This window comes from Amycolatopsis sp. NPDC051716, from assembly GCF_040681595.1.
GTDB lineage: Bacteria > Actinomycetota > Actinomycetes > Mycobacteriales > Pseudonocardiaceae > Amycolatopsis.
Genome location: NZ_JBFAZA010000002.1, coordinates 29,450 through 140,521 on the forward strand (window position 1 = coordinate 29,450; position 111,072 = coordinate 140,521).

Genomic DNA, 111,072 nt, shown 5'->3' on the forward strand with positions numbered 1-111,072 from the left:
GCTTGGCTCTATTTCTCCTATCGGGGCCCCCCCCCCCACCCTTCTTTTATTTCCCCCACCTCGCTGCGGTGTCTGGCGAGCTGCGGGTGTCTGGTGAGCTGCGGTGCCCGGCGAGCCGTGGTGCCCGGCGAGCGAACCGGAACTCACTCCTTGATGCGCGGGATCCGCTGCGTGACCTCGGGGTCCGCCTCGGCCAGAGCCTTCTTCTCGCGCCGCGACTTCAGGTACTCCAGCGCGATCGGCACCACCGACACGAGCACGATCAGCACGAAGATCGCGTCGACGTTGTCGCGGATGAAGCCGATGTTGCCCAGCAGCGAACCCAGGATCGTGATGCCCGCGGCCCACAGGATGCCGCCGAGGACCGTGTAGGTGAAGTAGCGCTTCGGGTCCATGCGGCCGATGCCCGCGATCCACGTGATGAACGTGCGGACGAACGGGACGAACCGGGCCAGCACGACCGCCTTGGGGCCGTGCTTCTCCAGGAACTCGTGCGTCTTGTCCACGTACTCGCGCTTGAAGAACTTCGAGTCCGGCCGGTTGAACAGCTTCGGGCCGGCGAAGTAGCCGATGTAGTAACCGGCCACGTTGCCGAGCAGGGCCGACGCCGTCACCAGGACGCAGACCAGCCACAACGGGGCGTTCAGCGTTCCGTTCGCGATGAACAGGCCCGCCGTGAACAGCAGCGAATCACCCGGGAGGACCGGGAAGATGCTGCTCTCGATGAAGATGATCAGGCACAGCACCGCGATGACCGGTGTCGTCAGCCCGCTCAGCAGGTGCTGCGGGTCCAGCCATGACGGCAGCAGCGACATCGTGTTGACCGTGCTCTGGGCGAGAATCACCTGGAAAACGGTACAGGGTCACCCTGAGTCGTGACTGAGACCCGGTCAGACCAGCGTGAGCAGGCCGACCACGGACCCCGCGGCGAGCCCCAGCAGCACCGCCAGCAACAAGATCCAGTACGCGGGCAGCTGCGCCGACGTCCGCGCCGGTGCCGGCTCCGGCGGACGCGGGGTGAACGTCGTCGGGGCCTCCGCCTCCAGGGCCGCGCGCTCGCGCTCCAGCGAGTCCGCGCTCGCCCCGGAGAGCAGCCCGTACGCCGAGGGCAGCTCGTTGATCGCGCTGGTCGGGACCGCGTCGGTGGCCGGCTCGGCCCCGCGAGCGCCGGCCGCCAGCGAGCCCGAAGACGTCGACGAAGCCGGAGTGGCCGGGGACGACGAAGACGTGTCGGACGCCTTGGGGGGCGGCGACACCTGCGGTGCGAAGACGGCTTGCGCGCGAAGGGCGTCCGCCAGCAGCTGCTCGGGGTCCTTCGGCTCGCTCATCTCCGCCCGTCCGCTCGCAACACCTACGTACTCAAGGTAGCCGTACCCACCTCGGCGACCCATTCTCCCCGGCGCAACACCTTCGCCGGCCGCAGGTCCTGGTCGAGGACCACGACGTCGGCCTGGTAACCGGAGCACAGCATCCCGGTCCGGTCCGCGATGCCGAGCAGCTCCGCGGGCCGCTGCGACGTCGCGTGCACCGCGTCGAGGATGCCGAGTTTCGCACCCCGGACCAGATTGCGGAAGGCGGTGTCCATCGTCAGGGTGCTGCCGGCCAGCGAACCGTTGTCGGCGAGGGTGGCGACGCCGTCGTGGACGTCGACCTCGAGGCGGCCCAGCGTGTAGCGGCCGTCCGCGGCGTCGGTGGCCGACATCGCGTCCGTGATGAGGACCGTCCGGTTGCGGCCCGCGTGCTTGGCCGCCAGGCGGACCACCGTCGGGTGCAGGTGGACCAGGTCGCAGATCAGCTCGATCGTGATGCGCTCGTCGTCCAGCAGCGCGCCGACCGGGCCGGGCTCGCGGTGGTGCAGCGGCCGCATGCCGTTGAACAGGTGGGTCGCCACCGTGGCGCCCGCGTCGATCGCCGGCAGCAGCTGCTCCTCGACGCCGTCGGTGTGCCCGATGGCGGCGATCACGCCGGACTCGGCCAGCTGGCGGACCGCCTTCACGCCGCCGTGCAGCTCGGGGGCGATGGTGACCATCCGGATCGCGCCCTGGCCCGCGCGCAGGAGCTTCTCGACCGTGCCGGTGTCCGGTTCGAGCAGCGTCTCCGGGTCGTGCGCGCCGCAGCGGGCCTTCGAGATGAACGGCCCCTCCAGGTGGATGCCCGCGACCTCGCCGTCCTGGACGAGCTCACGCAGCGCCGCGACCTGCTCACGCAGGATGTCCACCGGGTCCGAGACCAGGCTGGCGAGCATGGTCGTGGTGCCGTGACGGCGGTGCGCTCGCACCGCCGTCAGGAGTTCCTCGGGATCGAGGGAGGTGAACGAGCCACCTCCCCCGCCGTGGCAGTGGGTGTCGACGAACCCGGGCACGACCAGCGCCCCGCCGACGTCCACGTGTTCGCCGGACGGCGGGGTCCCGGAACCCACGCCGGCGATCCGCCCGTCGGACACGGCCACCCAGCCGTCGTCGAGTAAACGGTCCGGGGCGGCGACCCGGCCGCCCATGATCACGAAATCTCCGGCGCCTCTCACGCACCCCAGCATATATTGGTCTGGACCAAGCATGGTGATACGACTCAGTGATCGGAATGGTCCACCCGGGTCACTGTGGGGCTTGCATGGCCTTCTGGAGGGCCTCGAGCGCCCGGCTGGCGGTCGATTTAACGGTACCCTTGGAGATACCTGCGGCCTCAGAGATCTCGGCCTCGCTCAGCCCGCCGTAGTACCTCAGCACGAGCACTTCGCGCTGGCGGGGCGGCAGCTTCGACAGCGCGCTGACCACGGCCTGGTGCTCGCTGGAGAGCATCGCGAGGCTCTCCGCGGAGCGCGCGTTCACCGCGTGCGGGGGCACGTACTCGCGGGCCGTCTTGCGGCGGCGCAGCACGCTGCGCGACCCGTTGACCACCGCGGTGCGCAGGTAGCCGACCGCGGCCGCGGCGTCCCGGAGCCTGCCCCAGTTGCGGTGCAGGCCGGTGAAAGCCTCCTGGACCACGTCTTCCGCCGTCGCGGGCTCGTCCACCAGCAGAATCGCCAGCCGCACCAGCCGCATGCGGTGCTGGCGGTAGAGGTCTTCGAGGGTCAGCGGTGTCGGCGCCTGCGCCGGGGCCGGACCGTCCATGACCCGCAGGTGGCCGAGGGTCGCCTCGACGCTGCGTTCCGCATTGCCCTCGAGCATGAACCCCTGCCTGTTCTCGACCCCGGTTTGCACGGCGTGCCGCGTCAGCAGGTTCACGGTATTCACAGCGCTCACACAGGTACTGACGCACGCCCAGCCTATCGGGTTCAGATGCCGGTGCCACAGATCGGATGCTGGTACAGAACCGTGACACGGGTAGCGTCGGCGGTGTCCCGCCCGCGCCGACCCCGGAGATCCACATGGCCTGGTTCCTCGTCGAAATCACCTACGTCCAGGAGAAGATGCCGGACGTCCGGCCGCGCCACCGGGAGTTCCTGACCAAGCTGGCCGGCGAGGGCCGCGTCGCGGTCGCCGGGCCGCTCGGCGACGGCACCGGCGGCATCACGCTGTACCAGGCCGACGACGAGGCGCACCTCAAGGAGACGATCGACCAGGACCCGTACTTCCTGGAAGGGGCCATCGCGCAGCGGTCCATCCGCGAGTTCAAGCCGGTGATCGGCGCCTGGCTGCCGTCATAGGTCGAGCACGGTGCTGCCGCGGTCGACGCAGATCCGCATGGACCCGCCGCCGGCCGCCGGCACCGCGCAGGTCCCGCAGAAACCCTGGCGGCACGAGTACGGCGTGCCGGGCCGCGCCGCCAGGAGGACGTCGAGTGCCGTCCGGTCGCCCGGCACCTCGAGCACCCGGCCTGACCTCCGCAAAGTCAGCCGGAACGGTGCTCCCGCGACGATCGGCGGCGGCGCGAACCGTTCGAAGTGGACGGCCTTGGCCGTGGTCAGCGCCAGGTCGGCGCGGACACCCGTGATCATCGCCACCGGGCCGCAGCAGTAGACCGACGCGCCCTCCGGAAGCCCTTCGAGGAGCTCGGCGCCGGACGCCGGGACGCCGAACTCGGTGTCCGGGCGGATCCACACGCGGTCGTCGTCCGGGAGCTCGCCGAGGAACGGCATCGACGCGCGGCTGCGGCCGGTGTAGACCAGCCGCCAGTCCGCGCCTCTCGCGACGGCATGGCGGACCATCGGCAGGATCGGCGTGATCCCGATGCCGCCGGCGACGAAGAGGAACGGCCCGGCGCCGACGAGCGGGAACGCCGTCCGCGGGCCCCGGGCGGTGACGCGGGTGCCGGGGGCCAGCGCGTGGATTTCGCTCGACGCGGCACCGATCCGCCGGACGGCGATCCGGTAGTGCGAGCGGTCGGCGGGGTCGCCGCACAGCGAATATTGCCTGGTCAGCCCGGACGGCAGCACCAGGTCGAGGTGCGCGCCCGGCCGCCAGGCCGGCAGCGGGGTGCCGTTGGCGAGCCGCAGGCTGACGACGCCGTTGGCCTCGGGCCGGATCGTTTCGACGGCCAGCGAAAGGTTCCGGTCCACCGTGCGCACGGGCGGCCGCCGCTTTCCGCTGAATTGGGACAACCGGCGGTAAACACCCACCACCCCGACCAAAGTGGACATCAGGTGGTCGGTGCGCGCGCTGCCGTCGAGCCGGGTGGGCCGGCCGAGGGTCACTCCGCCGCCCGGGCCGCGGGCGAACTCGCCAGGTAGGCCACCGCCTGCTCGGTGTTCCCGGTCTCGGACGGGTGATACGTCTTCCGGAAGTACGGCCGGATCTCCCGCAGCAGCTCCCGCCCGGTCGGCAGCAGCCCCCGCTTCGCCGCCCGGCGATAGCCGCGCAGCGACGCGCGTCCGGGCCGGGTCGGGTCGTTGCGCATCAGGTAGCGCGTACCGCGGGCGAAGACCCAGGCCAGCACCGGCGTCACCGCCGCCATGCTGCGGACCCGCCGCCCGTACCGCCCGTCGAGGTGCATGAACAGGTCGAACGCCACCGACCGGTGCTCGACCTCTTCGGCACCGTGCCAGCGCAGCAGGTCCAGCATCACCGGATCGGTGCCCGCGTGCTCCAGGGGCGCGTCGAGCACCCATTGGCCGAGGAACGCGGTGTAGTGCTCGATCGCGGCGATGATCCCCAGCCGCTCCACCAGCCACTCTTCCGCGGCCCGGCCGGTCAGGTCGCGGTCGCCCAGCAGCTTCCGGAACAGCCACTCCATCTGCGCCACGAACGGCCGCACGCGCACGCCCGCCGCTTCGAGGTGCGCCGCCGCGCCGTCGTGGGCCTCGGCGTGCACCGCCTCCTGGCCGATGAAGCCGAGGACGTCCGCCCGGAGCCGCTCGTCGCGGATCAGCGGCAGCGCCTGCTTGAACACCTCGACGAACCAGCGCTCGCCTTCGGGCAGCGCCAGGTGCAGCACGTTGACGGTGTGCGTGGCCTGCGGTTCGCCGGGGATCCAGTGCATCGGGAGCGCCGCCCAGCCGAACCGCACGTTCCGGGCGTGCAGGACGAGCTGTTCGTCCCCGGACGTCACGACGCCCGGCCGGACAGTTCGTAGTCGGCCGGGTCGACCTTGCGGGTCTCCAGCCAGTAGCGCCAGGTGAAGCCCGGCCAGATCGTCCGGTTCACGCCCTGGGCGTCGAGGTACCAGCTCTTGCAGCCGCCCTGCGTCCAGACGCCCTTGACCAGCTTGTCCTGGATCTCCCGCTGGAACTCGTCCTGCACGCCCGGCCGGACGTCGAGCGCGGCGGCACCGCGCGAATCGGCGAGCTTGATGGCGTCGACGACGTACCGCGCCTGCGACTCGATCATGAACACGACGGAGTTGTGGCCGAGCGCGGTGTTCGGGCCGAGCAGGAAGAACAGGTTCGGGTAGCCGGACACGGTGATGCCCTTGTGCGTCCGCATGCCCTCGCTCGCCCACTCCTTGGCGAGGTTGCGGCCGTCGACGCCGGTGATGTCGAGGTACTCCAGCGCGTCGGTGACCTTGAAGCCGGTGCCGTAGATGATCGCGTCGACCTCGTGCTCGACTCCGGCGGAGTCGACGATCGAGTGCGCCTTGACCTCCTGGATCCCGGCCGTGTTCACGTCGACGTTCGGCCGGGCCAGCGCCGGGTAGTAGTCGTTGGAGATCAGGACGCGCTTGCAGCCCATCGTGTAGTCCGGCGTGACCTTCTTGCGCAGCGCGCGGTCCTTGATGCCCTTCGCGATGTTCCGCTTCGCGATCAGCTCGCCGGCCTTCATGATCGCCGGATGGCCGTTGAAGCCGATGGCCCGCGCCTCCAGCAACCAGTACAGCGCGTTGCGGTAGGCCCGCTGGGTGCCGGGGACGCGTTTGAACAGCGTCCGCGCCCACGACGGCATGGCGTGGTCGGGCTTGGGCATGATCCACGGCGGCGTCCGCTGGAACAGTGTCAGCTCGGCGACGTCGGGGGCGATCTTCGGGACGAACTGGACGGCGCTGGCGCCGGTGCCCACGACGGCGACCTTCTTGCCGCGCAGGTCGTACTCGTGGTTCCAGCGCGCGGAGTGCCAGCTCTGGCCCTTGAAGTTCGCGATCCCGGGCAGGCCGGGGATCTGCGGGATGTGCAGGCCGCCGACGCCGGAGACGAGGAACTGCGCGACGAACTCCCGGCCGTCCCTGGTCGTCGCCGTCCAGCGGCGCTCCCGCTCGTCCCAGTGGGCGCCGGTCAGCTCGACGCCGAAGCGGATCTTCTCGCGCAGCCGGTACTTGTCCGCGACGCTCTTGAGGTAGTCGAAGATCTCCGGCTGCGGCGAAAACGACCGTGACCAGCCCGGGTTCTGCTCGTACGAGAACGAGTACATGTGCGACTGCACGTCGCACGCGCACCCGGGGTAGGAGTTGTCGCGCCAGGTACCGCCCACCTCGGCGGCCTTCTCCAGGATCACGTAGTCCCGGATACCGGCCTTCTCGAGCTGGATCGCCTGGCCGAGCCCGGAAAACCCGGTGCCCACGATCACGACCTTGAACCGCTCGGTCATCTGTCGGCCTCCGCTGCGTCGGGAATCCTGCCCAGATGACGTTACCTCAGGTAACAGTTACTTGGAAGTACCGGCTACTGATCAGTACGTCCCGCCGAGCTTGCCGTGGTTCCAGCTGACGACCTTGGTCGGCCGGAAGACCAGCCCGACGCGTTTGGCGGCCTGACCTGTGATGAAGGCCTGCAGCTCGGACGAGGCAGGGTCACCGGGCTTGGCGCCCGAGTACCGCTGCATGAGCGCGGTCCCCATCCGCGTGACCTCTTCGATGTCCTCGACGAGCTCGACGTCGGCCTCGAACGAGACGCCACGCAGCTTCTCGTAGCTGTCGCCGTCCTCGACGAGCACGGTCGCCTCCGGCAGCCGCCGGAGGTTCTTCGCCTTCTGCGACGTGCCGTACGTCCAGGTCGCGACGCCGTCCTCGTGCGGGAAGTACCAGAGCGGCGCGAGGTGCGGCCGGCCGTTCGGGCCGATGCTGGCGACGTTGATGACCTTCTGCCCGGCGAGGTACTCCCGCACCTCGTCCGCGGTCATCCTGATCTGGTCGCGACGGGACATCTTCACCCCTTGGTGGCGGCCCGCCCGCCGTGGCCGGTGACCGCCGACTCGAACGCGCCGCGCGCCTCGATGTCGGCCAGCGCGGCCTTGTCCGCCGAAGGTACCCGGCTGCGGGAGCCGATCTCGACGACCGGCGGCAGGAAGGCGCGGAACAGCTTGAGCCCGCCGACCCAGCGCGGCACGTGGATGGTCCGGGCGCGTTTGAGGATGCCCGCTTCGAGGTCGTCCAGGGCCACGTCCAGCGGGTACGTCTTGCCGATCAGGCCGGGCATCGACGCGCGGAGCTTGCCGAACACCGGGTGCGCGTCGGCGCTCTCGACGAGGTCGGTGCGGATCCACGTCGGGTGCGCGACGCCGACCTTGACACCCAGGTGGGCGACCTCGGCGCGGAGGCTGTTGGAGAACGCTTCGACGCCGGCCTTCGCGGCGGAGTAGTTCGCCATCCCTGGAGCGTGCGTGATCGCGGCGAGCGACGAAATCGCCAGCAGGTAGCCCTTGCGCTCGATGACGTGCGGAAGCGTGACGCGGAACGTCCGCCAGACGCCGAGCAGGTCTACCTCGATGACCTTCTCGAACGCGGCCCGGTCGACCGAGCGGACGAAGCCCGCGGTCGCGATGCCGGCGTTCGCGATGACGATGTCGATCCCGCCGAAGTGCTCGACGACGCTCGCCGTCGCGCGCTCGAGCGCGTCCCAGCTGGTGACGTCGGCTTCCCAGGACCGCGCGTTCGGGCCGATCCGGTCGGCGACCTTCTTCTGCTCGCCGGCTTCGAGGCCGACGAGGGCGACCTTGGCGCCGCGGGCCGCCAGCCGCTCGGCGAGGCCGGCGCCGATGCCGCGGGCCGCGCCGGTGATCAGCACGACCTTGCCGTCGACCTTCTTGGTGCCGCTCAGCAGCGAAAACGGGTTGGCCACGGTGCCCTCCTGGACGTCGAACGTCGCTCTCGGAGGGCACCGTACCTCAACTTACCCGCAGTAAGCTACCCATGAGTATGTTCAGGCCGTGGCCGCGCTCAGGGTGGCGACCTCGGCGTCCGTCAGCTCCAGCGAGACCGAGGCGAGGAGGTCGGTGAGCTGCTCGGTCGTCCGCGCGCTGGCGATCGGGGCGGCGACCGTCGGCTGCTGCCGCAGCCACGCGAGCGACACCGTGGCCACCGAAACCCCGTGCGCCAGGGCGACTTCGTCCAGTGCGGCGAGGACGCGTTCGCCGGTCGCGTCCAAATAGGACACCGCGCCGGCGGCGCGCGGGCTGTCCCCGGTCTGGTCCTTCGTGCGGTACTTGCCGGTGAGAAAGCCTTTCGCCAGGGCGAAGTACGGCAGGGTCGCGAGGCCTTCGCGCTCGACGAGTGGCGCGAGGTCGCGTTCGTAGTCCCGCTCGACGAGGTTGTAGTGCGGCTGCAGCACGGCGAACCGCGCGAAGCCATTTTCGTCCGAAATGGACAGTGCTTCGGCGAGCCGCGCGGCGGTGTAGTTGGACGCGCCCAGGTAGCGGACCTTGCCCGAGCGGACCAGGGCGTCGAACGCCGCCAAGGTCTCTTCGAGCGGGGTGTCCGGGTCGTCGCGGTGGGCGTAGTAGAGATCGATGTGGTCGGTCTTCAGGCGCCGCAGCGAGTCCTCCGCCGCGGCCTGGATGTTCTTCGCGGAAAGGCCCGGGCGCGCGTCCCACATCCCGACCTTGGTCGCCACGACGACGTCGGCACGCCGGCCGCGGGCGGCCAGCCAGTTGCCGATGATCGTCTCGGAGCCACCGCCGCCGCCGTAGGTCGGCGCTGTCCAGGAAGTTGCCGCCCGCCGCGGTGTAGGCGTCCAGCACGGTGAACGACCGCGGTTCGTCGGCCGTCCAGCCGAAGACGTTGCACCCGAGGTTGAGTCCGAACACGTCCAGATCGGTGTTGCCCAGCTTGGTCATGCCTCCGACGTTAATACTTCCCACGATCCGGGAACCCGGGAGGAAAATCGCCGTCTGATGCGTTGAGGTGTTCCATGGCAATCGAACTCGGCAAGCTCGGTATCTGGCGGCACTACTCGGGCGTCGACGCGCAGTTCGCGGCGGAGGCGGAGAAGCTCGGCTACGGCGCGATCTGGTTGGGGGCGTCCCCGAGCGGGGACCTCGCCTACGTGGACGATCTCCTCGCGGCGACGGACCGCCTGGTCATCGCGACCGGCATCGTGAACATCTGGCAGGACGAGCCCGCGGACATCGCCCGCGTGTACGAACGGATCGTGGCCAAGTACCCGGACCGCTTCCTGCTCGGCATCGGCGCGGGCCACCCCGAGGCCTCCAAGGAGTACAAGAAGCCGTACGCGGCCCTGGTCGACTACCTCGACGGCCTGGACGCGGCGGGGGTCCCGGTTGCCGGCCGCGCCTTGGCGGCGCTCGGTCCGAAGGTCCTCGAGCTGGCCGGCGACCGGACGGCGGGCGCGCACCCGTACCTGACCACGCCGGAGCACACGCGGGGAGCTCGCGCGGTCCTGGGCGAGGGCAAGCTGCTGGCCCCGGAGCAGAAGGTGGTCCTCGGCACCGACGCCGCCGAGGCCCGCGCGATCGGCCGCAAGACCGTGAAGTTCTACCTGGGGCTGTCGAACTACGTCGCCAACCTGCGCAAACTCGGCTTCACGGACGAGGACGTCGAAGGCGAGGGCAGCGACCGCCTGGTCGACGCACTGGCCCTGCACGGCGACGCGGACACGATCGCGACAGGCGTCCGCGCCCACCTCGAAGCGGGTGCCGACCACGTGAACATCCAGGTCCTGAACGAGGACCCGTGGCCGGCTTACCGCGAGCTGGCGGCCGCGCTGCGCTGAGTGTGATCTCCGTCCGGTCGCCGGTCACCGCGGTGACCGGACGGACCGCTTTCTGAACCGATCCGACGTGCGGGAAAGTTTCTGTGCGGGGACCGGTGTGCGGCGGCGGTACACCTCGTACGATGCGGTCGGGACCACCCTGTGCCAAGGAGGAGTAACGATGCCCATCGCCACCCCCGAGGTCTACGCGGAGATGCTCGACCGGGCCAAGGCGAACGAGTTCGCCTACCCGGCCATCAACGTGACCTCGTCCGAAACCGTGAACGCCGCCATCCGCGGCTTCGCCGAGGCGGAGAGCGACGGCATCATCCAGTTCTCCACCGGCGGTGCCGAGTTCGCGTCCGGCCAGAAGGTCAAGGACATGGTGACCGGCGCGACCGCGCTGGCGGAGTTCGCCCAGGTCGTCGCGGCGAAGTACGACATCAACGTCGCGCTGCACACCGACCACTGCCCGAAGGACAAGCTGGACGGCTTCGTCCGCCCGCTGATCGAGATCTCGGCCGAGCGCGTCAAGAACGGCCAGAACCCGCTGTTCCAGTCCCACATGTGGGACGGCTCGGCGATCGACCTCGACGAGAACCTCGAGATCGCGCAGGAGCTGCTGGCCAAGACGGCGGCCGCGAACATCATCCTCGAGGTCGAAATCGGCGTCGTCGGCGGCGAGGAAGACGGCGTCGAGGCGGAGATCAACGAGAAGCTGTACACCGCCGAAGGCGACTTCCTGAAGACGATCGACGCGCTCGGCGCCGGCGAGAAGGGCCGCTACCTGCTGGCGGCGACGTTCGGCAACGTCCACGGCGTGTACAAGCCGGGCAACGTGAAGCTGCGCCCGGACGTGCTGAAGGGCGGCCAGGAGGCGGCGTCGAAGAAGCTCGGCCTGCCCGAGGGCTCGAAGCCGTTCGAGCTGGTCTTCCACGGCGGCTCGGGCTCGCTCCCGGAGGAGATCCGCGAGGCGGTGTCCTACGGCGTGGTGAAGATGAACGTCGACACGGACACGCAGTACGCGTTCACCCGCCCGATCGTGGACCACTTCTTCAAGAACTACGACGGCGTCCTGAAGATCGACGGCGAGGTCGGCAACAAGAAGGTCTACGACCCGCGGTCGTACCTGAAGGCCGCGGAGGCCGGCATGGCCCAGCGCGTGGTCGAGGCCTGCCAGGCCCTCGGCTCGGCGGGCACGAAGCTCAAGTAAGTCTTTTCGCACGAAGGGCCGCCACGGAGTTTTCGTGGCGGCCCTTCGTCATGTTCAGGCCGATTCGGCGACCGAGCGCCGCGCTGCCCACCTCCGGGTCAGCGGTTCCGCGCCGGCCCACAGGGCGAACACCCCGGCCAGCACCACCGCGGCCGTCCAGTACGCCGCCGGGGGTGCCGACTCGGTGTGCGCGTCCCCGAGCACCCACGGGCGGAACTGTGACTGCAGCCAGAACGCCCCGTACCCGAACGCCGTCACCAGCAACGCCCCGGCGGCCGCGCGCACGACGCCGTGGCTCATCGCGAACGCCAAGTCCACCGCGAGGCCCACGAAGAGCAGGTAGAACGGCACCGTCGACACCGGGAAGCCGAGCCCGAGCAGCAGCGGCCACATCACCGACCGATAGGCGACGTACGCGAGCGCCACCGAAGAGGCCGCCCAGCGGAACCCCAACGTCTTCCGGGCCAGCACCAGGATCAGCGCCATGACGCCGATGCCCCACAGCGGGTACACCCACTCCGGGATCGGCATCGTGAAGTGCAGCACAGCCGTCCGGTCGACCGGGTGCCCGATCTGGTTGGCCGCGAAGTCCAGCAGCGACTTCTCCGCCTCCGGTTCGCCGCGCTCCCAGGCGCGCAGGCCGAGGATGCCGTACTCCTGCTGGCCGTTCGGGAAGAACGTGTTCTCCAGGAAGAACGCCCACAGCGCGAGCAGCACGCCGGTCCGGAACCGCCCGGGCGGGGACAGCCGGAGCCAGCCGAGCAGGACACCGGCCTGCATGATGCCCGTGCCCAGGTAGAGCATCATGTGCGACGGGCTCCACGCGGTCAGGTCGAGGCCGTTGACGCGGTGGTTGATGACGTCCAGCGGGGCCGCCACCAGGAACGTCAGCAGGCCGACCTGCATCAGCCGCAGTGACGTCTTGTCGGCGCCGAGACCCGTGTAGCTGTGGATCGCCACCAGCACCACGATGATCACCGTGCCGACGGTGTTGATCAGGTGCGGCGGCGCCAGGTCGTCGCGCAGCCACATGAAGTGCCACGACATGTCCCACGACGAGCCGACCAGCTTGAACGCGAACGCCGCCAGCCACATCCCGTAGCAGAACCGGAGCACCCAGTCCGGGGTCGGCTGCCCGGGGGCACCGCGGTGCCAGTGCCGCGTGAAGAACAGCCGCGTCTTGCCGACGGGACTGCGCGGAATGACGTCCACCGGGACGTCGACTGCCTTGGCCATGCCGGACATCATGGCCGGTCATGGTCACGAGTGGGTCAGGACCGTGGCAAAGACCGCCAAAATCGGGGTTCACCCGTAGGGGTGGCGGACTTGCTCCGGGCGGGCACTGCTTGGCATGGTGTCGCGCCATGATGCCGAAACGAGTTGTCGCGGGCGTGCTGGTGGCCGCCCTGGTGCTGGCCGGAGCCGGGGTGCTGGGGAGCCTGTTCCTCTAGAGGCAGAATGGGCGGCATGACGCACAACCTGCTCGGCCCCGAGCCGACGCTGCTGCCCGAGCACACCGCCGCCCAGGCCGCGCTCGACGCCGGGACCGACCCGGCCACCGTCGCCGCCGAACACCCCGACTACAGCGAGGCCTGGGCGTCGCTGGCCGAGAAGGCCTTCGACGCGGGCGAGACCGTCGCCGCGTACGCGTACGCCCGCACCGGCTACCACCGGGGTCTCGACCAGCTGCGCCGCGCGGGCTGGAAGGGCTTCGGCCCGGTGCCCTGGGCGCACCGCCCCAACCAGGGGTTCCTCCGCGCCCTCGCCGTCCTGGGCAAGGCCGCCGGGAAGATCGGCGAGGCCGAGGAGTTCGAGCGCTGCCGGACCTTCCTCGCCGACTCCGACCCCGCCGCCGCGGAAGCCACCGGCCTGAAGTGACCCCCCGGTCGTGAGTGGTAACGCGGGTTCTAACCCGCCTTACCACTCACGACAGGTTGCGGGAGACCTCAGAACCAGCCGCAGTCGACCGGCGCCGGCAGGCCGGCGAAGCGGCCCTCGAGCCAGGCGAACGCCTCCGGGAACGCCCGCACCGCGCCGAGCACGTGGGTCGGGATCAGCGTCGTGCTGAACTGCACCTTCACGCCCTTGCCGCACCACGTCCGGCCCAGGTCGCGGTCCTGCGCGTAGGGGACGATGTCGTCGAGCGCGCTGTGCACGATCAGCACCGGCGCCGTCGGCTTCAGCGTCCCGATCTTCTGCTCGGCCACGCGGGAGGCGTACGGCTCCTCGCCGAGGTACGCGGTGAGCGAGCGGCCGTCGGTGGTCAGCGTCGAGGACTGCGTGAAGGCGTGCGCGGCGATCGCCTCCACCGTGCACTCGGTGCGGACCTGCTCGAACAGCTGCTTCCCGCGCGCGTTGAGCAGCGCCGGGATGTTCAGCTCCGGGTAGGCGTAGTTCATGCTCACCAGCGCGAACCCGAGGAAGCCGACCGCGTAGTGGCCGTCGAGGTTCTTGGCGACCTCGGCGAGGTCCGCCGGCACCGCCCCCGCGTACGCGCCCTTCAAGTTCAGCTCGGGTGCGTAGCTCGGCTGCAGCTCCGCCGCCGCGGCCGACGCGCCGCCGCCCTGGGAGTAGCCCGCGATCGCGACCGGGCCGTCGTCCGGGAGCCCGGCCTCCGGCAGCCGCTGGGCCGCGCGGATCGCGTCGAGCACGGCGTGGCCCTCGGACGCGCGGTTGACGTACGTGTGGTCCCCGGGCGTGCCCAGCCCTTCGTAGTCGGTGACCACGACCCCGTACCCCCGCGCCAGCAGCCCCGCGATGAACGGCCCTTCGTACTCGAAGCCCGCGGCAAGCGCTTTCGACGGCGCGCAGTCGTCGCCCTCGCCCTGGGTGCCGACGGCGTAGGAAACGATCGGGCGCACCCCGGCGCCGTGCCACGCCGACCGAGGGGTCAGCACCGTGCCGGTGACGGCGATCGGCGAGCCGTGCGTGTCGGTGCTGCGGTACATGATCCGCTGCACGGTCGCGTCGGCCTTGATCAGCTGGATGGGATCGATGTAGAACGTCGACGTCTCGTGCCGGATGAGGTCACCGTTGCGGCCGGCGGGCAGGGGGGACGGCGGATCGTAGAAGGACGCGGCGGAGGCCTGGGGCGGGCCCAGCGTCGCCGGCGCCAGAACGGAAACCGTGGCGACGGCCGCGGAGAGGGCGCGGCGGAGGAAGATACGCATGCTTGCTCCTCGTTGAGCAGGGCGGGTGCGCGGGGAAACACCTTTTTAGACAGAGGTGTCGGAAAAAGAATCACGTGAGGTGGACCACCATGTCAAGCCCGGCTCCGCGTGGGCGGCCGCGCAAGCTCCCGGTTTCGGAGCAGCGCGCCCGCGTGCTGAACGCGACGGCGAGGGTGGTCGGGCAGCACGGGATGCAGGGCGCGACGATCGAGCAGATCGCGCGTGAGGCCGGCGTCTCGCGCCAAGCCGTCTACGAGCAGTTCGGCGACCGGGCGACGCTGTTCGCCGAGGTCGTGGCGGAAACCGAAGAGAGGGCGTTCACCGCCATCGCGGGGCCGTCGGTGGCCGACGAGCAGCCCGGTCTCCGGGCCTGGGCGCGGGCCAACTACGCCAACATGGTCACCTTCGTCGCCGACCACCCCGAGGGCTACGGCGTGCTCCGCGCGGCCGAGCGGGCGGGCGACCCCGCTCTCACCCGGCTGAGGGAGCGGCTGGCCGTCGTCTACGCCGAGGCCAGCCGCAAGCGGTGGGCCGCCCACGGCATCGACTCGGGCCGGGCGGACCGCGCGCTCGTCACGCTCTTCTTCGCGATGACCGAGTCACTGGTCCAGGCCACCTGGGACGGCGAGCCGCCGGACCAGGACGCCCTGATCGACCTGCTCACCGAATTCACCGTGGGTGGCGTCGCCCGCCTGCAGACCAAGGCGAGCGACGTCATCGATCGGCTGCGGTAAGGCGCTGAGACCTGGTCTCGAAACTCGGCGTGCCGCTGGGTGAACCAACGGCCCGCCCGTGGCTCCGCACCGCCCGCCTGTGGGGCCCGGCCCGACGGACCGGAGGTCGGTCAGAGAGACTGGGGGCCAGTGCCCGCCCTCTCGACCTGGAGCCTTTGATGCCGCAAGGGACCGTCCGTTGGTTCGACGCCGAACGAGGTTTCGGCTTCCTCGCGCCCGAGGACGGCTCGCCGGACGTGTTCGTGCACGCCTCCGAGATCGTCGGGGACGGCGGCGAGAGAGTGCTCCGCGAGGGTCAGGCCGTCGTGTTCGAGGTCGGCGAGAACGACCGCGGGCCCCAGGCGCTGCGCGTTCGCGTCACCGCCGATGCGGCCACCGGCAGCGCCGTGGGCCTGCTCGGCACCATCAACTGGTACGAGCCGGGCAAGGGGTACGGCTTCGCGTCGCCGGACGGCGGCGGCGCCGACATCTTCGTGCACAGCTCCGCCATCGTGACCGGCGGCGTGGTCACCGAGGGGCAGCGGGTGGCCTTCCTGATCGTCGAAGGCGAGCGCGGCCCGCAGGCCGGGCACGTGATCCCGCTGGGAGCAGGGGCCGGCTCACCCGCCGCGGCCGGTATCACGGACGGTGCCGACGGCACGGTGGCCTGGTACGACGAGGACAAGGGCTTCGGCTTCATCAACCCCGACTCCGGCGCCGGGGACGTCTTCGTTCACGCCCGGGCCCTGGCCGAGGGGCTGACGTGGCTCGCGGAGGGCGACCGCGTCGCCTACGAGGTGGCCAGTGGAGACAAGGGCCCGCAGGCCCGCGACGTGCACCTGGTCCGGGGCGCCGAGCCCCAGGCGGCGCCGCAGCGGTCGGCACCTGCCGCGGCCGCAGGGCCGTCGGCGCGGGACGTGCCCGTACGAGGCGGCGAGGGCGTCGTCGCGCGCTACGACGCCGACCGCGGCTTCGGCTTCATCACCCCGGACGCAGGCGGCGAAGATCTCTTCGCCCACGCGTCCGTGATCATGGGGCCGGAGCCGCTGCAGAAGGGTGACCGGGTCCGGTACGCGGTGCGTCAAAGCGACCGGGGCCCGCAGGCCGACCGCATCGAACGCCTCTGAAGAGGGGTGGTGACGGGGGCCCCGTGCCCGACCCGAGGACCTGCTCCGCGCTCAGGAGCTCACCAGTCACCCCCACCCAGCGACACAGAGCCCGGCGGCAGCGGCGGTAGCCGTAGCCCTTGTCGGCGTGCAGCTTGTTCGGTCGCCCGTCGTGGCCGGCCCGCCCGGCCGTGGTGGCCGCGCACGGCCGGGTCCGGGTCCAGCAGCGGCTCGAACAGCATGCCCGTCGTGGGTGTTCGCCGCCGACACCATGATGTGCAGCAGTAGACCAGGTCTAAGCCGCGGCCAAGGCCGTGGCGACCGACCCCACCACCCGGTTGCGCCCGCCGTGTTTGGCCGCGTACACGGCCGCGTCGGCGGACGCCATCACTTCCTCGATGGACGAGCCGTCCAGTGGGTACGCGGCGACGCCGATCGACGCCGTCTGCCGTTCGATGTCGACGGCGGCGCCCGCGTTGGTCGTGGTGCTGATGATCAGCTCGCTGACCCGTTGCCGGATCCGCTCCGCCGTGACGATCGCGTCTTCTTTGGACGTCGAAGGCAGCAGCGCGACGAACTCCTCGCCACCGAACCGGCCGACCAGGTCGTGCGCCCGGGTCTCCTGCCTGACCACGGCGGCGACCGCCTTGAGCACGTCGTCCCCCGCGAGGTGGCCGTAGGTGTCGTTGATCCGCTTGAAGTGGTCGAGGTCGATCATCATGGCGCCGAAGCTGCCGTTCTCCCGCTCCGCCCGCGAGATCTCGCGCTGCGCGCCGTCCTGCCAGGTGGTGGCGTTGAGCAGCTGCGTCTTCTGGTCGGTCGTGGCCAGCTCTTCCAGCCGCTTGATCAGCACGGACCGCTGCAGCACGTAGAGCGGCAGGATGACCAGCACCGACAGCAGCGGCTCCTCGTTGAGCACCATCACCAGCAGCGCGCCGACGCACAATGTGGACAGCTCGAGCAGGTTGTCGTCCATGTTGCCGAGGCACGACACCGGGGTCGCGCTCTTCGGGTCGGCCAGGTACAGGCCGAGGCCGGTCAGCGCGGTGTTGACCGTGAAGAAGGCCAGCGCGGCCAGCGTCACCGTCGCCACCCCGCTGCCGATGGTCATGTGACCGACGACACCCGCGGAGAAGGCCGAGAGGATCATCGTGGTCGCGTTCGCGGCCACGCGGTGAAATTCACCCGGACGGGTGCCGGACCAACTACGGAACGCGAGGTAGACGTACAGCACGACCCCGAGTGCGGCGATCAGCTGGGCCGGCAGCAGCAGGCCCGCGGGCAGCAGCCAGACCGAAGTCATCGAGATGTAAGGCCCGCTGCTGAGGATGCGGCGCTGCCGCTCCAGCCGCCTGCTGACCTCGGTTTGCGCCACGGCCAGGGCCGTGAGCAGCAGAAACGTGCCCAGTTGGGCGACGGTGACCGGTACGGTCAACAGCGAGACGGCCGTCCAGCTCAGCATGACCGTGATGGCGGTCAGCGTCGCGATGATCCAGTCGCGGGGGCGGGTCCACAGTGCCCAGCCCCGCGCCCGAGAAATCAAGTCTTGGCCGCGCTGTTCCCCCGATGTGACCATTTTTCCCCCAGACCCTTGCGCAAATGTACGGTGACAAAGTACTCACAGACAGTTTCAGACCGTTCGCCTGCTGTCCACAAGGGCTTTCGGTGTGTACTTTTTCTTTGACACCGGAACGAGAGGTGGCCAGCGATGCGCGGCAAAGAACAGTGACCGCACAGCGCACCGCAAGGTCGCGCAGGTCGGGCCCACGCGCGGGGCATGTCATGCATGTTCGGCGCGTGCGGCTTCTTTGTCGAACCATCGTCCGGGCTCGCCCGACAGCGCCCGGCTCCACAGCACCGCCAGCGGCAGGGTGAGCACGATCCCGGCGATGCCGAAGATCCCGACCGTCCCGTGCGGGGTCAGCTGATCCGCGAGCACGCCGCCGATCAGCGGGCTGATGCCCATCATCGTGGTCAGGCCCGTGTTGGACAGGCCCATCACCTGCGCCCGCTGCTCGTCGGGCACCGCCAGGGTCAGTGACGCGGTCGCCTGCAGCAGGCAGACCGTGCCCAGGCCGCCGGAGACGATGAACAGGACGATCGACGAGATCGGGCCCGGGTTCAGGAAGCAGAGCACCAGCGGCACGGCGCACAGCGCCGCGAGCGGGCCGATCAGCTTCGGCCGCAGCCGCGCGGGCACCCAGCGCGTGTAGGCGAAGGTCGCGATGACGCTGCCGATCGGGTCGGCCGCGAGCAGCAGGCCGATCGATTCGGGGCCGCCGCCCGCCGCCGTGACGTACGGCGCGGCGATGCCCTCGTAGACCGGCAGCAGCCCCATCAGCCAGGTGAACAGCACCAGCGTCCGCAGCGGCGAGCTCGCGAACGCCGTGCGGCCACCGCCGCCGAGCGTCGCGAAGAAGGACTTGCGCTGCTCACCGGTCGCCGCGGCCGGCCGGGCACGGACCCCGAAGCGCACGAAGAAGGCCGACAGCACGAACGTGGCGGCGTCGACGACCAGCGCCACGTGCGGGTCGAGGGCGATCAGCAGCGCGCCGCCGCCGGCGAAGCCGACCAGCTGGGCGGTCTGCACGGTCATGCTCCGGATGCCCATCCCGACGACGAACCGGTCGCCTTCGAGCACCTGCGGCAGCAGCGCCAGCTGGGACGCCTTGAACGGCGGGTTGACCAGGGAAACGCCGCCGACCAGCACGCACATCAGCCAGAACGGCATGCCGGGCAGGGCGACCAGCAGGATCAGGCCGGCCCGCAGCAGGTCGACGAGCACCATCACGCTGCGGCGCGGGAAGCGGTCGGCGAAGCCGGTCAGGAAGATGCCGCCGAGCAGCGACGGCGCGTACGTCAGCGCGTAGGTCAGGCCGGTGAGCGTCGCGGAGTTCGTCCCGGTGAACACGAGGATGGACAGCGCGACCCTGGCCAGCTGGTCGCCGGCGATCGAGAGCAGCTCGCCGAACCACAGCGCCCGGAACTCGGCGATCCCGAACACCTCGCGGAACGTGACGCGATCCGGCGGTGCTGCCATGCGTTTTCTCCCGACCTCTTCTTACAGACCGCGTCCGTCCCGTGGCCTCCGGTGACAAGACGACCAGGCGGTCATGAGGCAGTCACGGTACGTGAGTTACCCCAGCCAGTGTCCCGTGACTGTTGGTAAATCTCTAGGTTCTTTCGCTGGTATCCAAGGTGTCACGGAGCTTTCCCGAACGGGTCAGACGATAGCCCGCAGTGTCTGACCGGTCGCCCAGGAGTCACCAATGGATCATTCCGTACCCCTTGGTCGGTCGCCAGGGGCAAAAGTAGCCACCTCGCGTGCGCGCGGTGGCCACGAGGGAAACGGGAGGTCAGCCGCGGCCCCGCGCGCGTTCGATGACCTCGATGGACGCGCGGACCTGCTCGAAGGTGGGGGGTACCGCCCGGTTGAACACGACGGTCAGGGACCGGCGCGGGATGACGACGAACTCGACGTCGACCCCGGCCGCCTCCGCGGCGGCCTCGACGACGTCCCGCCAGTGCTCCGGGTCGATCCCGTCCGGGTCGGCCCATTCGTGGGCGAAGATCGCCCAGTTCCCCCGGAGGAGGGTGCCGACCACGTCCTGCGCGGTGTGGACGCGGTGCGGCGAACCGAGCTCATCGGTCAAGTATTCGCAGGTGGGGGGCAGTGATCGAGGCCCGGGCGCCTGGGTGGACGAAGGACAAGTTCGCTCCTTTCACCGGTGTGCCGGGGTATTCGGAGCCGTGGACCCGAGCGGATGGGTCCGGCCCGGTATTCCGCCCTGTGGGACGGGCGTCCGGCGCCGGAACCCCGGCGTAGCTTCGGCTTCGTGGCCGACCTCCCGCCGTTCACCCTGGCCGTCGTGGGCGCCGGACCCCGCGGGGTCGGCGTCCTCGAACGGCTCGGCGCGAACGCCGCGGAACTGCTCGGCGGCCGGCGGCTCGAGGTGCACCTGATCGACCCGTTCCCGCCGGGGCCCGGCCGGGTCTGGCGCTACGACCAGTCCCCCCTGCTGCGGATGAACTCCATGCCCGAGGACGTCACGATGTTCACCGACGAGTCGGTGAAGATGGCGGGCCCGGTGCGGCCGGGGCCGTCGCTGCTGGAGTGGGCGCGGAAGGTGCGTGACGGCGGCCTCGACGCCGACGTGCCGCCCGACGTCGCCGCCGAGCTGACGGCGCTCGACCCCTTCCACTTCCCCACCCGGCGCCTGCAGAGCGCCTACCTGACCTGGGTCTACCGGAAGGTCGTCGAGGACCTGCCCGAAGACGTCGACGTCCTCGAGCACGCGGCCCGCGCGACCGGGGTCGACGGCCGCACCGTCACCCTGTCCGACGGATCGGCGATCGTGGCGGACGCCGTCGTCTTCACCGTCGGCCACCTCGACGCGGAACCGGACGAGCGGGAGCGCGAGCTGGCGGCGTTCGCCGCGCGGCACGGGCTGTCCTACTACCCGGCCGGCTACACCGCCGACGTCGACTACGCGGGCGTCGAACCAGGGGAAACCGTGCTCGTGCGGGGGTTCGGGCTGGCGTTCGTCGACCTGATGCTGCTGCTGACCGAGGGCCGCGGCGGCCGGTTCGAGGACCTCCCGTGCGGCGGCCTGCGCTACCACCCGAGCGGCGCCGAGCCGGTGCTGCACGTCGGCTCGCGGCGCGGGGTGCCCTACCACGCGAAGATCGGCTACCGGCTGCGCGGGAAACCGCTGCGGCTGCCCAGGTTCTTCGACGCCTACGCCATGGACGGGCTGGCCGGGGCCGCCCTCGACTTCCGCGCGGACGTCTGGCCGCTGATCGCGAAGGAACTGGCCTGGGGCTACTACAGCGAGCTGTTCACCGGGCACCCCGGCCGCGTCCGGATGGACTTCGCCGTGTTCGCCGACGCCTTCGCCGACCTGGCCTGGGATTCGCCCGCCATGCGGGACCTCATCGGGCGGGCGGTGCCCGCCGACGCCGACCGCCTCGACCTCGACCGGCTGGACCGGCCGATGGCGGACCGGACCTTCGGCACGGCGGAGGAGTTCGGCAAGGAGCTGCGCAACTACATCGAGGCCGACCTGGCGCGCCGGGCGGACCCGGAGTTCAGCGCCGACCTGGGTGCGTTCACGGCGCTGCTGTCGGTGTACGCCCAGCTGCCCGTGCTGGTCCAAAAAGGACGGCTGGGGGCCGCGTCCCAGGTGTCCGATATGGACGGCTGGTTCCACGGGTTCTTCTCCTACTACGCCAGCGGTCCGCCGCCGCGCCGACTCGAGGAGCTGCTGGCGCTGCACGAAGCGGGGATCGTTTCCTTCGCGGGCGCGGAAATGCGGGTGACGGCGGAGCGCGGCGTCTTCGTGGCGTCGTCGGCGAGCCACCCGGAGCCGGTCGAGGCCCGCACGCTGATCGAGGCGCGGCTGCCGGGCCCGAGCGTGACCCGCGTGGCCGACGGCCTGCTGCGGCAGTTGCGCGACGCGGGCGAGCTGGCGGAAGAGGCGGTGGCGGACCCGGTGTCGGGTGCTTTGCTGCCCTCGGGGCGCATCCACACGCGCGTGTCGGACTCCCGGGTGCTCGACGGGGCCGGACGTCCGCACCCGCACCGGTTCGCGGTGGGCCCGCACACGAGCGCCCGCTCGGCGGCGGCCTTCACCCGGCCGCGGACGAACGCGTTGCCCTTCCGCCAGAACGACGCGGTGGCGCGGGAGATCCTGGCGCTCGTGAGTGGTAACGCGGGTTAGAACCCGCCTCACCACTCACGAGGCCCAGGTGACCAGCTCGTCCAAGACCGCCTCGGGCGCGGGCATTGCGGCGATCTCGGCCGCGATGCCGCGGGCGACGGCCCGGGCTGCCGGGTCGTCGAGCAGCTCGTGGGCCGCGGCCTCGATCGCGTCGATCCGGATGGCGTCGCCCACCAAGGCCTTCGCTGCGCCGAGCGCCGACAGCGTCTCGGCGTTGGCGAACTGGTCGGCGCCCTGGGGCAGGATCAGCTGGGGCAGACCGGCGGCGAGCGTGCCGAGCACCGTCCCCGTGCCGCCGTGGTGCACCACCAGGCCCGCGTGCTCGAGCACCTCGGCCTGGGGCACGAACCCGGCGACGCGCACGTTTTCCGGCACCGGGCCCAGCGCCGCGGGGTCGCCGGGGCCGGCCGCCACCAGCACGTCCACCGGCAGCCGCGACAGGGCGGCGATCGCCCCGCGCAGCACCTGCGTCGCGCCGTAGACCACCGTGCCCAGGGTCAGGTACACGAAGCCGTCGTCCGGGAGCGGTGGCAGCGGGACATCGGCGTCGTACGGCGTCGGGCGCATCCGGAACACCTTCGGCACGGCCGCCGAGCCGGGGTCGCGGATGCTGTCGGGCCAGACGTCGATGCAGGCGTCGCCGAACATGGCGTCCGCGGGCAGCGTGCCCCAGAGCGGCGCCAGCCGTTCGGCCGCGACCGCGAGCACCTCCGGCGGCATCGACCGGCCGATCACGAGCGAGACGGCCGGGATGCCCGCCTGCTGCGCCAACGCACCGGCACCGACGTCACTCTGCTCGTAGACCACCAGGTCCGGCCGCAGCCCGAGCAGCAGCGGCCGCAGGTCCGCCATCGTCGCCTGTGGCAGCAGCTCGGCGAACATCGTGATGCCGATGTCGAGGAAGCCGGCGTCCGCGCCGTGCCGCCGTTGCGCTTCGGCCTCCGCGTCGCGGATCGAGATGCCCACGCGGTGGGTCTCGAAGCCGAGCTCCTGAACCTTGGGCACGAACGCCTCGCCGGTGCCGAACACGACCTCGTGCCCGGCGGCGCGTGCCGCGTTCGCCAAGGGGAGCAGGGGAAAGAGGTGGCCGTACGCCGGGCGGCACGTGAACAGAATCCGCACCGCCCGAGCGTACCGGCGTCAGCAGCGGCCGAGCATGTCCGTGAGGGCGGTCTTTTCGGCGGAGTTGATCGTCAGCTTGAACTTGTACTTCACCGCGACCCACATCTTCGCGTAGGTGCACCAGTAGCCGACGAGCGGCGGCTTCCACGCGTCGGGCGACTTGTCGCCCTTCTCCTGGTTGACGTTGTCGGTCACGGCGATCAGCTGCGGGTCGGTGAGGTCGTTCGCGTACGCCTGGCGCTGCGCGGTCGTCCACGACGACGCGCCGGTGCGCCACGCGTCGGCCAGCGGCACGACGTGGTCGATGTCCACATCGGACGCCGCGGTCCAGGTCGCCCCGTCGTACGGGCTGACCCACTTGCCGGAGGTCGCGGCGCAGCCGGAGTCGGTCACCACGTTCGTGCCGTCGCGCTTGAGCACCACTTCGCGGGTGTTGCAGCTGCCGCCCTGGTCGATCCAGTGCGGGAACTTGTCGCGGCTGTAGCCGGTCTGCGAGCCGTCGGCCTTGACGGTCAGCGCCGCGAGCTCGGACTTCGCCGTGGTGGCCGACGGGATGCCCGGCGGGGTCGCGTCCGCGACGCCGGCCAGCGTGCCGGACAGCACGGTGGCGATGGCGAGGACGGTGAACGAATGACGAACAGCACGCCTGGTTGGCATCTTGCTGCCCTCCGTGTCAGGGGTGGGGACAGCTCACCCTGAGGCACCGGAGTAGCGGGTACAACACGTATAGGTGACATGTTGCTGTCCGTCAGACGGCGCCCCGGACCAGCCGCAGGTCCTCGGTGTGCCGGTACCAGGTCCACTTGTTCACCGCGCGCTCGTGCACGACGTCGTCGAGCACCGGCCGGGTCGGGATGCAGCCGATCTGGAACGCCCGCGAGTACAGCGTCGTCGGCCGCTTGAAGAGGGTGCCCTTCACGACGCGGACGGCCAGGCCGGGGCCGCCGGGGTCCGGCAGCACCTCGATCGACGCGGCCGGCCCGCGCAGCGCCACCTGCTCGTCGGCGTAGGCGACGCCGCGGACCATCCGCAGCTGCCCGCGCCCGACGAGCACGCCGCCGACGTCGTCGCGGATCAGCGGCACCGGGTCGACCTCGCCGCGCAACGCCAGCGCGAGCGCCCGCAGCGGCGTCTTCGGCAGCCCCCAGAGCGCGCCGACGACCGAGTCCGGCGACGACGGCACGAACCCGACCGACACGCCGGAGAGCGCGTCCTTGCGGAGCAGGCGCAGCACGACGGCGGCGAGGTCCGCGTCCGTGCCGGAGACCACCAGGTGATCGTGTTCGCCCAGCAAGGGGTCGATTTCCGCCTTGCCGGGACGGCTCGGCACGCGGATCGACCCGACGTCGTCGACCTCTTCGAAGCCGGCCGCTTCGTCGCCACAAGCCACCACTATTCCGCGCACCCGCGGGTCCTCCGTTACGCTCATGCACCGGCATTTAGCAGCGCCACCGGTGTCCGTCCGGGACACTAAACCTCACGTCGTCGAACACCTGGAGTGTCACATGCCGGCCATCGTGCTCATCGGTGCCCAATGGGGAGACGAAGGCAAGGGCAAGGCCACCGACCTGATGGGTGACCGCGTCCAGTGGGTCGTCCGCTACCAGGGTGGCAACAACGCCGGTCACACGGTCGTCCTGCCGAACGGCGAAAACTTCGCCCTGCACCTCATCCCGTCCGGCATCCTCACCCCCGGCGTGACGAACGTCATCGGCAACGGCGTGGTCGTGGACCCGGGTGTGCTGCTGGAAGAGCTGTCCGGACTGGAAGCGCGGGACGTCGACACGTCCAAGCTGCTGATCTCCGCCGACGCGCACTTGATCATGCCGTACCACGTGGCCATCGACAAAGTCACCGAGCGGTACCTCGGCAGCCGCAAGATCGGCACCACCGGCCGCGGCATCGGCCCGTGCTACCAGGACAAGATCGCCCGCGTCGGCGTCCGCGTGCAGGACCTGCTCGACGAGAAGATCTTCCGCCAGAAGGTCGAAGCCGCGCTGGAGTTCAAGAACCAGGTGCTGGTGAAGGTCTACAACCGCAAGGCCCTCGACGCCGACCAGGTCGCCGACGAGGTGCTGGCGGCGGGCGAGAAGTTCGCGCACCGCATCGCCGACACGCGGCTGCAGCTCAACCAGGCCCTGGAGCGCGGCGAAACCGTGCTGCTGGAGGGCTCACAGGGCACGCTGCTCGACGTCGACCACGGCACCTACCCGTTCGTGACGTCGTCGAACCCGACGTCCGGCGGCGCGAGCGCGGGCTCGGGCATCGGGCCGGGCCGCATCACGACGGTGCTCGGCATCCTCAAGGCCTACACCACGCGCGTCGGCTCCGGCCCGTTCCCGACGGAGCTGCACGACGAGTCCGGCGAGTACCTGCGCAAGCAGGGCGGCGAATTCGGCGTGACGACGGGCCGCTCGCGCCGCACCGGCTGGTTCGACGCGGTGATCGCACGGTACGCGGTGCGCGTCAACGGCATCACCGACTACTTCCTCACGAAGCTGGACGTGCTGTCCGGCCTGGAGAAGGTCCCGGTGTGCGTCGGCTACGAAGTCGACGGATTCCGCACGCAGGACATGCCGATGACGCAGACCGACGTGCACCACGCGATCCCGATCTACGAAGAGCACCCGGGCTGGTTCGAGGACATCTCCGCGTGCCGCACGTTCGAGGAGCTCCCGGCGAACGCCCGCGCGTACGTCGAGCGCCTGGAAGAGCTTTCGGGCGCGCGGATTTCCGCGATCGGCGTGGGTCCGGGCCGCGAGCAGACGATCGTGCGGCACCAGTTCGTCTAGGTCAGCTTGGTACTGACCGGCGTTTCGTTCCGGAACAGGTCGAGCACCGGGCAGTGCTCGTCGACCTCGCGCTTGAGGTCTTCGTAGCGCTCCCGGCTCGCCGGCCCGTCGAGTTCGACGGACACGCGGACGTCCCCGAAACCGGGCCGCGTGTTGAAGGAGAAGCCGAAGAAGCCGTGCAGGTCGAGGTCACCGTCGACGGTGACCTTGATGGAGTCGAGCGGGATCCCGCGCTTCGCCGCCCAGAACTGGTAGGTGATGACCTGGCAGGACCCGAGGGCGGCCAGCGCGTACTCGACGGGGTTGGCGGCCTGGTCGGTCCCGCCGAGCGCGGGCGGTTCGTCGACGGTGAAGGCGTGGTCCCGGACGGTGACCGCCACCTCGGTCTTGGTGCCGGGCTTGAGAACGTGGCCGACGCTGAAGGAGGCGGCGGCGTTGTGCGGATCGGCGTCGACGGCCTTGCGGGTGCCTTCGATGACTTCGGTCAGCGACATGGGCTCTCCTGAAGATCGGGATTTCGCTACAGGGTGGGCGATCTCACGCCGGCTCGCTCGGGTTCTCAATTCCTGGGAAGCCGGAAAACCGCTGGCGCCGGTGGCTAGCTTGGGACCATGACCATCGGAGTCGCGCTGCCGGCCGGGGACACGGACCGGGCGCCGAACCTCGTCGACGAGCTCATCGCCCAGACCCGGCAAGCCGCCGAGGCCGGGATGAAGTCCGTCTGGTTCTCGCAGCTGCCGCTCGGCCAGGACGCCATCGCGATCGCCGCGCTCGCCGGGCGGGAGGTGCCCGGGATCGAGGTCGGCACCTCCGTGGTGCCCACCTATCCGCGGCACCCGCTGCTGGTCGCGAGCGCGGCGCAGACCGCCCAGGCCGCCACCGGGGGCCGGTTCACGCTCGGGATCGGGCTCGGCTCGAAGGGCTTCCTGGGGCCCGTCTACGGCGTGGAGTACCCGCCGCCGATCCGGCACCTGCGCGAGTACCTGACCGTGCTGCGGCAGGTCTTCGCCGGGGAAGCCGCCGACTTCGACGGCGAGACCGTCCGGGCCCACTCGCCGGGACCGTCCACTGTGGCCGGTGGTGGGGACGTGCCGATCATCGTCGCGGCCATGGGGCCGCAGGCGCTGGCCGTCACCGGGGAACTCGCCGACGGCACCCTCCCGTACCTCGCCGGGCCGCGAGCGCTTTCCGAACGGATCGTCCCCGCTCTGCCCGCCGGGAAGCGGATCATCGCCGCCGTTCCGGCCGTCGTCACGGACGAACCCGACGCCGTCCGCGCGCTCGCCGCCGAGCAAATGGCCTTCTACGCGCAAATTCCGTCGTACCGGAAGATCCTCGACGCGGAAGGCGTGGACCACCCCGTGGAACTCGCGCTCATCGGTGACGAAAAGACCGTCGCGCGGGGGATTCGGCGCTACTACGACGCCGGCGCCACCGACGTCGTCCTGACCTCGACCGGGATCCGCTCCGCCGAGGAGCGCCTGCGGACCTGGGCGGCGCTCAGCCCATCCGGTTCGTGAGGGTCGCCGACACCGACAGCTCCTCCAGATCCAACTCCCGGAGCACCTTCCGCAGCACTTCGTCGTCGAGGCGGCCCGCGCGGTTCTCCTCGATCATCGCCTTGCGCTGGGTGATCAGCAGTTCGCGCCGGGCCTTCGCGAACTGCGCCTGCGGGCTGCCGGAGTGTTCCTCGCCGGACAGCGTGATCGCCGCCTTGGCGAACCGGTAGCGCATGTCGATCAGCCGTTCCAGGCGCTCCTTGAGCCGGGTCACCCGGTCCGGGGGCAGGTCCAGGGAAGTCAGCCGCTCGTGGCTGATCTCGCGCAGCCGTTCGTGCGCGGCCTGCTTCGCGACTTCGCGCGCGGCCAGCTCTTCGGCTTCGTCGCGGGCGGCCTCGGACGGGTCCTCGACCCGCAGCACCCGGATGAGCGGCGGCAGCGTCAGCCCCTGGATCAGCACCGTGCCGATGGCCACCGTGAACGCGAACAGCTGGATTTCCGCGCGGCCCGGGGTGTTCGCCGGGATGCCCGCCGCGGCGGCGAGCGTCACCACGCCGCGCATGCCCGTCCACGAGACCACCGCCAGCGTCCGCCACGACGGTGCTGAGCGGTCGCGGCCGAAGAGCCGCACCGTCTGCGGCAGGTAGGCGGACACGAACACCGCCGGGACGCGCACGAGCATCGTCACCGCGAGCACGGCGAGCGCGACCAGCGCGAGCGTCCCGTTGTCGCGGGCGGCGTGGTGCGCGCCGTCGAGCACGAACGGCAGCTGCAGCCCCATGAGGGCGAACACCAGCGCTTCGAGCAGGACGTCGATCGACGCCCACACGGATCGGTCCTGCATGCGCGTCGCGGGCGAGGCGTACAGCGCGCGGTGCCCCAGCAGCAGGCCCGCCGCGACGACGGCGAGCACGCCCGACCCGCTGAAGTCGGCGCTGAAGGGGTGCAGGTGCTCGGCGGTGACGTAGGCGGCGAACGGCACGATGATCCCGAACGCCGACTCCACCAGCGGGTCGTCGAGCTGGCGGCGGATCAGCACGACGAGCCCGCCGATGGCCAGGCCGACCCCGATGCCCAGCACGGTCGCGACGCCGAACACCGCGAACCCGTGCCCCGCCGAGCCCGCGGTGCCCGCGACGGCGGCGAGCGCGACCTTGTACAGCGTCAGCGCGGCGGCGTCGTTGACCAGGCTCTCCCCGGTCAGCACGATCATCACCCGCCGGGGCAGGCCGAGCTTGCGGCCGATCGCCACCGCCGTCACCGCGTCCGGCGGGGCCACGACCGCCCCGAGGACCAGCGCGGACGTGAAGGGCACGTCCGGCAGTAGTAGGTGCACGACGAGGGCGACGACCACGGCGGTGACGGCGACCAGCACCACGCCGAGCGCGACGATCGGCCGCAGGGCCCGCTTGAAGTGCGTCAGCGAGCTCTCCAGCGACGTCGAGTAGAGCAGCGGCGGCAGCACCGCGGTGAGCACCAGCTCGGGCTCCAGCTCGAACCGCGGCACGCCGGGGATCAGCGCGACGCCGAGCGCGACGACCACCACCAGCAGCGGCGCGGACAGGTTGTAGCGCCGGGCGAGGGCGGTCAGCGCCAGCGAACCCGCGAGCACGCCCATCAGCGTCAGGATCTCCACGAGCCCGATCTTTCCGCAGGTCGTGGGCCTCTGCTCGGCTTCCGGTCAATGGAAGCGCGCTGGATTGTGTCGTACCCCGCATGCATACTTGTTCGCAATACGCACACCTGTGCGGCAGGCGTGCACCGACGCACCTCCGGAGGTTCCGATGTCCCCTGGCCCCCGCTCCTGGGTCGTGCCCTTGGCCTGGACCGCCGTCCTGCTCGACGGGTTCGACCTGGTCGTCCTCGGCACGGTGCTGCCCGTGCTGCTCCGCGGCCACGTCTGGGGCCTGACCCCGGCCACGGCGTCGGTCGTGTCGACCGTGGGGCTCGCGGGGATGATGCTCGGCGGGCTGGCCATCGGCACGGTCACCGACGTCATCGGCCGCCGGAAGTCCCTGATCATCTCCGTGACGCTGTTCTCGCTGTGCACCCTGCTGTGCGCCTTCGCGCCGTCGACGTTCGTCTTCGGGCTGCTGCGGTTCGTCGCCGGGCTCGGCCTCGGCGGCTGCCTGCCGACGGCGATCACGCTGGTCACGGAGTACGCGCGCCGCGGCAAGGCCGGCAGCGCGACGACCACGGTGATGACCGGCTACCACGTCGGCGCGGTGCTGACGGCGCTGCTGGGCATCGTCGTGATCACGCCGCTGGGCTGGCGCGCGATGTTCGTCGCCGGCGCGCTGCCCGCGCTGGTCCTGGTGCCGCTGATGCTGAAGTTCCTGCCGGAGTCCGAGACGTTCCAGCGGGTCCGGGCGGCCGAGCGGTCGGCCGGGCACGCCGTCGCAGGCCTGTTCCGCGGCGGCCTGCTGCGCGCGACGATCGCGTTCTGGGTCACCTCGTTCATGGGCCTGCTGCTGGTCTACGGCCTGAACACGTGGCTGCCGGAGATCATGCGCCAGGCCGGGTACCCGCTGGGCGCCGCGCTGAGCCTGCTGCTGACGCTGAACGTCGGCGGCATCGCGGGCCTGCTCGTCGCGGGCCGGGTCGCCGACCGCGTGGGCATCCGCCCGTCGGCCATCGCCTGGTTCTGCGCGGGTGCGGTGTTCCTCGCGCTGCTGAGCGTGAAGCTGCCCGCGGTCGGGCTGTACGTGGCGGTGTTCCTGACCGGGTGCTTCGTGTTCAGCGCCCAGGTGCTGGTGTACGCCTACATCGGCCGGCTCTACCCGGACGCGATCCGCGCGACCGGCCTCGGCTGGTCGGCGGGGATCGGCCGGATCGGCGCGATCTCGGGCCCGCTGCTCGGCGGCGCGCTGCTGACGGCGGGCATCGCGTATCCGTGGGGCTTCTACGCGTTCGCGGGCGTGGGCGCGCTGGGTGCGGCGGCCGTGGCGGTGGTCCGGCCCGGTCACCGCTCCCCGGCGCCGGAGGTCAGCCCGAGCGCCGGCGAATCCCGGCCCGCGACCACCTGACGTCGGCTGGACAGCCCTCGCGCGGTGTGTCGCCGCTGAGGCGGCTTCGCTTCGCCGATGGCGGGGAGCCGCGTACAAGGTTCGTTCAAGGTCGGTCTGCGACGTTGAAGCCGGTCTCGTGAGGCCGCCGGGGGGTGAGGGAGTCTTCCGCACAGGGGAGGGCGGAAGACTTCCTCACCAAAGTTGCCCGGGCCCGACGTCAGCCCAGTTCCTTCAGTTCCTGTTCCACCGCGGCCAGTTCCGCCTCGGACCCCTGGACCTTCGGCCCCGTGAACCACTTCCGGGCCGAGACCACCCACCACAGGCCGGCCCCGCCCAGCACCACGAGGAAGGCGATCGGCGTGTAGTTGAAGGAGTCCACGGTCACCGGCGACGCCGGCGGGAGCATGAACAGCACGAAGATGAACGCGACCCAGATCGACGCGATGATGCCGATCGGCTTGCCCCACTTGCCGAGGTTCCACGGGCCCGGTTCGAACGAGTCGCCTCGCCGGACCCGGAGGAACACGGGGATCACGTAGGCGACGTAGAGACCCACGACCGCGATCGAGGTGACCGCGTAGTACGCCGTCGCGCTCCACAAGTACGGCAGGGCGAGGATCAAGGCGCCGATGGCGGCGAGCCAGACGGCGTTGGTCGGGGTCTGGGTGCGCTTGTTGATCCGGTGCCAGAAGCTCGAGCCCGGGATCGCGCCGTCACGGGCGAAGGCGTAGATCATCCGCGAGTTCGCCGTCACCGATGACATCCCGCAGAACAGCTGTGCGCCGATGCAGATGAGCAGCAGGAACTTGCCGGTGGTGACCCCGGTGGCGTCGATGAAGATCTGGGCGGGCGGCACCCCGGTCCCGGAGTTGACGGCGCCGTCGTAGTCCTGGATCGCGAAGGTCAGGCCGATCAGCAGGATCCAGCCGGCGACCAGGGAGACGAGGATCGAGGTGACGATGCCGCGCGGCCCGGCCTTGGCGGCGTTCTTCGTCTCTTCCGTCATGTGCGCCGAAGCGTCGTACCCCGTCAACGTGTACTGCGCGAGCAGCAGGCCCAGTGCGAACACGTAGATCGGCGAGGTCCAGCCGGTCTTGTTGACGAACTCCCCGAACACGAAGGAGGCGTCCTGGTGCTTGGCGGGCACGAAGGTCAGCACGCCCACGATGACCAGCACCCCGATGAGGTGCCACCACACGCTGACGTTGTTGAGGATCGCGACCAGCCGGACGCCGAAGGTGTTCAGCAGGCCGTGCACCACGAGGATGATCGCCAGGAGCAGGATCGTGTGTCCCGGCGTGGCGGTGAAGCCCCATTGCAGGTCCAGGAACGCGTTGAGGAACAGCGCGGCGCCGAAGTCGATGCCCGCCGTGACGGCGATCTGGCCGACCAGGTTGAACCAGCCGGTGAACCACGACCAGGCCGCACCGTTGCGCGGGGCCAGTTTCGCCGCCCAGTAGTACAACCCGCCCGCGGTCGGGTAGCTGGAGCACACCTCCGCCATGCCGAGGCCGACGAGGATCACGAAGAAGCCGACCAGGACCCAGCCCCAGATCATCGCGGCCGGCCCACCGGTCTTCATGCCGGTGCCGTAGAGCGTGAGGCAGCCGGAGAGGATCGAAATGATCGTGAAGGAGACGGCGAAGTTCGAGAACGCCGACATCGTCCGTTTGAGCTCTTGGGCGTATCCCAGCTGGTGCAGCCGGGCGGCGTCGTCGTCGGGGGTGGTCTGCTGGTCGGAAACATCCATCGGGCACCTCTTGAAAGGTATGCGGCCAGACCATTGAATTCGCCGAAGGTAGCCCTGGTCCCGGAGGGTGTCAAGCCTTCGTGAAGAACTCGTCCAGCCACCGCAGCAGGGGCCCGCCACCTCGGTGGTTGTTCGAGATCAGGGTCGCGGTGAGCCCGGACGCCGGCTCGTGCGTGCTCCAGAACGTGACGCCGTGGTCGCCGCCGTTCAGGTGCACCAAGCCCGGCCGGGGCAGCCAGAAGCCGAGCCCGTAGCGCTCCGCGTGCGGGCGGAGCATCCGGTCCACCCACTCCCGCGGCAAGATCCGGCCGCCGAGCAGCGCGGGCCAGAACTTCCGGAAGTCCGGTGCGGAGCTGTAGATCCCGCCGTCGGCGAAGCCTGCGACGGGGAGGCTGAACACGTTGGTGCGGCCGTCTTCGAGATAACCGGTGGCCGTCCGGGCGGGCAGCGCGTCCGAGCGGAGGAACGCCGTGTCGGCCATGCCCGCCGGCTCGGTCACCCGGATCCGGACGAGGTCGTCGAAAGGTCTGCCCGCGATCCGTTCGGCGATCAGGCCGAGCACGGCGAAGGCGCCGTTGTGGTACCGGAACTCCGTGCCGGGCGGGGAAACCTGCGGGTACCCGTCGAGGGCGGCGAGGTAGTCGGCCGACGTGGCCAGGAGCGGCGTCGGTGGTGGCGGTGGATCCGCCTCTTCGTCGCAGTAGTCGCCGATGCCGGAGGTGTGCGTCAGCAGGTGCTCGACGGTCACCCGGTCGTCGATCAGCGGCAGGTCGTCGCCGAGGACCTCGCGCGCGGTCGTCGAAAGCGCCAGCCGCCCCTCGGCGATCAGCCCCACCACGACCAGGGCGGTGAACCCCTTGGTGCCGCTGGCGATCGCGAACCGTGTGCCGGGGGTGTTCTCGACGCCGTAACCGAGGTGCGCGTACCCGAACGCCCGCTCGACGAGGACCTCCTCGCCGCGGGTCACCAGCACGACACCGGAGAAGCCGTGGTCTTCCGCCAACGCCGTGAGGGGCACCTTCACGGACTCAGCGTCCCCGAAGGTGCCCCTCACGGCCAAGCGGTTAACGGCCCAGGAAGGCGTGCAGCGACTCCAGCGCGGTGTCCGGCTGGTCGGCGAAGAAGCCGTCGACGCCCGCCTTGAAGAACGCCGCCTCTTCGGTGAAGACGTCACCGTAGGCGTCCGGCTCGGCCGACGAGCGCAGGTTCGCGGGCAGGAACGGGTTCTCGTTCCGGAACGTGTACGGCTGCACCTTCAGGCCCGCCTGGTGCGCGTCCGCGACGAGCGCGGTCGGCGTGCCCAGGTTGTCGTTCTTGTCCCGCGGGATGACCTGCGCCTTGTCCGGCCCGAGGTACTTCGCGTACTTCGCGACTTCGCGCAGCCCCTGCGGCGTCACGAGGTCCGCGTACGTCCGCTTGTCGCCGTTCGCGACGAAGTCCGCCGGGGCACCGCTCGCCGACGTCAGCTGCAGCAGCGGCGTCCGGACCTGCTTGTGCAGCGCGATCAGGTTCGACACCTCGAACGACTGGATGATCGCGGGCGCGTCCGGCCGGTCGAGGCCGTTGCGCTTCAGGATCGCGACCAGCTTCGGCTCGGTCGGGTTGCCGATGGACTGGAAGAACGTCGAGTGCTTGACCTCGGGGTAGGTGCCCAGCGTCCGGTGCAGCTCGCGGCCGAGGCGCTTGGTCAGGTCGAGGACCTCCTGGTAGGAGGCGATCTGGTAGCGCCCGTTGTACAGCGTGTTGTGCGGCCGGTTCTGCGGGATCCGCTCGACCGCGCGCAGCGTCTTCAGCTCGGCCAGCGTGAAGTCCTGCGTGAACCACCCGGTCGTGGTGACCCCGTCGAGGACGACGGTCTTCTTCCGGTCCGCGAACTCCGGGTGCTTCGCGACGTCGGTGGTGCCGCCGATCTCGGGTTCGTGCCGGGCGACCAGCTGGCCGTCCTTGGTCGGCACGAGGTCGACGTCGACCCAGTCGACGCCCATCCGGTAGGCGAGCTCGTAGGAGGCGAGCGTGTGCTCCGGCCGGTACCCGGGCGCGCCGCGGTGTCCGATGATCACGGGGTCATGGTGGCCCCGTCCGCGCGCGACCGCATCGGCGGACCCGCTCTCGGCGGCACTCGCCGACCCGGCCGCCACGCCGGTGACGCTCAGCAACGCCAGCCCGGCCAGTGCCAGGAGACCGACACGTTTGCGCTTCATCTGGTGACCTCTTTTCACACAGGGTGTGCCCTGACTACTCGCGCCACCCTCGATGCCGCAAGCGTCCGAAGTGCGTATCCGGGCGAACAGGGCGGTGAACGGCGCGTGGACTCCTGTTCGCCCGCTGAGCCCGCTGAGCCCGCTGAGCCCGCTGAGCCCGCTGAGCCCGCTGAGCCCGCTGAGCCCGCTGAGCCCGCTGAGCCCGCTGAGCCCGCCCTCCCTGGGGGCTGCCCCCGCTTCCAGCGTATCGGCGAGGGCAGACAAAACCTCCGGATCGCCGGGGCCCCGGACCGAGTTGTCCACACCGGTGGCGACTTGTGGACAGACCGGCACCCACCCCCGGGCGACGGCGCGATGTCGCCCGCGAACCCGGCCGGATACGCTGTGCGGCGTGCGCGTACTGGTAATCGGCTCCGGCGCCCGAGAGCATGCACTCGTCCTCGCGGCGTCCGGTGATCCCGCTGTCACGGCCCTGGCCTGCGCGCCCGGCAACGCCGGGACCGCCGCGGTCGCCGAGCAGCTCGGCGTCGAAGCGGCCGATCCCGAAGCGGTGGCCGGGCTCGCCAAGAGCTGGCAGGCCGACCTCGTCGTCGTCGGGCCGGAGGTGCCGCTCGTCGCCGGCGTGGCCGATGCGGTGCGCAAGGCCGGCATCGCCTGCTTCGGCCCCTCGGCCGCCGCCGCCCGGATCGAAGGGTCGAAGGCCTTCGCCAAGGACGTCATGTCCGCCGCGAACGTGCCGACCGCGCGCTGCGAGGTCGTCGACAACCCGGCCCGCCTCGACGCCGCGCTCGCCCGCTTCGGCCCCACCTGGGTCGTCAAGGACGACGGGCTCGCCGCCGGCAAGGGCGTGGTCGTCACCACCGACTACGACGTCGCGCGCAAGCACGCCATCATGCTCCTCGACGGCGGCCACCCGGTCCTCCTGGAGTCCTATTTGGACGGACCGGAGGCGTCGCTGTTCTGCTTCGTCGACGGCAACACCGTCGTCCCGCTGCTGCCCGCGCAGGACTTCAAGCGCGTCGGCGACGACGACGCCGGCCCGAACACCGGCGGCATGGGTGCCTACGCCCCGCTGCCCTGGGCGCCCGAGAACCTGGTCGACGAGCTGGTCGAGACCGTCGTCCAGCCGGTCGCCGACGAGCTGGTCAACCGCGGTGCGCCGTTCTCCGGCCTGCTCTACGCCGGCCTCGCGCTGACCTCCGAAGGTCCGCAGGTCATCGAGTTCAACTGCCGTTTCGGCGACCCGGAGACGCAGGTCGTGCTGGCTCTGCTGCGCACCCCGATCGCCGGGCTCATGCACGCCACCGCCACCGGCAAGCTCGCCGAGCACCCGCCGCTGGAGTGGGCGGGCGGCGCCGCGGTCACCGTCGTGATCGCCGCCGACGGCTACCCGGGCAAGCCGCGCACCGGTGACGTCATCACCGGGGCCGAGCTGGAAGGCGTCCTGCACGCCGGCACCCGCCGTCGTGACGACGGCGCCGTCGTCTCCTCCGGTGGCCGCGTGCTGTCGGTCGTCGGCACCGGCAAGACGCTCAAGTCGGCGCGCAAGCACGCGTACGAGACGGTGGAGAAGGTCCACCTCGCGGGCTCCCACCACCGCACGGACATCGCGCTGAAGGCGGCGAACGGCGAGGTCGGCGCCCCGGCGGCGAAACAGCGCGCCTGATTCCGCGGATCGGGGGAACCGGCCGGGCGCACTCTTCGTCCAAACTCAGGCTGCTGCCACCTCCGCGTTGGTAGCCTCGACGGGAACCGGCCGGTCACTGTCCGTATGACGTCAGGGGAGCGCATGTCAGGACCCTCGTACGACCTCAGCTCGGCGGTCCCGGTGGTACCGGCGGCCGCGGACGTCCTGGTCCACCCGGACAAGCTCCTCGACGTCGCCCGGATCGTCGAAGAGCAGGCGAACGCCCTCGAAGACCAGCTGCTGACCCGGCTCGGCCAGCTGCGGATCGACGCACCGTCCGCCGACGTGATCAGCACCCAGTCGGTCCAGGCTTGGAACTCCCTCATCGCCGACGGCGACCGCTCCTACGCCGGGCAGGTCCGTGAGTACGTCGCCGGCCTGAAGCGCCTGGTCTCCCAGCTGCGCGAAGCCGCGAAGGACTACAAGGTCAGCGAAGAGGAGAAGGCGGCGGTGTTCGGTGACCGCGGCAAGCATGGTGCGTAACCGGATCGCCGGAGGCGTGCTCGCGACGGCGGCGCTCGCCGGCTGTTCCGCGGGCACCGAAGGCACGCCGTACCCGGTCGAGACGGCCGCGACCGCCGCTTCGCAGAGCGCCAAGGCCGCCCAGCTGCCGCAGCGGCCGGCCGACCTGCCGCTGCCGGGCGTCGATCTGTGCGCGCTCTTCCCCCAGGTGCAGCTCGACGCGCTGAAGATCACCAGCCTCCCGCGCGCGGCTCCGGAGCAGGACGGCCCGACCTGCGTGTTCGACGCCGACGGCGCCGAGCCGGTGCACTCCTACCACGTGCGGGCGGTGGCGGCGGACCTCGACCAGTGGATCACCGGGGCGCGCAAGAAGAACAGCATGACCACCGAGCCGAAGACCATCGGTGGGTACCCGGCGCTGACGAACTACCGCGCGGCCGGCGACCCGGCCGACTGCGAGACGCTCGTCGGCGTCGCGAAGGGGCATACGCTGGCCGTCCAGACCTTCGCCATCACCCGCGGCAAGCTGACACAGCCGCAGCTGTGCGAGATGTCGGCACACGCCGCCGACATCGCGCTGCAGTCCCTGAAAGCACGCAACTAGGGAGGGCGCGTGGAATTCTCCGAGCTCGCGGCCGGGATCCAGAACCACCGGTTCGACGGCTGGACCAACACCGCGATCGCCGACCAGATCACGCGGATGATCAACGGCGACGGCACCGGCAGCATCGGCACCGCCGTCGACGCGCTGAAGGCCGTGGCGACCGCGCTCGCCCACACCGACCAGACGTTGCGCGCGCAGCTGCTGAAGCTCGGCGTCGAATGGCAGAGCCAGGCCGGGGGCGCGGCGAGCCAGGTGTTCACCGAGCAGGCCGGCTTCTCCCAGGACGCCACCACGAAGGTCGCGCACGCCGCGGAAATGGTGTTCGAGCAGGGTGAGGCGTTCAACCGCACCAAGTACAAGCTGCCCGACGCCGAGACGGTCCGGAAGGGCGCGGGCGGCTTCACCATCGGCGACGGCCTGCTGAGCCTCATCGGCTTCGAGACCGACCACGCCCGGCAGGTCGAGGCCGCGAACGACGCCAAGGCCCAGGCCCAGCAGGCGCTGAACGAGTACGCGCAGCAGAGCGGCACGAACCTGCTCTCGACGCAGTCGCTGTCCGACCCCGAGTCGCTGAAGCTGGCCGCCCCGGGCATCACGCCGGGGGTGCTGGACGTCGCCGGCGCCGCGGTCGCGGTGACGCCGGACGGCGGCGTCAAGCCGGCCTCGGACAAGGTCCGGTCGGTGCACGTCGAGCCGCCGGTGGTGCAGCCGGTGTCCCACACCGTGCACGCCGATCCGCCCACTCCGGTCTACGGCGTCGCCGCGCAGCAGCCGTCCCGCTCCGCGCAGCAGCAGCCGCCGCGCCAGACCAGCGCGGCCGGCGCGGGCAGCTCGGCCGGCGCGGCCGGCGCCCCGGCTGCCCAGCACATGACGCCGAGTTCGACGACGCCGTCCGGCGCGAAGCCGCCGGTGGCGACGCCCGGACCGGGCTGGGTCCACGGCCCGGTCCGCGGCCCGGGCGGCGACCAGTCCGGCGGCCCGTCCGGCCGCTTCACCCCCGGTCCGGCGACCGGGGGCGAGTGCGACCCGTTCGTCCCGCCGGGCGCCCCCGGCGCGCAGCCGCCCGGCGCGGCCCCGGCGACGACGCCGATCAAGTCGCTCGGCGGCGGTGGCGGGGGGACGCCCGGTGGTGTGACCGGCATCGACAGCTCCACCGCCCGCGGCCCGGACGGGTTGCTGGCCAAGGGCCGCACGGTCGGCGCGATGCCGCAACCCCCGCTCCAGCCCGCCCAGTACACGGGTGAACGCGGTTTCACGGGCAAGCCCGGAGCCACCCCCGGCGACATCGGTGCCGGCGCGGCGGCGATCGGCGCTGGTGCCGCCGGCGGCGCGTTGAGCGGCGACAAGGAGCGTCTGCGGCGCGACAAGGGCCAGCCGAAGGGCCCGGTGCGGCCGCTCCCGGTCGGCGAGCTGCCCGAGGAGGAAGCCGTCGCGCTGCGCAAGTCGGAGCAGATCAGCCCGAAGCAGCAGCGCGGCGAGGCGAAGTTCCTGTCCGAGGCGGCACCGCAGGAGGAGGACGCCGAGCACGTCCGCCGCTACGGCGTCGACGACCAGGACCTGTTCGCCGACCAGCGGATGGTCTCCCCCGACGTGCTCGGTGACCACGGCGGGGATGTGCGCTGACCGTGTCGCTCGTCCTGTCGGCCCTCGAGTTCGACGTGCTTTGGGAGTCCTTCGAGCTGCCCCGGCGGCACGTCGCGCTGGACGTGCCCAGCGAGGGAACCACCCGCGCCGAACGGCTGGAGCTGGTGGAGTCGGCGTGGGCGTCGCTGAGCGAGCGGCGCCTGGCCCGCAACCGGCGGGTCTCCGGCGAGCTCGCCGACCTGCTCCACCTGCTGGCGCGCCCGCAGTTCGGGATCGACGTGTGGGTGTGGGCGGAACGCGAGATCCGCGCCCGCGCGGTCAGCCTGCGCAGCCAGGCGGTGCTGGCGGTGGTGGACGACGGCGAGGTCTGGCTGATCCCGGCCACCGAGGACGGCTTGGCGGAAGCCGCGGTCTCGGTGGCGGGCGACCTGGGCCCGGGCATCGGCCAGACGGTCAGCCTGCCCTACGACGTCGTGAAGTCCGCCGACGCGGCCGCGAAGGGTGACCCGAAGGCGCTGGTCACCGCCCTGGAGGACCGCGGGATCCCGCTGTTCCAGGCCCAGGAGCTCTCGGGCATGCTGCTGGGCCAGGAGGCCCGCGGCCAGTTCGGCGCGGAACGCACCTCGCGCGACGGCGTGGTGCACCGGGCGGGCCGGGTGGTGGCGTTCTTCGACACGGACGCGGGCCGCTACCTGTTCCAGGTGGGCCGCGACGGCGACGGCCGCGAGTGGGCCACCGTCACCCCGGCGGACAACACGCTGCTGGCCACGAGGATCCGCGAACTGGCGGCGGAGGCCTGAGCCCCGCTGGGGTGGAAGTTGGCGGAGATCCGTACCCGCGCCCCGGGCGAAGTCATAAAGTAAGCGCGGGAACCGTCCTGGTCATGGCAACGTCCGATCGGGCGGAGACAAGTTTCGAAGGGGATGACGAACCGTGCCTGTCTACGACCCGGACTCCATGGCCATCGCGGCCCGCCAGGTGGAGAAGCTGAAGGACGAGTTCGAAAAGTCCAAGCACAAGGTCACCGGGCTGGACCACGAGAAGGAAAGCCCCTTCGGCGGGATGGACGAAACGGGCGACGCGCACGGCGCGGTCGGCAAGTTCAAGGACGGCGTGCACAACCAGTTCGACGCCGCGGGCAAGCACATGGAGGCACTGGGCTTCGCCATGCGCAAGGCCGCCGGCCTGATCGCCGAGACCGACCAGGTCGGCGCGAGCGACCTGAAACTGCACGTCGACAAATGACCGGGGGTCCGGGTGGCGAAGCCCCCGGCCCGGGGCGAAAGCCCCGTACGACACAGTAAGCGGGGCACGAGAGTGGGTTTGAACGCGGTCGGCGCCGGAACGCCGGACAATTGGGACGCCTTCATGAAGAAGGTCGACCAGGTCGAAAAGGTCGACCTGGAAAAGATCTCGGCGGCGGCGACGCAGTTCCGCGAGGCGGGCAAGAACGCCGGCGACCACAATGCGTCCCTGAAGAATTCGACCGACGCGCTCAACGGCAGCGTCTGGGGCGGCCCCGCGGCGGACCAGTTCTTCCAGTACGTCCGCCAGGTCCGCGACGCCGGCACCAAGGTGCAGACCCACCTCGAGGACGTCGCCAAGGACCTCGACGACCTCGCGAAGTCCCTCGACCAGATCAAGAAGAACGTCGGGGACAAGCAGCTCGCCGCGGAAAAGGCGGTCAACGAGCGCAACGCCACGGCCGAAACCCAGATCAACAACGCCTTGGCCGCGGCGAAGAAAGCGCATGACGAAGGCAAGCCGGGCCCCAGCCCCAGCGCCGACGAGATCCTGGCCACCGCCAAGACGGACATCCACAACATCACCGCCGGCTTCGACGGCGACGTGACCGGCCTGCAAACCCAGGCCGACACGGCGATCAAGGCGTCGCAGCAGCTGATGTCCCAGCAGATCGAGGGCGGCTACGACCAGGTCCCGCTGCCGAGCAGCTCCGCCGCGGCCCCCAAGAGCACGGGCGGCATCCACAGCAACGGCGCCTCCCACGGCGGAGGCGGCGGAGGCGGTGGCGGTGGGGGTGGGGGTGGGGGTGGCGGCGGTGGTGGCGGCCTCGGCCCGAGCGGCGGCCCGCCTTCTTCGCCGCCGCCGGGGAACGTCCAGCAGTGGATCCAGGAAGCCATGAAGGCGCTGCAGGCCGCCGGGATCCCGGTGACGGACGCGGACATCCCGAAGATCTGGGCGATCATCCAGCACGAGTCCGGCGGAAACCCGAACGCGATCAACAACTGGGATTCGAACGCCGCCGCGGGGCACCCGTCCAAGGGGCTCATGCAGTGCATCGACTCGACGTTCAACGCCCACAAGCTGCCCGGGCACGACAACATCTACAACCCGGTCGACAACATCATCGCCGGCGTCCGGTACTCCTTCGACCGGTACGGCGGCCTCGACAACGTGCCCGGCATCAAGGCCATGGCGCACGGTGGTGCCTACCGCGGCTACTAGCCTGGCCCCATGGCCGACCTCGGAGCTTTCGCCGGGCCCGCGTTGCGGGCCGGCGTGCCGCCCTTCCACGTCATGGACGTGCTCTCCGCGGCCGGGGCCCGGCAGCGCAGCCACGGTGATCTCGTGTCGCTCGCCGCCGGGCAACCGTCCGCGCCCGCCCCGAAGCCCGTGCTCGACGCCGCCCAGGAGGCGCTCCGGCAGGGCACGCTCGGCTACACCGAGCAGCTCGGTATCCCCGAGCTGCGCGAGTCGGTCGCCGGGCACTACCGGACGCGGTACGACGTCGACGTCCAGGCGCACGACGTCGTCCTGACCACCGGCTCCTCGGGTGGCTTCCTGCTCGCCTTCCTCAGTGCCTTCGACCCCGGCGCCAAGGTCGCCATGGCGCGGCCCGGCTACCCGGCCTACCGCAACCTGCTCTCCGTCCTCGGCTGCGAGGTCGTCGAGTTCGCCACCACCGCCGAGACGAACTTCCAGCCCACCGTGGCTCTCCTCGACGAGCTCGGCCCGATCGACGGCCTGATCGTCGCCAGCCCGAGCAACCCCACCGGCACCGTGCTGCCGCCCGGGGAGCTCGCCGCCATCACCGGCTGGTGCTCCTCGCACGGCGTCCAGCTGATCAGCGACGAGATCTACCACGGCATCTCCTACGGCGCCGAGCTCGACTGCGCGTGGCAGTACGGGCGTGAGCCGATCGTGCTCGGCAGCTTCTCGAAGTACTTCGCGATGACCGGCTGGCGGCTCGGCTGGATGCTCGCCCCGCAGCGGCTGCACCGTGCGATCGACGTCCTGACCGGCAACTTCACCATCTGCCCGCCCGCGGTCTCGCAGTACGCGGCCCTGGCCGCCTTCACGCCCGAGGCGTACGCGGAAGCGGACGCGCACGTCGAGCACTACCGCGCGAACCGCGATCGCCTCTTCGCCGGACTGCAGCGCATCGGCCTCGACAAGCTCGCTCCCGCCGATGGCGCCTTCTACGCGTACGCCGACGTCAGCGCCTACACCGAAGACAGCCTGAGCTGGTGCCAGCGGCTGCTCGCCGACACCGGGCTCGCCATCACGCCCGGCGTCGACTTCGACCCGGTCGACGGCGGCAAGTACGTCCGGTTCTCCTTCGCCGGCAGCGCCGAAGACATCGACGAAGGGGTCCGGCGCCTGGGGGCCTGGCTGGCCAGGGGGAACCCTGAATAAACCCCGAACGTTGGCCCTCCGAGGGGAGTTTCACCGCGCCGGGTGGCAGTGTGGAGTCATCGGGCCGGTGGGGCCACGGGGAAACATCGGAGGAACCATGTTCTGGAAGATCGTCGGCGGCCTGCTCATCGCCTGGGTGGCGTTCATGGTGCTGGGCGCCGTGATCGGCTTCGTGTTCAAGGCCGTCCTGTGGATCGCCATCATCGGCGGCATCGCCTTCCTCGGCGCCGCCGGCTACAAGGCGATCACCGGCGGCAAGAAGGACCCCCGGCGCATCAACCGCTACTGACGTCTAGGGAATCCGCGCGACGCCGCCCAGCGCCGTCCGGTTGACCGGCGTCAGCGGCGCCAGGCGCGGCCCGTCCGGCCACCACAGGTGTGGCTCGGTCAGCCCGGGCTCGAGCAGGTCGAGCCCGTCGAAGAACGACGTGATCTCGGCCCGCGACCGGTAGACGGAGTCGAGCCCGGTGCGGGCGAAGCGGTCCTGCAGGGACGTCGCGACGGCGGCCGCGTCGGAGCCGTCGGCCGGGTTGTGCCGGTGCAGCAGGATCAGGTACGAACCCGGCGCCAGCGCGCCGACGTAGGACTTGACCACCTGCTGCGCCTGCTGGAGGTCGGCGATGTGGTCGACGACCCCGCACAGCACGAGCCCGGCGGGCCGGTCGAAGTCGATGAACCGCCCGACCCCGGCGAGCGTCTCGCCGGGGTTCAGGGGGTCGGTACCGCAGATGTGCGTGAAGTCGTTGTCGACGAGCAGGGCCCGGCCGTGCGCCTCCACCACCGGGTCGTCGCCGACGTAGACGACGTGTGCTTCCGGGTTGTACTTCTGCGCCACCTGGTGGGTGTTCTCCGCCGTCGGGAAGCCGGAAGCGAGGTCGAGGAACTGGTCGACGTCCAGCCGCTCGGTCAGGTAGCGGACGGCGCGCACCAGCCACCGCCGCACCTCTCGCGCCATCGCCGGAGCTTCCGGCGCGATGGCCACCAGCTGCCGGAGGACGGCACGATCGGGCTCGTAGTGGTTCTGCCCGCCCAGCAGCGCGTCGGTGACGCGAGCGATGCTCGGTCGTTCGAAGTCGACGCGGACCGAGGGGCGTTCGCTCGTCGCCATGCGCACCTACCGGGAAGTGTGGGGACGCCCAGCCTAGGACATGGAGATCACGGCGGGTAGGCGGCTGTGCGGTGCGCGTGAGCGCTCAGTCCAGCCAGGCGCCGGCCGCCTCGGCGCCGTTCCACACGTGGGCCCGGAGCCCCACCGCCCGCGCTCCCTCCACATTGGACTCACGGTCGTCGAAGAACAGGCAGTCCGCCGGCTCGGCGCCGAGCTCGTCGAGCAGGAGGCGGAAGATCTTCGCGTCCGGCTTGACGCACCGGACGTCGCCCGAGAACAGCGTGACGCGGAAGTGCCGCGCCCAGTCCTGCGCGCGGACCCATTCGCCGAACGCGATCGGCGCGTTCGAGAGCAGTGCCAGGTTCGCGCCGGCCTCGGAGAGCGCTTCGAGCAGCGCCGCCGACGACGGCTCCAGGTGACCCCAGCCCTCGACGTCGATGCGGGTCAGCTCGGCGGACAAGGTCTCGTCGACCGGCACGCCCACGGCGGCGCCGACCGCCTGCCAGTACTCGAGCGGGGTGCTGCCGGCGTCGTAGGGAATCCGGTACTCCCAATACGCCTTCAGGAACTCCGGCAGCGGCGCGCCCATCGCCGCGGCCAGGTCGGGCAGGGCGGCGCTCGGCTTGCTGAGCACGTCGCCGTAGTCGAACACGATCCAGTTCATGCTGTCCCCCGGAACTTCTCAGGCGCCGGTCTTGATCCGGCGCACGGCTTCTTCGACGTCGGTCGCGCTCAGGTCCCGGTGGGTGACGAACCGGACCTTGCCCGCCATCGGCGCCGCCCGGATGCCGAGCGAGTCGAGCCAGGCGAGCGCGGTCGGGATGTCGGGAACTTCGGCGAGCACGATGTTGGTGTCGGGTGTGTTGGCCGGCCAGCCGTGCTCGCGCAGGCCCTCGGCGAGCCGCCGCGCGTTCTCGTGCGACTCGGCCAGGTCGGGGATGCGGTCCAGCGCGATCAGGCAGGCCGCGGCCAGGACGCCGCCCTGCCGGACGCCGCCACCGAGCATCTTCCGCATCCGGCGCGCCCGTTCGACGAACGCCGCGCTGCCCGCGACGACCGAGCCGACCGGCGCGCCGAGGCCCTTGCTGAAGCACGCGGACACGGTGTCGACGCCGACGGTCAGCGCGGCCGGCGGGACTTCGAGGGCGACCGCGGCCTGCCACAGCCGGGCGCCGTCGAGGTGCACGGTCAGGCCCGCTTCCTTGGCGACGGACAGCAGCTGGGCGTGCTCGTCGGGCGGCGTCACCGCGCCCCCGGCCGCGTTGTGGGTGTTCTCGAGGCAGAGCAGTGTTGTCCGTAATGTGAAGTACGGCCCGGGTTGTCCGATCGCGGCCGCGAGGGCGCCGGGCGATGGGCGGCCCGGGCCGCCGTCGTGCTCGAGGATGTCCGGCATGCCGCCGGCCAGCCACGCCGCCGAGCCCAGCTCGTCGGCCAGCACGTGCGCGCCCCGGGTGGCGAGGAACCGGTCGCCGCGCTGCAGGTGCAGGCTCAGCGCGATGAGGTTGGCCATCGTCCCGCTCGGCACCCAGAGGGCGGCCGGCATGCCCAGGACGTGCGCCGCCCGTTCCTCCAGCTCCGCGACGGTGGGGTCGCGTTCGAGGACGTCGTCGCCCACCTCGGCCGACGCCATCGCCGCCCGCATCGTCTCGTCCGGCCGGGTGACGGTGTCGGAGCGGAAGTCCAGTACGGGCGGGGAGAAGGTCACGGTGTGATCACATCACACCCACGTCGCAGGGATCAATGAGCCCTCGGGTGGTCGAACCCCTCCGGTCCGTGCAACCGTGGACGCCCCTGATTCCGTCCTCCCGGGCGAACGACGATCGAGCGGAGCACGACTGCGCGTGGACCAGCGCGACGAGCAGGAGTTCGCGGAGTACTTCGCCGCCAGGCGGGACGCCGTGCGCCGGACCGCGTACATGCTCTGCGGCGACTGGCACCGGGCGGACGACCTCGCGCAGACGGCGTTCGTCGCACTGCACCGGAGGTGGAAGAAGATCAGGGATCGCGCGGCGACCGACGCGTACGTCCGCACGACGCTCGTCCGGGCGTCGATCGACGAATCGCGGCGTCCGTGGCGGCGCGAGTGGCAGACCGAGACGCTGCCGGAGCCGGCCGACGACACGCCCGGCCTCGACGACCTCGTCGCGACCAGGGAGGACCTGCTCGCGGCGCTGAAGGAAGTGCCGCCCAAGCAGCGGGCGGTGCTGGTCCTGCGGTTCTTCGAAGGGCTCGACGTGACCGGCGCGGCGAAGGCGCTGGGCTGCAGCGAAGGCAACGTGAAGAGTCAGACCGCCCGCGGGCTGGCGAACCTGAGGCAGGTCCTCGAACGGGAGGTGGAGACCAATGGATGAGCAGGAGCTGCGCTCGTTGTTCTCCGCCGCGCCCGGTGACGCCCCCGAACCGTCGTTCACCCAGGGCGACGTCGTCCGCGAATCCCGCCGCCAGACCGTGCGCCGCCGGAACCGGATCACCGCCGGGGTGAGTGCCGCCGTGCTGGTCGTCGCCGGGTTCGGCGCGTACGGCCAGCTGTCCGGGGGTATGTCGAAGTCGATGACCGCGGCGGACAACGCCGTACCCGCCCAAGGGCGGCCCGGCTCCACGCAACCAGGAGACGGCCCGCTGCGTCCTCAGATCGGCGGGGAATCACCGAACTTCTCGTCCCAGTCACCTCAGCAGGGGGGTGCCGGGGACGGGAAGACCGGCCGGCAGGCCGAAGGCGCCTCCGGGTGCGAACAGGTGGACGGGGAGCTCGCCATCGCCCTCGCTGGCGAGCTCCCCGGCCACGTCGCCGCCCAGGCCGTCCCGGGCGGCGCCTGTTCGACGGTGTCGCGGTCCGCCGGGTTCCCGGTTCCGGGCGGCGAAGTCGCCGCGGCGGTGTACCCGAAGGGCATTCCGGAGGTCTTCAAGTCCCAGCCGGCCGGCACGGTCACGGCCCGGGCGGGAACGGCGTCCGGTGGGGTGCTGGTGCTGGTCAGCGTGCCGGCCGCGGGAGCGGCGGCGCCGTACGCGGGCCAGGTGGACCGGTTCGCGCTCGATCTCGCGCCCCGCTTCTGAGCCCGGGTCCGCCCGGTTGGCAGAATGACCGGCCATGACCGCTGCGACCACCCCGAAGGGGGAGCGACGGCGCGCCGCGCTCGTCGAGGCCGCCGCGAAACTGCTCGTCGAGGGCGGGTTCGACGCCGTGCGGCACCGGGCGGTGGCCGAGCGGGCCGCCCTGCCGCTCGCGTCGACGACGTACTACTTCGACTCGCTGGAAGACCTGGTCACGGCGGCCGTCGAGCACCATTCGAACGCCGAGCTGGCGACCGGCCGCCGCCGGCTGGAGGAGCTCGCGACCCGCAACCGCGGGGTGCAGGCGACCGTCGACCTGGTGCTGGACCTGCTGCTCGGCCCGGAGAGCGGTGACCCGGCGGCCGACGCCGAAGCCGTCCTCCTGCGGTACGAGCGGCTGGTCGCGACCGGCCGCCGCCCGTACCTGCGGCCGCTGATGCGGACGCTGTCGGCCCAGCTCAACGAGCTGCTGACGGAGATCTTCGCCCGCTCGGGCACCCCGGTCACCGCCACCGAGCTGGAGCGGCTGGTCGCGCTGGTCGACGGCGCCGTCGTCAACGCGCTGGTCGAGGTCGACCCGGAGCCGCGCGCGGCGGCGGCCCGGATGCTGCGGGCCGCGCTGGAGCCCGCCGCTCACGACCGCGCGCGCTGAGCCTTCTCCAGGTCTTCGCGGGCCTTCGTGACGAGGGCGAGCATCGCCTGTTCCGCCGCGGCCGGGTCGCCCGCGACGATCGCGTCGAACACCTTCCGGTGGTCGGGCACCGGGTCCTCCGCCGCCGCGGAGCCGTGCACGAGCTTGTCGCGCTCGGCCAGCCCGATCGCGATGACCCGTTCCACCCGCGTCAGGAAGTTGTTGTGCGTGGCGGCCATCAGCCGCCGGTGGAAGGCGAGGTCGGCCTGGACGCTCGCCGCCGGATCATTACCCGCGGCGGCCATGTCGGCGAGCGCGCTCCGCAGCGCATCGAGGTCTTCCTCCGTCGCCCGCTCGGCGGCGAACCGGGCGGCGGCGGGCTCGACGACCGCGCGCACCTCGGTGAGCTCGTCGAGCAGCACCGGATCATCGGCGGCCGCGGTCTGCCAGCGCATGACGTCGGCGTCGAGCATGTTCCACTTTTCGCGCGGCTGCACGAAGGTGCCCCGCTTCTGCCGGGCGTCGATCATGCCCTTGGCGGCCAGCACCTTCAGCGCTTCGCGCAGCGCGGTCAGGCTGATGTCGAGCTCTTCGCGCAGCGCGGGCAGGTCCAGGACGGTGCCCTCGCCCCACTTGTCGGAGAGGATCCGGCTGGCCAGTGCCTCCACGGTCTGGCCGTGCAGCCCGCGTGGCCGGTGTTCGGTCAATGGAGGGCCCTCTCAGCCGGGGAGGTGGTGACCGCATTATGAATGCCGGGTCAAGGCCGCGAAACCGGCAGCACGAACGTCGGTGACCCCGTCGGGTAGTACCGCAGCTCCGCTTCGCCGGACGCGGTCAGCGTGAACGCCGTGATCGCGTCCTCCGACTGAGCCGCCACGTAACAAGTCCCGTCCACCAGCGCGAAGTGCCGGGGGTTCGCGCCGCACGGCTGGTCCGCCACCGCGGCCGCCTCGTCCAGCGCGAACTCCGTGACGCAGTCCGGCCCGCGGTTCGACACGTACAGGCGCGAGTCGGCCAGTTCCAGGTGCGCCACCAGGTTGGGCGTCACCGAAGACAGCGTCGACGGCGTCGAGGACACCACCTCGAACGCGCCCGGCGCCTTCTCGCGGACCGTCACCAGCGTCCCGGCCAGCTCGCCGACGACGTACGCCAGATCCGTGCCGGGGCGGCGGACCAGCTGGCGCGGTCCCGTGCCCGGCGGCAGCGAAGACACCGCCAGCGGCTCGAGGGCACCCGACGACGTCAGCGTGTAGCTGCGGATCTCGTCCGTGCCCAGGTCGACCGCGCTCACGATCGACCCGTCCGCCGACGGGACCGCCATGTGGACGTGCGCCGCCTCCTGGCGGTCGGACACCGGGCCGTTGCCGTGGTGCTCGGCCAGTGCCGTCCGGGCGGTCAACGCGCCGGACAGGGACAGCGAAAACACCGCCACGCTGCCGCCGGTGTAGTTGGCGCACAACAGGAAGCGGCCGTCCGGCGTCACCGCCAGGTGGCACGGGTGCGCGCCGCCGGTCTCGGCCGTGCCCAGCACTGAAAGCTCGCCCGAGGGGGAGATGGCCAACGCCGTCACGCCACCGGTGGACAGCTCGTTGGCCGCGTACAGCACCGGCAACGACGGGTGGTGTACCAGCCACGACGGCGACTCCAGCGGCAGCGAAGCCACTTCGCGCAACGAGCCGGACGGCGACCGCGAGAGCGTCGTGATCCCGGTGCCGTTCCCCGCATCGCCGGTGTAGCACCCGACGAAGACCAGCTCAGCCATGCGCGCTCCTCAACAGCGTTTCGACCCGGGCGGAGATCTCCGCGGCGGTGCCGCGGGTCAGCGCCGAGCCGATCCCGCAGGCGACCGCACCCGCCGAGAGCCAGCCTGGCACGTCGCCGGGGCCGATGCCGCCCGTGGGTACCAGCGGGGCCTGGGGCAGCGCGGCCCGCACGTCCGCCACCCACGACGGTCCCAGCGCCGAAGCCGGGAACACCTTCACCGCGTCGGCCCCTTCTTCCAGCGCGCGCACGATTTCGGTCACCGAGCCGGCGCCGGGGAAGGCGGCCGCGCCGTACCGGTGGGCGGTCCGGATCACCGCGGTGTCCACCGACGGTGACACGAGAAAACGGGCGCCCGCGCGGATCGCGAGCACCGCGGACGTCTCGTCGAGCACCGTCCCGGCTCCGATGGTCGCGTCCGGGTGGGCGGCGGTGAGCGCGGAGATCGCGGCCAGTGCGCCGGGGTTCGTCAGCGGCAGCTCGATCGAGCGCAGCCCGCCATCGAGGGCCGCGCGGGCCGCCGCCACCGCGGACTCCGCGTCGCGCGTGCGCACGATGCCGACGACGCCTTGGCGCAGCGCGGATGCGGTGATTTCCCAGCGATACGTCATGGGAGCAGGCTACCTTGTGAAATATTATTTTAGGATTTATTGTCACGGCAGCACGCGTACTGGAAGGAGCGGCGATGCCCACAGCGGTGGTGACCGGAGCGGCGTCCGGGATCGGGGCGGCGACCGCGCGGAAGCTGCTCGGCGACGGCTACCGCGTGCTGGGCGTGGACATCGCCGAGCTCCCCGACGGCGTCACGCCGATCCGGGGTTCGGTGAGCGACGAAGCGACCTGGGCGGCCATCGGCGAGGTGGACGCGCTGGTCAGCAACGCCTACGTGCCCAGCACCGGGCCGCTGCACGAGATCGGCCGCGCCGAGTGGGAGCGCCAGCTCGACGTCAACCTGACCGGCACCTACCTGGCCGTGAAGGCGTGCCTGCCGTCGCTGCGGGAACGGGGTGGGGCGATCGTGCTGGTCTCGTCGGTGCACGCGCGCTTCGGCCTGCCGGGCCATCCCGCGTACGCCGCGAGCAAGGGCGCGCTCGTCGCGCTCGGCCGGCAGCTGGCCGTCGAGTACGCCCCCGAGGTGCGGGTCAACTCCGTGCTGCCGGGGCCGGTGCTCACCGATGCCTGGAAGGACATCTCGCCGGCGGACCGCGAACGCAGCGCGCGGGCGACGCCGGCCGGTCGCCTGGGCCGGCCGGAGGAGGTCGCGGACGTGATCGCGTTCCTGCTCTCGCCCGCCGCGTCGTTCGTCACCGGTGCCGAACTGACCGTCGACGGCGGCTGGTCCGCCGCCAAGGATTCCGCGTAGAAACGAGGCACCCGGGTGAAGATCACCGCGATCGAAACGTTCCTGGTCGCGCCGCGCTGGCTGTTCCTCAAGGTCAGCACGGACGAAGGGATCAGCGGCTGGGGCGAACCCGTGGTCGAGGGCCGCGCGGAGACCGTGCGCGCGGCCGTGCACGAACTGTCCGAGCTGCTCATCGGCCAGGATCCGCTGCGCGTCGAGGACCACTGGCAGGTGCTGCGTCGCGGCGGTTTCTACCGCGGCGGCCCGGTGCTCTCCAGCGCGCTGGCCGGGTTCGACCACGCGCTGTGGGACATCGCCGGCAAGGTCCGCGACGCGCCGGTGCACGAGCTGCTCGGCGGCCCGGTCCGCGACCGCGTCCGGGTCTACAGCTGGGTCGGCGGCGACCGCCCGGCCGGCCTCCGCGAAGCGGTGGCCGCGCAGGTCGAAGCCGGGTTCACGGCGGTGAAGATGAACGTCGCCGGCCCGCTGACGGCGATCGCGTCCCCGGCCGAAGCCGACGCGGCGGTGGCGCGTGCCTGGGAAGCGCGGGAGGCGCTCGGCCCGCACCGCGACCTCGCCATCGACTTCCACGGCCGCGTCTCGCCCGCGATGGCGCGCCGGCTGGTGCGGCTGCTGGAGGACGTCCAGCCGATGTTCGTCGAGGAGCCGGTGCTGCCGGAGACCCAGGGCGACGCGCTGCGCGCGGTCGTCGAGGCGTCCACGGTGCCGATCGCGGTCGGCGAGCGGCTCTATTCGCGGTGGGAGTTCAAGCCGGTGCTCGACGCCGGGGTTGCGGTCGTCCAGCCGGATCCGTCGCACGCCGGCGGCATTTCCGAGCTGCGGCGGATCGGCGCGCTGGCCGAGATCTACGGCGCCTCGCTCGCGCCGCACTGCCCGCTCGGCCCGATTTCGCTGGCGGCGTCGCTGCAAGTGGCCTTCGCGACGCCGAACTTCCTGATCCAGGAACAAAGTGCGGGCATGCACTACCACGAGGGCCGCGAGCACGGGTACCTCACCGATCCGTCGGTCTTCGCCTTCCAGGACGGTTACGCGGCCCGGCCGCTCAAGCCCGGCCTCGGCATCGAGGTCGACGAAGCGGCGGTGCGCCGCGCGGACGAGATCGGGCACACCTGGCGCTCACCGGTGTGGCGCCACGACGACGGCAGCTTCGCGGAATGGTGAAAGGCCGGGCCGTCACCGCGCTGACCAGCGCAGGTATCGTGAGGGCGTGACGGACAAGCCCCGCATTCCGAACGTACTCGCCGCCCGCTACGCCTCGGCGGACCTGGTCTCGCTCTGGTCCCCGGAGCAGAAGGTCGTCCTCGAACGGCAGCTCTGGCTCGCCGTCCTCAAGGCACAGCAGGACCTCGGCGTCGAGGTGCCGGACGGGGTGGTCGAGGCCTACGAGCGCGTGCTGGAGAACGTCGACCTCGAGTCGATCGCGGCCCGCGAGCGCGTCACCCGCCACGACGTCAAGGCGCGGATCGAGGAGTTCAGCGACCTCGCCGGCCAGGAGCACATCCACAAGGGCATGACCTCGCGCGACCTCACCGAGAACGTCGAGCAGCTGCAGCTGCTCCGCTCCCTCGAGCTCGTGCGCACCCGCGTCGCCGCCGTGCTGGCGCGGCTGGCGGCGCTCGCCGTCGAGCACGCCGACACCGTCATGGCCGGGCGCTCGCACAACGTCGCCGCGCAGGCCACCACCCTCGGCAAGCGGTTCGCCACGGCGGCCGACGAGCTGCTGGTCGCCTTCGAGCGGCTCGACAACCTCATCGAGCGCTACCCCCTGCGCGGCATCAAGGGCCCGGTCGGCACCGCGCAGGACATGCTCGACCTGCTCGGCGACGAGTCCACTTTGGACCAGCTCGAGGACCGCGTGATGCAGCACCTCGGGTTCAACCGGCGGTTCGTCAGCGTCGGCCAGGTGTACCCGCGCTCGCTCGACTTCGACGTGCTGTCCACTGTGGTCCAGCTCGCCGCGGCGCCGTCCAGCCTGGCCAAGACGATCCGGCTGATGGCCGGCCACGAGCTGGTCACCGAGGGCTTCAAGCCCGGCCAGGTCGGCTCGTCGGCCATGCCGCACAAGATGAACACCCGCTCGTGCGAGCGCGTGAACGGCCTGGCCGTCGTGCTGCGCGGCTACCTGTCGATGATCGGCGAGCTGGCCGGCGACCAGTGGAACGAGGGCGACGTCTCCGACTCGGTCGTCCGCCGGGTCGCGCTGCCGGACGCGTTCTTCGCCCTCGACGGCCTGCTGGAGACGTTCCTCACGGTGCTCGCCGAGTTCGGTGCCTTCCCGGCGGTGATCGAGCGTGAGCTCGATCGCTACCTGCCCTTCCTGACCACGACGAAGGTGCTCATGGCGTCGGTCCGCGCCGGCGTCGGACGTGAGACGGCCCACGAAGCGATCAAGGAGCACTCGGTCGCCGTCGCGCTCGAGATGCGCGAGGGCCGCGCCGAAAACGACCTGCTCGACCGGTTCGCGGCCGACGACCGCATCCCGCTCGACCGCGGTGAGCTGGACAAACTCCTCGCCGACCGGATTTCGTTCACCGGCACGGCGGGGCGGCAGGTCGCGCAGGTGGCCGAGCGCGTCACCCGCGTCCTCGAGCGGTTCCCCGAGGCCACGGGCTACGTGCCGCAGCCGATCCTGTGAGCTGACACACGAGTCCACGGACTGGAACGAATCCACTCGAACGGGCGAAATCCCTAATCTCGATCGCTGACCACGGAGCGCTGCCGGGCGCCTGTCCCCACCATGGAAGAAGCGATGAGATCCACGCTGTCCAAGATCGCCGCCGCCCTGACCGCGGGCGCGCTGACGTTGACCCTCGCCGCCTGCGGTGGCTCCGGCGCGGGGTCGACCACCCTGCGCGTCGGGACGCTGAGCGACGCCCCGCCGTCGATCTACCTGGAGAACGGCCGGTTCACCGGCTACGACAACGAGCTGCTGCGCGACATCGCCAAGCGTGAAGGCTTCGAGGTCGAGTTCGTCGGCACCGAGTTCTCGAGCCTGCTCGCCGGCGTCGCGGGCGGCAAGTTCGACATCGGCAGCTCGACGATCTCCAGCACCGAGGCGCGCAAGAAGACGGTGGCCTTCTCCAACGGCTACAACACCGGCTTCACCACGGTCGTCACGGCGAAGGGCGCGAACCTCAAGGACGCGGCTTCGCTGGGCGGCAAGCGCCTCGGCGTGGTCCAGGGTTCGGTGCAGGACGAGTTCGCGGGCAAGGTCGCCGGCGCCCAGGTCGTCCGCTTCCCGGACTACAACGCGGGCTTCGCGCAGCTGAAGAACGGCACCCTCGACGGCTGGGTCGTGCCGCAGGACATCGGGCAGAAGTACCTGGACCAGAACCCGAACGTCCCGCTCGAGCTCGGGTACACCGTCGAGGACAAGGACACGCCGTCGGCGTTCGCGGTGGCCAAGAAGAACACCGACCTGCTGAACAAGCTGAACGACGGCCTCGCGAAAGCGGTCGCGGACGGCACGGTCGCCCGCATCTACGGGCAGTTCTACAAGAACACGCCGCTGTCGAAGGAACTGCGGCCGGGCGGCCCCGGCCTGACCGTGAAGAACCTGGGGGCGTGACATGAAGAAGCTGATCGTCACCGTGCTGGCCGCCGCGCTCACGCTGACCGCCTGCGGCGGCTCGGACAGCGCTTCCTCGACGCTGCGCGTGGGCACGCTGAGCGACGCGCCGCCGAACATCTACCTCGAGAACGGCAACTACACCGGCTTCGACAACGAGCTGCTCAAGGCCATCGCGGCCAAGCAGAACCTGAAGCTGGAGTTCGCCGCGACCGACTTCTCGGCGCTGCTCGGGCAGGTCGCGTCGGGCCGCTACGACATCGCCAGCTCGGCGATCGCGCAGACCGACGAGCGCAAGAAGACGGTCGACTTCTCCGCGGCCTACGACTTCGAAACGATGAGCATCCAGGCCAAGCAGGGCACCCCGGTCACCGACGAAAAGGGGCTGGCCGGCAAGCGCGTCGGCGTCATCCAGGCGACCGTCGGCGACCACTGGCTGACCAGCACGGTGCCGGCCGCCCAGGCCGTGCGCTTCCCCGACTACGCCGCCGCGCTGACCGCGTTGAAGAGCGGCGCGGTCGACGCGTACATCCTGGACCAGTCCATCGCGGAGAAGAACGTCACCGGCAACCCGGACGCCAAGCTGGTCGTCGTGAAGAGCTTCGTCACGGACGTGCCGCACGGTTTCGCGGTGAAGAAGGGCAACGCCGAGCTGCTGGGCAAGATCGACACCGGGCTCAAGCAGGTGATCTCCGACGGGACCTGGCTTAAGCTGCACCAGCAGTTCCTGCCGACCGCTCCGGTGCCGGCCGGGTTCCAGGGTTAGGAGAAGCATGAAGAAGACACTGGTCACGGCGCTCACCGCGACCTTTCTGGCCGCGCTCACGGCGTGCGGCGGCTCGGACAGCGGCGGCGACAAGACCCTGCGCGTCGGCACGCTGAGCGACTCGAAGCCGAACGCCTACCAGGAGAACGGCAACTACACCGGCTTCGACAACGAGCTGCTGAAGGCCATCGCGGCCAAGGAAGGCCTGAAGCTGGAGTTCGCCGCGACCGAGTTTTCGGCGCTGCTCGGCCAGGTCGCGAACGGCACGTTCGACATCGGCAGCTCGGCGATCTCCCAGACCGACGCCCGCAAGAAGACCGTCGACTTCTCGGCGCCGTACAACTACCAGGCCCTCGGCATCGAAGCCAAGGAGACCGCCGGGATCACCGACGAGAACTCGTTGGCGGGCAAGCGGATCGGCGTCGTCCAGGGCACGGTCTCGGACACCTGGCTCGGCTCGAACGCGCCGACCGCGCAGGCCGTCCGGTTCCCCAACGACGCCGCCGCGCTCAACGCCCTCAAGACCGGCGCGATCGACGGCGCGGTGTTCGACCAGGCCACCGCCGAGGACTACGCGAAGAACAACGCCGACGCGAAGCTCAAGGTGACCAAGGCGATCACCACGACCATCCCGCACGGGTTCGCCTTCAAGAAGGGCAACACGGACCTGATCAACAAGATCAACGACGGCCTGAAGAAGGTCATCGCGGACGGCACGTGGGTGAAGGTGCACGACCAGTTCGAACCCACCGCGCCGGTGCCCGCCGAGTTCAAGGCGGGGCAGTAGTCCACAATGGACGATTTTGTCAACACGTTCCTGAACTGGGAATACATTTCCCAAGTCCTGCCCGACCTGCTGAAGACCGGGCTGCTCAACACGCTGGTCCTGTCGGTGTCCTCGGCGCTGATCGGCACCGTGCTCGGCATGGTGCTGGCGGTGATGGGCCTGTCCACCAAGTGGTGGCTGCGCTGGCCCGCGCGGATCTACACCGACATCTTCCGCGGGCTGCCGGCCATCCTGACGATCCTGCTGATCGGCCAGGGCCTCGGCACGCTCGCGCGGGACGTCGTCGGCACGAACCCGTACCCGATGGGCATCCTGGCGCTGTCCCTGATCGCCGCGGCCTACATCGGCGAGATCTTCCGGTCCGGCATCCAGAGCGTCGACAAGGGGCAGATGGAGGCCAGCCGGGCGCTCGGGATGAGCTACACCAAGTCGATGCTGCTGGTGATCATTCCGCAGGGTGTCCGGCGGGTGCTGCCCGCGCTGGTGAACCAGTTCATCGCGCTGGTCAAGGACTCCAGCCTCGTCTACGTGCTCGGGCTGCTGTCCGGGCAGCGCGAGCTGTTCCGGATCGGCCAGGACCTCGCGGCGAACACGGGCAACCTGTCGCCGCTGGTCGCCGCCGGCGTGTTCTTCCTGGTGATCACCGTGCCGCTGACGCACCTGGTCAACTACATCGACAAGAAGCTCCGGACCGGTCGCAAGGTACGCGTCGACGAGCCGGGCGACGGAGACGAGCTGGACCTGGTCGCCAGCGGGAAGGTGCCTTCGTGACAACGGCGGTGCGTTCGTCCAGTGTGGAGCTGCGCGACATCCACGTCAGCTTCGGCACGCTCGAAGTCCTGCGCGGGGTCGACCTGAAGGTCGAGAGCGGGAAGACGACGTGCGTCATCGGCCCGTCCGGCTCCGGCAAGTCGACGCTCCTGCGTTGCGTGAACCGCCTGCAGGAGCCCGATTCCGGCGACCTGCTGCTCGACGGCGAATCGGTGATCAAGGCCGACCCGGACGCCCTGCGCCAGCGCGTCGGCATGGTGTTCCAGCACTTCAACCTCTTCGGCCACCGGAGCGTGCTGGACAACATCGTGCTGCCGCTGCGCAGCGTGAAGAAGCTGAGCAAGGAGGAGGCGTCGGCGATCGCCCGCGCCCGCTTGGCGGACGTCGGCCTGGCGGACAAGGCGCCGTACCGGCCCAGCGCGTTGTCCGGCGGCCAGCAGCAGCGAGTGGCGATCGCGCGGGCGCTGGCGATGGACCCCGAGGTGATGCTCTTCGACGAGGCCACGAGCGCGCTGGACCCGGAGCTGGTCAAGGGCGTGCTGAACCTGATGGCGGGCCTGGCTTCGCGCGGGCTGACCCTGATCGTGGTGACGCACGAGATGGGGTTCGCCCGGAGCGTGGCCGACGAGGTGGCGTTCATGGACGCGGGCCGCATCGTCGAGCAGGGCCCACCGGCGGAGCTCTTCGACGAACCGCAGAGCCCGCGCTTGCAGCGGTTCCTCTCACAGGTGCTCTGAAAGAAGAGGCTTCGGCGGCCGTTGCCCGGGTAGCCTGCGAAGATGGCGAGAATCGCTCGGCTGACGTACTACCCGGTCAAGTCCTGCGCCGGCATCGACGTGCCGTCCGCCGAGGTGACCCCCGCCGGGCTCGCGCACGACCGTGTCTTCCAGGTCATCACCCCGGACAGCGACGTCCTCACGCAGCGGCCGCACCCGGTCATGGCGACCGTCCGGCCGCGGGTGCTCGGCGACCGGCTCGCGCTGTCCGCCCCCGGTCGCGAAGACGTCGTCTTCGTCATCCGGCGTGACGGCCCGCGGCGCCCGGTGTCGATGGCCGCCTGGGACGGCGAAGGCGTCCGGCAGGATCCGCGGGCCGACGAGTGGTTCTCGGACCTGCTCGGCCGGCCGGCCGAACTGATCGGTGTCGCGCCCGGGCACGACCGCGTCACCGGCGGCGACACCCCCGGCACGGCCGCGCTCGCCGATGGGCACGCGCTGCTCGTCGCCTCGGAGTCCTCTTTGGACAGCCTGAACGAGCGGATCGCCGCCGGGCAGGGTGAACCCGTCCCGATGGACCGCTTCCGCCCCAACGTCGTCATCGCCGGCTGGGCCGAACCCCACCGCGAAGACGAAGCACGCGAGCTGACCGCCGGCACCGCGAAGTTCGGGTACGCCGAGAAGTGCGTCCGCTGCACGGTCCCGATGATCGACCAGGAGACCGGCGCGAAGGCCGGTCCCGAGCCGATCCGCACCCTCGCGACCTACCGGCGTGGCCCGAGCGGGGGCGTCGTCTTCGGGATGAAGGCCGCGGTGCTGCGGCCGGGTCAGGTCGCCGTCGGCGACGAGGTGATCGTGCACTCCTGGGCCGGCCCGAGCCCGAGCACGGCCGCCGCGGAGCCGCCGTTCACGGCGACGGCGAGCCGGCCCGCCGAGTCGGTGTAGAGCACCGAAGCGCCGGCGGGCACGTCGGCGAAGGTCCGCCCGAGCACCGTGGTCACCGCCACGCGCTCGCTGTGCACGGAAACCGCGCCCGACAGGCCCGAGAGCTCGAGGTCGGCCGGGGTCGCGGCCAGCTGGACGTTGCCGAAGTGGTCGACCGTCAGCACCTCCGACACGAGCTTTCCGGGGAACGCGGCGACGAACGGCTCGGGCATCGCGACCAGGCCGTCCACCGGGTCGCCGAAGTCGGCCGGCGACACTCCGAGCGCGAGGTGCGCGGCCGCCGGCGCGAAGACGTCCCGCCCGTGGAAGGTCGCCGACGTCGTCGCCAGCCGCAGCGACGGCTCCGTGAGCTCGTACGCCGCCCGGACCCCGCCCAGCGCCTGCGCGGCGGGCAGCAGCAGGCCGTTGTCCGGCCCGACCAGCAGCCCGCCCTCCGCGACGACGACCACGCCGAGCCGGGCCGTCCCGACACCGGGGTCGACGACCGCGAAGTGCACCGATTCCGGCAGGTAGGGGACGGTCTGGGCCAGCGCCATCGCCCCGTGCCGGATGTCCTGGGGCGGCACTTCGTGGGTCACGTCGATCACCCGCACCGCGGGCGCCAGCCGCGCGATCACGCCGTGGCAGGCCGCCACGAAGCCGTCGCGCCGGCCGTAGTCGGTCGTCACCGAGATCCAGTCGTACGCCATGCCAGCATCATCCATGGTGGCGGAGGGTGCGCGTTAGGGTTCAGCGCGTGACACCCCTCCCCACCCTCGAACGGCTCGCCACCGGCAAGGTCCGCGACCTCTACGCGGTCGGCGACGAGCACCTGCTGGTCGTCGCCTCCGACCGCATCTCCGCCTTCGAACGCGTCTTCCCCACCTCGGTCCCCGGCAAGGGCCGCGTGCTCACCGCGATGAGCGTGTTCTGGTTCCGCGAGCTCGCCGACGTCCTCCCGAACCACCTCGTGACCTGCGACGGGCCGCTCATCCCGGAGGCCGTCCGCGGCCGCGCGCTGCTGGTCGAGCGGCTCGACATGCTGCCGGTCGAGGCGGTCGTCCGCGGCTACCTGACCGGCCGCGGCTACGCGGACTACCGCCGGTCCGGGGAGGTGTGCGGGCTGGCGCTGCCGCCCGGCCTGGCCGAGTCGGAGCGGCTGCCCGAGCCGATCTTCACGCCGTCCACCAAGGCGCGCCCCGGGGAGAAGGACGAGAACATCGACTTCGGTACGTGCGTCTCGGTGCTGGGCCGCGCGCTCGCCGAGGAGGTCCGGGAGGCGTCCGTGGAGCTGTACCGCCGGGGCGCCGCCCGCGCGGCGGAGCAGGGCCTGCTGCTGGCCGACACGAAATTCGAATTCGGCATCGGCGCCGACGGCCGGCTCGTGCTCGCGGACGAGCTGCTGACGCCGGATTCGGCCCGCTACTGGCTCGCCGACGGTCACCAGCCCGGCGTCCCGCAGCCGTCGTTCGACAAGCAGCACGTGCGCGACTGGCTGGTCGACCCGGCGTCCGGCTGGGACTGCGTCTCCCCGCTGCCGCCGTTGCCGCCCGAAGTGGTGACGGCGACGCGCGACCGGTACATCGAGGCGTACCAGCGCATCACCGGGCTTTCGCTGGCAGACTGGCCTCGTGATCCTGCTGATCTGCGGCAGCCTGCGAGCCGGCTCGGGCAATGCGGCGGTGCTGGGGACCGCCGCGACCCTCACCGCGAGCCGGACGTACACCGGCCTTGCCGATCTGCCGCACTTCAACCCCGATGACGACCGCGACCCGCTGCACCCCGAGGTCGCCTCGCTGCGGGCCGCGCTGAAGGACGCCGACGCGGTCCTGATCTGCACGCCGGAGTACGCGGGCGGGCTGCCGGGCTCGTTCAAGAACCTCCTCGACTGGACGGTCGGCGGCGGCGAGATGTACGGCAAGCCGGTGGCGTGGATCAACGCGTCCTCGGTCGCGGCACCGACCGGCGGCCGGGACGCGCACGACTCGCTGCGGAAGGTCCTGACGTACGCGGGCGCGAAGATCGTCGACGAGGCGTGCGCGCGGATTCCGGTGTCACGGGCGGACGTCGCCGACGGTCAGGTCGCCGACCCCGACCTGCGCGGCCGGATCGCGGTGGCCGTGAAGCGCCTGTGTGAGGGCGTCTGAGCCAGCCGGTGCCGGGCTTTTCGGCAACGGTCGCCCGCCCGTTCTGCGCAGTTCACGAGGGTGTCAGACGCGTGCGTCCCAATGGTGGTCGTGGAAGCTCGCTTGCTGGTTTCGCTGTCGGGAATCACCCCGCGCACGCTGCACCGGTGCGCCGACCTCGCGGCCGAGCTCGACCGCCGCAAGGTGCCGCTCTCGATGCTGTACGCCGCCCGCACCGGCGGAGGCCCGGTGACGGAGTGGGTGCGCACCCGCGCCCGCGGCGGTGATTCCGTGCTGCTGCACGGCTACGACCACTCCGTCACGCCCACGCACCGCACGGTCTACCTGGGCAAGCGGGCGGAGTTCGCGACGCTGCCGGCGCACGAGGCACGCCTGCGCCTGATCGCCGCGAAGGCCGCGCTGGACAACGCGGGGCTGTCGGTGGACGGCTTCGCGCCGCCGCGCTGGATCGCGTCCCAGGGCACGCTGCAGGCGTTGGCCGAGCACGGGTTCCGGTTGTGCGCGGACCTCGGCGCGGTGCGCGACCTCGTGACCGGCGAGGTGCGCCGCGCGCGGGTGAATGAGTTCACGAGCCAGTCACACCGCACGGAGACGGTGCGCTGCTTCGCGCTGGTGCTGGCGGCGGCGCGCGCGGCTCGCCGGGGCGGGTTGGTCCGGCTGGGGGTCGATGCCACGGACCTGACTCGCCCCGGCCTCCGCCAGGCCCTGCTCGACGCGGTGGACGTCGCCCTGGAGAACCGCGCGTTCGGCGCGACCTACGGCTCGCTGCGCGTGGTGGCGGCCTAGATCTTCGCGGGTTCGCCCCGGTCGAGCACCTTGACCTCGGTGCCTTCGGGCGCGAGGTTCCCGAAGAGGCCGTAGTGCATGGCCGGGTTGGCGAGCACGGCTTCGTGGATGGGCACGGCCACCCGCGGCGCGACGGCCCGCAGGTAGTCGACGGCTTCCCCGGCCTTCAGCCACGGCGCGCCGGTGGGCAGCCCGAGCACGTCGATCCTGTGCTCCGGCACGAAGAACGAGTCGCCGGGGTGGAAGAAGGCGCCGTCGTCGAAGACGTACCCGATGTTCGGGATGACGGGGATGTCCGAGTGGATGACGGCGTGCTCCCCGCCGACGGCCTTGATCGAGGTGTCCCCGACGGCGAAGGCGTCCCCGACGTTGGCGACGGCGAACTCCAGGCCGAGCTTCTCGACCTCGGGCGCGGACCCGGGATCGACGATCAGCCGGGCACCGGGGTTGGCTTCGAGGACCCGGGGCAGCCGTTCGACGTCGAGGTGGTCGAAGTGCTGGTGCGTGACCAGCACGGCGGACAGTTCCCGCTCACCCTCGAAGCCGGTGGAGAAGGCGCCGGGATCGATCAGGATCCGCTCGGAGCCGGTCTCCAGCAACAGGCAGGCGTGTCCGAAATGGACGATACGCATCGATGGTTCTCCTTCACGGGTGGTCGATCCCAGCCTAGTCCCGCTCGGTCAGCCGGTGCCGGATGTCGTCGAGGTCCGAGCCGCCGACGCCCGCGTCGAGGAGGTACCGCTCGACGTCGAACCCGTCGAGCGTGTCCCGGACGGCCGCCGCGGTCGTGGTGCCCCGTTCCGCGAGGGCCGCCGCGATGACCGGCCCCTGGTCTTCGGTGCCCATCACGGCGTACAGCGGTTTCACGGCCTCGGTGGACAGGGCGTAGTCCGCGGCGATGGCGTCGGTGTCGACGCCGGCCAGCGCCAGGAGCAGGAGCGCGACGAGACCGGTCCGGTCGCGCCCGGAACCGCAGTGGAACAGGACGCCGCCGGGGGCCGCCCGGGCGATCGCGGTCATGACGGCGGCGCAGCGCTCGGGCTTCCGTTCGAGGAAGGCGCGGTAGTAGAGCGGGCTGCCGTTCAGCCGCTCGCGGTTGACGTACCGCCAGAACTCGAGGTCGGCGATGTCGTCGAGGGGAACCTCGACGCGGTCGAGGCCCGCCGGGGTGACCGGGCCGGTCGCGGCGGCGAACTGCGCGGAGCCCGCCAGCGCCGTCGGAGCGCCCGTCGTCGGCCGGATCTCGTCGGGGTTGCGCAGGTCGATGACGGTCCGGACGCCGGACTCGCGCGCCTGGGCCCACCCGGCGTCAGTCACGAATCGGAGGTCGGCCGCTCTGAAGAACGCGCCGCGGCGGGTCGTCCGGCCCGAGCGCGCCGGCAGGCCACCGAGGTCCCTGGTGTTGTAGAAGCCTTCCCAGGCCACTGCTCTGTCCATCTGTCACAGCTTGCCCGAGAGCAGCGCGTCGCCGAGTTCCGTGCGCCGGTACAGCACCCGGTGCCCCCGGCGTTCCGACGCCAGCAAGCCCGCTGCGCGCAACGCCGTCAGGTGGGCCGAAACCGTCGCCGGTGCCAGCTCGTGGCGCCGGGCCAGCTCGGTCGTCGCCGCCGGGCGGTCGAGCGTGGTCAGCAGCAGGGCCCGCGTCCGGCCGAGCACCTCCGCCAGCGGTTCCGGCGGCTCGGCGGCGGAAGTCCACAGCGAAGCCACGCCCCGGGCGGGGTACAGCAGCGAAATCTGCCACGGCGGCACCGTCACCACCCCGACGTTCGGCCACGCGAACACCGCCGGGATCAGCAGCAACCCCCGCGCGTCGATCGGCAGGCGCTCCCGGGACCGGACGTCGACCAGCACCGACGTCCCCGACAGCCGGACGCGCGGGTGGAGCTCCGCCAGCATCGCCGCGAGCCCGCCCGACCCCAGCTGCCGCGTCCGGTGGGCGATGTCCGCCGCGAGCAGCTCACGCAGGCGGGGCCACTCCGGGGCCAGCAGCGCGTCCCACACCGTCTCGAGCTGATCGGCCAGCAGGTCGCGCGCGACGGCCGGGTCGGCCGGCAGCCCGGACAGGTCCGCGTCGACCATGCCCAGCTCCAGCGCCACCTGCGCGGGCGGCGTCGCCCGGACCACCGCGAGCTGCGCTTCGGCGGTCGTCTCGGGACCGTCGGGCGGCGGGCTCAGGAACTCCGTGATGTAGTGCCGCGCGCTCAGCACCGCGGCCAGCTCGGGCACGTCGGGCACGGCGGAGAGCCACGGCGGTGGCGCGGGGTGCCGCCGGATGCCGAGCAGGGTCTGGACCGCGCCCAGCACCTCCTCCAGCGGCGAGATGGCGAACCGGACGCGGTGGCTCCCGGCCGCGGTCAGGACCAGCTCGATCACGACTGATTCGCTCTCACCCGAATCAGTGTGCCGCACGCGGCTGGCCCGCAAGCGTGTGAGCATGTCGTTGTTCACCCATCGCGCGTACTGGCGCTGGTCGGCGGGCGTCCAGTTCGCCCGGCTGCCGTCGACCATGGCGCCGCTCGCGTTCACCCTGCTGACCACCGCGACGACCGGCTCCTACCGGCTGGGTGGCGTGCTGATGTCGGTCTTCGTCGCCGCCGAGATGGTGTGCGCGGTGCCGGTCGGCCGGCTGCTCGACCGCGTCGGCCCTTCGCGAGGGCTGCCCGCGCTGCTCCTGCTCACCGCCGCCGGGTACGGGGTGCTGACGCTGGCCGCCGCGAACGGCGCGCCGAGCGCCGCGCTGCTCGTGCTGGTGCTGCTGCCCGGCATCACGGGCGGAGCGTTGTCCGGCGGGTTCCGGACGCTGCTCGCGGAGACGGTCGACGACGAGCTGCTTCCCCGGGCGACCACTGTGGACGCGATGATCCTCGACGGCGTGCTCGTCGGCGGTCCGGCGCTGGTCACGCTGCTCGACCTGGCCGGTCCGCTCGTGCCGCTCGCCGCGATGGCGGCCGCCTGCGTTGCCGCCGCCTTGCTCGTCCCGCGTCGCGCGGCATCCCGCGATCGGGTGGAATCCGGGCCCGGCATCCCGCCCGCGCGACCCGGCGCCGCCCTGCCGTGGCTGTGCTGTGCCTTCACCATCGGGCTGCTGACGTCGACGATCGAGGTCGCGCCGTTGCCGCTGGTCCAGCGCCTCGGTGCGCCGGAGACGGCGGCGCCGGTGGTGATCGCCGTGCTGACCGGAGCGAGCATCGCGGGCAGCGCCTTCTACGCGTGGCGGGGCAAGATCGGTGACCCGCGGCTGTTTCTCGCAGGGTTCGTCCTCGGCGGGCTCGTGCTCAGCGCGAACCTCGGGTGGCCGGGCCTGATCGCGTCGGTGGCGGTGATCGGTGCGTTCGGTGGGCCGCTGGTCGCCACGACGTCGGTCAACCTCCAGCGCGTGTTGCCGAAGAACCGCAGGTCAGCGGGGTTCTCCTTGAGCTTCACGGTGCAGGCGGCCGGCTTCGGGCTCGGCTCGCTGGCGGTCGGCGTGCTGCCGTTGTGGCTCCCGCCGCTGCTCGGTGTCTTTGCCGCGGCGACCGCCGGTGCAATGCTGGTGCGGAAGCCCGCACGAGCTATTGGCACGATGTCAGTAACGTCGTAACCTGGGCTGACCCGCGACCTCCAGGGAGACGCCGATGACTGCCGTCCAGCCGAAGCCGACGACGGTCGGCGAGACCTTCGACTCGCTCAGCCCGGCGACCGACGAGGTGGTCGGAACCTACCCGATCCACACCGCGGAGGACGTCAAGGCGGCCGTCGAACGGGCGCGCGTCGCGGCGGAGTGGTGGGCGGGCCTCGGTTTCGCCGGGCGCGCCGAGCGGCTCAAGAGCTGGAAGGGCGTGCTGACCCGGCGGCTGCCGCAGCTGTGCCAGGTGGTCCGCGACGAGACCGGCAAGCCGATCGCCGACGCGCAGCTGGAGAGCGTCCTGGCCATCGAGCACATCGCGTGGGCGGGCAAGCACGCGAAGAAGGTCCTCGGCAAGCAGAAGCGCTCGGCCGGCCTGCTGATGTCGAACCAGGCGGCGACGGTCGAGTACCAGCCGCTGGGCGTGGTCGGCGTGATCGGCCCGTGGAACTACCCGGTGTTCACCCCGCTCGGCTCGGTCGCGTACGCGCTCGCGGCGGGCAACGCCGTGGTGTTCAAGCCGAGCGAGTACACGCCCGGCGTCGGGAAATGGCTGGTCGACGCGTTCGCCGAGATCGTGCCGGAGCAGCCGGTGCTGCAGCTGATCACGGGCTTCGGCGAGACGGGCGCGGCGCTGGTGACGTCGGGGGTCGACAAGATCGCGTTCACCGGCTCGACGGCGACGGGCAAGCGCATCATGGCCGCGGCCGCCGAGACGCTCACCCCGGTGGTGATCGAGGCGGGCGGCAAGGACCCGGTGCTGGTCGACGCGGACGCCGATCTGGAGGCGGCGGCCGACGCAACGGTGTGGGGCGCGTTCTCCAACTCCGGCCAGACCTGCATCGGCGTCGAGCGCGTGTACGTCCACGAGAAGGTCCACGACGAGTTCGTGGCCAAGGTGGTCGAGAAGTCGAAGGACGTCCGCGCGGGTTCGGACGAGGCGGCCCAGTACGGCCCGGTGACGATGCCGTCCCAGCTGGGCGTGATCAAGCGCCACATCCACGACGCCCTCTCCCGCGGCGGCAAGGCGGTGCTGGGTGGAGAGGACGCGGTGGGCGACCGCTACGCGCAGCCGACGGTCCTGATCGACGTCCCCGAGGACTCCGAGGCGGTGACGGAGGAGACATTCGGCCCGACGGTGACGATCGCGAAGGTCCGCGACATGGACGAAGCGATCGAAAAAGCGAACAGCACGAAGTACGGCCTGGGTTCGACGGTGTTCTCGAAGTCCCGGGGAGTGGAGCTGGCGGAGAAGCTCCGCACGGGCATGACGGCGATCAACGCACCGTTGTCCTTCGCCGGAATAGCCTCATTGCCCTTCGGCGGCGTGGGCGATTCGGGCTTCGGCCGCATCCACGGACCGGAGGGGCTGCGCGAGTTCGCCCGCACGAAGGCGATCGCCCGCCAGCGGTTCACGGCTCCGTTGACGCTGACATCGTTCACCCGCAAGGAATCAACGGACGCCTTGGTGGCCAAGCTGGTGACGATCCTCCACGGCAAGCGCTGAGCTGTTCCGGGGTTGTGGACAACTCGGGTCCGCAACCCCGGAACGCGCTGGAAGTGTCGGTGGGCGCCGGTAAACTGGATACCGGGGGGCCGAGGGCCGCGCTTCGCTGCCGCGCGAAACGGTTCTGGGCGAACCGAACGCGCGGCTGAACCTCATCGCGCAACCCAGCTCCGCGGCCCGAAATCGAGCCAAGCTGCGCAAACCAGCCTGCAGGAATGCCTCGCCGCCCGCGCCACAGGCACCGCGGCCCGAGCTAGTCCGGCAGCCCGCACCGAGCCGCGGCCCACGCTAAACGCCCCGCCGCCCTCTTATGGAAGCCCGCCGCACGGCCGCTTGGCAGCGAGGCTGCGCGACCACTCCCACACGAAAGCCCGCCGCGGCCGGCCAGGCAGCGAAGCCTGCCGCGCCAAGGCCCCGCCACCGCAAACCCGTAGAACAGCCGACCGCAGCTAACCCAACCGCAGCTAAACCGACCGCCCCCGAATCAAATCCGCCGCCTTCTCCGCCACCATGATCGTCGGCGCGTTCGTATTCCCCCGCGGCACCACCGGCATCACGGACGCATCCACGACCCGCAACCCGTCCACCCCCTGAACCCGCAACTCAGCGTCAACCACCGACCCGATCGAGCAAGTCCCGACCGGGTGATAAAGCGTCTGCGTGTTCTCCCGGATGTGCTCGGCCAGCTCGGAATCACTCAAGTCGTGCCGCAACGGCAGGAACGGCTTGTCCAAGAACCGCCGCAGCGGCCCCACCTGCCCGATTTCGATCAGCGCCCGCAACCCGGCGATCATCGTCTCCATGTCCCGCGGTTCCGCGTAGTAAGCCGGATCGATTTCCGGCTTCCACAGCGGATTCGCCGACTTCAGCCGGAGCCGTCCGCGGCTCGCGACGTCCACCAGCGTCGCCGCCGAGGTGAACCCGGGCGCCGTCGGTTCGCGCAATCCGTTGTCGTAGAACAACGTTGGCGCGACATGGATCTGCATGTCCGGCGCCGGCAGGCCGTCCGTGGTCGGGTAAAACGCCCCCGCTTCGCCGATGTTCGACGTCAGCGGCCCGCGCTTCGTCAGCTGGTAGCGGATCAAGCCACGCGGAGTGGCCGCGTCGACCAGGTCGGTCGTGTCCTTTGTGGACCAGATGATCCCGCACGCCGGGTGGTCGTGCAGGTTCTCGCCCACGCCGGGCAGCGCCGCGACGACGTCGATGCCGTGCTCGCGCAGGTGCTCGGCCGGGCCGACACCCGAAACCATCAGCAGCTGCGGCGAGTTGACGGCGCCACCCGAGAGAATGACCTCCGCCGAAGCGCGCACCGTGCGCTCCACGCCGTTGTCCAAATAGGACACGCCGACCGCGCGGGTCCCCTCGAAGACGACGCGAGTGGCGGGCGCGAGGGTCTGCACCGTCAGGTTCGGCCGCGAAAGCGCCGGGCGCAGGTAGGCGTCCGCCGTGGACCAGCGGCGCCCCTTCTTGCACGTCACCTGGTAGACGCCGGCGCCTTCCTGGCTCTCGCCGTTGAAGTCGTCGGTGCGCTTGAGCCCCCACGCGACGGCCGAGTCGACCCAGGCCTGCGACAGCTCGTGGGTGAACCGGCGGTCTTCGACGTGCAGCGGGCCGTCGGTCCCGTGCAGCGGCCCGCCGAGCCGCTGGTTGCGCTCGGCGCGCTTGAAGTACGGCAGGACGTCGTCCCAGCCCCAGCCCTCGGCGCCGTGGGAATCGCGCCAGCCGTCGTAGTCGGCGCGGTTGCCGCGGATGTAGATCATCGCGTTGATCGACGAGCAGCCGCCGAGCATCTTCCCGCGCGGCCAGTACGACGTCTTGCCCGTGTGCTTCTGCTCGACGGTCTCGTAGTTCCAGTCCCACTTGGTCTTGAACAGCGACGCGAACGCGGCCGGGATGTGGATTTCGTCCGCGGTGTCCTCCGCGCCCGCTTCGAGCAGCAGGACCTGGGCCGACGGATCTTCGGTGAGGCGGTTGGCGAGGACGCACCCCGCGCTGCCGGCGCCGACGATGACGTAGTCGTAGGACTCCTGGACGGCCACGGTGCCTCCTGTTGGCGAGATGTCAACGACTCATCATGGCGCAGCCCCGCGCCCTCGGCCAGTCTAGGTTTCCCGGTGGGCCCCGCCAGGGGGTCGAGCGGGTGAACTATGCTCGCGGGGTACCCACGACCTGCGTGAATAAGGAGCAGCCTGCCGTGGCCCGAGTCGTCGTCGACGTCATGCCGAAGCCCGAAATCCTCGACCCGCAGGGGCAGGCCGCGCTCGGCGCCGCCGGCCGCCTCGGCTTTACCGGGATCACCGAGATCCGCCAGGGCAAGCACTTCGAGATCGAGGTCGACGACACGGTCGACGACGCGACGCTGGAGAAGATCGCCGAAGGCTTCCTCGCGAACCCGGTCATCGAGCAGTGGACCATCAAGCGGGTCGACGCGTGAGCGCGCGCATCGGCGTCATCACCTTCCCGGGCACCCTGGACGACGGCGACGCGGCGCGCGCGGTCCGCTACGCCGGCGGCGAGGCCGTGCCGCTGTGGCACGCCGACGAAGACCTGCACGAGGTCGACGCCGTGATCGTCCCGGGCGGCTTCTCCTACGGCGACTACCTGCGCGCGGGCGTGATCGCCCGGTTCGCGCCGGTCATGACGCCGGTGATCGAGGCGGCCCGCGCGGGCATGCCGGTGCTCGGCATCTGCAACGGGTTCCAGATCCTGTGCGAGGCCGGCCTGCTGCCGGGCGCGATGATCCGCAACCAGGGCCTGCACTTCATCTGCCGCGACCAGTGGCTGCGGGTGGAAAACACCGAAACGGCGTGGACCACCCGGTACGAGACCGGCGCCGAGATCCTCGTCCCGATGAAGAACATCGACGGCTGCTACATGGCCGAGCAGTCCACTTTGGACGAGCTGGAGGGCGAGGGCCGCGTGGTGTTCCGGTACGTCGGCGGGAACCCGAACGGCTCGCGCAACGACATCGCCGGGATCCGCAGCGAGAACGGCCGGGTCGTCGGGCTGATGCCGCACCCGGAGCACGCGATCGACGCGCTGACGGGGCCGTCGGACGACGGGCTCGGCATGTTTTTCAGCGCGGTGGACGCGCTCGTGAAGGCGTGAGGGCGGGCCGCGCCCCCGGTAACCATTCTACCGGGGGGCACCGACAGTTCCGGGGCCGTGGGCGCGAGTTGTCCACAGTTGTCCACAGCCCCGGACCGGGTCAGCTCTTGCTCTGGTCGTTCGACAGCCACTTCTCGGGCCGGACCCGGACCAGCACCGATCGCTCTCCGAGTGCCGAGTCGACGTAAGCCGTGGCCTGGTCCGACGGCCAGTACCGCTGCGCGATCCGCAGGGCCTGCTCGCGCGTCGGCGGTTCGTCGTTCGCCACCACCGGGCCCTCGACCGTCACGTACTTGTACGGCGGGTTCTCGTCCTGCGCCACCAGACTCAGCCTTCCCGCGACGCGGATCGAGCGGTCCTTGACCGTGTCGCGCTCCATCCAGATCAGCAGCTCGCCGCCGGGCGAGTAGTCGTACCAGACCGGTACCGCCAGCGGGGCCCGGCCGGCGCGCTCCACCGCGAGCACCCCGACGTGCACCCCGCTCAGGAACTCTTCGCGTTCCGCGGCGGTCATCACGAACGACGACATGTCACTCCCCAGGTAGCTGGTCATCCACCGGGGAGCAACACGTCGATCACTCCGGACATTCCGGACTAACTGGCCGCCGCGACCAGGCGGGCGTACGAACCGCCCGCGGAGAGCAGCTGGTCGTGCGGGCCCAGCTCGGTGATCCGGCCGCCTTCGACCACCGCCACCCGGTCGGCCGCCGCCGCCGTGTGCAGGCGGTGGGCGATCGCGATCACCGTCCGGCCCGCCAGCACGCTGTTCAGCGACCGCTCCAGGTCGCGGGCCGAGCCCGTGTCCAGCAGCGACGTCGCTTCGTCGAGCACCAGCGTGTGCGGATCCGCCAGCACCACCCGGGCCAGCGCCAGCTGCTGCGCGATCGCCGGCGGCACCGGGTGCTCGCCCGGTCCCAGCTTCGTGTCCAGCCCGGACGGCAGCGTCGCGACCCAGTCCGCCGCGCCCGCGGACGCGCACGCCGCCGTCAGCTCCTCGTCCGTCCAGTCGCCGCCCGCGCGGCGGGCCGGCAGGGCCAGGTTCTGCCGCAGCGTCCCGGAGAACACGTGGTGCTCCTGGGTCAGCAGCAGCACCTCGCCGCGCAGCACGTCGTCGGCCAGCGCCGAGACGTCCTGGCCGCCGATCCGCACCGAACCCGACGACGGCGCCGCGATGCCGGCCAGCAGCCGGCCCAGCGTCGACTTGCCCGCGCCCGACGGCCCGACGATCGCCAGCCGTTCGCCGCAAGGGACCCGCAGGTCGATTCCGTGCAGCACCTCGCGGTCGGCGGTGTAGCTGAACCGGACGCCGTGGACGTCGATGTCACGCCCGCGCGGTACCTCGTCCACCTTCTCCACGTGCTCGGCCGCGACCGTCCGGACGCCGAGGATCCGCCGGGCTGCGGCCGCCGCGACCTGCAGGTCCTCCAGCCAGAACAGCGCCTCGTTGAGCGGCGCCGCCATCGCCTGCATGTACAGCAGCATCGTGGTGATCTCGCCGAGCCCGGCCCAGCCGCGCGTGTACGCGAGCAGCCCGAGCGGCAGCATCACCGCCAGCGGCAGCACATAACTGATCTCCAGCGACGGCAGCCACCGCAGCTGCAGCGCCCGCATCCGGCGTTCCCCGAAGATGCTCTGGTCCAGCGCGTGGTGCGCGGCGTCGACTCGCCGCTCGGTCAGCCCGAGCGCCTCCACCGTGCGCGCACCCTCCGCCGTCTCGTGGACGCTGGTGGTCAGATCCGCCCACCGGTCCAGCATCCACTGCATCACCGACGGGATCCGCCGCTGGTACCAGACGTTCACCGGGACCAGCAGCGGCAGCGCGACCAGCAGGCCCAGCGCCAGCAGCGGGGACGTCAGCACCATCGCGACGACGGTGAACGCCACGGTCACCGCCGCGACCAGGATCTCCGGCGCCGCGAACCGCGCGGCGTGGTCGATCCGGCCGAGGTCGGTGGTGGCCCGGCTGAGCAGGTCGCCCGTCCCGGCCGCTTCGACCGTGCCGAGCGGCAGCTGCAGCGCCGTCCCGACGAACTCCTCGCGCGTCTCGGCCAGCACCAGCTCGCCGAACACCGCGCCGCGCATCCGCGCGACCTTCCGCGCCAGCGCCTGCAGCACGAGGATGGCGACGAACGCCGCCGCCAGCACGTCGACGTGCCCGGTCGTGGTGCCGGCCGCGACGTCGTCGACGAGCGCGCCGAGCAGCTGCGGCCCGGCGAGCCCGATCAGCGTGGCCACGGCCAGCGAGCCCAGCAGCAGGCCGAACTCGCGCTTGTGGCTCGCCGCCGTCGTCAGCGCCCAGCGCCGGACGTCCCGCCGGGACGCCGTGGGGAGCCGCTTCACACCGTCACCACCTTCGCCGTGAAAACTTCGTCTGCCACATGTGTCCACAAGGGACTCTGGCTGAACACCACCGTCGTCTTGCCCTGCCGCAGCGCGGTGACGCGTTCGGTGATGCGTGCCTCCGTGTGCGCGTCGACCGCCGACGTCGGCTCGTCGAGCACCAGGACGTCGGCGTCGGTCGCCAGCGCGCGGGCCAGGTTCAGCCGTTGCCGCTGGCCGCCGGACACCTCGCGGCCGCGCTCGCCGATCACCTCGTCGACGCCGTTGGGCAGCGCCTCGACGATGTCGTCGGCGTCGGCCGCGTACAGCGCTTCGGTGATGCTGACCCCGCCCGGCCGCGCCGGCGCCAGCTGCTCGCGCAGCACGCCCGAGAACCAGATGTCCTGGTTGTGCGCGTAGACGATCCGCCGCCGCAGCTCCGCGAGTGCGACGTGGTCCGCCCGGACGCCGCCGGTCAGCACCTCTTCGCCCTCGGCCGGATCCGCGAACCGGGCCAGCCGGTCGGCCACCGCTTCGCCGTCGGCGCCGAGGTCGACGACCGTCAGCCGGCCGGCCGGGACGCGGATCCCGGATTCGGTGTCCACCAGCTCCAACGGCCCTTCGGGCAACGGCACCGGCGTCTCCGGGTCCGCCAGCTTCGGGCGGATCGCCAGCAGCGCGACGACCTTCCGCGCGGCGACCAGGCCGGACGTGATCGAGCCGACCGCCTCCGTCGCCGCGGTGACCGGCCAGATCAGGAACGCCGAAACGCCGTAGAACGCCACCAGCTGCCCGAGGCCGATCTCGCCGGCCACGGCCAGCCGCGCGCCCAGCCAGGTGATCACCACGGTGACCAGGCCGGGCAGCGCGATCTCCGCGGCGGCCAGCCAGGCCTCGGCCTGGCCGACCTCGATGCCGGCCCGCCGCACCCGCTGGCTCGTTTCCCGGAAGCGGGCGAAGAACCGCCGCTCGCCACCGATGCCGCGCAGGATCCGCAGGCCGGACACGATGTCCGCGCCGAGCGCGTTGACGTCTCCGCGCTTCTCGCGCTGCTTGGACTTGCGCTTCTGCAGCGGCGCGAGCAGCGGCCCGATGCCCAGCACCGCGAGCGGCACGCCGACCAGCGCGACCACGCCGAGCAGCGGCGACGTCGAGATCAGCCACACCGCGACCACGACGAACGCCAGCAGCGAGCCGAACGTCCGCCCGGTCATCTCGACGGTGTTGCCGATGTGGTTGATGTCCGTGGTGCTGACCGCGACGAGGTTCCCGGTGGTCGTCTGCTCCCGCAGGGCCGCGCCGACGCGTGTGGTGTGGGCCGAGACAGCGCGCTGGGTGGAGCCCGCGCCGTGCAGCCACAGGCCGTAGTTCAGGAAGTGCATCCAGGTCCCGGACAGCGTCTGCGCGACCCCGAGCGCCGCCGCGACCAGCGCCCAGCGTCCGACGGCGGCACCGTCGTGCGCGCCGATGGCGCTGATGCCCTGGCCGACCACCAGCGGCATGAGCGCACCCGGCAGCGCCCAGACGACACCGATCGCGGCGGCGCCCAGCACCGTGCCGAGCCGGGCCCGGAACACGGCGAGCAGGAAGCGGCTCGCGGTCGGCCGCACGGGCAGCCGCAGCGGCGGAAAGGGATACGTGGCGGAAAGCACGATTTCCGACGGTAAGCCGACACCCCGGGGATGGCGACCGATTTTCCGCGCACCGCCCGAGTCCCGCTCCCGCCTCGCCGGATGTCGCCTCGGTCACACCGGTCGCGGGGTGCTCGGGTTCGGTGGCCCACCGTCCGGGGTGGCCGGGCCCGGCACGTATCCTGACGGCCGTGGCGAACCCTGACACGGACACCGTGACCAGCACCGTTGACACCACCGAGCGTGCCGGGGCGACCCCGGACCACACCCAGCCCTACCGCGAGCTCGGGCTCGCCGACGACGAGTACGCCCGCATCCGGGAGATCCTCGGCCGCCGGCCCACCGACGCGGAGCTGGCGATGTACTCGGTCATGTGGAGCGAGCACTGCTCGTACAAGTCGTCGAAGAAGCACCTGCGCTACTTCGGGGAGACCGCCACCGACGAGATGAAGGCCAAGATGCTGGCCGGCATCGGCGAGAACGCGGGCGTCGTCGACATCGGCGAGGGCTGGGCGGTCACCTTCAAGGTGGAGAGCCACAACCACCCGTCCTATGTGGAGCCCTACCAGGGCGCGGCGACCGGCGTCGGCGGCATCGTCCGCGACATCATGGCGATGGGCGCGCGGCCCCTCGCGGTCGCCGACGCGCTGCGCTTCGGCCCGGCCGACGCCCCCGACACCAAGCGCGTGCTGCCCGGCGTGGTCGCCGGCGTCGGCGGCTACGGCAACTGCCTCGGCCTGCCGAACATCGGCGGCGAGCTGGTGTTCGACCCGTCCTACTCCGGCAACCCGCTGGTGAACGCCCTGTGCGTCGGCGCGATGCGCGTCGAAGACCTGCACCTGGCGTTCGCGTCCGGCACCGGCAACAAGATCATCCTGTTCGGCGCCCGCACCGGCCTCGACGGCATCGGCGGCGTTTCCGTCCTGGCGAGTGACACCTTTTCGGGTGACGAGTCCTCGGGCGGCCGCAAGAAGCTGCCGAGCGTCCAGGTCGGCGACCCGTTCACCGAGAAGGTGCTCATCGAGTGCTGCCTCGAGCTGTTCGCGCAGAAGCTCGTCGTCGGCATCCAGGACCTCGGCGGCGCCGGGCTGTCCTGCGCGACGTCGGAGCTGGCCGCGGCCGGCGACGGCGGCATGCACATCTACCTCGACCGCGTTCCGTTGCGCGCCACCGGGATGACGCCCGCCGAGGTGCTCTCCAGCGAGTCGCAGGAGCGCATGTGCGCGGTCGTCTCGCCGGAGAACGTCGAGGCGTTCATGGCGGTGTGCCGCAAGTGGGACGTCATCGCGACCGACATCGGCGAGGTCACCGACGGCGAGCACCTGGTCATCACCTGGCACGACGAGGTCGTCGTCGACGTCCCCGCGCACACGGTCGCCCACCAGGGCCCGGTGTACGACCGGCCGATCGAGCGTCCGTCCACTCAGGACGCATTGATCGCGGACACCTCGTCGAAGCTGCCGCGTCCGTCCACTCCGGACGAACTGCGCGCGGACGTCCTGAAGCTGATTTCGTCGCCGAACCAGGCGTCGAAGGAATGGGTGACGTCGCAGTACGACCGGTACGTGCGCGGCAATTCCGTGCTGGCGCAGCCGTCGGACTCCGGCATGATCCGGATCGACGAGTCGTCGGGCCGCGGCGTCTCGGTGGCGACGGACTGCAACAGCAAGTTCGTCTACCTGGACCCGTACCGCGGCGCGCAACTGGCGCTGGCGGAGGCGTACCGCAACGTGGCCACCGGCGGCGCGACGCCGGTCGCGGTGTCGGATTGTCTCAATTTCGGCGCCCCTACCGACCCGGGCGTGATGTGGCAGTTCGAGCAGGCGGTGCACGGCCTGGCGGACGGCTGCGTCGAGCTGGGCATCCCGGTGACGGGCGGCAACGTGAGCTTCTTCAACCAGACGGGCTCGACGGCGATCCTCCCGACGCCGGTGATCGGCGTCCTCGGCGTGATCGACGACGTCACCCGCCGCATCCCGACGGGCATCGGCGCGGAGGCGGGCGAAACGCTCCTGCTGCTGGGCGAGACGCACGACGAACTGGACGGCTCGGCGTGGGCCCGCGAGCTCCACGGCCACCTCGGCGGCGTGCCCCCGCGCGTGGACCTGGCCCGCGAGAAGCTGCTGGGCGAGATCCTGGTGGCGGGTTCCCGCGACGGCATGATCTCGGCGGCCCACGACCTCTCGGACGGCGGCCTGATCCAGACCCTGGTCGAAACCGTCCTCATCGGACAGTGCGGCGCCCGCGTGTTCCTCGACGCGGACCAGGACCCGTTCGTGCAGCTGTTCTCGGAGTCGGCGGGCCGCGTGCTGGTGGCGGTCCCGCGCACGGAAGAGCTCCGCTTCACGGAGATGTGCACCGCGCGCGGCTTGCCGTGGCGCAAGACCGGCGTGGTCGACCCGGACTCGGGCACGCTGGAGCTGCAGGACATCACGGAGTTCACGCTCGACGAGCTGCGCGAGGCCTGGGAGCGCACGCTCCCGGCCCTGTTCGACTGACACCCGGACCTCGACCTGTCCACAGCCCTGCGGGGTTGTGGACAGGTCGAGGGTGCGCAAGCGTTTCCGGGCTTTTCGTCGGACCCCGCCGATAGACTGGAACTGGGGACGCCCCCCAAGGGAGGGCGGGGGCGGAGCTGGTGGCGGCGCAGCAGGCCATCAGGTCGCCTACCTACCTGGCTGGCGGGGCCGTCCGACTCGGCAACGACTCCGTGGCTGCCTACCGGCATCCACTCCGGACTTGAGTGGGCTGTTGGTCCGCGGATAAGTCACCCGGCAGTGCTGGAGATCCTCTCGCGCTACCGCGACTCGGCCGGCCTCGCCAAGGCCGGCCGTCGCAAGCTCACCGCGACCGCGAGGGGCCATGCTCGGCATGGCGAGCAGCTGGTCGAGTCGATCATGACCGCCCGCGGTGAGCGGGCCGCCGCCACCCCGGACCAGCACCTGCCCCGATCACAGCTCAAGACCCATCGAGACAACCCAAGGGGCCGCGGCGAAGCCGTGACCCGGCGGGCTCAGCCCACCTTGGCAATCACCCGCAAAGCCCCATCGTGCAGTTCCTCGAGGTCCCACGCCGAGGGCAACTGCACATCCTTCTCACCCCGAACCATCGTGTTGTACAACGAAACCGACTCCGGCAGCGAAGCGAACCGCAGGTCGGTCTGCCCGGCGAACCGCGTCCGCCGCAGGTCCAGCGAATCCGTCACCTGGGCCCCGGTGAATTCGACGTCGGCCCCGAACTCCGCGTCCTTGAACGTTGTCGGCCCGGCGAACTTCACGTTCCTGAAGTCGGCGATCTCGCAGAACCGGGTTCCGCTGAACCAGGCCACGCTCGCGAAAACCGCGTCACGGCAACGGAAGTAGCCCACCAGGCGGCCTTTCCCCGTGCCCGCGCCGGTGAAGTACGCCTTGCCGACCACGAGGCAGCGGCTGAAGTGGGTGCTGCTGTGCAGGGACGCGTAGCGCAAGAGGAGGTTGCCGATCTTGCGGTCGGTCAGGTCGAGGTACTCCAGCACCGCGCCGGTCAAATCCAGGTCGTAGGCCGGCGCCTCGGCGTCCGTCGCGGCCGGGAGCAGCTCCTTGACCAGCCGCTGTGCGGTGAGCCGGACCGTGAGCTCCTGCTCCTGCTCCGGCTCACCGGGCACGGTCTCCTGATCGCCACGGTCCGAATCCTCGTCGTACCGCGGGTGCTTGAACGGCCGCCGCAGGTAGGAGCACAGCACGTCCAGCACCGTCTGCGTGTAGGCCGGCCGGCTTCGCGCCAGCCCCGCCAGCGCGTGCAACGCCCCCACGCGCACCTGGTCGGCCGCGTGCCCGAGCAGCTCGACCGCCTTCGCGAACCGCTCGTCGGACACCCGCTCGCGATCCTGTTCCGCGCGCTGCGCCTCGAGTTCGTGACGCCGCCGCTCGATTTCCTGGCGGCGCTCCTCGACCCGGCGTCGCCGGTCGTTGAGCCACAGCGCGTACAGCGCCACGATCGCGCCGCCCGCCAGGCCGCCCGTCTTCAGCGCCTCACTGCGGCTGGTGGCGGGGTCGGTCAGCAGCCAGCCGCCGACCCCGAGCAGCAGCACCAGCGACGCGAGGAACGTCCACGCCAGCGGTGATCGCCACAGCTTCACCGGCTCAGGACACCAGCATCGTGCTGACGCAGAAGCCCTTTTTGTCGAAGTTCGTGGCGCTCAGCGTGCCCTTGACCGGCTTGCCGGCCGACGTCCCGGTGACCTCGCCCTCGACCAGGTACTTGTCGGTGGGCACGCTGCCGAGCTGCAACTGCAGCGGCGGCTTGAGGAACGTGTCGAGCCACGAGCTGAGCAGCTCCTTCGAGTCGGCGCAGCCCATGGCGACCGCCCCGGCGTTGTCGCCCGCGTTCAGCTTGTCGATGAAGCCCTGCAGCAGGACCTTCGCGTCCGAGTTGGCCCCGCCGCCGCCGTCGGGCGTCGTCGGCTTCGTGGCCGAGGCCGTCGGCCTCTTGGTCGTCGGCTTCGACGGGGACGGCTTGGCCGACGTGCTCGACGACGGGGCCGCGGCCGTGTTGGTGTCGTCCTTCGAGAGGAAGAACCCGGGAGCGACGAAGCCCGTGACACCGACCAGGGCGAGCACGACGACCACGGCGGCGCCGATGGCGATCCACATCCCGGTCTTGCTCTTCTTCGGCGGCGCGGGCGGCCCGCCGAAGCCCTGCGAGTAGCCGCCGGTCGCCGGGTCCCAGCCGGACACCTGGCCGCCCGCGTTCGGGTTCCAGGCCTGCTGGCCGTACTGCTGCGCGTTCGGGTCAGCCCACGCCGACTGCTGCTGCGCGTTGGGGTCAGCCCAGGCCTGCTGCGCGTACGGGTCGCCCCACGGCTGCTGCGGGTTGGCCGGGAAACCGCCCGACGCCGGCGGGTAGGCCTGCTGGTTCGGGTCCCAGCCCTGCGGGTACTGCTGCGTCGGGTACGGCTGTTGCTGCTGGTTGGGGTCCCACCCGCCCTGCTGCTGGAAGCCACCGGACTGCGGCTGGCCGTACGGGTCGGGCTGGCCGGGCTGGCCCGGCTGAGGCGGGTAGGTCATCTTTCATGCCTTCCGGGCGCTGGGTGTTCGTGCGCTTCCGACGTCCGGCGGGCATGTGCGGTTCCCCCCGAGGACGTGGCTGCGGCATTCTGCAAGCTCGGACGGTACGGCATGAAACCGGCTCCCGGTCGTGGCGACGCCAAGCCGTCACGATCCGGGAGCCGGGTGGGGGTGGGTCAGCCGTTGGCGAGTGCCTGGAGCCGGTCGTAGGCACCGTTGAAGGTGTCCTGGTCGAGCGGGCTCGAGGTGTACTGCCAAACGGTGTAGTAGCCCCAGTTGTAGGGCAGGGCGCCGACCGTCGACGCGTACCGCGCGACCCACAGCGGGGCGGTGCTGGAGAAGTCACCGCTCACGCAGCTGCCCCACCAGCTCGCCGACGTGTAGATCGCCGGGTAACGGCCGGTCAAGGAGTGGTAGGTGTCGTGGAAGTCGAGGATCCACGACGTCATCCCGGCCTTGCTCAGCCCGTAGCAGGTCGCGCCGTACGGGTTGTACTCCATGTCCAGCGCCCCGGGCAGCGTCCGGCCGTCCTTGGACCACCCGCCGCCGTGGGCGACGAAGTAGCGGGCCTGCGCCGCGCCGCTCGAGGTGTTGGGCGTGGCGAAGTGGTAGGCGCCGCGGATGAAGCCCTGGTTGTAGGAACCGTTGTACTGCTGGGCGAAGTACGGGTTGGTGTAGTTGGTGCTCTCCGTGGCCTTGGTCCAGACGAACCGCTTGCCTTGGTTCCACCAGTTCGCCCAGTCGACGTTGCCCTGGTAGCTGGCGACGTCCATGCCGGCCACCGTCGCCAGCACCTGGCCGGGCATGGCCTGGCCGGGTTGCGGCTGCTGCGCCGATTTCTGGGTGTCCGGAGTCGACTTGTCGCCTTCGACGCGCCGGATCTGCGAACCCAGTTCGTGGTTGTGCTGCGCGATGTCCGCGTTGATCGCGGCCACGGGGTCGACTTCGGGGGAGAAGGTCGTCGCCTGCGCCGTGCTGCCGAGCAGGAGCAGCGTGGCCGGGACGACCAGGGCAGCGAACAGCCGCCCTCTTCGGGAGGTGGACATCGTTGAATCCCTTCACGGAAACCCTCGCGATGAGCGGCTTACTGCAGGTAGCCGCCCGTGCACGATTGTTGAGGACGAAGTGGCGTTTGTCACTCAGTTCCGTGAAATTGGGTATACGTGTGGGTGATTTTCCCGGGAAGAAGATCGTTAATTGGTGACGAGTTAACACCTATTATTCGACGGTTGGGCCGTTCAGCCCAGCGCCAGGGCCAGGAGCCGGTCCGCCGGGCCGTTGAACCAGTTCTGGTCGCCGGGCAGCGTGCCGCGGTCGGCGAACTGCCAGATCGTGTGGATGCCCCAGCCGGCCGGCAGTTCGCCGATGAAGCTGTTGTAGCGCGCGATCCACAGCGGGTTGGCGCCGAAGCCGCCGTTGTTCGCGGTGCACCGCTTCCACCAGCTCGTCGACGTGTAGATCGTCGGGAACCGGCCGGTCGCCGCGCGGTAGGTGTCGGAGAAAGCGCGGATCCAGGCGACCACGCCCGCGGCGTCCTTGCCGTAACACGTTTCGCCGTACGGGTTGTACTCCGCGTCGAGCGCGCCGGGGAGGGTCTTGCCGTCGGCCGACCAGCCGCCGCCGTGGGCGAGGAAGTACCGCGCCTGGGCCGCGCCGTCGGAGATGTCCGGCCGCGCGAAGTGGTAGGCGCCGCGGATCAGGCCGACGTTGTACGAGCCGTTGTACTGCTGGGCGAACTGCGGGTTCACGAACCCGGTGCCCTCGGTCGCCTTGACGTAGACGAACTTCGCGCCCGATCCCGCCGCGCCGGGCCAGTCGACCGGCCCCTGGTGCCCGCTGACGTCGTGCCCGAGCTGCTGGTCGTCACCCCCGTACAGCACGTCGGGGCCCTCGCCGACGCCCTCGACCTTGGCGATCTGCGAACCCGCGTAGTGGTCCTCGGCACCGGTGTAGCGGTCGACGGCCTTCGCCGGTGCCTGCCCGGCCACGAGCAGGACCGACGCGAGGACGGCGGCGAAGGGCAGCGAACGTCGTTTCACCCTCTTGCTCCCCACCGATCTCGTGAGACTTCTCCAGTCTCACGATGCACCTGCGTCGCCGGATCGGCGACTCGATGATCACTCGATGGGGTGGGACCCGCAGGTCAGCGTCGTTCGTCGGCGACGGCCTTCAGCAGGTGCTCCGCCGGCACGACCGCCGTGATGAGGTCGTGCGGGTTGATCGCGACCGGGTGCCCGCCGAGCAGGTCGACGATGTCGCGGCCGAGCACCGCCCGCGCGTGCGGCCACTCGCGCGGGACCAGCGACTTGCGGGTGTAGGCGGGCACCATGACCCGGCCGTCGGTGTTGTGGAAGCCGATGACGGTCCGCTGCACCGGCGACATCGCGTAGACGAACAGCGTCGCGTCGAGGACGACCTTCGGCAGGTCCGACGGCGGGCGGTGTTCGGTGCGGACGAGCTGCAGCAGGTGTTCGAGGTCGTTCGCCGGTTCCGGGAAGCCGAGCGCCTTGGGCGAGGGCCGGTAGCGGTCGTTGGGGTGGAAGTCGGCGACGACGTCACCGGCACCGTTCACCGGGTACGCGCCGACGACCGCCCACGACGGCACCGGGCCGTTCGGGTCGAAGGCCTCGTCGATGACGTACAGCCAGCTGTCGGGGTTGGCGCGGGCGTTCGCCCGCATCTCCGCGGTGATCTCGGGTGTGCCGTGCTTGCCGGTGCGCCGGGCCTGCTGGCCCTCGCGCCGCGCGGCCCGGTTGTGCTTGCCGTGCCTGCCGGGGCGATCGGCTCCGCTTCCGGTGGGCTGCTGCGAAACCATCCGATCCGCCTCGTCCCGCTGCGCCATCGTCATCCCCACGTTCTCGGGTGTGCCTGCCAAGTCTTGGTGCGCCACTCTACTGTTTGCCCATGGCCTCTTCGCGTTCGGTCGACCCCGGACAGTTACGTGCGGCGGTGCTGGCGATTTCCCCGTGGTTGCAGGGCGATGCGCCCGCTCCGGCGCGCCCGGAACTGGCCGCGGCGGTGCGCCTTTCGCTGCGCGCGCTGGCGGCGGACGCGCCGGGCCGGACGGTCGAAGTCCGGGTGCCGCCCTTCGCCGCCGTGCAGTGCGTCGAGGGACCGCGGCACACCCGCGGCACCCCGCCGAACGTGATCGAGACCGACCCGCGCACGTGGCTCGAACTGGCCACCGGGCAACTGGACTGGACCACGGCCGTGGCGGACGGCCGGGTGACCGCGTCGGGCACCCGGGCCGACCTGTCCCACTGGCTCCCGCTGCTCCGCCTTTGACGGGCGGGCGAGGCGCGCGCCGGGACTAGGGCTTGCGGCCGATCCCGCCCGCGATGGTCCGCTGGGCCACGTTGAGCTCCTTGAGCCGCGGGCCGTCCGGCCACCAGTCGGCGCACCGGACCACGCCCGGGGGCACCATTTCGAGGCCGGGGAACAGGCCTTCGATCTCCGCCTGCTTCCGGAAGGTGCCCGAGCCCATCGGGCTGTGCAGGAAGAAGTCCTCCATCTTGCGGGCGGTCGCGGAGTCCTCGTCGTCGGGGTCGAAGAAGTGCGAGATCGCCACGAAGGAGCCCGACGGCAGGGCGTCGATGTACTCCTTCATGATCTCCGCCGGCCGCGCCGGGTCGCCGTTGAAGTGGTGCAGCGTGCCCATCTGGAGGAGGGCGACCGGCTCGGTGAAGTCGATGTGCTGCCGGACGACCTCGTTCCCGAGGATCCGCTGCGGCTCGAAGATGTCCTCGGCGACGAAGTGGGTGTTCTCGTTCTCCTCGAGCAGCGCGCGGCCGTGCGCGAGCACGACCGGGTCGTTGTCGACGTAGACGACCTGGATGTCCGGGTTGATCCGCTGGACGACCTGGTGGGTGTTCTCGGCGGTGGGCAAGCCCGAGCCGCAGTCGAGGAACTGGGTGATGCCGGTCTGGCTGGCGAGGAAGCGGCAGGCCCGGATCAGGAAGCCGCGGTTTTCGAACGCGAGGTCCTGCGCTTCCGGGGCGGCCTTCTGCACCTTGTGCAGGACCTCCCGGTCGATCTCGTAGTTGTCCTTCCCGAGCAGGAAGGCGTCGTACACGCGCGCGATGCTCGCTCGGGTCGGGTCGACCCCCACAGGAACTCGTTCGGTCCGGGTCGCGGCGTCGGGCATGTTGAACCTCGCAAGTTCTGTGTCGAAAGTCTCGTACTCTACGTAGAGTAGGACTACGCACGCATGCGGTAAACCGGGTCACCTCTTTGCGCAGGACGGCCCAACGTGTACTTTCGGTAGTCGGGCTAGGACCCCCTGGTGACGTGAGCGCGGAAGGGCCGGGAATGAACGCGGTGAACGCGTCCGCAGCTGAACAGAACATCGGCCCGACGGCGCGCCGCATGATCCTGGGCTCGCAGCTTCGCCGGCTCCGTGAAGAGGCCGGCATCACCCGCCAGCAGGCCGGGTACAACATCCGCGGGTCAGAGTCGAAGATCAGCCGGCTGGAGCTGGGCCGGGTCGGGTTCAAGGAACGCGACGTCACCGACCTGCTGACGATGTACGGCGTCGACGACCCGAACGAGCGACGCGCGTTCCTCGACATGGTCAAGCAGTCGAACGAGCCGGGCTGGTGGCGGCGCTTCGGCGACACCATGCCGAACTGGTTCACCGACCTCGTCGGCCTCGAAGAAGCCGCGGCGCGAATCCAGATCTGGGAGCCGCTCTACGTGTCGGGCCTGCTCCAGATCGAGCCGTACGCGCGGGCGATCTTCAGCCACGGCCGGTCGGAAATGGCCGACGAGCGGGTCGACCAGCTGGTCGCGCTCCGGATGCGGCGGCAGAAGATGTTCAGCAGGCCGGACGCGCCGCGCGTCTGGATGGTGCTCGACGAATCGGTGCTCTACCGCCCGATCGGCGGGATGAAGGTCCTCAAGCAGCAGATCGAATACCTGCTCGAGATGAGCGCGCTGCCGCACGTGTCGATCCAGGTCCTGCCGTACACGCGTAGCGGCCTCTCCGCGGAGCACGCGTTTTCGCTGCTCCGGTTCGGCGAGCCGGAACTGCCGAACATCGCCTACGTCGAATACATGACCGGCGCGCACTACATCGAGAAGCGCGAAGAGATCGAGAAATACAGCCGCGCGCTGGACATGCTGGCGGTCGACGCGGAGACGCCCGAGCGGAGCCGGTCGATGCTCGGCAAGCGCCGCCAGGAGATCTAGCCACCCCTCGCCTCGCTCCGCAGGCCGGGTTTGCTCAGGTGAGCGGTCACAAACAGTAGCCATTGCGCCGTTCGTGCACCCTCCTGTCACCCGATAGGTTAACGGCAGCTTGGCAATTCTTACCGTCGGCGAACTTTGCAAGAAATTCTGCACGTGCATTTAACTTTGCAGTCACACGTGCTAGCCTCGAATACGCGGGCAGATGCACATGCATATGCATCGCCCTGGAGCTTTCCGCATCGAGAGGTGGGCACATGGCTGAGCGATTCGAGAACGGCATCCCGGCCGATCGGCTGTCCGGTGCCGAATGGCGCAAGGCGAGCTACAGCGGTGCATACGGCAACTGCGTCGAGGTCGCGCCGCTGGTCAACGGGGAGATCGCGATGCGCAACTCGCGGTTCCCGACCGGCCCCGCGCTGGTGTACACGCGCGCGGAAATGGCGGCGTTCCTGGCGGGCGCGAAGGACGGTGAATTCGACGATGTCCTCGGCTGAGGCCGTCGCCCCCGTCTTCGACATCGAAACCGGACTGCAAGAGCTGGTGGCCCGCGGCTACCAGTTCGTCCACCCCGCCGACGAACGCGGTGAAGTCCTCGCCGTCGTCGGCGTGCGGGTGCACGACGACGTGGTGGACGTGGTCCGGCTCAACGCCGAGGACGACGTCGTGGCGACCAGGATGCCCGGCTCCGAAGAGAACATCTTCGAGCCGGAGCGGTGGCTGTGGCGCCGCCGCGGAGAAGGCGCGCAGGTGCTGACGGAGATCCTTTCGCTGCCGGATGCGTGTTAGCGATCCGGCCAAAAGCAGGCCGCCCCTCGCGCGGCACGTAACCGTTGCCGCGAAGTCATTCGGCCGTGACTGTGGTCGGATCGTCAACTATCGGCGCAGTAGCGGTACAGGCTTGCGGGCCCCGTCCGAAGTGGTCAGAACCACGCCGGGCGGGGCCTGACGCGTGTTCGAACCGTCTACACTGAAACCGGCCTGACCACGTCTTCCCAGGAGCTCCTCGGTGGTTTCCGACCCGCAAGTCGTGTCCGACCAGCCCGACCCGGAACCCCGTGAGGAGTGTGGCGTCTTCGGCGTCTGGGCTCCCGGGGAAGAAGTCGCGAAGCTGACCTACTACGGCCTCTACGCCTTGCAGCACCGGGGCCAGGAGGCCGCCGGCATCTCGGTCTCCGACGGCTCGCAGATCGTGGTCTTCAAGGACCTCGGCCTGGTCAGCCAGGTGTTCGACGAGCAGATCCTGCAGTCGCTGCAGGGGCACATCGCCGTCGGGCACTGCCGGTACTCGACCACCGGCGCCACCATCTGGGAGAACGCCCAGCCGATCTTCCGCACCACCGCGACCGGCAGCGGCCTCTCCTTCGCGCACAACGGCAACCTCGTCAACACGGCCGAGCTGCGCGAACGCACCCTCGAAGCGGGGCTCAAGCCGCACGCGGGCCTGACCGGCTCCTCCAGCGACTCCGACCTGATCTGCGGCCTGCTCGCCGCGAACGCCGCCGACAAGGGCATCGAGGCGGCGGCCATGGAGCTGCTGCCCACCCTCAAGGGCGCCTTCTGCCTGGTGTTCGCCGACGAGAACACCCTCTACGCGGCCCGCGACCCGCACGGCGTGCACCCGCTGGTGCTCGGCCGGCTCGAGCGCGGCTGGGTCGTCTCGAGCGAGACGGCGGGCCTCGACATCGTCGGCGCGTCCTTCGTCCGCGAGGTCGAGCCTGGTGAACTGATCGCCATCGACGCCTCGGGCCTGCGCTCGTCCCGGTTCGCGAACCCGGACCCCAAGGGCTGCGTCTTCGAGTACGTCTACCTCGCCCGCCCCGACACCACGATCGCCGGCCGCGGCGTGCACGCCACCCGCGTCGAGATCGGCCGCCGCCTCGCCTCCGAGCAGCCGGTCGAGGCCGACCTGGTGATGCCGGTGCCGGAGTCGGGCACCCCCGCCGCGATCGGCTACGCGCAGGGCTCCGGCATCCCCTACGGCACCGGCCTGGTGAAGAACGCCTACGTCGGGCGCACCTTCATCCAGCCGTCGCAGACCATCCGGCAGCTGGGCATCCGGCTCAAGCTGAACCCGCTGCGCGACGTCATCCGCGGCAAGCGCCTGGTCGTGGTGGACGACTCGATCGTCCGCGGCAACACCCAGCGCGCGCTCGTCCGGATGCTGCGCGAGGCCGGCGCGCTCGAGGTGCACGTCCGGATCGCGTCGCCGCCGGTGCGCTGGCCGTGCTTCTACGGCATCGACTTCGCCTCGCGGGCCGAGCTGGTCGCGAACGGCGTCGACCTCGACGGCATCCGGCGCTCGATCGGAGCCGACTCGCTGGGCTACATTTCCCTGGACGGCCTGGTCGCGGCGACGGAACAGCCGAAGTCGCGGCTGTGCACGGCGTGCTTCTCGGGCGAGTACCCGATTCCGCTGCCGGAGGACGCGCTGATCGGGAAGCACCTGCTCGAAAGCCTCGACGCGGTCAATGGCGCGGCGACCCCCGTCAGTCCCGCCGGGTACGGTGCCGAAGACGCCGTCCGGCGTCCCTAGCAGTTCCTTCCAGTAGGGAGTCCTTCCACCGTGAGCGAGTCCACGAGCGCCACGTACGCCGCCGCCGGCGTCAGCATCGACGCCGGCGACCAAGCCGTCGAGCTGCTCAAGCCGCACGCCGAGCGGGCGACGCGGCCCGAGGTCATGGGTGGCGTCGGCGGTTTCGCCGGGCTCTTCTCCCTGAAGCTCGACAAGTGGAAGGAGCCGGTGCTCGCGTCGTCGACCGACGGCGTCGGCACGAAGATCGCGGTCGCGCAGGCGCTCGACAAGCACGACACCGTCGGCATCGACCTGGTCGCGATGGTGGTCGACGACCTGGTCGTGACCGGGGCCGAGCCGCTGTTCCTGCAGGACTACATCGCCGTCGGCAAGGTGCACCCGGAGAAGATCGCCTCGCTGGTCGGCGGCATCGCCGAAGGCTGCGTCCGGGCCGGCTGCGCGCTGCTCGGCGGCGAGACCGCCGAGCACCCGGGCATGATGGGCGAGCACGACTACGACATGTCGGCCACCGGCGTCGGCGTGGTCGAAGCGTCGCAGCTGCTCTCGCCGGAAAAGGTCCGGCCGGGTGACGTCGTGCTGGCCCTCGGCTCGTCGGGCCTGCACTCGAACGGCTACTCGCTGGCCCGGCACGTGCTGCTGGACATCGCCCGGATGCCGCTCGGCGGGTACGTCGAGGAGTTCAGCCGCACCCTCGGCGAGGAGATGCTGGAGCCGACGCGGATCTACGCGAAGGACTGCCTCGCCCTCGCCGCGGAGACCGAGGTCCGGACGTTCGCGCACATCACCGGCGGCGGCCTGGAGGCCAACCTCGCCCGGGTCATGCCGCGCGGCCTGGTCGCCCGGCTCGACCGCGGCACCTGGACGCCGGCGCCGGTGTTCGCGCTGATCGGCCAGCGCGGCAAGGTCGAGCGCGCCGAGCTGGAGAAGACGTTCAACATGGGGGTCGGCATGGTCGCGATCGTCGGCGCCGAAGACGTCGACCGGGCGCTGGCCATGCTGACCGCGCGGCACGTCCCGGCGTGGGTGCTGGGTGACGTCCAGCCCGCCGAAGACGTCGACGGCCCGCGCGCGGTGCTCTCGGGTGACCACCCCCGCTTCTGACAGAAGTCCCTTGCTCGCGGCTGTCACACTTGAGGGGTGGCAGCCGAAGACGTGGTGATCGGCTCCCGGTTCACGATCCCGGGAGCCGAGTTGAGCGAGCGCTTTTCGCGCTCGTCCGGCCCGGGCGGGCAGGGCGTGAACACCACGGACTCGCGGGTCGAGCTGTCCTTCGACGTCGCCGCGTCGCCGTCGATCCCCGAGCACCTGCGTGACCGGGTGCTGACCGGGCTCGGCTCGCGGCTGGTCGACGGCGTCCTGACGATCGCCGCCAGCGAACACCGGTCGCAGCTGCAAAACCGCGAGGCCGCGCGGGGGCGCCTGGCGAACCTGCTGCTGGACGCGTCGGCGCCGCCGCCCGCCAAGCGGCGCCCCACGAAGCCGTCGCGCGGTTCGAAAGAGCGCCGCCTGGCGTCGAAGAAGCGCCGGAGCGACGTGAAGAAAGGCCGCTCCGGCCGCTTCGAGGACTAACTCAATGACAGGTGCACGCACTCCCCGGCCGGCCGGAAGCCGACGCGGGCGTAGACGTTTCCGATCCCGAGGTCACCGGGGGTCAGGAACGCCGTGTGTGCGCCGGCCTCGTGGACCTCGCGGGTGAGGTGCGAGGTCAGCGCCGCGGCGATTCCGCGGCCGCGGAACGGTTCGAGCACGGCGATCCCGGCGATCTCGGTGGTGCCGTCGACGATTTCGAGCGCGAGCCCGCCGCCGAGGACCGTCTTCGTCGCGAGATCCTCCGCCAGGAGGTGCCGCACGCCGGCTTGCCGGCCGGCTTTCAGCTGTTCGACCTCTTCGTCGCCGATTTCCGCGGGCTCGCCGAACGCCGTGTTCTGCGCCGAGCGCATGCGCCGGAAGTCCTCGGCGGACTCCGGCTCGCGCAGCCGGATCCCGGCCGGAGCCGGCTTGTCGACCCGCGCGGCCGGCGCGCACGTCATCAGCGGCACCCGCCGTTCGAGCTCGTAGCCCGCCTCGACCAGCAGTTTCTCCAGGTCGGGTGCGACGTCGGTGAAGTACTCCAGCCGCGGGAGCAGGTCCCGCCGCCGGTAGGCCGCGGTCAAAGCGCCGATCTCGGCCGCCGTCGGCTTCGCGCCGTCGTCCGGGATCGCGTAGTTGAGCATCGGGTGGGGCGTGCCCGGCGAGTAGGTCGCGAGGAACGGGCCGACCTGCTCGGTCTCGCGCCCGCGCGGCGCCGTCGTGCGGACATAGGTCTGGATGGCGGACATTGCTGGGTGAGAGCCTTTCGAGAGCACGTCAAGGAACCGCAGCCCTCGGAACGGGCGTGCGGGGCGGGGCGCTGGGCGTCGGGCCTAGCGAGGGCCGACGCCGGAGACGGCGCCAGGCATAGGCAGTCATTCCTTGAAGTCGAAACGGGCTCTTCGCAGCCATGATCGCACGGCCGGCAACCGGATTTACTGGCGTTCCGGGTGCGCGATGGCCGCGTAGCGCGTGTCCCAGACCGATCTCGGCACCCGCAGCCGGAGCGTCGGAGCTTCGCAGATCGTGCGGCGCGGCAGCGGGATCGCCACCGGCACCGGCACCGGCACCGGCACCGGCGGCACCGCGTCGAGCGTGCGCCAGCCCCGGCGGCTGAGGGCCGCGCCGAGCGTCGCGCCCGCCGTGTTGAGCAGGACGTCGTCCGCCGACGTCACGCGGCCGGTGTGGATCAGATATTGCGTACCTTCCACCAGCACGGACGCGACCAGCGCCGCCAGGGCGATCCGCAGCAGCGCGCGCAGGCGGTGGATCCGCAGCGGGAGCAGCGCGCCGAGCGGGCCGAGCAGCAGGACGTTGCCGATCACCTGCCAGAGTGATCCGTCGCTGCTGAGCGCCGCGGTGACGTCGGCACCCGGCACGAGGTCCAGCGTGCTCTCGGCCGAACCGTCGACGGGCATCGTGACCAGGCAAAACACCAGGAAAATGACGAGTAAGACAGCGCAATCGACGGCGGCCGTCGCCCTCGCGCGGCGCGCGCCCATTCTCCGGCGGCGCCTCGCCGCGAGCAGTGGCCAGCCGAGCAGCGCGTACGGCAGCGCGATGGCCGCAATCGGAACCATCCCCCAGAAGGTGCGCAGCAGAGCTCCCATGCGCCTCCCTTCTCGAACCCCTCAAGATCTTCGGTGCGCAGTACTTCGACCCCTTGCAAGATCACCTTCGCATCGCAAGATCGACTCGGCATTCCGAGCGGACCGCACTATTCGGTGATCTTTCCGGTGGCGCCGTTTGTTCTTCCGTGGTTCGGTCAGGAGACACACTGTCCACAGTGGAGCCTGTGGACAACCCTGTGGATGAATTCGCCGGGAAAGTGTGAAAGCGTTGCGCGGCAACGAAAAGGTGTGAGGTGTGCCTGTGTACTACTTCGCGGCGAGTGCGCGCGCCTGCTCGAGCAAACGCTGAAGGTGCAGACCTCGCCGGACGTCGCACGGGTGCGTCGTCGTGCCGCTCGCGATCATCGCCGCGAAATCGTCCAGCAGTGCGGTGTAGGACTCCTGCGCGGAGCCCGGTTTGCGCCCGAGCGTCCGGTAACCGTGCTCTCCCCAGACCGCGACTTCGACGACGGTCGGCTGCACCGGCAGCCGCAGCGAGAGCGTGGCCGTGCTGACCACGCCGCCGTCGTGCGCCAGCATCAGGTGCCAGAGGTCGCCGGGGCTCTGCCGGGCCGCCACCACCTCGGTGATCGGACCGAGTGCGGCGTCGAGCAGGTCGAGGGCGTGCGGGCCGATGTCGGACAGCGCGCCGCCGTCCTCCTGCCGCCACTCCGAGGCGGCGTACTGGCCGCCGAGCAGCGAGCCGGACAGCCAGCGCGCACCGCCGCCCGCCCAGCCGCCCGCCTGGGCGAGATCGGCGAGCCACTCCTGGGTCTGCGCCGAATAACGCAAGGTCAGCATCACGAGCGCGGCCACGTCGGCGGCCGCGACCGCGTCGGCCAGCCGTCGCGCGCCGTCGAGGTCGGCGGCGATCGGCTTCTCCAGGATCAGGTGCTTCCCGGCCTCGGCCGCGCGCACGCCCAGCTCGGCCTGGATCGACGGCGGAACGGCGAACGCGACCGCGTCCACCTGCTCGAACAGTTCCTCGACGCTGCCGGCGGCGACCGCGCAGTGCGTCTCCGCAAGCGTTTGCGCCGCCTCCGGCCGCCGGGCCCAGACCGCGGTCAGCGCGGTGCCGGGGTGATCCGCCAGTCCGGGCGCGTGGATCGTCGTCGCCCACGGGCCGGCGCCGATCAGGCCGACGCGCAGCTGTCCGTCCGCGATGAGCTGTCCCACGGCCCGCAGTCTAGGTGTGTCCCGCGTCGCTCCGGAACCGCACCTGCGCCGGGCACCGGCCTGGTTAAAGTGCCTGCATGATCGCCTCCCGCTTCGCCGTCGTTTGCGCTCTCCTGTTCGGCGCCGCCTTCGTGGGCACCGCCCCCGCTTCGGCGACGGGCACCGACGGGGCCTGCGCGGAGGGTGGCGGCGTGACGGTGGTCGTCGATTTCGGTGATCTGGGCCCGCAGTCGCTGGTCCGCTGCGCCGCCGGGACGCCCGCGAACGGCATCGCCGCCCTGCAGGAGGCCGGGATCGAGGTGGCCGGTTCGCAGAAGTACGGCCTCGCCGTGGCCTGCCGGCTCAACGGCCAGCCAGGCCCCGGGGTCGAGTCCTGCGCGGGGATGCCGTCGGCGACGGCGTACTGGAGCTACTGGCACGCCTCCGCCGGGGGCAGCTGGACGTCGAGCCAGGAAGGCGCCCAGACGGCCAAGCCGGCGCCCGGCGGGTTCGAAGGGTGGGCGTTCGCGCGCACGAAGTCGGCGAACGACCTGCCGGCGCCGCCGCGCGTGCCGCCGGTCCGGCAGGCCGGGACGGCTGTCCCGGACGTCTCGAAGGCCGGCGAAACCGACTTCCCGTGGGGCTTCGTGATCGGCGTCGCGGTGCTCCTGGTGCTCGGGGCCGCCGGGGTCTACCTCTCGTCGCGCCGACGTCGCCGGCGTGAACAGTAGGGCGCTGCACCCCGGCGCCTGGTGGGCTTGGGCGCTCGCGCTGGCCGTCGCCGCGAGCCGGACGACGAACCCGCTGCTGCTCGGCCTGATCATCGCCGTCGCCGGGTTCGTCGTCGTGAACCGGCGGAGTGACGCGCCCTGGGCGCTGGCGTTCCGGCTGTACGTCTACGTCGGCGCGGTGATCGTCGCCTCGCGGGTGCTGTTCCGGATCCTGATCGGCGGCGAAGACGGCGGCCACGTGCTGTTCACGCTGCCGCGGATCCCGCTCGCCGCCGGGTTGTCCCTGTTCGGGTCCGTGTCGGCGGAGGCGCTGCTCGGCGGCTTCTACGACGGCCTGCGGCTCGCGACGATGGTCGTCTGCGTCGGCGCGGCGAACGCCCTGGCGAACCCGAAACGCCTGCTCAAGGCGGTCCCGGGGGCGCTGTACGAGGTGGGCACGGCGGTGACGGTGGCGTTGACGGTCGCCCCGCAGCTCGTCGAGAGCGTGCAGCGGGTGCGGCGGGCCCGCCGGCTGCGGGCGGGCCGGACTCGCGGGCTGCGGGCGGTCAAGGGCATCGTGGTGCCGGTGCTGGAGGACGCGATGGACCGGTCCCTGCGGCTGGCGGCCGCGATGGACTCCCGGGGCTACGGCCGCCGGGCCTACCTGAGCGGCGGCCTGCGGGCGCTGATCGCTTCCTGCGTCCTGGCCGGGCTGGCCGGCGTGTGCGTCGGCGTCTACGGCGTGCTCGACGGGACGTCGTCCTGGCTCGGGGTGCCGATGCTGGCGGCCGGGCTGGTCGTGGCCGTCGCCGGCTTCGTCCTCGGCGGCCGGCGGGTGCGGCGGACGGCGTACCGGCCGGACCCGTGGCGGTGGCCGGAGACGCTGGTCGTCGCGGCCGGCGCCGGGGCGTGCGCGCTGCTGTTCGCGACCGCCCGGATCGACGCGGGCCGGCTGTTCCCGTCGCTGAGCCCGCTGCGCTGGCCGGAGGTTTCCTGGGTGCACGTGGTGTCCGTGCTGGTCGCGGTGCTGCCGGCGTTCGTTTCGCCCCCGGTTCCGGAGGTCGGCCGATGATCGAGCTTTCGCGGGTCACGGTGACCTACCCGGACGCCTCGCGACCGGTGCTGTCGGACGTGTCGCTGCTGGTCGAAGAGGGCGAGTTGTGCCTGGTCGCGGGGCCGACGGGGGCGGGAAAGTCGACGTTCCTCGGCCTGCTCAACGGGCTCGTCCCGCACTTCACCGGCGGCCGGCTTTCCGGCCGGGTCGTCGTCTCCGGCCGGGACACGGCCCGGTACCCGCCCCGGGAGCTGGCTTCGGTCGTCGGCGTCGTCGGGCAGGACCCGCTGGCGGGGTTCGTGACGGACACCGTCGAGGAGGAACTCGCGTATGCGATGGAGCAGCTGGCGGTACCGCCGGACGTCATGCGCAAGCGCGTCGAGGAAACCCTGGACCTGCTGGGCATCGCGGAGCTGCGCAACCGTCCACTTCGGACCCTCTCGGGCGGCCAGCAGCAGCGCGTGGCGATCGGTTCGGTGCTGACGGCCCACCCGGCCGTCGTGGTGCTGGACGAGCCGACGTCGGCGCTGGACCCGACGGCGGCCGAGGACGTCCTCGCGGCGATCACCCGGCTCGTGCACGACCTGGGGACGACGGTGATCGTCGCGGAGCACCGGATGGAGCGGGTGGCCCAGTACGCGGACCGGCTGCTGTACCTGCCGGGCGACGGCTCGGTGCGCTCCGGACCGCCGGCCGAAATCTTGGCGACGTCGTCGATCGCCCCGCCGATCGCCGAACTGGGGCGGCTCGCGGGCTGGTCGCCGCTGCCGCTGTCGGTGCGGGACGCGCGGCGGGTCGCGGGGCCGCTGCGCGCTCGCCTTGAGCCGAGTCTTCAGCCGAGTCGTCGAAAACTGTCGGTGGTGGGTCGTAGCCTGTCGGTGACCGGTTCGGCACTGGATGTGCGAGGGGTGGTGGTCCGATACGGAGATGTCCTGGCGGTGCGCGGGGTGGACCTGCGCGTCGGACCGGGCGAGGTGGTCGCGCTGATGGGACGCAACGGCTCCGGCAAGTCGTCGCTTCTCTGGGCGGTGCAGGGCAGCGGCCCGAGGTCGGCGGGGAAGGTCGACGTCGGTGGAGCGGACCCGGCAGCGCTCAAGCCACGAGTGGCCCGTCAGCGCGTGGGCCTGGTCCCGCAGACCCCGGCCGACCTGCTGTACCTCGATTCGGTGGACGCCGAGTGCGCACAGGCGGACACCGAGTCGGAGGTCCCGGCGGGAACGGCCCGGGCCCTGCTGGACAGGCTCGCCCCGGGAATCGCCGGTGAAGCGCACCCCGGCGACCTTTCGGAAGGGCAGCGACTGGCGTTGGTGCTGGCGATCCAGCTGGCGTCGGCCCCACCGCTGGTCCTGCTCGACGAGCCCACCCGCGGGCTGGACTACCACGCGAAACGGCGCTTCGCGTCGGCCCTGCGAGAGCTGGCCTCGCAGGGCCACGCGCTAGTGCTGGCCACCCACGACGTCGAGTTCGTGGCGACGGCCGCCGACCGCGTGGTGGTGATGGCCGAGGGCGAGGTGGTAGCGGACGGCCCGACGAAGGAGGTGATCGTCGCCTCGCCGGCGTTCGCCCCGCAGGTGGCGAAGATCCTGGCCCCGCAGCAGTGGCTGACGGTGGACGAGGTAGCGGAAGCGCTGGCATGAGCACGCGCAGGAGGGGGTGGGTGGGGCGGGGGGCGGGGGCGGGGAGCCGAAGCCGACGAGCGCACTCGGCCGCCCGCAGGCATGCGGCCGCCCGCAGTTGCGACAGCTTCGCCGCTGGTCTGCGATGTGTGGTTGGCGGGTGTCCGCAGGCGTGCGGCTGCTTGGCCGCTGGCCTGCGGTGGGTGGCTGGTGGCTGTCCGCGGGCGTGCGATCGCTTTGCCGCCGGCCCGCGGTGCGTGGGTGGTGTCTGCTCGCAGGCGCCCGACCGCTTCGCCGCTGGTCTGCGGGTTGGCGATGCCTCGTCGATGGGCATGCTCGCCTGTGCTGGCTTCCGCGGTCACCCACAGGTGTGCGACCGCTTCGCTCCCGGCCCGCGGTGCGTGGTCGGTGGCTGCCCCCAGGTCTGCGATCGCTTCACCGCCGGCCCGCGGGTCGCAGCGGGCGGCGCCTCGTCGGGGCGCAACCGTGCCGGCTTTCGCGGCCTCCCGCAGGCGCGCGAACGGGCGGGCAGTGATCTGCGTGCTGCGGCCTGCCTCAGAGCAGCAGCGGCGGTGACACCGGCATGACCGACTTCCTCGGCCCACCGCCCCGCGCTGTCCGCCTGACTCCGCGGCCCGCCCTGGTGCTCACCGTCGCGAGCGTCCTCGGGCTGGCCATGTTCTGCTGGCCCCTGCTCGCCCACCCGCAGCCGACCGCGGCCGCGCACACCGCGGATGCGCCCTTCGTCTTCATGGCGACCCTGCCGGTGCTCATCCTGGTCGTGCTCGCCGAGCTGTCCCGCGGGGGGATCGATGCCAAGGCGCTCGCTCTCCTCGGCGTGCTCTCGGCCGTCAACGCCGGGCTCCGGCCGCTCGGCGCGGGCACCGGCGGCATCGAGCTGGTCTTCTTCCTGCTCGTGCTCGCCGGCCGCGTCTTCGGGCCGGGCTTCGGGTTCGTGCTCGGCTCGACGTCGCTGTTCACGAGTGCGCTGCTCACCGCCGGGGTCGGGCCGTGGCTGCCGTTTCAGATGCTCGCGTCGTCGCTGGTCGGGCTCGGGGCCGGGCTGCTGCCGCGGAAAGCGCGCGGGAAAGCCGAGATCGCCCTGCTCGTCGGCTACGGCGTCTTCGCGGCCTACTTCTTCGGGCTGCTGATGAGCCTGTGGTCGTGGCCGTTCCTCGCCGGTGACTCCGCGCAGCTCGGCTTCGTGCCCGGTGCGCCCCTGGCGGAAAACCTGCACCGGTTCGCCGTCTACACCGTCCTGACCTCAACCCTTGGCTGGGACACCGGCCGCGCGATCACCAACGCTGTCGCGATCGTCCTGCTCGGGCCGGCCGTCCTGGGCGTACTGCGACGCGCCTCGAGGCGGGCCGCCTTCGAGGCGCCCGTGACCTTCGGTCAGCCGTAGGAATAGAAGCCGCGGCCGGTCTTCTTGCCGAGAAGGCCCGCGTCCACCATGCGCAGCAGCAGCGGGGGCGACGAGTACAGCGGCTCCTTGAACTCCGCGTACATCGAGTCCGCGATGGCCTTGATCGTGTCCAGCCCGATCAGGTCGGACAACCGCAGCGGGCCCATGGGGTGGGCCGTGCCCAGCTCCATGCCGCGGTCGATGTCCTCGGCCGACGCGAAGCCCGACTCGATCATCCGGATCGCCGAGAGCAGGTACGGCACCAGCAGCGAGTTCACGATGAACCCGGCGCGGTCCTGCGAGCGGATCACGGTCTTGCCCAGCGCCGTCGTCGCGTGCTCCTCCGCGCGGCGGGCGGTCTCCTCGCTGGTCAGCAGCGAGGGCACCAGCTCCACCAGCGGCAGCACCGGCACCGGGTTGAAGAAGTGGATGCCGACCACCTGCTGCGGCCGGCTCGTCGCCATGCCCAGCTTCATGATCGGGATCGACGACGTGTTGGACGCGAACAGCGCGTCCTCGGCCTCGACGATCTTGTCCAGCTGGCGGAAGACGTCGACCTTCGCCTGCTCCTGCTCGAGGATCGCCTCGATGATCAGGTCGCGGTCGGCGAACTCGGCGATGTCCGTGGTGAACCGGAGCCTGGCGAGCGCCGCGTCGGCGTCCTCGGTGGTCAGCTTGCCGCTCTTGACGCCGCGTTGCAGCGACTTCTCGATGCGTGCCCGGCCGGCGTCGAGCGCCGGCTGGTTCACCTCGGTGATGACGACGTCCAACCCGGACCGCGCGTGCACCTCGGCGATGCCGGACCCCATGAGGCCCGCCCCGACGACTCCAACCCGACTTACCACCGGTTCACTCCTTCATCGCTTCGCAGCCCGCGCGCCTCGTCCGGACAACACTCGTCCGGACGACACTGTGGACGCGATTTTGGGCAGCACGCGACGCGCGAGGGCGGTCGCCGGATGTGTCCCGGCTACGCCCTCGCGCGGTTACGCGTGCTCAACGACGGTAATCGTCATACCCGTCGTCGTACGGGTCTTGATCATCGCTGTCGGACTCCTCGTGGTGGACACTGGAGGAGTTACTCGACAGCTCGCGCTGCAAAGCATCGAAGTCGGTCTCGTGCGAGCTGTACTTGAGCTCACGCGCCACCTTCGTCTGCTTGGCCTTAGCTCGGCCGCGCCCCATGGCTCGACCCCCTCGCACAGGGGCGGGGCGGCCGGGGGAATCGGCGGCCCCGCATCGTCTCGACAATTATTTCCTGCTCACACCGTACCGTGTCCGGGGGGTTGGATGCGACGTGGCACGGTGTGCCGGTCGCGACAGTGTTCGGCGGACGCCGGTTACCGGCCGGTCGGTGGCGATCGACGCAGGTAGACGTGCCACGATCTACCCGTGCTTCGTCCCTTCGTGGCTTACCTGCGGGTGTACGAACCCCTGCTCGCCCTGGGCGATCCGCCGGACGAGCGGCTGCGTGCGGCCGTCGCCGCGGCCAAGCTGGGGCGGACGGACGCGGGCGCGCGCGAGCAGGCCATGTGGCTCAGGTCACAGGTGGCCGCGCCGCGGCGGCTGCTGCCCGCCGAGCTCGCCGACGGCCGTCCGGCGCCGAGCCTGCTGACCGACGTCCTGGTGCTCGATCCCGGCGAAGTGCCGGGTGGCAAGGCCGAACTCGGCCCGCTCGTCTGCCCGCTGGAGCTGCGGGCCCGCTCGGCGGCCGCGCTGGTCACCTTCCTCGGCGACGCGCACCCGGCGCTGAAGAACGTCGTCCTCGAGGAGGGCGGCTTCACCCAGGAGACGATCCGGGCCCGGACGAAGTCGGCGATGGTGGACCTGAGCACGTCGGCGGCGCACACGTTGTCGACGACCTGGACCGTCCCGCTGCCGTGGTTCGTGCTGGTCGAGCCGGAGGAGCGGCGCCTGGTGCTCGGCGACGGCCGGACCGACCCCCGGCGCGAGCTGTCCTGGCGGGCGACCCTCGCCGACGCGCAGCACCGCGCCCGCGAGGCCGGCGAGCTGCTGGAGCAGACCTTCGGCGACTCCGGACCGGGCCGCGTGCTGTTCGAGACGCGTCGCTGGCTGGACAACTTCCACGCGGACTCGGTGGTCGAGCTCGACTACGGCGGCCTGGTGCAGCTGTTCACGGACCCGGTCCTGGAGGCCGACAACACGGCCGACGAGGTCCACGACATCCTGGACGCCCTGCGTTCGGGCAACGTCGAAGAGCTGGCCGAACTGTTCTCGGACCTGCGGGAGTTCTGGGGCGACGTGGCCGCCCGCGAACGCGCCAACTAACCCGCGAACGCGCCGGCCAGTGGACAACCCGACGGCCCGGCGGCTTTCCGCCCCGGAACTGTCGGTGCCTCCCGGTAGCGTGGAAAACGGGGGCTGCTCAGCCAAGGCCGAAGGCCACCGGCGTCCGTCAGCGCAGCTCGGGCACCCGGATCTCGCCCACCGCACGCCCGCCGCCGGAGACGATCGGCCGGGCCAGCTCCTCGAGTCCGGAGACGTCCGCCCCGAGGTACCGCAGCGCCTCCACCGCCAGTGGCGCGCAAGCCCGCTTCGCGCCGTCGTCCAGCTTCATCGCCACCGCGAACCCGTCCGGCAGCGCGAACGCCTGGACCCCTTCCGCGCCGGCCTTCGCGACCAGACCCTCCACACCGGACATCAGCGCCGTGTCCTCGCGGCCCGTCCCCGCCACCAGCCACGGATGCGCCCGCATCGCCGAAGCGACCGCCGCCGAAGGCCCTTCGGAAGCACCGGCGATCCGGCCGAATGCGCGAGCCAGCCCCGTCAGGGAGAACGCGAACAGCGGCGCACCACAGCCGTCGACACCCGTGTGGGCGATCGGCTCGCCGGTCAGCTCCGCGACACAAGCCGCGATCGCCTGCTGAAGGGGATGGTCCGGCGCGGCGTACCCGGCCGTCGGCCAGCCGGCGCGGACGCACGTCGTCAGCATCGCCGTGTGCTTGCCCGAGCAGTTCATCATCACCCGGCGCGGCTCGGCCGCGTCGCGCATGCTCGGCACGTGGAGGGGGAAGTCCGGCGGGCACGCCAGGTCGTCTTCGCGCAGGCCGGCCGCCTCCAGCAGCTCCAGCACCCGCTTCACGTGCCCGGGCTCGCCCGAGTGGGACGCGCACGCCAGCGCCAGGGCCTCGCCCGTGAAGTCCAGGCCCGCGCGCAGCATGCCGGCCGCCTGCAGCGGCTTGTTCGACGACCGCGGGTACACCGGCGAGACCACGTCTCCCAGGGCCAGCCGAACCGATCCTTCCGGGCCCGTGATCACGAGGGCGCCTCTGTGGACGCTTTCGACGAAGCCGGAGCGGACGACTTCGGCGAGCACGGGGTCGGTCACTCGCCGCGGCCACCCTCGTTCTCCAGCAGCTCGTCCACTGTGGCCGATCCCTGCTGGTAGCGCTGGGCGATCTCCGCGTTCAGCGTGTCCATCACGCCTTGGACCTCGCGGCGGAACGACGACACCGACAGCTCTTCGCGCGCGTACGTGTCCAAAGCGGAGGCGAGCTTCTCGTCCGAGAGGGACCCGACGTCGGTCAAGTCCGTGTCGCCGATCAGGGCCTCCGCGTGCCGGCGGTGCTCACCGGCGCGGGACGGCTCCAGCTGCTGGTGCCGCCCCGAACCCGCCGCCGGGCCCAGTGCGTTGTCGGCGAGGATCGTCGCCAGCTGGTCGACGATGCTCGCTTCACCGCCGGAACTGCGCCGCGCCTGCTCCGCGCGGACGATGTCGATCCGGGCGTGCAGGAGACGGCGCAGGTAGGACAGGTCGGTCTCTTCTTGTGCGGCTTCGTCGCGCCGCTCGCGCAGCACCTTCAGCGGCAGTTCACCCAGGCCGCTGAGGTACCCCGGGCCGAGCACGCGGTCGATCCGCCGCCTGCCGCCGGGCCGCACTTCGATCACAGCGCAGTTTATCCCGGTTGAGCGTGATCTCGCTGTCAGGGGCTTTTGTTCAGCCACGGAGTTGGGCCGCGGCGGCGCGGCCCGGCGCCGGCTGCTCCGAGGGCACGGAGTCGGGGTCGATCGCCGCCTGGACGAGGTGGTCCTCCGACCCCGCCAGCAGCTCCGCGCCCACCGGCGTCGACCGCTTGACCAGGGCCAACGCGATCGGGCCGAGCTCGTGGTGCTGGATCACCGTGCCGATCCGGCCGACCGTGCGGCCGTCCAGCAGCACCGGGTCGCCGGTTTCCGGGGTGACCTCGGGCGAACCGTCGAGGTGCAGCAGGAGCAGGTTCCGCGGCGGCCGTCCCACGTTGTGGACTTTCGACACCGTTTCCTGGCCGCGGTAGCAGCCCTTGGCGACGTGCGCGGCCGAGCCGACCCAGCCGACCTCGTGCGGGATCGTGCGGTCGTCGGTGTCGACGCCCAGCCGCGGCCGCAGCGACTCGACGCGCAGTGCGTCGAACACCCAGCTGCCCGCCGCCCGCGCGCCCGCGTCGGTGAGCCGTTTCCACCAGTCCACCAGCGCCTCGCGCGGCACCGCCAGGTCGACGCTCGACCGGCCGGGCCACGGCATCCGCCGCGCGAACCCGCCACCCGGCAGCGCCGCCACCGCGTACGGCTCCGGGCCGACTTCGGCGCCGGCCGCGCTCAGCACGCGCTCGGCGTCCGGGCCGAGCACGGTGAGCAGCGCGAGCTCGCCGGTCGCGTCCCGGATGTCCACCTTGGACCAGAACTTCATCGCCTCGAGGTACTCGCGCAGCGTCTGCGGGCCGCCCTTGGGCAGCGCGCTCGTCACGCTCGGGCCCGGGTCGGTGTCGAGGTAGACCGTGCCATCGAGGTGCGCCACCACCATGTGCGTCTCCACGCGGCCCTGGCTGTCGAGGACGAGCGCCTCGGTGCCGGAGCCTTCGGCGAGTCCGGTCACGTGCTGGGAGATGACCAGGTGCAGCCACGACAGCCGCTCTTCGCCGGTCACGGCGAGGAACTCGCGGTGCGACCGGTCGATCACGACCACGCTGCGCGAGGCCGTGCGCTGCTCCGCGAACGGGTCCCCCCAGTGCCAGGGCACTCCGGCCTCGGGGTGCGCAGGGTCCGAGTCGGGGGAAGGGATCGATCCGGGCACGTCCAGCAGCGGCGAGCGGTACGGCATACCGCCCAGCCTAGGTGAGTACCGTGTCCGCATGCGCGTGCTCGTCTTCCTGGACGGAACCCCGGCCGACCCCGACGTCGCCCAGATCAAGGTCGACGACCTCGGGCTGATGCGCGGCGACGGCGTCTTCGAAACGATCCTCGTCGTCGACGGCCGGCCCCGGGAGCTGCGGCCGCACCTGGAGCGGCTGGCCCGTTCGGCCGCCATGCTCGACCTGCCCGAGCCCGACCTCGGGGCCTGGGAGCGGGTCGTTTCGCTGGTGCTCGAAAGGTGGACCGGCGGGGCCGAAATGGTGCTGAAACTGGTGTACACGCGGGGATCCGACGGCGACCCGGCCGCGGCGCCGACGGGCTTCGCGCTCGGTTCGGAGGTCCCGCCGTCGATCATCAAGGCGCGCGCCGAAGGCGTCGCCGCGATCACCCTCGAACGCGGTTTCCCGCCGGATCTCGCCGAGCGCGCGCCGTGGCTGCTGCTCGGGGCGAAGCCGCTGTCGTACGCGGTGAACATGGCCGCGGTGCGGGAGGCGGGCCGCCGCGGGGCCGAGGATGTGATTTTCACCGCGGCCGACGGTTCGGTGTTCGAAGGGCCGACGTCGACCGTCGTGCTCGCGAAGGGGCGGACGCTCTACACGCCGCCGTCGAGCATCGGGATCCTGCCGGGCACCACCCAGGCCGCGGTGTTCCGCGGCGCCGAGAAGGCGGGCTGGGCGGTCAAGGTGGAGCCGCTGACCGTGCGCGACCTCGTCGAGGGCGACGGCGTCTTCATGGCCTCCAGCGTCCGCAAGCTGACCCGGGTGCACACGCTCGACGGCGAGCGGCTGCCCGACTCCGAAGCGGTGTACGCCGAGCTCGTCGCGGCCTACGAGGGCGAATACGCCTGACCCTGGGTGATCCGGACGACGGCGGGGGCGACCTCTTCGGCGCGGTAGGCGGCGATCTTGTGGTGGCCGTCGATGATCAGCTCGCGTTCGCCGCCGGCCAGCACCACCGCGACCGGGCGGTGCCCGGTGCGGATGGCCGTCCGGTAGTAGCCGACGCGGGCCTCGTCCGACGGCGGCCAGGCGTCGGTCGGCGTGAGCTCCTGGCCGGCCGGCACCCGTTCCGGGCCGCTGACCCGGTAGTCGCCGTCGACGAGCAGGTCGAGGACCGGTCCGAGCGTGGTGGCCAGCGGACGGCGCAGCTGACCGGTGGCCAGCGCGATCCGCAGCGACTGCGGCAGCTCCGCCCGTGCCCGCGCGTTCACGTCGAGGAAACCCGTGCCACCGCTGATCGTCACCTGTTCCACGTTTATGAGGACGGGCGGCGGCGCGACATGGTTCCGGCCCCTACCCGGACGGGTGCACCGGGTGATCGGGGTCTCACCCGCGCGGCGGTACGCCTTGCTCAGGACGGCCGGAACCGGATTCGGGTACCCGGCCGAGCCTGCGCGAGGGCGTTCAAGGCGGCCGTCTTGACGACGGCGGCGACCGGGTAGCCGCCGGTGGTCGGGTGGTCGGCGAGGAACACCACCGGCAGCCCGCTCGGCGGCACCTGGATCGCGCCGGTGACGACGCCCTCGCTGGGCAGTTCGCCCTCGACGGCCCGGCGCAGCGGCGTCCCGTCCAGGCGCAGGCCGACGCGGTTCGACTCGGCCGTCACCGTCCACCCCGCCGAGAGGCCGCCGGCCGGATCGTCGATCCAGTCGTCGCGCGGGCCGAGCGTCACGGGCACCACGAGCTCGGCCGGCGCCTGGACCGGCACGACGACGTCCGCGCCCGCGGGGACGCCGGGCTCGCCGAGCGGAAGGACGTCTCCGGCGCGCAATGGCGGCGGCCCGATGCCGGACAGGACGTCCCGGGACCGGCTGCCCAGCACCGGCTCCACCGCGATGCCGCCGGAGACGGCCAGGTAGCAGCGCAGGCCCGTCGAAGGCGTCCCCATCGTCAGCGTCTGGCCCGCGCGAACCCCCAGTGGCGCGTGGGAGCCGGCGGGCCGGCCGTCGACCCGGACGTCGACCGCCGGGCCGGTGACCGCGGCCGTCACCGCGGCCGTGAACCGCACGGTCAGGCCGCCGAGCAGGGCCTCGATCCCGGCGGCGTCCTGGGGGTTGCCGACGAGCCGGTTCGCCAGCCGCAGCGACGCGGTGTCGAGGGCCCCCGAAGGCGCCACCCCCAGGTGGGCGTAGCCGGGCCGGCCCCGGTCCTCGACCAGCGCGTACCGCCCGGGGTCGAGTACCTCCAGGCTCCTCACCGGACGCTCCGGAAGCGGACGCGATCCCCCGGTGCGAACAACGCGGGCGGGTCCGCGTGGGGGTCGAACAGCGTCGCCGACGTGTGCCCGAGCAGCCGCCAGCCGCCGGGCGACTCGCGCGGGTAGACGCCGGTGAACTCGCCGGCGAGCCCGACCGACCCGGCCGGCACGCGGGTCCGCGGCGACTCCAGGCGAGGCTGCCGGAGCTGCTCGGGAAGGCCGGTCAGGTAGCCGAAACCGGGGGCGAACCCGGTGAACGCGACGGTGTAGGCGGCTTCGGTGTGCATCGAGACGACGGCGTCGGGCGAAACTCCGGCGTCGGCGGCGATCAGGGCCAGGTCCTCGCCGTCGTAGCGGACGTCGAGGGTCACTTCCCGGGGCTCGTCCGCGGGCGGGTGCGCGAGGTCGGCGTCTTCGAGCAGGGCCCGCACGGCCGCCACACCGCCGACGACGAGCAGGCTGCGCGCGCCCGGCACGAGATCGGTCACCCCGGGCGGGCGCGCGGCCAGTACGGTGGCGTGGGCGGCCCGCATCCGGTCCAGCGAATCGCAGTCGAGCAGGGCGGCGTCCTCGCCACACCGCCGCCAGCGCACGGCGTCAGCCGACGACGCGGTGCAGCAGCGCCGAGGTGTGCGGCTGCATCTCCTGGCCCATCATCGCCCGCTCCTCGACGTAGCCGAGGGAGCCTTCGATCAGGCCGTACAGGCGCTGGGCCGCGGTGACGTCCTTGGCCGTGGCCGTCCGGATCACCGCGTCGGTGCCGAGCTCCCAGGACGTCTGGTTGCGCGGCTTGCCGTAGTACAGCTCGAGGATGCCGGTGTTGTGCGTGAGCAGCAGCTCGATCGTGTCGTCCTCCTGCGGCCGCCAGAACCCGGACTCACGGGCGGCGGGGCGGATGACGTTGCCGTCGTCGTCCAGCAGCCACGCGCGGGACTCGTGGATCAGGAACGGGCGGCCGTCGTGGGAGATCGTCAGCTGCTGCGCGAACTTGCGGGGGCCGTCGATGGTCGGGTAGCCGACCTCGCCCTCACCGCGCCAGACGCCGACGAGCGGGAGCAGCGCGAGACAGGCGTCGTTGAGGTTCGGCCCCTCGCGCAGGTTCGCGGTGTCGTTGGGGATGGGCAGGTCGTCCCACAGCGGGAGGTTGCGGGCGCGGGTGTTCTCCGCGCGCCTCTCCGCTGCCACGATGGCTTCGTCGCCGCTTGCGGTCATGGGTCAGCGCTGGTCCGCGTACAGCCGGTAGACGACGTACACGGCGAACCAGGTGATGGCCACGCCGGCGAGGACCAGCAAGGTCGTAAACAGAGCTTCCACGGCGAGCAGCTTAGTCCGTCCGGCCCCGCGCGGCCCTGCGCAGGGTCGACGCGGTGAGGACGGTCACCTGCCCGGAAACGCCGTGAGGGCCTTCCTGCCGCGGCAGGAAGGCCCTCACGAGGGAGGAACTCAGGCGACCGAGATGGCCAGCTGGTGCACGCCGGGACCCTCGGCGGTGACCGAGGCTTCGCCGTTGCCGGAGCGGTGCAGCGCGCGCACCGTCCAGTCGCCCGGCGCCGCGTAGAAGCGGAAGTCGCCGTCGGCCGACGAGACGACCTCGCCGGTGAAGTCGCCGCCGCCGTCCAGGAGCCGGACGAACGCGCCGCCGACCGGCCCGTTCGCGCCCGTCACCTTGCCGGCCAGCACGACCTGGCCGCGCGTGTCGTAGTCCGCGGGCGTGGCCTCCTGGACCGGTGCGCCGCAGCTGTCGTCAACCGCCATCACTTGGCTCCCAACTCGACCGGCACGCCGACGAGCGAGCCGTATTCCGTCCATGAACCGTCGTAGTTCTTGACGTCCTCGTAGCCCAGCAGCTCGTGGAGCGCGAACCACGCGATCGAGGAGCGCTCGCCGATGCGGCAGTAGGCGATGGTGCCCTTGCCCTCGTCGATGCCCTCGTCCTTGTACAGCTCCTTGATCTCTTCCTCGGTCTTGAAGGTGCCGTCCTCGTTGGCGACCTTCGCCCACGGCACGTTCAGCGCGCCGGGGATGTGCCCGGGAACCTGGGACTGCTCCTGCGGCAGGTGCGCCGGGGCGAGCAGCTTGCCGGAGAACTCGTCCGGGGAACGCACGTCGACGAAGTTCTTCGACCCGATCGACTGGACGACCTCGTCGCGGAACGCGCGCAGCGAAAGGTCCTGGTCCTGGGCCTTGTAGTCCGTCGTGTCGCGCTTGACCTCGTCGGAGTTCAGCTCGCGGCCGTCGAGCTCCCACTTCTTGCGGCCGCCGTCGAGCAGCTTGACCTTGTCGTGGCCGTACAGCTTGAAGTACCAGTACGCGTACGCGGCGAACCAGTTGTTGTTGCCGCCGTAGAGGATCACGAGGTCGTCGTTGGAGATGCCCTTCTCCGAGAGGAGCTTCTCGAAGCCCTCCTTGGAGACGAAGTCGCGGCGCACCCCGTCCTGCAGGTCGTTCCGCCAGTCGAACTTCACCGCGCCCCGGATGTGGCCGGCGTCGTAGGCGGTGGTGTCCTCGTCGACCTCGGCGAACACGACGCCGGGGGTGTCCAGGTTCTCCTCGGCCCACTGGGTGGTGACCAGGACGTCTTCACGGCTCATGGACTTGGACTCTCTTTCTGGGGTTGAACTTTCAGGACGCGCGGGCGGGGCTGAAGCGTTTGATCAGCAAGTACATTTCGCAGCCCAGGCAGAAGTCGAAGGCCGCGTTGAGGAAGGCCGCGAACAGCGCGAACGCCGTCGCGACGATGCCGAGCGGGGCGATCCCCACCGCGAAGCCGACCGTGCCGACCAGGGCGAACACGAACCCGACGGCCTGGGCGAACCGCAGCGGCGCCGCGTCCTCGCGCTCGGAGGGCGGGCCGAGGCGCGGGGCCACCAGCGTCCGGTAGACGATCGAGTACGGCGCCTGCTTCAAGCCGACGAACGCACCGATCGCGAAGACGACGGTCTGGGCCGCCAGCAGCGGCCACCACTCGGTGACCAGGACGACCGCGAGCACGATCGTGGTCAGGATGGCGGCGAACCGCGGGCCTCGCGGGTCGACGGCCGGTCCGGCGGGCATGGTTCCTCCAGCTGGGCGGAGAGGGTGCGTGCGAACGGCACGCGTCAGCGGCATCAGGGCTGGTGGGGGACCGGATCGAACGGTTCAGCGCCGGTCGGGCTGAACACGACACAGGCTGCTGCGGACGCGGCAGAGGTCGACTGCGCGTCGCTGCGTCAAGAAGGTGGTCAGCCCGGTCACGGGTGCGAGGGTACCCAGAGCTCCCTCAGGGTGGGAACCACGTTCATACCTTGGGACGATTCCCGATTTCTGGGACAACGCCCTGGTCAGGGCGTCCGGGAAGTGAGATGCGGCCGCAGGGCGGCGAGCAGTTCCGGGCCCTTGGGGACGCCGCCGACGCGCAGCAGCTCCCGGCCGTCCGGGGTGAGCGCGATCGTGGTCGGCGTCCGCAGCACGGACAGCGACTGCGCGACCTCCGGCTGCTCCGTCACGTCGAGTTCGACGTGGTGCAGGCCCACCGTTTGCTCGGCCAGCGGCGCGAGCACGGCCTTCGCGTGCCGGCAGGGCGCGCAGAAGGTGGTGGAGATCTGGACCAGCGTCACGGCGGAGGCCGGGTCGAGCGCGGCGGTGACGGGGGCGGGCAGCTCGCGAGCGGCGGGCTTGGCGGCGCGCACCCGGCCGTTCCGGGCCTTGAGCAGCGCACCGACGGCCGCGGCCGTCACCAGCGTGGCCACGAGCACCCACAGCCCCGTCACCGGCCGCTCCCTACTTGCTCAGGTCCGCGAAGGACACGTTCGCCGCCTTGCCCTTGATCGTCACCGATCCGCTCTGCACCCGCACGCCGGTCGGGGTGACCGACAGCGGCAGGTCCTTCGTGCTGATCGACACGTTGAAGTTCGGCATCAGCGCCTTCTGCACCGCCGCGGGGACCACGGTGGTCTCCTGGTTGTTCCCGAACTGCAGCCGCTTGGGGAGGAAGTTGATCGTGCCCTTGGCGGCGTCCGCCTCGATCATCGCGAAGCAGAAGATTTCCAGATCCTTGCCCGCGAACGGAAGGTGTCCCGAAATGCGGACACCGGTGCTCGACTCGTCCTGGTCGGCCTGGCCCTCGGTGGTCTTCGTCGTGGTCGGTGCCGGCTCGCTCTGGCCGCTGTCGCCGTTCTGGACGTACTCCGCGGTCGACGGCTCGATCCGCAGCTCCTTGATCTTGTCCAGCGGGGACAGGCGCGCGAGGTCGGCGGCCTTGATGGTGACCGCACCGGTCAGCTGCCCGATGGTGATCGCCTTCGTGTTGCCGTTCGTGATGTCGGACAGCGGCGCCTTGACGTCCTCGAGCTCGGCGGTCACCGCGACGTCCTGCAGCTTGTTCGCGACCGGCAGGCCCGCGGCGGACACGCTGATGTGACTGTAGTCACCGCCGAGCGCCTGCGTGAGGAACGGGAAACCGTGGATCGTCACCGACGGGTCGTCGGTCAGCTGCAGCTGCGTGCGGGCCTTCTGCGAAATCATGTGCTCGGCGAACGCGGCGGCCCCGAAATCGGCGCCGACCAGCAGCAAGACCAGCACCACGACAGCGATCACCCAGCGCCGGGCGCGGCGGCCGCGGCGTCGCGCGTCGGGCCTCGGTGCGGGTCGGTCGTCCCGGGTCACGGGCCTGCTCACCATCGCGTCCGTACTCCTGTTCTTCGGGGACACCCGGGTTTCGCCAGGTGTGATCGATCCAGCAAGGGTTAGGTGCCCGGCCGTTCAGCCGCTATTCTCACTTAGCACCGACCAACGCCGCTTTGCGGCGACGACTCGAGAAGGCGGTGCGGCTGATGAGCCTGGACCTTCTGGTACTGACTGCGGAGGCCGACGCCACCACGGTGCTTCCCGCGCTGGACCTGCTGCCGCACACCGTACGCGTCCGGGCTCCCGAGGTGACGGCCCTGCTCGACGCGGGCCACCGTGACGTGATCCTCCTCGACGCCCGCAGCGACCTGGCCTCGGCGAAGAGCCTTTGCCGCCTGCTCAAGGGCACCGGCGAGGACGAGGCGGCCACCCCGATCATCGCGGTCGTCGGCGAAGGCGGCCTGGTGGCGGTCAGCGCCGAATGGCGCACCGACGACATCCTGCTCCCGACCGCCGGCCCGGCCGAGGTCGACGCCCGGCTGCGCCTGGTCACCACCCGCGACGGCGGTTCCGCGCAGGTCGACGCCGAGCTGCGGGTCGGTGAGCTGGTGATCGACGAAGCGACCTACACCGCGCGCCTGCGCAAGCGCACTCTCGAGCTCACCTACAAGGAGTTCGAGCTGCTCAAGTACCTCGCGCAGCACGCGGGCCGGGTGTTCACCCGCGCCCAGCTGCTGCAGGAGGTCTGGGGCTACGACTTCTTCGGTGGCACCCGCACGGTCGACGTGCACGTCCGGCGGCTGCGCGCCAAGCTCGGCCCCGAGCACGAGCAGATGATCGGCACCGTGCGCAACGTCGGCTACAAGTTCGAGCGGCCGGCCAAGAACGGCGGCCCGCGTCCGGGCGTGCCCGCGCAGGCGACCGCCGCCGACGCTCCCGCGGAGACTCCCGAACTCACCCACTGATCCCCCTTCCGCGCACAGAAGACGTCTCGCACAGCCGTCGCGTTGCGTCCGTCACGGGTACGGTCGGAGGGTGAGCGGAGACGGCGAGTGGCGCCAGGAACTGGACGAACAGCAGCTCGATGACGTGCGGCGGCTGCTGCTGGCCGTACGCGAAGCCGACGGCCGGCCCGAGGTCGAGCCGGCGGGCGCGCTGCCCGGCGAGTTCGACGGCGGTGAGCACCTCGTCGCCTGCGTCGAGGGCGAAGTCGTCGGCTACGCGCACCTCGACACGACGGGCGACTCCTTCGACCACCAGGTCGTCGAGCTGTTCGTGCATCCCGCCCACCGTGACCGCGGCTACGGCGCGAAGCTGCTTCAGGCGGTCGACGAGCGGGCCGCGGTCGGCTTCCGCGTCTGGGCGCACGGCGACCACCCGGCCGCGCAGAAGCTGGCGCTGAAGACGGGCCTGGAGCGTAAGCGCGAGCTGCTCATCCTGCGCGTCGACGTCGAAGGCTCGGACTGGCCGGAGCCGATCCTGCGCGAGGGCGTCTCGCTGCGGACGTTCGTGCCGGGCCAGGACGAGGACGCCGTCGTCCGGGTCAACGCGCGGGCCTTCGACTGGCACCCCGAGCAGGGCGCCCTGACCGCCGACGAACTCCGTGCCGACGAAGCACGTCCCTGGTTCGACGCCGACGGCTTCTTCCTCGCCGAAGAAGAGGGTGAGGTCATCGGCTTCCACTGGACGAAGGTGCACGAACCGACGCCCGGCCGGTTCGGCGGCGAGCGCGTCGGCGAGGTGTACGTCGTCGGCGTCGACCCGGCCGCGCAGGGCGGCGGGCTCGGGCGGGCGCTCACGCTCGCCGGGCTGCGGTACCTCGCGAGCCGCGGGCTGCGGCAGATCATCCTGTACGTCGAGGGCGACAACGCGGCGGCGCTGGCGGTCTACACCAGGCTCGGGTTCACGCGTCACGAAACCGACGTCCAGTACGGTCGGTGACCACGGTCGACGCCCTGCGAGCACGTCGTCACTGACGGCATACACGCAGGTCACGGCCCGGACACGGTGACCTCTCGGGGTAGTAGCACTGCTCACATCCGGGGGTCTGTTCACTTTGCGTTCATTTGTTCACGGCCGACCGTCCATCAGCGCTGCCTAATGTCCGGTTCCGGCACGGCGACCACCGCCGCGGCCGAACCGGTGAAGCTCCTGATGGAGGAAACAGCAGTGAAGATCATGCGGCCCCTGAGCGCGGTCGGCATCGTGGCGAGCGCCGCTCTCGTGCTCGCTGCCTGTGGCACCGACCCCGCGGCGTCCAACAGCAGCGGCTCGAGCTCCGCTGCTGCCCCCGCCGCGACCGAGACCGCCGATGTCCAGTGCGGTGGCAAGAGCCCCCTGTCCGCGGAAGGTTCGTCGGCGCAGAAGAACGCGATCGACATCTTCACGCAGCAGTACAGCAAGAAGTGCTCGGGCCAGCAGGTCAACTACAACCCGAGCGGTTCGGGCGCGGGCGTCAAGCAGTTCAACGCCAACCAGATCGACTTCGGCGGCTCGGACTCGCCGATCAAGGACGCCGACGCCGAGGCCGCCAAGGCCCGCTGCGCCAGCGACGCCTGGAACATCCCGCTCGTCGTCGGCCCGATCGCGGTCGCCTACAAGCTGTCCGGTGTGGAGAAGCTGACGCTGACCCCGTCGGTGACCGCGAAGATCTTCAGCGGTGGCATCACCAAGTGGAACGACCCGGCCATCAAGGCGGTCAAGGGCAACGAGAGCCTGAACCTGCCGGACAAGGCCATCCAGGTCGTGTCGCGCGCCGACGAGTCGGGCACCACCGACAACTTCCAGAAGTACCTGGGTGCGGCGGCGAAGGCCGACTGGACCAAGGGTGCCGGCAAGAAGTTCAACGGCGGCGTCGGCAACGGTGCGCAGGGCTCCAACGGCGTCGCGACCGCGGTGAAGGCCTCCGACGGTGGCATCACCTACGTCGAGGGCGCGTTCGCCAAGGACGGCCTGACCGCGGCCCTGATCGACAGCGGCTCCGGCGGTGTCGAGCTCACCTCGGCGAACGTGGCCAAGTCCCTGGACGCGGCGAAGTTCCTCAAGGAAGGCTCGAACGACCTCGCGCTCGACCTCAACGGCATCTACGCCAGCAACACCGCGGGTGCCTACCCGCTGCTGCTGACGACCTACGAGATCGTCTGCTCGAAGTACGCGAACCCGGACGTCGCCAAGGCCGTCAAGGCGTTCCTGACGGTGGCCGCGACCGACGGCCAGCAGCCGCTGTCCGCCAAGGGCTACGTGCCGATCCCGCAGTCGCTGCAGTCCAAGGTCCTGACCGCGGTCAAGGCCATCTCCTGACCTGGTCTTGCGACTGTTCCCCGAGTTGATAGAGGCTGGACAGAAGTAGTCGATGAGCGAGTCAAGCTCGACGCGAACGCCCACCGGCGACCCCGGTGGGCGTTCGTCGTCCGCCACAACGCCCCCGGAGGATCCGATTTCGGAGCAACGAGCCTCGACGGCGGCGCCGGAGCCGCCCGCGAGCGAGAAACCGAAGAAGGTGCGGCCCGGTGACCGCATCTTCCAGAACCTGACCACCGGGGCCGGGATCTTCGTCGTCGGCCTGATCGGCCTGATCGGGCTCTTCCTGCTCATCCAGGCGATCCCGGCGCTGAAGGCCGACAAGGTCAACTTCCTGACCAACCACGGCTGGACGACCAGCGACCCGGCGAACATGGCGTTCGGCATCCTCGACCTGCTCGAGGTCACGGTGGCGACGTCGCTCGTGGCGCTGGTCATCGCGATGCCGGTGTCGCTGGGCATCGCGCTGTTCCTGACCCAGTACGCGCCGCCGCGCCTCGCCCGCCCGTTCGCCTACGTCATCGACCTGCTCGCCGCGGTGCCGTCGATCATCTTCGGCCTCTGGGGCATCCTGGTGTTCGCGCCGACGATCGAGCCGTTCGCGCAGTGGATCAACGAAACGTTCTCGTGGTTCCCGCTGCTGGCGCCCGGCAACGTCGCGCCGAGCGTGCGCGGCACGATCTTCACCGCCGGCATCGTGCTGGCCGTGATGATCCTGCCGATCATCACCTCGCTCTCGCGCGAGGTGTTCGAGCGGACGCCGACCCCGCACATCGAGGGCGCGCTGGCGCTCGGCGCCACCCGCTGGGAGGTCATCCGCACCACGG

General features: G+C 71.1%; 115 protein-coding genes and 3 pseudogenes (1 of these 118 running past the window's edge). 57 read left to right on the forward strand and 61 right to left on the reverse strand.

Annotation, left to right across the window (positions count from 1 at the left end; all coding sequences use genetic code 11):
* Positions 1-143: 143 nt before the first annotated feature.
* The 4 genes from AB0M30_RS02265 to AB0M30_RS02280 all read right to left on the reverse strand — a co-directional run bounded on the left by AB0M30_RS02265 (position 144) and on the right by AB0M30_RS02280 (position 3,167).
* Entirely contained in the window at positions 144-845 is a 702-nt protein-coding gene (locus tag AB0M30_RS02265; protein ID WP_364578831.1) for a VTT domain-containing protein, read from the reverse strand.
* A 45-nt stretch (positions 846-890) separates the two neighbouring features.
* Complete coding sequence (locus AB0M30_RS02270) at positions 891-1,328, reverse strand: hypothetical protein (protein WP_364578834.1); 438 nt, start codon at positions 1,326-1,328, stop codon at positions 891-893.
* Between the two features lie 23 nt (positions 1,329-1,351).
* Entirely contained in the window at positions 1,352-2,503 is a 1,152-nt protein-coding gene (gene nagA, locus AB0M30_RS02275; protein ID WP_103337973.1) for an N-acetylglucosamine-6-phosphate deacetylase, read from the reverse strand.
* Between the two features lie 91 nt (positions 2,504-2,594).
* Positions 2,595-3,167, reverse strand: a complete 573-nt coding sequence (locus tag AB0M30_RS02280; RefSeq protein ID WP_199191266.1) for a SigE family RNA polymerase sigma factor — start codon at positions 3,165-3,167, stop codon at positions 2,595-2,597.
* 200 nt (positions 3,168-3,367) lie between these two features.
* On the opposite strand from AB0M30_RS02280, the gene AB0M30_RS02285 reads away from it, so the two are divergent.
* On the forward strand, positions 3,368-3,646 hold the full coding sequence (locus AB0M30_RS02285) for a YciI family protein (RefSeq protein ID WP_364579581.1): 279 nt from the start codon (positions 3,368-3,370) through the stop codon (positions 3,644-3,646).
* Here the strand turns inward: AB0M30_RS02285 and AB0M30_RS02290 are convergent.
* The 6 genes and pseudogenes from AB0M30_RS02290 to AB0M30_RS02315 all read right to left on the reverse strand — a co-directional run bounded on the left by AB0M30_RS02290 (position 3,641) and on the right by AB0M30_RS02315 (position 9,419).
* Complete coding sequence (locus AB0M30_RS02290; RefSeq protein WP_364578837.1) at positions 3,641-4,633, reverse strand: PDR/VanB family oxidoreductase; 993 nt, start codon at positions 4,631-4,633, stop codon at positions 3,641-3,643. The genes AB0M30_RS02285 and AB0M30_RS02290 overlap by 6 nt on opposite strands.
* Positions 4,630-5,487 carry a metal-dependent hydrolase gene (locus AB0M30_RS02295; RefSeq protein ID WP_364578839.1) on the reverse strand — a complete coding sequence of 286 codons (858 nt, stop codon included), beginning with the start codon at positions 5,485-5,487 and terminating at the stop codon, positions 4,630-4,632. The genes AB0M30_RS02290 and AB0M30_RS02295 overlap by 4 nt, the downstream gene beginning before the upstream one ends.
* Positions 5,484-6,956, reverse strand: coding sequence for an NAD(P)/FAD-dependent oxidoreductase (locus tag AB0M30_RS02300; protein ID WP_364578842.1), 1,473 nt, complete (start codon positions 6,954-6,956; stop codon positions 5,484-5,486). Before AB0M30_RS02300 ends, AB0M30_RS02295 begins: the two co-directional genes overlap by 4 nt.
* An 81-nt stretch (positions 6,957-7,037) precedes the next feature.
* The gene (locus tag AB0M30_RS02305; RefSeq protein WP_364578843.1) at positions 7,038-7,511 is read right to left on the reverse strand and encodes a pyridoxamine 5'-phosphate oxidase family protein; all 474 of its coding nucleotides are present in this window, start codon (positions 7,509-7,511) and stop codon (positions 7,038-7,040) included.
* Positions 7,512-7,513: 2 nt separating this feature from the next.
* On the reverse strand, positions 7,514-8,425 hold the full coding sequence (locus AB0M30_RS02310) for an SDR family oxidoreductase (RefSeq protein WP_364578846.1): 912 nt from the start codon (positions 8,423-8,425) through the stop codon (positions 7,514-7,516).
* Positions 8,426-8,506: 81 nt separating this feature from the next.
* A pseudogene (locus AB0M30_RS02315) lies at positions 8,507-9,419 on the reverse strand (aldo/keto reductase).
* Positions 9,420-9,493: 74 nt separating this feature from the next.
* On the opposite strand from AB0M30_RS02315, the gene AB0M30_RS02320 reads away from it, so the two are divergent.
* Both AB0M30_RS02320 and fbaA read left to right on the forward strand, forming a co-directional pair.
* The gene (locus AB0M30_RS02320; RefSeq protein WP_364578848.1) at positions 9,494-10,315 is read left to right on the forward strand and encodes an LLM class F420-dependent oxidoreductase; all 822 of its coding nucleotides are present in this window, start codon (positions 9,494-9,496) and stop codon (positions 10,313-10,315) included.
* A gap of 160 nt (positions 10,316-10,475) precedes the next feature.
* Complete coding sequence (gene fbaA / locus AB0M30_RS02325) at positions 10,476-11,507, forward strand: class II fructose-bisphosphate aldolase (protein WP_364578851.1); 1,032 nt, start codon at positions 10,476-10,478, stop codon at positions 11,505-11,507.
* Between the two features lie 54 nt (positions 11,508-11,561).
* Here fbaA and AB0M30_RS02330 read toward each other — a convergent pair whose 3' ends face one another.
* Positions 11,562-12,743, reverse strand: a complete 1,182-nt coding sequence (locus tag AB0M30_RS02330; RefSeq protein WP_364578853.1) for a hypothetical protein — start codon at positions 12,741-12,743, stop codon at positions 11,562-11,564.
* 231 nt (positions 12,744-12,974) lie between these two features.
* Between AB0M30_RS02330 and AB0M30_RS02335 the strand changes: the two genes are divergently transcribed.
* Positions 12,975-13,385, forward strand: a complete 411-nt coding sequence (locus tag AB0M30_RS02335; protein ID WP_360164995.1) for a DUF3151 domain-containing protein — start codon at positions 12,975-12,977, stop codon at positions 13,383-13,385.
* 68 nt (positions 13,386-13,453) lie between these two features.
* Here AB0M30_RS02335 and AB0M30_RS02340 read toward each other — a convergent pair whose 3' ends face one another.
* A complete protein-coding gene (locus AB0M30_RS02340) occupies positions 13,454-14,677 on the reverse strand; it encodes a lipase family protein (RefSeq protein WP_364578856.1) in 1,224 nt (407 codons plus the stop codon).
* 89 nt (positions 14,678-14,766) lie between these two features.
* On the opposite strand from AB0M30_RS02340, the gene AB0M30_RS02345 reads away from it, so the two are divergent.
* The 3 genes and pseudogenes from AB0M30_RS02345 (at position 14,767) to AB0M30_RS02355 (ending at position 16,517) form a co-directional block, all read left to right on the forward strand.
* A complete protein-coding gene (locus tag AB0M30_RS02345) occupies positions 14,767-15,411 on the forward strand; it encodes a TetR/AcrR family transcriptional regulator (RefSeq protein WP_364578858.1) in 645 nt (214 codons plus the stop codon).
* Between the two features lie 158 nt (positions 15,412-15,569).
* Positions 15,570-15,767: pseudogene (locus tag AB0M30_RS02350) on the forward strand (cold shock domain-containing protein); the annotation flags it as partial.
* 30 nt (positions 15,768-15,797) lie between these two features.
* The gene (locus AB0M30_RS02355) at positions 15,798-16,517 is read left to right on the forward strand and encodes a cold shock domain-containing protein (protein WP_364579583.1); all 720 of its coding nucleotides are present in this window, start codon (positions 15,798-15,800) and stop codon (positions 16,515-16,517) included.
* A 67-nt stretch (positions 16,518-16,584) separates the two neighbouring features.
* Here the strand turns inward: AB0M30_RS02355 and AB0M30_RS02360 are convergent.
* The 4 genes and pseudogenes from AB0M30_RS02360 to AB0M30_RS02375 all read right to left on the reverse strand — a co-directional run.
* Positions 16,585-16,793: pseudogene (locus AB0M30_RS02360) on the reverse strand (IS5/IS1182 family transposase); the annotation flags it as partial.
* Entirely contained in the window at positions 16,792-17,955 is a 1,164-nt protein-coding gene (locus AB0M30_RS02365) for a GGDEF domain-containing protein (protein WP_360166559.1), read from the reverse strand. The gene AB0M30_RS02365 and the pseudogene AB0M30_RS02360, both read right to left, overlap by 2 nt.
* A 321-nt stretch (positions 17,956-18,276) precedes the next feature.
* The gene (locus tag AB0M30_RS02370) at positions 18,277-19,536 is read right to left on the reverse strand and encodes an MFS transporter (RefSeq protein WP_364578861.1); all 1,260 of its coding nucleotides are present in this window, start codon (positions 19,534-19,536) and stop codon (positions 18,277-18,279) included.
* Positions 19,537-19,852: 316 nt separating this feature from the next.
* A complete protein-coding gene (locus AB0M30_RS02375; RefSeq protein ID WP_364578864.1) occupies positions 19,853-20,149 on the reverse strand; it encodes a hypothetical protein in 297 nt (98 codons plus the stop codon).
* Between the two features lie 183 nt (positions 20,150-20,332).
* Here AB0M30_RS02375 and AB0M30_RS02380 point away from each other — a divergent pair, with 183 nt between their 5' ends.
* Positions 20,333-22,216 (forward strand): FAD/NAD(P)-binding protein, encoded by a 1,884-nt coding sequence (locus AB0M30_RS02380; RefSeq protein ID WP_364578866.1) that lies wholly within the window; start codon positions 20,333-20,335, stop codon positions 22,214-22,216.
* 15 nt (positions 22,217-22,231) lie between these two features.
* Here AB0M30_RS02380 and AB0M30_RS02385 read toward each other — a convergent pair whose 3' ends face one another.
* The 3 genes from AB0M30_RS02385 to AB0M30_RS02395 all read right to left on the reverse strand — a co-directional run bounded on the left by AB0M30_RS02385 (position 22,232) and on the right by AB0M30_RS02395 (position 24,731).
* Positions 22,232-23,338, reverse strand: coding sequence for a glycosyltransferase (locus tag AB0M30_RS02385; protein ID WP_364578869.1), 1,107 nt, complete (start codon positions 23,336-23,338; stop codon positions 22,232-22,234).
* Between the two features lie 18 nt (positions 23,339-23,356).
* Positions 23,357-23,995: an HNH endonuclease family protein gene (locus tag AB0M30_RS02390; RefSeq protein ID WP_364578871.1), complete on the reverse strand. Its 639-nt coding sequence runs from the start codon at positions 23,993-23,995 to the stop codon at positions 23,357-23,359.
* A 91-nt stretch (positions 23,996-24,086) separates the two neighbouring features.
* Positions 24,087-24,731 (reverse strand): hypothetical protein, encoded by a 645-nt coding sequence (locus AB0M30_RS02395; RefSeq protein WP_364579587.1) that lies wholly within the window; start codon positions 24,729-24,731, stop codon positions 24,087-24,089.
* Positions 24,732-24,843: 112 nt separating this feature from the next.
* Between AB0M30_RS02395 and AB0M30_RS02400 the strand changes: the two genes are divergently transcribed.
* A complete protein-coding gene (locus tag AB0M30_RS02400; RefSeq protein ID WP_093946017.1) occupies positions 24,844-26,130 on the forward strand; it encodes an adenylosuccinate synthase in 1,287 nt (428 codons plus the stop codon).
* On the opposite strand, the gene AB0M30_RS02405 is transcribed toward AB0M30_RS02400, so the two are convergent.
* On the reverse strand, positions 26,127-26,624 hold the full coding sequence (locus tag AB0M30_RS02405; RefSeq protein ID WP_360164981.1) for an OsmC family protein: 498 nt from the start codon (positions 26,622-26,624) through the stop codon (positions 26,127-26,129). The two genes, AB0M30_RS02400 and AB0M30_RS02405, sit on opposite strands and share 4 nt — an antisense overlap.
* A gap of 117 nt (positions 26,625-26,741) precedes the next feature.
* On the opposite strand from AB0M30_RS02405, the gene AB0M30_RS02410 reads away from it, so the two are divergent.
* A complete protein-coding gene (locus tag AB0M30_RS02410) occupies positions 26,742-27,650 on the forward strand; it encodes a TIGR03564 family F420-dependent LLM class oxidoreductase (RefSeq protein WP_364578874.1) in 909 nt (302 codons plus the stop codon).
* Here AB0M30_RS02410 and AB0M30_RS02415 read toward each other — a convergent pair.
* Positions 27,631-29,265, reverse strand: coding sequence for a Na+/H+ antiporter (locus AB0M30_RS02415; RefSeq protein ID WP_364578876.1), 1,635 nt, complete (start codon positions 29,263-29,265; stop codon positions 27,631-27,633). The two genes, AB0M30_RS02410 and AB0M30_RS02415, sit on opposite strands and share 20 nt — an antisense overlap.
* 148 nt (positions 29,266-29,413) lie before the next feature.
* Between AB0M30_RS02415 and AB0M30_RS02420 the strand changes: the two genes are divergently transcribed.
* A complete protein-coding gene (locus AB0M30_RS02420; RefSeq protein ID WP_364578879.1) occupies positions 29,414-30,655 on the forward strand; it encodes an aromatic acid/H+ symport family MFS transporter in 1,242 nt (413 codons plus the stop codon).
* A gap of 199 nt (positions 30,656-30,854) precedes the next feature.
* Here AB0M30_RS02420 and AB0M30_RS02425 read toward each other — a convergent pair whose 3' ends face one another.
* From AB0M30_RS02425 to AB0M30_RS02435, 3 genes are all read right to left on the reverse strand, one after another.
* Positions 30,855-32,387: an amino acid permease gene (locus AB0M30_RS02425; RefSeq protein ID WP_364578881.1), complete on the reverse strand. Its 1,533-nt coding sequence runs from the start codon at positions 32,385-32,387 to the stop codon at positions 30,855-30,857.
* A gap of 70 nt (positions 32,388-32,457) precedes the next feature.
* Positions 32,458-33,411, reverse strand: coding sequence for a serine hydrolase domain-containing protein (locus tag AB0M30_RS02430; RefSeq protein WP_364578884.1), 954 nt, complete (start codon positions 33,409-33,411; stop codon positions 32,458-32,460).
* A gap of 40 nt (positions 33,412-33,451) precedes the next feature.
* Positions 33,452-34,588, reverse strand: coding sequence for a glycerophosphodiester phosphodiesterase (locus AB0M30_RS02435; protein ID WP_364578887.1), 1,137 nt, complete (start codon positions 34,586-34,588; stop codon positions 33,452-33,454).
* A gap of 391 nt (positions 34,589-34,979) precedes the next feature.
* On the opposite strand from AB0M30_RS02435, the gene purD reads away from it, so the two are divergent.
* From purD to AB0M30_RS02480, 9 genes are all read left to right on the forward strand, one after another.
* Positions 34,980-36,254: a phosphoribosylamine--glycine ligase gene (gene purD / locus AB0M30_RS02440; RefSeq protein WP_364578889.1), complete on the forward strand. Its 1,275-nt coding sequence runs from the start codon at positions 34,980-34,982 to the stop codon at positions 36,252-36,254.
* 123 nt (positions 36,255-36,377) lie between these two features.
* On the forward strand, positions 36,378-36,758 hold the full coding sequence (locus AB0M30_RS02445) for a hypothetical protein (RefSeq protein ID WP_364578892.1): 381 nt from the start codon (positions 36,378-36,380) through the stop codon (positions 36,756-36,758).
* Positions 36,748-37,341, forward strand: a complete 594-nt coding sequence (locus AB0M30_RS02450; RefSeq protein WP_364578894.1) for a DUF3558 domain-containing protein — start codon at positions 36,748-36,750, stop codon at positions 37,339-37,341. The genes AB0M30_RS02445 and AB0M30_RS02450 overlap by 11 nt, the downstream gene beginning before the upstream one ends.
* A 9-nt stretch (positions 37,342-37,350) precedes the next feature.
* On the forward strand, positions 37,351-38,964 hold the full coding sequence (locus AB0M30_RS02455; protein WP_364578897.1) for a hypothetical protein: 1,614 nt from the start codon (positions 37,351-37,353) through the stop codon (positions 38,962-38,964).
* A 2-nt stretch (positions 38,965-38,966) separates the two neighbouring features.
* On the forward strand, positions 38,967-39,725 hold the full coding sequence (locus AB0M30_RS02460; protein ID WP_364578898.1) for an ESX secretion-associated protein EspG: 759 nt from the start codon (positions 38,967-38,969) through the stop codon (positions 39,723-39,725).
* A 133-nt stretch (positions 39,726-39,858) separates the two neighbouring features.
* Positions 39,859-40,170 carry a hypothetical protein gene (locus tag AB0M30_RS02465; RefSeq protein ID WP_103337945.1) on the forward strand — a complete coding sequence of 104 codons (312 nt, stop codon included), beginning with the start codon at positions 39,859-39,861 and terminating at the stop codon, positions 40,168-40,170.
* A 72-nt stretch (positions 40,171-40,242) separates the two neighbouring features.
* Complete coding sequence (locus tag AB0M30_RS02470; protein ID WP_364578901.1) at positions 40,243-41,391, forward strand: transglycosylase SLT domain-containing protein; 1,149 nt, start codon at positions 40,243-40,245, stop codon at positions 41,389-41,391.
* Between the two features lie 9 nt (positions 41,392-41,400).
* Entirely contained in the window at positions 41,401-42,582 is a 1,182-nt protein-coding gene (locus tag AB0M30_RS02475; RefSeq protein ID WP_364578904.1) for a pyridoxal phosphate-dependent aminotransferase, read from the forward strand.
* A gap of 97 nt (positions 42,583-42,679) precedes the next feature.
* Positions 42,680-42,871, forward strand: a complete 192-nt coding sequence (locus AB0M30_RS02480) for a hypothetical protein (RefSeq protein ID WP_013230786.1) — start codon at positions 42,680-42,682, stop codon at positions 42,869-42,871.
* Between the two features lie 3 nt (positions 42,872-42,874).
* On the opposite strand, the gene AB0M30_RS02485 is transcribed toward AB0M30_RS02480, so the two are convergent.
* The 3 genes from AB0M30_RS02485 to AB0M30_RS02495 all read right to left on the reverse strand — a co-directional run bounded on the left by AB0M30_RS02485 (position 42,875) and on the right by AB0M30_RS02495 (position 45,395).
* Entirely contained in the window at positions 42,875-43,690 is an 816-nt protein-coding gene (locus AB0M30_RS02485) for an SAM-dependent methyltransferase (RefSeq protein ID WP_364578906.1), read from the reverse strand.
* 85 nt (positions 43,691-43,775) lie between these two features.
* A complete protein-coding gene (locus AB0M30_RS02490) occupies positions 43,776-44,354 on the reverse strand; it encodes an HAD family phosphatase (RefSeq protein ID WP_364578909.1) in 579 nt (192 codons plus the stop codon).
* 18 nt (positions 44,355-44,372) lie between these two features.
* Entirely contained in the window at positions 44,373-45,395 is a 1,023-nt protein-coding gene (locus tag AB0M30_RS02495; RefSeq protein ID WP_364578911.1) for a GntG family PLP-dependent aldolase, read from the reverse strand.
* A 136-nt stretch (positions 45,396-45,531) separates the two neighbouring features.
* Between AB0M30_RS02495 and AB0M30_RS02500 the strand changes: the two genes are divergently transcribed.
* From AB0M30_RS02500 to AB0M30_RS02510, 3 genes are read left to right on the forward strand one after another with little or no spacing between them, the layout of a single operon-like run.
* Complete coding sequence (locus AB0M30_RS02500; RefSeq protein WP_360164949.1) at positions 45,532-46,041, forward strand: SigE family RNA polymerase sigma factor; 510 nt, start codon at positions 45,532-45,534, stop codon at positions 46,039-46,041.
* Positions 46,034-46,744 carry a hypothetical protein gene (locus tag AB0M30_RS02505; RefSeq protein ID WP_364578914.1) on the forward strand — a complete coding sequence of 237 codons (711 nt, stop codon included), beginning with the start codon at positions 46,034-46,036 and terminating at the stop codon, positions 46,742-46,744. The genes AB0M30_RS02500 and AB0M30_RS02505 overlap by 8 nt, the downstream gene beginning before the upstream one ends.
* A 34-nt stretch (positions 46,745-46,778) precedes the next feature.
* Positions 46,779-47,393, forward strand: a complete 615-nt coding sequence (locus AB0M30_RS02510) for a TetR family transcriptional regulator (protein ID WP_364578916.1) — start codon at positions 46,779-46,781, stop codon at positions 47,391-47,393.
* Here the strand turns inward: AB0M30_RS02510 and AB0M30_RS02515 are convergent.
* The 3 genes from AB0M30_RS02515 to AB0M30_RS02525 are packed head-to-tail and all read right to left on the reverse strand — an operon-like array spanning position 47,375 to position 49,744.
* Positions 47,375-48,079 (reverse strand): FadR/GntR family transcriptional regulator, encoded by a 705-nt coding sequence (locus tag AB0M30_RS02515; RefSeq protein ID WP_364578919.1) that lies wholly within the window; start codon positions 48,077-48,079, stop codon positions 47,375-47,377. The two genes, AB0M30_RS02510 and AB0M30_RS02515, sit on opposite strands and share 19 nt — an antisense overlap.
* Before the next feature lie 50 nt (positions 48,080-48,129).
* Positions 48,130-49,134, reverse strand: coding sequence for a beta-propeller fold lactonase family protein (locus AB0M30_RS02520; RefSeq protein WP_364578921.1), 1,005 nt, complete (start codon positions 49,132-49,134; stop codon positions 48,130-48,132).
* A complete protein-coding gene (locus AB0M30_RS02525; protein WP_364578924.1) occupies positions 49,127-49,744 on the reverse strand; it encodes a bifunctional 4-hydroxy-2-oxoglutarate aldolase/2-dehydro-3-deoxy-phosphogluconate aldolase in 618 nt (205 codons plus the stop codon). The genes AB0M30_RS02520 and AB0M30_RS02525 overlap by 8 nt, the downstream gene beginning before the upstream one ends.
* A gap of 74 nt (positions 49,745-49,818) precedes the next feature.
* Between AB0M30_RS02525 and AB0M30_RS02530 the strand changes: the two genes are divergently transcribed.
* From AB0M30_RS02530 to AB0M30_RS02570, 9 genes are all read left to right on the forward strand, one after another.
* The gene (locus tag AB0M30_RS02530; RefSeq protein WP_364578926.1) at positions 49,819-50,496 is read left to right on the forward strand and encodes an SDR family oxidoreductase; all 678 of its coding nucleotides are present in this window, start codon (positions 49,819-49,821) and stop codon (positions 50,494-50,496) included.
* 15 nt (positions 50,497-50,511) lie between these two features.
* Complete coding sequence (gene dgoD, locus AB0M30_RS02535; protein WP_364578928.1) at positions 50,512-51,657, forward strand: galactonate dehydratase; 1,146 nt, start codon at positions 50,512-50,514, stop codon at positions 51,655-51,657.
* A gap of 46 nt (positions 51,658-51,703) precedes the next feature.
* A complete protein-coding gene (gene purB, locus AB0M30_RS02540) occupies positions 51,704-53,131 on the forward strand; it encodes an adenylosuccinate lyase (RefSeq protein WP_364578931.1) in 1,428 nt (475 codons plus the stop codon).
* Positions 53,132-53,245: 114 nt separating this feature from the next.
* Positions 53,246-54,064, forward strand: a complete 819-nt coding sequence (locus AB0M30_RS02545) for a transporter substrate-binding domain-containing protein (RefSeq protein WP_364578933.1) — start codon at positions 53,246-53,248, stop codon at positions 54,062-54,064.
* 1 nt (position 54,065) lies between these two features.
* Complete coding sequence (locus tag AB0M30_RS02550; RefSeq protein ID WP_364578936.1) at positions 54,066-54,830, forward strand: ABC transporter substrate-binding protein; 765 nt, start codon at positions 54,066-54,068, stop codon at positions 54,828-54,830.
* A gap of 7 nt (positions 54,831-54,837) precedes the next feature.
* Entirely contained in the window at positions 54,838-55,617 is a 780-nt protein-coding gene (locus AB0M30_RS02555) for an ABC transporter substrate-binding protein (RefSeq protein WP_364578939.1), read from the forward strand.
* A gap of 6 nt (positions 55,618-55,623) precedes the next feature.
* Positions 55,624-56,388 carry an amino acid ABC transporter permease gene (locus tag AB0M30_RS02560; RefSeq protein ID WP_364578941.1) on the forward strand — a complete coding sequence of 255 codons (765 nt, stop codon included), beginning with the start codon at positions 55,624-55,626 and terminating at the stop codon, positions 56,386-56,388.
* On the forward strand, positions 56,385-57,125 hold the full coding sequence (locus AB0M30_RS02565; protein WP_364578944.1) for an amino acid ABC transporter ATP-binding protein: 741 nt from the start codon (positions 56,385-56,387) through the stop codon (positions 57,123-57,125). Before AB0M30_RS02560 ends, AB0M30_RS02565 begins: the two co-directional genes overlap by 4 nt.
* A gap of 42 nt (positions 57,126-57,167) precedes the next feature.
* Positions 57,168-58,049, forward strand: a complete 882-nt coding sequence (locus AB0M30_RS02570; RefSeq protein ID WP_364578947.1) for an MOSC N-terminal beta barrel domain-containing protein — start codon at positions 57,168-57,170, stop codon at positions 58,047-58,049.
* Here AB0M30_RS02570 and AB0M30_RS02575 read toward each other — a convergent pair.
* Positions 57,932-58,738, reverse strand: a complete 807-nt coding sequence (locus tag AB0M30_RS02575) for an SAM-dependent chlorinase/fluorinase (protein ID WP_364578949.1) — start codon at positions 58,736-58,738, stop codon at positions 57,932-57,934. The genes AB0M30_RS02570 and AB0M30_RS02575 overlap by 118 nt on opposite strands.
* A 47-nt stretch (positions 58,739-58,785) precedes the next feature.
* Between AB0M30_RS02575 and AB0M30_RS02580 the strand changes: the two genes are divergently transcribed.
* The 3 genes from AB0M30_RS02580 (at position 58,786) to AB0M30_RS02590 (ending at position 60,961) form a co-directional block, all read left to right on the forward strand.
* Positions 58,786-59,790, forward strand: a complete 1,005-nt coding sequence (locus tag AB0M30_RS02580) for a phosphoribosylaminoimidazolesuccinocarboxamide synthase (protein ID WP_364578952.1) — start codon at positions 58,786-58,788, stop codon at positions 59,788-59,790.
* A complete protein-coding gene (locus AB0M30_RS02585; RefSeq protein WP_364578954.1) occupies positions 59,711-60,175 on the forward strand; it encodes an NAD(P)H-dependent oxidoreductase in 465 nt (154 codons plus the stop codon). The genes AB0M30_RS02580 and AB0M30_RS02585 overlap by 80 nt, the downstream gene beginning before the upstream one ends.
* 81 nt (positions 60,176-60,256) lie before the next feature.
* Entirely contained in the window at positions 60,257-60,961 is a 705-nt protein-coding gene (locus AB0M30_RS02590) for a DUF2334 domain-containing protein (RefSeq protein WP_364578957.1), read from the forward strand.
* Here the strand turns inward: AB0M30_RS02590 and AB0M30_RS02595 are convergent.
* Genes AB0M30_RS02595 through AB0M30_RS02605 form a run of 3 tightly spaced genes read right to left on the reverse strand, consistent with a single transcriptional unit; the run spans position 60,958 to position 63,334 of the window.
* Positions 60,958-61,593: an MBL fold metallo-hydrolase gene (locus AB0M30_RS02595; RefSeq protein ID WP_364578960.1), complete on the reverse strand. Its 636-nt coding sequence runs from the start codon at positions 61,591-61,593 to the stop codon at positions 60,958-60,960. The two genes, AB0M30_RS02590 and AB0M30_RS02595, sit on opposite strands and share 4 nt — an antisense overlap.
* Before the next feature lie 34 nt (positions 61,594-61,627).
* Positions 61,628-62,398: a tyrosine-protein phosphatase gene (locus AB0M30_RS02600; protein ID WP_364578963.1), complete on the reverse strand. Its 771-nt coding sequence runs from the start codon at positions 62,396-62,398 to the stop codon at positions 61,628-61,630.
* A gap of 3 nt (positions 62,399-62,401) precedes the next feature.
* Positions 62,402-63,334, reverse strand: coding sequence for a DUF5937 family protein (locus AB0M30_RS02605; protein WP_364578965.1), 933 nt, complete (start codon positions 63,332-63,334; stop codon positions 62,402-62,404).
* 61 nt (positions 63,335-63,395) lie between these two features.
* Between AB0M30_RS02605 and AB0M30_RS02610 the strand changes: the two genes are divergently transcribed.
* Both AB0M30_RS02610 and AB0M30_RS02615 read left to right on the forward strand, forming a co-directional pair.
* Complete coding sequence (locus tag AB0M30_RS02610; RefSeq protein WP_364578968.1) at positions 63,396-64,541, forward strand: MFS transporter; 1,146 nt, start codon at positions 63,396-63,398, stop codon at positions 64,539-64,541.
* Between the two features lie 34 nt (positions 64,542-64,575).
* Positions 64,576-66,072, forward strand: a complete 1,497-nt coding sequence (locus AB0M30_RS02615; RefSeq protein WP_364578970.1) for an aldehyde dehydrogenase family protein — start codon at positions 64,576-64,578, stop codon at positions 66,070-66,072.
* A 464-nt stretch (positions 66,073-66,536) separates the two neighbouring features.
* Here the strand turns inward: AB0M30_RS02615 and AB0M30_RS02620 are convergent, their stop codons facing one another.
* Positions 66,537-68,111 (reverse strand): GMC family oxidoreductase N-terminal domain-containing protein, encoded by a 1,575-nt coding sequence (locus tag AB0M30_RS02620; protein WP_364578972.1) that lies wholly within the window; start codon positions 68,109-68,111, stop codon positions 66,537-66,539.
* Between the two features lie 155 nt (positions 68,112-68,266).
* Between AB0M30_RS02620 and purS the strand changes: the two genes are divergently transcribed.
* Positions 68,267-68,506: a phosphoribosylformylglycinamidine synthase subunit PurS gene (gene purS, locus AB0M30_RS02625; protein WP_003056885.1), complete on the forward strand. Its 240-nt coding sequence runs from the start codon at positions 68,267-68,269 to the stop codon at positions 68,504-68,506.
* Positions 68,503-69,180, forward strand: a complete 678-nt coding sequence (purQ, locus tag AB0M30_RS02630) for a phosphoribosylformylglycinamidine synthase subunit PurQ (RefSeq protein WP_364578975.1) — start codon at positions 68,503-68,505, stop codon at positions 69,178-69,180. The genes purS and purQ overlap by 4 nt, the downstream gene beginning before the upstream one ends.
* Positions 69,181-69,280: 100 nt before the next feature.
* On the opposite strand, the gene AB0M30_RS02635 is transcribed toward purQ, so the two are convergent.
* From AB0M30_RS02635 to AB0M30_RS02645, 3 genes are all read right to left on the reverse strand, one after another.
* A complete protein-coding gene (locus AB0M30_RS02635) occupies positions 69,281-69,709 on the reverse strand; it encodes a pyridoxamine 5'-phosphate oxidase family protein (protein ID WP_364579590.1) in 429 nt (142 codons plus the stop codon).
* 65 nt (positions 69,710-69,774) lie between these two features.
* A complete protein-coding gene (locus tag AB0M30_RS02640) occupies positions 69,775-71,520 on the reverse strand; it encodes an ABC transporter ATP-binding protein (RefSeq protein WP_364578978.1) in 1,746 nt (581 codons plus the stop codon).
* Complete coding sequence (locus AB0M30_RS02645; protein WP_364578981.1) at positions 71,517-73,151, reverse strand: ABC transporter ATP-binding protein; 1,635 nt, start codon at positions 73,149-73,151, stop codon at positions 71,517-71,519. Before AB0M30_RS02645 ends, AB0M30_RS02640 begins: the two co-directional genes overlap by 4 nt.
* A 194-nt stretch (positions 73,152-73,345) precedes the next feature.
* Between AB0M30_RS02645 and purL the strand changes: the two genes are divergently transcribed.
* Positions 73,346-75,628, forward strand: coding sequence for a phosphoribosylformylglycinamidine synthase subunit PurL (gene purL / locus AB0M30_RS02650; RefSeq protein WP_364579592.1), 2,283 nt, complete (start codon positions 73,346-73,348; stop codon positions 75,626-75,628).
* Positions 75,629-76,143: 515 nt separating this feature from the next.
* Here purL and AB0M30_RS02655 read toward each other — a convergent pair.
* The 5 genes from AB0M30_RS02655 to AB0M30_RS02675 all read right to left on the reverse strand — a co-directional run bounded on the left by AB0M30_RS02655 (position 76,144) and on the right by AB0M30_RS02675 (position 81,023).
* A complete protein-coding gene (locus tag AB0M30_RS02655) occupies positions 76,144-77,247 on the reverse strand; it encodes a pentapeptide repeat-containing protein (protein WP_364578983.1) in 1,104 nt (367 codons plus the stop codon).
* Positions 77,248-77,251: 4 nt separating this feature from the next.
* The gene (locus AB0M30_RS02660) at positions 77,252-78,175 is read right to left on the reverse strand and encodes a hypothetical protein (RefSeq protein ID WP_364578986.1); all 924 of its coding nucleotides are present in this window, start codon (positions 78,173-78,175) and stop codon (positions 77,252-77,254) included.
* 176 nt (positions 78,176-78,351) lie between these two features.
* Positions 78,352-79,221, reverse strand: coding sequence for a lysozyme (locus AB0M30_RS02665; RefSeq protein ID WP_103337914.1), 870 nt, complete (start codon positions 79,219-79,221; stop codon positions 78,352-78,354).
* Between the two features lie 192 nt (positions 79,222-79,413).
* A complete protein-coding gene (locus AB0M30_RS02670; RefSeq protein ID WP_364578989.1) occupies positions 79,414-80,214 on the reverse strand; it encodes a lysozyme in 801 nt (266 codons plus the stop codon).
* A 104-nt stretch (positions 80,215-80,318) separates the two neighbouring features.
* A complete protein-coding gene (locus AB0M30_RS02675) occupies positions 80,319-81,023 on the reverse strand; it encodes a type VII secretion system-associated protein (RefSeq protein ID WP_364578992.1) in 705 nt (234 codons plus the stop codon).
* A 56-nt stretch (positions 81,024-81,079) separates the two neighbouring features.
* Between AB0M30_RS02675 and AB0M30_RS02680 the strand changes: the two genes are divergently transcribed.
* Positions 81,080-81,460, forward strand: coding sequence for a sterol carrier family protein (locus AB0M30_RS02680; protein ID WP_199191251.1), 381 nt, complete (start codon positions 81,080-81,082; stop codon positions 81,458-81,460).
* Positions 81,461-81,485: 25 nt separating this feature from the next.
* Here AB0M30_RS02680 and AB0M30_RS02685 read toward each other — a convergent pair whose 3' ends face one another.
* Positions 81,486-82,283, reverse strand: a complete 798-nt coding sequence (locus AB0M30_RS02685; protein WP_364578995.1) for an SAM-dependent methyltransferase — start codon at positions 82,281-82,283, stop codon at positions 81,486-81,488.
* Positions 82,284-82,483: 200 nt separating this feature from the next.
* Between AB0M30_RS02685 and AB0M30_RS02690 the strand changes: the two genes are divergently transcribed.
* From AB0M30_RS02690 to arfB, 6 genes are all read left to right on the forward strand, one after another.
* A complete protein-coding gene (locus AB0M30_RS02690; RefSeq protein WP_013230746.1) occupies positions 82,484-83,362 on the forward strand; it encodes a helix-turn-helix transcriptional regulator in 879 nt (292 codons plus the stop codon).
* A gap of 254 nt (positions 83,363-83,616) precedes the next feature.
* On the forward strand, positions 83,617-83,856 hold the full coding sequence (locus AB0M30_RS02695) for a DUF397 domain-containing protein (RefSeq protein WP_103337908.1): 240 nt from the start codon (positions 83,617-83,619) through the stop codon (positions 83,854-83,856).
* Positions 83,843-84,148 (forward strand): hypothetical protein, encoded by a 306-nt coding sequence (locus tag AB0M30_RS02700; protein WP_191315262.1) that lies wholly within the window; start codon positions 83,843-83,845, stop codon positions 84,146-84,148. Before AB0M30_RS02695 ends, AB0M30_RS02700 begins: the two co-directional genes overlap by 14 nt.
* A gap of 220 nt (positions 84,149-84,368) precedes the next feature.
* On the forward strand, positions 84,369-85,895 hold the full coding sequence (gene purF, locus AB0M30_RS02705; RefSeq protein ID WP_364578997.1) for an amidophosphoribosyltransferase: 1,527 nt from the start codon (positions 84,369-84,371) through the stop codon (positions 85,893-85,895).
* 30 nt (positions 85,896-85,925) lie between these two features.
* The gene (gene purM, locus AB0M30_RS02710) at positions 85,926-86,996 is read left to right on the forward strand and encodes a phosphoribosylformylglycinamidine cyclo-ligase (protein WP_364579000.1); all 1,071 of its coding nucleotides are present in this window, start codon (positions 85,926-85,928) and stop codon (positions 86,994-86,996) included.
* Positions 86,997-87,047: 51 nt separating this feature from the next.
* Positions 87,048-87,464 (forward strand): alternative ribosome rescue aminoacyl-tRNA hydrolase ArfB, encoded by a 417-nt coding sequence (gene arfB, locus AB0M30_RS02715; RefSeq protein WP_364579594.1) that lies wholly within the window; start codon positions 87,048-87,050, stop codon positions 87,462-87,464.
* Here arfB and AB0M30_RS02720 read toward each other — a convergent pair.
* The 3 genes from AB0M30_RS02720 to AB0M30_RS02730 all read right to left on the reverse strand — a co-directional run bounded on the left by AB0M30_RS02720 (position 87,461) and on the right by AB0M30_RS02730 (position 90,250).
* Positions 87,461-88,213 carry a GNAT family N-acetyltransferase gene (locus AB0M30_RS02720; RefSeq protein ID WP_364579003.1) on the reverse strand — a complete coding sequence of 251 codons (753 nt, stop codon included), beginning with the start codon at positions 88,211-88,213 and terminating at the stop codon, positions 87,461-87,463. The genes arfB and AB0M30_RS02720 overlap by 4 nt on opposite strands.
* 186 nt (positions 88,214-88,399) lie before the next feature.
* Positions 88,400-89,074, reverse strand: coding sequence for a VanZ family protein (locus tag AB0M30_RS02725; protein WP_364579006.1), 675 nt, complete (start codon positions 89,072-89,074; stop codon positions 88,400-88,402).
* A gap of 267 nt (positions 89,075-89,341) precedes the next feature.
* Positions 89,342-90,250: a Gfo/Idh/MocA family oxidoreductase gene (locus AB0M30_RS02730; RefSeq protein ID WP_364579009.1), complete on the reverse strand. Its 909-nt coding sequence runs from the start codon at positions 90,248-90,250 to the stop codon at positions 89,342-89,344.
* A 77-nt stretch (positions 90,251-90,327) separates the two neighbouring features.
* On the opposite strand from AB0M30_RS02730, the gene AB0M30_RS02735 reads away from it, so the two are divergent.
* From AB0M30_RS02735 to AB0M30_RS02750, 4 genes are all read left to right on the forward strand, one after another.
* Entirely contained in the window at positions 90,328-90,960 is a 633-nt protein-coding gene (locus AB0M30_RS02735; RefSeq protein ID WP_364579012.1) for a hypothetical protein, read from the forward strand.
* On the forward strand, positions 90,950-92,011 hold the full coding sequence (locus AB0M30_RS02740) for a CbiQ family ECF transporter T component (RefSeq protein ID WP_364579015.1): 1,062 nt from the start codon (positions 90,950-90,952) through the stop codon (positions 92,009-92,011). The genes AB0M30_RS02735 and AB0M30_RS02740 overlap by 11 nt, the downstream gene beginning before the upstream one ends.
* On the forward strand, positions 92,008-93,630 hold the full coding sequence (locus AB0M30_RS02745; RefSeq protein ID WP_364579016.1) for an ATP-binding cassette domain-containing protein: 1,623 nt from the start codon (positions 92,008-92,010) through the stop codon (positions 93,628-93,630). Before AB0M30_RS02740 ends, AB0M30_RS02745 begins: the two co-directional genes overlap by 4 nt.
* Before the next feature lie 562 nt (positions 93,631-94,192).
* Positions 94,193-95,014, forward strand: coding sequence for an ECF transporter S component (locus tag AB0M30_RS02750; RefSeq protein ID WP_364579019.1), 822 nt, complete (start codon positions 94,193-94,195; stop codon positions 95,012-95,014).
* Here the strand turns inward: AB0M30_RS02750 and AB0M30_RS02755 are convergent.
* Positions 95,005-95,859 (reverse strand): 3-hydroxybutyryl-CoA dehydrogenase, encoded by an 855-nt coding sequence (locus AB0M30_RS02755; RefSeq protein ID WP_194295265.1) that lies wholly within the window; start codon positions 95,857-95,859, stop codon positions 95,005-95,007. The genes AB0M30_RS02750 and AB0M30_RS02755 overlap by 10 nt on opposite strands.
* 151 nt (positions 95,860-96,010) lie before the next feature.
* On the reverse strand, positions 96,011-96,199 hold the full coding sequence (locus AB0M30_RS02760; RefSeq protein WP_103337899.1) for a DUF3073 domain-containing protein: 189 nt from the start codon (positions 96,197-96,199) through the stop codon (positions 96,011-96,013).
* Between the two features lie 207 nt (positions 96,200-96,406).
* Here AB0M30_RS02760 and AB0M30_RS02765 point away from each other — a divergent pair, with 207 nt between their 5' ends.
* Positions 96,407-97,303 carry a hypothetical protein gene (locus AB0M30_RS02765; RefSeq protein ID WP_364579022.1) on the forward strand — a complete coding sequence of 299 codons (897 nt, stop codon included), beginning with the start codon at positions 96,407-96,409 and terminating at the stop codon, positions 97,301-97,303.
* Positions 97,304-97,430: 127 nt separating this feature from the next.
* On the opposite strand, the gene AB0M30_RS02770 is transcribed toward AB0M30_RS02765, so the two are convergent.
* The 3 genes from AB0M30_RS02770 to AB0M30_RS02780 are packed head-to-tail and all read right to left on the reverse strand — an operon-like array spanning position 97,431 to position 100,112.
* Positions 97,431-98,363, reverse strand: a complete 933-nt coding sequence (locus tag AB0M30_RS02770) for an asparaginase (protein ID WP_364579024.1) — start codon at positions 98,361-98,363, stop codon at positions 97,431-97,433.
* A complete protein-coding gene (locus AB0M30_RS02775; RefSeq protein ID WP_364579026.1) occupies positions 98,360-98,923 on the reverse strand; it encodes an aerial mycelium formation protein in 564 nt (187 codons plus the stop codon). The genes AB0M30_RS02770 and AB0M30_RS02775 overlap by 4 nt, the downstream gene beginning before the upstream one ends.
* Before the next feature lie 49 nt (positions 98,924-98,972).
* Positions 98,973-100,112 (reverse strand): folate-binding protein, encoded by a 1,140-nt coding sequence (locus AB0M30_RS02780; protein ID WP_364579028.1) that lies wholly within the window; start codon positions 100,110-100,112, stop codon positions 98,973-98,975.
* A gap of 31 nt (positions 100,113-100,143) precedes the next feature.
* Between AB0M30_RS02780 and AB0M30_RS02785 the strand changes: the two genes are divergently transcribed.
* Positions 100,144-100,992 (forward strand): aminodeoxychorismate lyase, encoded by an 849-nt coding sequence (locus AB0M30_RS02785; RefSeq protein ID WP_364579029.1) that lies wholly within the window; start codon positions 100,144-100,146, stop codon positions 100,990-100,992.
* Here AB0M30_RS02785 and AB0M30_RS02790 read toward each other — a convergent pair.
* The 9 genes from AB0M30_RS02790 to AB0M30_RS02830 form a co-directional block, all read right to left on the reverse strand.
* On the reverse strand, positions 100,971-101,396 hold the full coding sequence (locus AB0M30_RS02790; protein ID WP_364579031.1) for a hypothetical protein: 426 nt from the start codon (positions 101,394-101,396) through the stop codon (positions 100,971-100,973). The genes AB0M30_RS02785 and AB0M30_RS02790 overlap by 22 nt on opposite strands.
* Before the next feature lie 98 nt (positions 101,397-101,494).
* Positions 101,495-102,340, reverse strand: coding sequence for a biotin-dependent carboxyltransferase family protein (locus tag AB0M30_RS02795; RefSeq protein ID WP_364579033.1), 846 nt, complete (start codon positions 102,338-102,340; stop codon positions 101,495-101,497).
* Complete coding sequence (gene pxpB / locus AB0M30_RS02800; protein WP_364579035.1) at positions 102,337-102,933, reverse strand: 5-oxoprolinase subunit PxpB; 597 nt, start codon at positions 102,931-102,933, stop codon at positions 102,337-102,339. The genes AB0M30_RS02795 and pxpB overlap by 4 nt, the downstream gene beginning before the upstream one ends.
* A gap of 4 nt (positions 102,934-102,937) precedes the next feature.
* Positions 102,938-103,552 carry an FABP family protein gene (locus AB0M30_RS02805; protein ID WP_364579037.1) on the reverse strand — a complete coding sequence of 205 codons (615 nt, stop codon included), beginning with the start codon at positions 103,550-103,552 and terminating at the stop codon, positions 102,938-102,940.
* A gap of 231 nt (positions 103,553-103,783) precedes the next feature.
* On the reverse strand, positions 103,784-104,095 hold the full coding sequence (locus AB0M30_RS02810; protein ID WP_364579039.1) for a DUF1416 domain-containing protein: 312 nt from the start codon (positions 104,093-104,095) through the stop codon (positions 103,784-103,786).
* Complete coding sequence (locus AB0M30_RS02815; RefSeq protein WP_364579040.1) at positions 104,095-104,931, reverse strand: sulfurtransferase; 837 nt, start codon at positions 104,929-104,931, stop codon at positions 104,095-104,097. Before AB0M30_RS02815 ends, AB0M30_RS02810 begins: the two co-directional genes overlap by 1 nt.
* A 31-nt stretch (positions 104,932-104,962) precedes the next feature.
* Positions 104,963-105,394 (reverse strand): DUF4395 domain-containing protein, encoded by a 432-nt coding sequence (locus AB0M30_RS02820; protein ID WP_364579041.1) that lies wholly within the window; start codon positions 105,392-105,394, stop codon positions 104,963-104,965.
* A 266-nt stretch (positions 105,395-105,660) separates the two neighbouring features.
* Complete coding sequence (locus AB0M30_RS02825; RefSeq protein ID WP_364579042.1) at positions 105,661-106,089, reverse strand: thioredoxin family protein; 429 nt, start codon at positions 106,087-106,089, stop codon at positions 105,661-105,663.
* A 10-nt stretch (positions 106,090-106,099) separates the two neighbouring features.
* Positions 106,100-106,999, reverse strand: coding sequence for a DUF2993 domain-containing protein (locus AB0M30_RS02830; protein WP_103337887.1), 900 nt, complete (start codon positions 106,997-106,999; stop codon positions 106,100-106,102).
* 152 nt (positions 107,000-107,151) lie between these two features.
* Between AB0M30_RS02830 and AB0M30_RS02835 the strand changes: the two genes are divergently transcribed.
* The 4 genes from AB0M30_RS02835 to pstC form a co-directional block, all read left to right on the forward strand.
* Entirely contained in the window at positions 107,152-107,910 is a 759-nt protein-coding gene (locus tag AB0M30_RS02835) for a response regulator transcription factor (protein WP_364579044.1), read from the forward strand.
* 70 nt (positions 107,911-107,980) lie between these two features.
* Positions 107,981-108,886: a mycothiol synthase gene (gene mshD / locus AB0M30_RS02840; protein ID WP_364579046.1), complete on the forward strand. Its 906-nt coding sequence runs from the start codon at positions 107,981-107,983 to the stop codon at positions 108,884-108,886.
* A 228-nt stretch (positions 108,887-109,114) separates the two neighbouring features.
* Entirely contained in the window at positions 109,115-110,245 is a 1,131-nt protein-coding gene (gene pstS, locus AB0M30_RS02845) for a phosphate ABC transporter substrate-binding protein PstS (RefSeq protein WP_364579596.1), read from the forward strand.
* A gap of 199 nt (positions 110,246-110,444) precedes the next feature.
* Positions 110,445-111,072: the 5' portion of a phosphate ABC transporter permease subunit PstC gene (pstC, locus tag AB0M30_RS02850; protein ID WP_364579598.1), read on the forward strand. 293 nt of this gene lie beyond the right edge of the window; 628 of the gene's 921 nt are visible here — the first part of the coding sequence; its start codon is at positions 110,445-110,447; its stop codon lies beyond the right edge, outside the window.

Coding starts and splice junctions, on each gene's coding strand:
- fbaA (WP_364578851.1), top strand. CDS start 10,476: ATGCCCATCGCCACCCCCGAGGTCTACGCGGAGATGCTCGACCGGGCC.
- AB0M30_RS02665 (WP_103337914.1), bottom strand. CDS start 79,221: ATGTCCACCTCCCGAAGAGGGCGGCTGTTCGCTGCCCTGGTCGTCCCG.
- AB0M30_RS02750 (WP_364579019.1), top strand. CDS start 94,193: ATGACCGACTTCCTCGGCCCACCGCCCCGCGCTGTCCGCCTGACTCCG.
- AB0M30_RS02745 (WP_364579016.1), top strand. CDS start 92,008: ATGATCGAGCTTTCGCGGGTCACGGTGACCTACCCGGACGCCTCGCGA.
- AB0M30_RS02405 (WP_360164981.1), bottom strand. CDS start 26,624: ATGTCGCTGACCGAAGTCATCGAAGGCACCCGCAAGGCCGTCGACGCC.
- AB0M30_RS02780 (WP_364579028.1), bottom strand. CDS start 100,112: ATGCCGTACCGCTCGCCGCTGCTGGACGTGCCCGGATCGATCCCTTCC.
- AB0M30_RS02475 (WP_364578904.1), top strand. CDS start 41,401: ATGGCCGACCTCGGAGCTTTCGCCGGGCCCGCGTTGCGGGCCGGCGTG.
- AB0M30_RS02400 (WP_093946017.1), top strand. CDS start 24,844: ATGCCGGCCATCGTGCTCATCGGTGCCCAATGGGGAGACGAAGGCAAG.
- AB0M30_RS02485 (WP_364578906.1), bottom strand. CDS start 43,690: ATGGCGACGAGCGAACGCCCCTCGGTCCGCGTCGACTTCGAACGACCG.
- AB0M30_RS02615 (WP_364578970.1), top strand. CDS start 64,576: ATGACTGCCGTCCAGCCGAAGCCGACGACGGTCGGCGAGACCTTCGAC.
- AB0M30_RS02700 (WP_191315262.1), top strand. CDS start 83,843: ATGTCCTCGGCTGAGGCCGTCGCCCCCGTCTTCGACATCGAAACCGGA.
- AB0M30_RS02510 (WP_364578916.1), top strand. CDS start 46,779: ATGACCGCTGCGACCACCCCGAAGGGGGAGCGACGGCGCGCCGCGCTC.
- AB0M30_RS02550 (WP_364578936.1), top strand. CDS start 54,066: ATGAAGAAGCTGATCGTCACCGTGCTGGCCGCCGCGCTCACGCTGACC.
- AB0M30_RS02810 (WP_364579039.1), bottom strand. CDS start 104,095: ATGGCGGTTGACGACAGCTGCGGCGCACCGGTCCAGGAGGCCACGCCC.
- AB0M30_RS02835 (WP_364579044.1), top strand. CDS start 107,152: ATGAGCCTGGACCTTCTGGTACTGACTGCGGAGGCCGACGCCACCACG.
- AB0M30_RS02660 (WP_364578986.1), bottom strand. CDS start 78,175: ATGACCTACCCGCCTCAGCCGGGCCAGCCCGGCCAGCCCGACCCGTAC.
- AB0M30_RS02610 (WP_364578968.1), top strand. CDS start 63,396: ATGTCGTTGTTCACCCATCGCGCGTACTGGCGCTGGTCGGCGGGCGTC.
- AB0M30_RS02545 (WP_364578933.1), top strand. CDS start 53,246: ATGAGATCCACGCTGTCCAAGATCGCCGCCGCCCTGACCGCGGGCGCG.
- AB0M30_RS02680 (WP_199191251.1), top strand. CDS start 81,080: ATGGCCTCTTCGCGTTCGGTCGACCCCGGACAGTTACGTGCGGCGGTG.
- AB0M30_RS02830 (WP_103337887.1), bottom strand. CDS start 106,999: ATGGTGAGCAGGCCCGTGACCCGGGACGACCGACCCGCACCGAGGCCC.
- AB0M30_RS02570 (WP_364578947.1), top strand. CDS start 57,168: ATGGCGAGAATCGCTCGGCTGACGTACTACCCGGTCAAGTCCTGCGCC.
- AB0M30_RS02300 (WP_364578842.1), bottom strand. CDS start 6,956: ATGACCGAGCGGTTCAAGGTCGTGATCGTGGGCACCGGGTTTTCCGGG.
- AB0M30_RS02420 (WP_364578879.1), top strand. CDS start 29,414: ATGTCCCCTGGCCCCCGCTCCTGGGTCGTGCCCTTGGCCTGGACCGCC.
- AB0M30_RS02410 (WP_364578874.1), top strand. CDS start 26,742: ATGACCATCGGAGTCGCGCTGCCGGCCGGGGACACGGACCGGGCGCCG.
- AB0M30_RS02425 (WP_364578881.1), bottom strand. CDS start 32,387: ATGGATGTTTCCGACCAGCAGACCACCCCCGACGACGACGCCGCCCGG.
- AB0M30_RS02480 (WP_013230786.1), top strand. CDS start 42,680: ATGTTCTGGAAGATCGTCGGCGGCCTGCTCATCGCCTGGGTGGCGTTC.
- AB0M30_RS02330 (WP_364578853.1), bottom strand. CDS start 12,743: ATGGCCAAGGCAGTCGACGTCCCGGTGGACGTCATTCCGCGCAGTCCC.
- AB0M30_RS02595 (WP_364578960.1), bottom strand. CDS start 61,593: ATGCGTATCGTCCATTTCGGACACGCCTGCCTGTTGCTGGAGACCGGC.
- AB0M30_RS02490 (WP_364578909.1), bottom strand. CDS start 44,354: ATGAACTGGATCGTGTTCGACTACGGCGACGTGCTCAGCAAGCCGAGC.
- AB0M30_RS02450 (WP_364578894.1), top strand. CDS start 36,748: ATGGTGCGTAACCGGATCGCCGGAGGCGTGCTCGCGACGGCGGCGCTC.
- AB0M30_RS02815 (WP_364579040.1), bottom strand. CDS start 104,931: ATGAGCCGTGAAGACGTCCTGGTCACCACCCAGTGGGCCGAGGAGAAC.
- AB0M30_RS02575 (WP_364578949.1), bottom strand. CDS start 58,738: ATGGCGTACGACTGGATCTCGGTGACGACCGACTACGGCCGGCGCGAC.
- AB0M30_RS02785 (WP_364579029.1), top strand. CDS start 100,144: ATGCGCGTGCTCGTCTTCCTGGACGGAACCCCGGCCGACCCCGACGTC.
- AB0M30_RS02530 (WP_364578926.1), top strand. CDS start 49,819: ATGCCCACAGCGGTGGTGACCGGAGCGGCGTCCGGGATCGGGGCGGCG.
- AB0M30_RS02690 (WP_013230746.1), top strand. CDS start 82,484: ATGAACGCGGTGAACGCGTCCGCAGCTGAACAGAACATCGGCCCGACG.
- AB0M30_RS02735 (WP_364579012.1), top strand. CDS start 90,328: ATGATCGCCTCCCGCTTCGCCGTCGTTTGCGCTCTCCTGTTCGGCGCC.
- AB0M30_RS02600 (WP_364578963.1), bottom strand. CDS start 62,398: ATGGACAGAGCAGTGGCCTGGGAAGGCTTCTACAACACCAGGGACCTC.
- AB0M30_RS02805 (WP_364579037.1), bottom strand. CDS start 103,552: ATGACCGCAAGCGGCGACGAAGCCATCGTGGCAGCGGAGAGGCGCGCG.
- AB0M30_RS02370 (WP_364578861.1), bottom strand. CDS start 19,536: ATGGCAGCACCGCCGGATCGCGTCACGTTCCGCGAGGTGTTCGGGATC.
- AB0M30_RS02340 (WP_364578856.1), bottom strand. CDS start 14,677: ATGCGTATCTTCCTCCGCCGCGCCCTCTCCGCGGCCGTCGCCACGGTT.
- AB0M30_RS02675 (WP_364578992.1), bottom strand. CDS start 81,023: ATGACGATGGCGCAGCGGGACGAGGCGGATCGGATGGTTTCGCAGCAG.
- AB0M30_RS02285 (WP_364579581.1), top strand. CDS start 3,368: ATGGCCTGGTTCCTCGTCGAAATCACCTACGTCCAGGAGAAGATGCCG.
- AB0M30_RS02635 (WP_364579590.1), bottom strand. CDS start 69,709: ATGTCGTCGTTCGTGATGACCGCCGCGGAACGCGAAGAGTTCCTGAGC.
- AB0M30_RS02525 (WP_364578924.1), bottom strand. CDS start 49,744: ATGACGTATCGCTGGGAAATCACCGCATCCGCGCTGCGCCAAGGCGTC.
- AB0M30_RS02820 (WP_364579041.1), bottom strand. CDS start 105,394: ATGCCCGCCGGACCGGCCGTCGACCCGCGAGGCCCGCGGTTCGCCGCC.
- AB0M30_RS02505 (WP_364578914.1), top strand. CDS start 46,034: ATGGATGAGCAGGAGCTGCGCTCGTTGTTCTCCGCCGCGCCCGGTGAC.
- AB0M30_RS02725 (WP_364579006.1), bottom strand. CDS start 89,074: ATGGGAGCTCTGCTGCGCACCTTCTGGGGGATGGTTCCGATTGCGGCC.
- AB0M30_RS02520 (WP_364578921.1), bottom strand. CDS start 49,134: ATGGCTGAGCTGGTCTTCGTCGGGTGCTACACCGGCGATGCGGGGAAC.
- AB0M30_RS02270 (WP_364578834.1), bottom strand. CDS start 1,328: ATGAGCGAGCCGAAGGACCCCGAGCAGCTGCTGGCGGACGCCCTTCGC.
- AB0M30_RS02555 (WP_364578939.1), top strand. CDS start 54,838: ATGAAGAAGACACTGGTCACGGCGCTCACCGCGACCTTTCTGGCCGCG.
- AB0M30_RS02760 (WP_103337899.1), bottom strand. CDS start 96,199: ATGGGGCGCGGCCGAGCTAAGGCCAAGCAGACGAAGGTGGCGCGTGAG.
- AB0M30_RS02590 (WP_364578957.1), top strand. CDS start 60,257: ATGGTGGTCGTGGAAGCTCGCTTGCTGGTTTCGCTGTCGGGAATCACC.
- AB0M30_RS02390 (WP_364578871.1), bottom strand. CDS start 23,995: ATGCCAACCAGGCGTGCTGTTCGTCATTCGTTCACCGTCCTCGCCATC.
- AB0M30_RS02280 (WP_199191266.1), bottom strand. CDS start 3,167: ATGCTCGAGGGCAATGCGGAACGCAGCGTCGAGGCGACCCTCGGCCAC.
- AB0M30_RS02345 (WP_364578858.1), top strand. CDS start 14,767: ATGTCAAGCCCGGCTCCGCGTGGGCGGCCGCGCAAGCTCCCGGTTTCG.
- AB0M30_RS02320 (WP_364578848.1), top strand. CDS start 9,494: ATGGCAATCGAACTCGGCAAGCTCGGTATCTGGCGGCACTACTCGGGC.
- AB0M30_RS02560 (WP_364578941.1), top strand. CDS start 55,624: ATGGACGATTTTGTCAACACGTTCCTGAACTGGGAATACATTTCCCAA.
- AB0M30_RS02720 (WP_364579003.1), bottom strand. CDS start 88,213: ATGTCCGCCATCCAGACCTATGTCCGCACGACGGCGCCGCGCGGGCGC.
- AB0M30_RS02695 (WP_103337908.1), top strand. CDS start 83,617: ATGGCTGAGCGATTCGAGAACGGCATCCCGGCCGATCGGCTGTCCGGT.
- AB0M30_RS02435 (WP_364578887.1), bottom strand. CDS start 34,588: ATGAAGCGCAAACGTGTCGGTCTCCTGGCACTGGCCGGGCTGGCGTTG.
- AB0M30_RS02445 (WP_364578892.1), top strand. CDS start 36,378: ATGTCAGGACCCTCGTACGACCTCAGCTCGGCGGTCCCGGTGGTACCG.
- AB0M30_RS02305 (WP_364578843.1), bottom strand. CDS start 7,511: ATGTCCCGTCGCGACCAGATCAGGATGACCGCGGACGAGGTGCGGGAG.
- AB0M30_RS02335 (WP_360164995.1), top strand. CDS start 12,975: ATGACGCACAACCTGCTCGGCCCCGAGCCGACGCTGCTGCCCGAGCAC.